This window comes from Cupriavidus mimosae (genome assembly GCF_023952485.1).
Classification (GTDB): domain Bacteria; phylum Pseudomonadota; class Gammaproteobacteria; order Burkholderiales; family Burkholderiaceae; genus Cupriavidus; species Cupriavidus taiwanensis_C.
This window is the reverse complement of the sequence record NZ_JALHRY010000004.1, coordinates 55,066-169,037: the sequence shown is the minus strand read 5'-3', so window position 1 is coordinate 169,037 and position 113,972 is coordinate 55,066. Positions and strand designations below refer to the sequence as shown.

At 67.6% G+C, this 113,972-nt stretch carries 101 protein-coding genes (2 of these 101 only partly in view); 43 read left to right on the top strand and 58 right to left on the bottom strand.

Annotated features, from left to right (window positions below; genetic code table 11):
- Together MKD50_RS09410 and MKD50_RS09405 are read right to left on the bottom strand one after the other, a co-directional pair.
- On the bottom strand, positions 1-1,092 hold the 5' portion of the coding sequence (locus MKD50_RS09410) for a dihydrolipoyl dehydrogenase (RefSeq protein ID WP_252666966.1). The gene continues 300 nt to the left of window position 1, outside the view; only the first 1,092 of its 1,392 coding nucleotides appear in the window; its start codon is at positions 1,090-1,092; its stop codon lies beyond the left edge, outside the window.
- 158 nt (positions 1,093-1,250) lie between these two features.
- Positions 1,251-1,982 carry a glutathione peroxidase gene (locus MKD50_RS09405; RefSeq protein WP_115713451.1) on the bottom strand — a complete coding sequence of 244 codons (732 nt, stop codon included), beginning with the start codon at positions 1,980-1,982 and terminating at the stop codon, positions 1,251-1,253.
- Between the two features lie 254 nt (positions 1,983-2,236).
- Here MKD50_RS09405 and MKD50_RS09400 point away from each other — a divergent pair, with 254 nt between their 5' ends.
- Positions 2,237-4,009, top strand: a complete 1,773-nt coding sequence (locus tag MKD50_RS09400; RefSeq protein ID WP_252666965.1) for a dipeptidase — start codon at positions 2,237-2,239, stop codon at positions 4,007-4,009.
- A gap of 53 nt (positions 4,010-4,062) precedes the next feature.
- Here the strand turns inward: MKD50_RS09400 and MKD50_RS09395 are convergent, their stop codons facing one another.
- Positions 4,063-4,542: a nuclear transport factor 2 family protein gene (locus MKD50_RS09395; RefSeq protein ID WP_115700205.1), complete on the bottom strand. Its 480-nt coding sequence runs from the start codon at positions 4,540-4,542 to the stop codon at positions 4,063-4,065.
- 196 nt (positions 4,543-4,738) lie between these two features.
- On the opposite strand from MKD50_RS09395, the gene MKD50_RS09390 reads away from it, so the two are divergent.
- The gene (locus MKD50_RS09390) at positions 4,739-5,545 is read left to right on the top strand and encodes a 2OG-Fe(II) oxygenase (RefSeq protein ID WP_252666964.1); all 807 of its coding nucleotides are present in this window, start codon (positions 4,739-4,741) and stop codon (positions 5,543-5,545) included.
- A 7-nt stretch (positions 5,546-5,552) separates the two neighbouring features.
- Positions 5,553-6,632 (top strand): bifunctional DNA-binding transcriptional regulator/O6-methylguanine-DNA methyltransferase Ada, encoded by a 1,080-nt coding sequence (gene ada, locus MKD50_RS09385; RefSeq protein ID WP_252666963.1) that lies wholly within the window; start codon positions 5,553-5,555, stop codon positions 6,630-6,632.
- Between the two features lie 13 nt (positions 6,633-6,645).
- On the opposite strand, the gene MKD50_RS09380 is transcribed toward ada, so the two are convergent.
- Positions 6,646-8,382, bottom strand: coding sequence for an FAD-dependent oxidoreductase (locus MKD50_RS09380; RefSeq protein WP_115700202.1), 1,737 nt, complete (start codon positions 8,380-8,382; stop codon positions 6,646-6,648).
- Between the two features lie 207 nt (positions 8,383-8,589).
- Here MKD50_RS09380 and MKD50_RS09375 point away from each other — a divergent pair, with 207 nt between their 5' ends.
- The 3 genes from MKD50_RS09375 (at position 8,590) to MKD50_RS09365 (ending at position 11,145) form a co-directional block, all read left to right on the top strand.
- The gene (locus MKD50_RS09375) at positions 8,590-9,321 is read left to right on the top strand and encodes a YceH family protein (RefSeq protein WP_252666962.1); all 732 of its coding nucleotides are present in this window, start codon (positions 8,590-8,592) and stop codon (positions 9,319-9,321) included.
- A 205-nt stretch (positions 9,322-9,526) separates the two neighbouring features.
- A complete protein-coding gene (locus MKD50_RS09370) occupies positions 9,527-10,429 on the top strand; it encodes a patatin-like phospholipase family protein (protein ID WP_115700200.1) in 903 nt (300 codons plus the stop codon).
- Between the two features lie 116 nt (positions 10,430-10,545).
- A complete protein-coding gene (locus MKD50_RS09365) occupies positions 10,546-11,145 on the top strand; it encodes a TetR/AcrR family transcriptional regulator (RefSeq protein ID WP_115700199.1) in 600 nt (199 codons plus the stop codon).
- Between the two features lie 33 nt (positions 11,146-11,178).
- Here the strand turns inward: MKD50_RS09365 and MKD50_RS09360 are convergent, their stop codons facing one another.
- The 3 genes from MKD50_RS09360 to MKD50_RS09350 all read right to left on the bottom strand — a co-directional run bounded on the left by MKD50_RS09360 (position 11,179) and on the right by MKD50_RS09350 (position 13,237).
- A complete protein-coding gene (locus MKD50_RS09360) occupies positions 11,179-11,685 on the bottom strand; it encodes a hypothetical protein (RefSeq protein ID WP_115700198.1) in 507 nt (168 codons plus the stop codon).
- A 195-nt stretch (positions 11,686-11,880) separates the two neighbouring features.
- Positions 11,881-12,612 carry an Hpt domain-containing protein gene (locus MKD50_RS09355; protein WP_252666961.1) on the bottom strand — a complete coding sequence of 244 codons (732 nt, stop codon included), beginning with the start codon at positions 12,610-12,612 and terminating at the stop codon, positions 11,881-11,883.
- A 1-nt stretch (position 12,613) separates the two neighbouring features.
- The gene (locus tag MKD50_RS09350; RefSeq protein ID WP_115700197.1) at positions 12,614-13,237 is read right to left on the bottom strand and encodes a response regulator transcription factor; all 624 of its coding nucleotides are present in this window, start codon (positions 13,235-13,237) and stop codon (positions 12,614-12,616) included.
- A gap of 541 nt (positions 13,238-13,778) precedes the next feature.
- Here MKD50_RS09350 and MKD50_RS09345 point away from each other — a divergent pair.
- Positions 13,779-15,692 (top strand): PAS domain-containing hybrid sensor histidine kinase/response regulator, encoded by a 1,914-nt coding sequence (locus MKD50_RS09345; protein ID WP_252666960.1) that lies wholly within the window; start codon positions 13,779-13,781, stop codon positions 15,690-15,692.
- 10 nt (positions 15,693-15,702) lie between these two features.
- Here the strand turns inward: MKD50_RS09345 and MKD50_RS09340 are convergent, their stop codons facing one another.
- The gene (locus tag MKD50_RS09340; RefSeq protein ID WP_025581629.1) at positions 15,703-16,176 is read right to left on the bottom strand and encodes an Lrp/AsnC family transcriptional regulator; all 474 of its coding nucleotides are present in this window, start codon (positions 16,174-16,176) and stop codon (positions 15,703-15,705) included.
- Between the two features lie 237 nt (positions 16,177-16,413).
- On the opposite strand from MKD50_RS09340, the gene hppD reads away from it, so the two are divergent.
- The 8 genes from hppD (at position 16,414) to MKD50_RS09300 (ending at position 26,549) form a co-directional block, all read left to right on the top strand.
- Positions 16,414-17,493, top strand: a complete 1,080-nt coding sequence (gene hppD / locus MKD50_RS09335) for a 4-hydroxyphenylpyruvate dioxygenase (RefSeq protein ID WP_252666959.1) — start codon at positions 16,414-16,416, stop codon at positions 17,491-17,493.
- Positions 17,494-17,682: 189 nt separating this feature from the next.
- Positions 17,683-19,077 (top strand): amino acid permease, encoded by a 1,395-nt coding sequence (locus MKD50_RS09330; protein WP_115700196.1) that lies wholly within the window; start codon positions 17,683-17,685, stop codon positions 19,075-19,077.
- A gap of 113 nt (positions 19,078-19,190) precedes the next feature.
- Complete coding sequence (locus MKD50_RS09325) at positions 19,191-20,387, top strand: amino acid aminotransferase (RefSeq protein WP_115700195.1); 1,197 nt, start codon at positions 19,191-19,193, stop codon at positions 20,385-20,387.
- 240 nt (positions 20,388-20,627) lie between these two features.
- On the top strand, positions 20,628-21,200 hold the full coding sequence (locus MKD50_RS09320; protein ID WP_252666958.1) for a 2Fe-2S iron-sulfur cluster-binding protein: 573 nt from the start codon (positions 20,628-20,630) through the stop codon (positions 21,198-21,200).
- Positions 21,201-21,207: 7 nt separating this feature from the next.
- Entirely contained in the window at positions 21,208-22,206 is a 999-nt protein-coding gene (locus MKD50_RS09315; protein ID WP_240071999.1) for an FAD binding domain-containing protein, read from the top strand.
- Positions 22,203-24,410: a xanthine dehydrogenase family protein molybdopterin-binding subunit gene (locus MKD50_RS09310; RefSeq protein WP_252666957.1), complete on the top strand. Its 2,208-nt coding sequence runs from the start codon at positions 22,203-22,205 to the stop codon at positions 24,408-24,410. Before MKD50_RS09315 ends, MKD50_RS09310 begins: the two co-directional genes overlap by 4 nt.
- Positions 24,411-24,503: 93 nt before the next feature.
- A complete protein-coding gene (locus tag MKD50_RS09305; RefSeq protein ID WP_252666956.1) occupies positions 24,504-25,376 on the top strand; it encodes a MipA/OmpV family protein in 873 nt (290 codons plus the stop codon).
- A gap of 171 nt (positions 25,377-25,547) precedes the next feature.
- The gene (locus MKD50_RS09300) at positions 25,548-26,549 is read left to right on the top strand and encodes a Bug family tripartite tricarboxylate transporter substrate binding protein (protein WP_115700190.1); all 1,002 of its coding nucleotides are present in this window, start codon (positions 25,548-25,550) and stop codon (positions 26,547-26,549) included.
- A gap of 47 nt (positions 26,550-26,596) precedes the next feature.
- On the opposite strand, the gene MKD50_RS09295 is transcribed toward MKD50_RS09300, so the two are convergent.
- Positions 26,597-28,834: a TonB-dependent receptor gene (locus MKD50_RS09295; protein ID WP_252666955.1), complete on the bottom strand. Its 2,238-nt coding sequence runs from the start codon at positions 28,832-28,834 to the stop codon at positions 26,597-26,599.
- A 250-nt stretch (positions 28,835-29,084) separates the two neighbouring features.
- Here MKD50_RS09295 and MKD50_RS09290 point away from each other — a divergent pair, with 250 nt between their 5' ends.
- The 4 genes from MKD50_RS09290 to rocF all read left to right on the top strand — a co-directional run bounded on the left by MKD50_RS09290 (position 29,085) and on the right by rocF (position 31,838).
- A complete protein-coding gene (locus MKD50_RS09290; RefSeq protein WP_115700188.1) occupies positions 29,085-29,687 on the top strand; it encodes a cysteine hydrolase family protein in 603 nt (200 codons plus the stop codon).
- A 57-nt stretch (positions 29,688-29,744) separates the two neighbouring features.
- The gene (locus MKD50_RS09285) at positions 29,745-30,119 is read left to right on the top strand and encodes a VOC family protein (RefSeq protein WP_252666954.1); all 375 of its coding nucleotides are present in this window, start codon (positions 29,745-29,747) and stop codon (positions 30,117-30,119) included.
- Between the two features lie 173 nt (positions 30,120-30,292).
- Positions 30,293-30,748 carry a universal stress protein gene (locus tag MKD50_RS09280; RefSeq protein WP_115700186.1) on the top strand — a complete coding sequence of 152 codons (456 nt, stop codon included), beginning with the start codon at positions 30,293-30,295 and terminating at the stop codon, positions 30,746-30,748.
- Between the two features lie 169 nt (positions 30,749-30,917).
- Positions 30,918-31,838, top strand: coding sequence for an arginase (gene rocF, locus MKD50_RS09275; RefSeq protein WP_252666953.1), 921 nt, complete (start codon positions 30,918-30,920; stop codon positions 31,836-31,838).
- 134 nt (positions 31,839-31,972) lie between these two features.
- On the opposite strand, the gene MKD50_RS09270 is transcribed toward rocF, so the two are convergent.
- Positions 31,973-32,896 carry a LysR family transcriptional regulator gene (locus MKD50_RS09270; RefSeq protein WP_252666952.1) on the bottom strand — a complete coding sequence of 308 codons (924 nt, stop codon included), beginning with the start codon at positions 32,894-32,896 and terminating at the stop codon, positions 31,973-31,975.
- Between the two features lie 141 nt (positions 32,897-33,037).
- On the opposite strand from MKD50_RS09270, the gene MKD50_RS09265 reads away from it, so the two are divergent.
- From MKD50_RS09265 to MKD50_RS09250, 4 genes are all read left to right on the top strand, one after another.
- A complete protein-coding gene (locus MKD50_RS09265; protein WP_115700184.1) occupies positions 33,038-34,126 on the top strand; it encodes a tartrate dehydrogenase in 1,089 nt (362 codons plus the stop codon).
- A 113-nt stretch (positions 34,127-34,239) separates the two neighbouring features.
- Positions 34,240-35,511 carry a glycerate kinase type-2 family protein gene (locus MKD50_RS09260; RefSeq protein WP_252666951.1) on the top strand — a complete coding sequence of 424 codons (1,272 nt, stop codon included), beginning with the start codon at positions 34,240-34,242 and terminating at the stop codon, positions 35,509-35,511.
- Positions 35,512-35,523: 12 nt separating this feature from the next.
- Complete coding sequence (gene pyk / locus MKD50_RS09255; protein ID WP_252666950.1) at positions 35,524-36,942, top strand: pyruvate kinase; 1,419 nt, start codon at positions 35,524-35,526, stop codon at positions 36,940-36,942.
- A 62-nt stretch (positions 36,943-37,004) separates the two neighbouring features.
- Complete coding sequence (locus MKD50_RS09250) at positions 37,005-37,997, top strand: tripartite tricarboxylate transporter substrate binding protein (RefSeq protein ID WP_252666949.1); 993 nt, start codon at positions 37,005-37,007, stop codon at positions 37,995-37,997.
- 60 nt (positions 37,998-38,057) lie between these two features.
- On the opposite strand, the gene MKD50_RS09245 is transcribed toward MKD50_RS09250, so the two are convergent.
- The 4 genes from MKD50_RS09245 to MKD50_RS09230 form a co-directional block, all read right to left on the bottom strand.
- Positions 38,058-38,468 carry a VOC family protein gene (locus tag MKD50_RS09245; RefSeq protein ID WP_115700181.1) on the bottom strand — a complete coding sequence of 137 codons (411 nt, stop codon included), beginning with the start codon at positions 38,466-38,468 and terminating at the stop codon, positions 38,058-38,060.
- A 90-nt stretch (positions 38,469-38,558) separates the two neighbouring features.
- Positions 38,559-38,999 (bottom strand): helix-turn-helix transcriptional regulator, encoded by a 441-nt coding sequence (locus MKD50_RS09240; protein ID WP_240071989.1) that lies wholly within the window; start codon positions 38,997-38,999, stop codon positions 38,559-38,561.
- A gap of 69 nt (positions 39,000-39,068) precedes the next feature.
- The gene (locus MKD50_RS09235) at positions 39,069-39,665 is read right to left on the bottom strand and encodes a hypothetical protein (RefSeq protein ID WP_252666948.1); all 597 of its coding nucleotides are present in this window, start codon (positions 39,663-39,665) and stop codon (positions 39,069-39,071) included.
- A complete protein-coding gene (locus tag MKD50_RS09230; RefSeq protein ID WP_240071987.1) occupies positions 39,662-41,632 on the bottom strand; it encodes an alkyl/aryl-sulfatase in 1,971 nt (656 codons plus the stop codon). The genes MKD50_RS09235 and MKD50_RS09230 overlap by 4 nt, the downstream gene beginning before the upstream one ends.
- A gap of 445 nt (positions 41,633-42,077) precedes the next feature.
- On the opposite strand from MKD50_RS09230, the gene MKD50_RS09225 reads away from it, so the two are divergent.
- Positions 42,078-42,557 carry a hypothetical protein gene (locus tag MKD50_RS09225; RefSeq protein ID WP_240072115.1) on the top strand — a complete coding sequence of 160 codons (480 nt, stop codon included), beginning with the start codon at positions 42,078-42,080 and terminating at the stop codon, positions 42,555-42,557.
- Positions 42,558-42,591: 34 nt separating this feature from the next.
- Here MKD50_RS09225 and MKD50_RS09220 read toward each other — a convergent pair whose 3' ends face one another.
- Positions 42,592-43,245, bottom strand: coding sequence for a YajG family lipoprotein (locus MKD50_RS09220; protein ID WP_252666947.1), 654 nt, complete (start codon positions 43,243-43,245; stop codon positions 42,592-42,594).
- 11 nt (positions 43,246-43,256) lie between these two features.
- Positions 43,257-44,210: a 5'/3'-nucleotidase SurE gene (locus tag MKD50_RS09215; protein ID WP_252666946.1), complete on the bottom strand. Its 954-nt coding sequence runs from the start codon at positions 44,208-44,210 to the stop codon at positions 43,257-43,259.
- Between the two features lie 415 nt (positions 44,211-44,625).
- Between MKD50_RS09215 and MKD50_RS09210 the strand changes: the two genes are divergently transcribed.
- Complete coding sequence (locus MKD50_RS09210; RefSeq protein WP_252666945.1) at positions 44,626-45,762, top strand: zinc-binding dehydrogenase; 1,137 nt, start codon at positions 44,626-44,628, stop codon at positions 45,760-45,762.
- A gap of 213 nt (positions 45,763-45,975) precedes the next feature.
- Here MKD50_RS09210 and MKD50_RS09205 read toward each other — a convergent pair whose 3' ends face one another.
- The 6 genes from MKD50_RS09205 to MKD50_RS09180 are packed head-to-tail and all read right to left on the bottom strand — an operon-like array spanning position 45,976 to position 53,135.
- Entirely contained in the window at positions 45,976-47,601 is a 1,626-nt protein-coding gene (locus MKD50_RS09205) for an acyl-CoA synthetase (protein WP_115700176.1), read from the bottom strand.
- 28 nt (positions 47,602-47,629) lie between these two features.
- Positions 47,630-48,772, bottom strand: coding sequence for an acyl-CoA dehydrogenase family protein (locus MKD50_RS09200; RefSeq protein WP_115700175.1), 1,143 nt, complete (start codon positions 48,770-48,772; stop codon positions 47,630-47,632).
- 11 nt (positions 48,773-48,783) lie between these two features.
- Positions 48,784-49,914: a 4-hydroxybutyrate dehydrogenase gene (gene gbd / locus MKD50_RS09195; protein ID WP_115700174.1), complete on the bottom strand. Its 1,131-nt coding sequence runs from the start codon at positions 49,912-49,914 to the stop codon at positions 48,784-48,786.
- A 26-nt stretch (positions 49,915-49,940) separates the two neighbouring features.
- Positions 49,941-51,509, bottom strand: coding sequence for an acyl CoA:acetate/3-ketoacid CoA transferase (locus MKD50_RS09190; RefSeq protein ID WP_252666943.1), 1,569 nt, complete (start codon positions 51,507-51,509; stop codon positions 49,941-49,943).
- A 37-nt stretch (positions 51,510-51,546) separates the two neighbouring features.
- A complete protein-coding gene (locus tag MKD50_RS09185; RefSeq protein ID WP_078201727.1) occupies positions 51,547-51,987 on the bottom strand; it encodes a MaoC family dehydratase in 441 nt (146 codons plus the stop codon).
- Between the two features lie 26 nt (positions 51,988-52,013).
- Entirely contained in the window at positions 52,014-53,135 is a 1,122-nt protein-coding gene (locus MKD50_RS09180; RefSeq protein WP_115700172.1) for a glycoside hydrolase family 88 protein, read from the bottom strand.
- A gap of 161 nt (positions 53,136-53,296) precedes the next feature.
- Between MKD50_RS09180 and MKD50_RS09175 the strand changes: the two genes are divergently transcribed.
- Entirely contained in the window at positions 53,297-54,175 is an 879-nt protein-coding gene (locus MKD50_RS09175; protein WP_115700171.1) for a LysR family transcriptional regulator, read from the top strand.
- Positions 54,176-54,465: 290 nt separating this feature from the next.
- Here MKD50_RS09175 and MKD50_RS09170 read toward each other — a convergent pair whose 3' ends face one another.
- The 8 genes from MKD50_RS09170 to imuA form a co-directional block, all read right to left on the bottom strand.
- Positions 54,466-55,686: an ABC transporter substrate-binding protein gene (locus tag MKD50_RS09170; protein WP_252666942.1), complete on the bottom strand. Its 1,221-nt coding sequence runs from the start codon at positions 55,684-55,686 to the stop codon at positions 54,466-54,468.
- A 56-nt stretch (positions 55,687-55,742) separates the two neighbouring features.
- Positions 55,743-56,771, bottom strand: a complete 1,029-nt coding sequence (locus MKD50_RS09165) for a branched-chain amino acid ABC transporter permease (protein WP_240072114.1) — start codon at positions 56,769-56,771, stop codon at positions 55,743-55,745.
- Between the two features lie 14 nt (positions 56,772-56,785).
- Positions 56,786-57,673: a branched-chain amino acid ABC transporter permease gene (locus MKD50_RS09160; RefSeq protein WP_240071978.1), complete on the bottom strand. Its 888-nt coding sequence runs from the start codon at positions 57,671-57,673 to the stop codon at positions 56,786-56,788.
- 21 nt (positions 57,674-57,694) lie between these two features.
- Entirely contained in the window at positions 57,695-58,399 is a 705-nt protein-coding gene (locus MKD50_RS09155; RefSeq protein WP_029043246.1) for an ABC transporter ATP-binding protein, read from the bottom strand.
- 2 nt (positions 58,400-58,401) lie between these two features.
- Positions 58,402-59,181 carry an ABC transporter ATP-binding protein gene (locus MKD50_RS09150; RefSeq protein ID WP_018009097.1) on the bottom strand — a complete coding sequence of 260 codons (780 nt, stop codon included), beginning with the start codon at positions 59,179-59,181 and terminating at the stop codon, positions 58,402-58,404.
- A 262-nt stretch (positions 59,182-59,443) separates the two neighbouring features.
- Entirely contained in the window at positions 59,444-62,908 is a 3,465-nt protein-coding gene (locus tag MKD50_RS09145) for an error-prone DNA polymerase (protein ID WP_252666941.1), read from the bottom strand.
- Complete coding sequence (locus MKD50_RS09140) at positions 62,905-64,470, bottom strand: Y-family DNA polymerase (protein ID WP_115700166.1); 1,566 nt, start codon at positions 64,468-64,470, stop codon at positions 62,905-62,907. Before MKD50_RS09140 ends, MKD50_RS09145 begins: the two co-directional genes overlap by 4 nt.
- Positions 64,403-65,284 (bottom strand): translesion DNA synthesis-associated protein ImuA, encoded by an 882-nt coding sequence (imuA, locus tag MKD50_RS09135; protein ID WP_252666940.1) that lies wholly within the window; start codon positions 65,282-65,284, stop codon positions 64,403-64,405. Before imuA ends, MKD50_RS09140 begins: the two co-directional genes overlap by 68 nt.
- A gap of 302 nt (positions 65,285-65,586) precedes the next feature.
- On the opposite strand from imuA, the gene MKD50_RS09130 reads away from it, so the two are divergent.
- From MKD50_RS09130 to MKD50_RS09120, 3 genes are all read left to right on the top strand, one after another.
- Entirely contained in the window at positions 65,587-65,874 is a 288-nt protein-coding gene (locus MKD50_RS09130) for a helix-turn-helix domain-containing protein (RefSeq protein WP_172582360.1), read from the top strand.
- Positions 65,871-67,190, top strand: coding sequence for a type II toxin-antitoxin system HipA family toxin (locus tag MKD50_RS09125; RefSeq protein WP_115700163.1), 1,320 nt, complete (start codon positions 65,871-65,873; stop codon positions 67,188-67,190). The genes MKD50_RS09130 and MKD50_RS09125 overlap by 4 nt, the downstream gene beginning before the upstream one ends.
- 75 nt (positions 67,191-67,265) lie before the next feature.
- On the top strand, positions 67,266-68,174 hold the full coding sequence (locus MKD50_RS09120) for a DMT family transporter (protein WP_252666939.1): 909 nt from the start codon (positions 67,266-67,268) through the stop codon (positions 68,172-68,174).
- 27 nt (positions 68,175-68,201) lie between these two features.
- Here the strand turns inward: MKD50_RS09120 and MKD50_RS09115 are convergent, their stop codons facing one another.
- The 4 genes from MKD50_RS09115 to MKD50_RS09100 form a co-directional block, all read right to left on the bottom strand.
- On the bottom strand, positions 68,202-70,481 hold the full coding sequence (locus tag MKD50_RS09115; protein WP_252666938.1) for a xanthine dehydrogenase family protein molybdopterin-binding subunit: 2,280 nt from the start codon (positions 70,479-70,481) through the stop codon (positions 68,202-68,204).
- Positions 70,478-71,578, bottom strand: coding sequence for an FAD binding domain-containing protein (locus tag MKD50_RS09110; RefSeq protein ID WP_240071973.1), 1,101 nt, complete (start codon positions 71,576-71,578; stop codon positions 70,478-70,480). Before MKD50_RS09110 ends, MKD50_RS09115 begins: the two co-directional genes overlap by 4 nt.
- A complete protein-coding gene (locus MKD50_RS09105) occupies positions 71,575-72,117 on the bottom strand; it encodes a (2Fe-2S)-binding protein (protein WP_252666937.1) in 543 nt (180 codons plus the stop codon). The genes MKD50_RS09110 and MKD50_RS09105 overlap by 4 nt, the downstream gene beginning before the upstream one ends.
- A gap of 177 nt (positions 72,118-72,294) precedes the next feature.
- Positions 72,295-73,308 carry an AraC family transcriptional regulator gene (locus MKD50_RS09100; RefSeq protein WP_252666936.1) on the bottom strand — a complete coding sequence of 338 codons (1,014 nt, stop codon included), beginning with the start codon at positions 73,306-73,308 and terminating at the stop codon, positions 72,295-72,297.
- A 158-nt stretch (positions 73,309-73,466) separates the two neighbouring features.
- Between MKD50_RS09100 and MKD50_RS09095 the strand changes: the two genes are divergently transcribed.
- The 4 genes from MKD50_RS09095 to MKD50_RS09080 are packed head-to-tail and all read left to right on the top strand — an operon-like array spanning position 73,467 to position 76,350.
- Positions 73,467-73,811 (top strand): hypothetical protein, encoded by a 345-nt coding sequence (locus tag MKD50_RS09095; RefSeq protein WP_115700157.1) that lies wholly within the window; start codon positions 73,467-73,469, stop codon positions 73,809-73,811.
- On the top strand, positions 73,801-74,472 hold the full coding sequence (locus tag MKD50_RS09090) for a Dabb family protein (protein ID WP_252666935.1): 672 nt from the start codon (positions 73,801-73,803) through the stop codon (positions 74,470-74,472). The genes MKD50_RS09095 and MKD50_RS09090 overlap by 11 nt, the downstream gene beginning before the upstream one ends.
- Positions 74,469-75,347, top strand: a complete 879-nt coding sequence (locus MKD50_RS09085) for an SDR family NAD(P)-dependent oxidoreductase (RefSeq protein ID WP_252666934.1) — start codon at positions 74,469-74,471, stop codon at positions 75,345-75,347. The genes MKD50_RS09090 and MKD50_RS09085 overlap by 4 nt, the downstream gene beginning before the upstream one ends.
- A gap of 16 nt (positions 75,348-75,363) precedes the next feature.
- Positions 75,364-76,350: an NADP-dependent oxidoreductase gene (locus MKD50_RS09080; RefSeq protein ID WP_371925325.1), complete on the top strand. Its 987-nt coding sequence runs from the start codon at positions 75,364-75,366 to the stop codon at positions 76,348-76,350.
- Positions 76,351-76,367: 17 nt separating this feature from the next.
- Here the strand turns inward: MKD50_RS09080 and MKD50_RS09075 are convergent, their stop codons facing one another.
- From MKD50_RS09075 to MKD50_RS09055, 5 genes are all read right to left on the bottom strand, one after another.
- Positions 76,368-77,690 carry an MFS transporter gene (locus MKD50_RS09075; RefSeq protein ID WP_252666932.1) on the bottom strand — a complete coding sequence of 441 codons (1,323 nt, stop codon included), beginning with the start codon at positions 77,688-77,690 and terminating at the stop codon, positions 76,368-76,370.
- Between the two features lie 42 nt (positions 77,691-77,732).
- Positions 77,733-78,512 carry an aldolase gene (locus tag MKD50_RS09070; RefSeq protein WP_252666931.1) on the bottom strand — a complete coding sequence of 260 codons (780 nt, stop codon included), beginning with the start codon at positions 78,510-78,512 and terminating at the stop codon, positions 77,733-77,735.
- Between the two features lie 118 nt (positions 78,513-78,630).
- Positions 78,631-79,524, bottom strand: a complete 894-nt coding sequence (locus tag MKD50_RS09065; protein ID WP_252666930.1) for a LysR family transcriptional regulator — start codon at positions 79,522-79,524, stop codon at positions 78,631-78,633.
- 204 nt (positions 79,525-79,728) lie between these two features.
- A complete protein-coding gene (locus tag MKD50_RS09060; RefSeq protein ID WP_240071967.1) occupies positions 79,729-80,208 on the bottom strand; it encodes a hypothetical protein in 480 nt (159 codons plus the stop codon).
- A 180-nt stretch (positions 80,209-80,388) separates the two neighbouring features.
- On the bottom strand, positions 80,389-80,895 hold the full coding sequence (locus MKD50_RS09055; protein WP_252666929.1) for a hypothetical protein: 507 nt from the start codon (positions 80,893-80,895) through the stop codon (positions 80,389-80,391).
- Positions 80,896-81,494: 599 nt separating this feature from the next.
- Between MKD50_RS09055 and MKD50_RS09050 the strand changes: the two genes are divergently transcribed.
- From MKD50_RS09050 to MKD50_RS09040, 3 genes are all read left to right on the top strand, one after another.
- Positions 81,495-81,668, top strand: coding sequence for a hypothetical protein (locus MKD50_RS09050; RefSeq protein WP_252666928.1), 174 nt, complete (start codon positions 81,495-81,497; stop codon positions 81,666-81,668).
- Between the two features lie 102 nt (positions 81,669-81,770).
- Entirely contained in the window at positions 81,771-82,676 is a 906-nt protein-coding gene (locus tag MKD50_RS09045) for a hypothetical protein (RefSeq protein WP_252666927.1), read from the top strand.
- 244 nt (positions 82,677-82,920) lie between these two features.
- The gene (locus MKD50_RS09040) at positions 82,921-84,108 is read left to right on the top strand and encodes a helix-turn-helix transcriptional regulator (RefSeq protein WP_252666926.1); all 1,188 of its coding nucleotides are present in this window, start codon (positions 82,921-82,923) and stop codon (positions 84,106-84,108) included.
- 151 nt (positions 84,109-84,259) lie between these two features.
- Here MKD50_RS09040 and MKD50_RS09035 read toward each other — a convergent pair whose 3' ends face one another.
- Positions 84,260-87,829, bottom strand: a complete 3,570-nt coding sequence (locus MKD50_RS09035) for an indolepyruvate ferredoxin oxidoreductase family protein (RefSeq protein ID WP_252666925.1) — start codon at positions 87,827-87,829, stop codon at positions 84,260-84,262.
- Positions 87,830-87,959: 130 nt separating this feature from the next.
- Here MKD50_RS09035 and MKD50_RS09030 point away from each other — a divergent pair, with 130 nt between their 5' ends.
- Positions 87,960-88,895, top strand: coding sequence for a LysR substrate-binding domain-containing protein (locus MKD50_RS09030; RefSeq protein ID WP_115700146.1), 936 nt, complete (start codon positions 87,960-87,962; stop codon positions 88,893-88,895).
- A gap of 45 nt (positions 88,896-88,940) precedes the next feature.
- Here the strand turns inward: MKD50_RS09030 and MKD50_RS09025 are convergent, their stop codons facing one another.
- Both MKD50_RS09025 and MKD50_RS09020 read right to left on the bottom strand, forming a co-directional pair.
- Positions 88,941-89,927 carry a Bug family tripartite tricarboxylate transporter substrate binding protein gene (locus MKD50_RS09025; RefSeq protein WP_252666924.1) on the bottom strand — a complete coding sequence of 329 codons (987 nt, stop codon included), beginning with the start codon at positions 89,925-89,927 and terminating at the stop codon, positions 88,941-88,943.
- Positions 89,928-90,032: 105 nt separating this feature from the next.
- A complete protein-coding gene (locus MKD50_RS09020) occupies positions 90,033-90,944 on the bottom strand; it encodes a LysR family transcriptional regulator (protein WP_252666923.1) in 912 nt (303 codons plus the stop codon).
- A 185-nt stretch (positions 90,945-91,129) separates the two neighbouring features.
- Here MKD50_RS09020 and MKD50_RS09015 point away from each other — a divergent pair, with 185 nt between their 5' ends.
- Positions 91,130-93,106, top strand: a complete 1,977-nt coding sequence (locus MKD50_RS09015; RefSeq protein ID WP_252666922.1) for an aconitase family protein — start codon at positions 91,130-91,132, stop codon at positions 93,104-93,106.
- Positions 93,107-93,148: 42 nt separating this feature from the next.
- On the opposite strand, the gene MKD50_RS09010 is transcribed toward MKD50_RS09015, so the two are convergent.
- On the bottom strand, positions 93,149-94,261 hold the full coding sequence (locus MKD50_RS09010; RefSeq protein ID WP_252666921.1) for a LysR family transcriptional regulator: 1,113 nt from the start codon (positions 94,259-94,261) through the stop codon (positions 93,149-93,151).
- A gap of 284 nt (positions 94,262-94,545) precedes the next feature.
- Here MKD50_RS09010 and MKD50_RS09005 point away from each other — a divergent pair, with 284 nt between their 5' ends.
- The 3 genes from MKD50_RS09005 to MKD50_RS08995 all read left to right on the top strand — a co-directional run bounded on the left by MKD50_RS09005 (position 94,546) and on the right by MKD50_RS08995 (position 96,995).
- On the top strand, positions 94,546-95,574 hold the full coding sequence (locus tag MKD50_RS09005; RefSeq protein WP_252666920.1) for a GlxA family transcriptional regulator: 1,029 nt from the start codon (positions 94,546-94,548) through the stop codon (positions 95,572-95,574).
- A 147-nt stretch (positions 95,575-95,721) separates the two neighbouring features.
- Positions 95,722-96,480 (top strand): SDR family oxidoreductase, encoded by a 759-nt coding sequence (locus MKD50_RS09000; RefSeq protein ID WP_252667104.1) that lies wholly within the window; start codon positions 95,722-95,724, stop codon positions 96,478-96,480.
- A 14-nt stretch (positions 96,481-96,494) separates the two neighbouring features.
- Entirely contained in the window at positions 96,495-96,995 is a 501-nt protein-coding gene (locus MKD50_RS08995; protein ID WP_115700141.1) for an Ohr family peroxiredoxin, read from the top strand.
- A 44-nt stretch (positions 96,996-97,039) separates the two neighbouring features.
- On the opposite strand, the gene MKD50_RS08990 is transcribed toward MKD50_RS08995, so the two are convergent.
- From MKD50_RS08990 to MKD50_RS08970, 5 genes are all read right to left on the bottom strand, one after another.
- On the bottom strand, positions 97,040-98,413 hold the full coding sequence (locus tag MKD50_RS08990) for an MFS transporter (RefSeq protein WP_252666919.1): 1,374 nt from the start codon (positions 98,411-98,413) through the stop codon (positions 97,040-97,042).
- Between the two features lie 226 nt (positions 98,414-98,639).
- Positions 98,640-99,266, bottom strand: a complete 627-nt coding sequence (locus MKD50_RS08985) for a pyridoxamine 5'-phosphate oxidase family protein (protein ID WP_012355685.1) — start codon at positions 99,264-99,266, stop codon at positions 98,640-98,642.
- Positions 99,263-100,642: an adenylosuccinate synthetase gene (locus MKD50_RS08980; RefSeq protein ID WP_252666918.1), complete on the bottom strand. Its 1,380-nt coding sequence runs from the start codon at positions 100,640-100,642 to the stop codon at positions 99,263-99,265. The genes MKD50_RS08985 and MKD50_RS08980 overlap by 4 nt, the downstream gene beginning before the upstream one ends.
- Before the next feature lie 3 nt (positions 100,643-100,645).
- Positions 100,646-101,110, bottom strand: coding sequence for a RidA family protein (locus MKD50_RS08975; protein WP_050976504.1), 465 nt, complete (start codon positions 101,108-101,110; stop codon positions 100,646-100,648).
- Positions 101,111-101,257: 147 nt separating this feature from the next.
- The gene (locus MKD50_RS08970; RefSeq protein WP_115683228.1) at positions 101,258-102,043 is read right to left on the bottom strand and encodes an AraC family transcriptional regulator; all 786 of its coding nucleotides are present in this window, start codon (positions 102,041-102,043) and stop codon (positions 101,258-101,260) included.
- Between the two features lie 137 nt (positions 102,044-102,180).
- Between MKD50_RS08970 and MKD50_RS08965 the strand changes: the two genes are divergently transcribed.
- Entirely contained in the window at positions 102,181-103,038 is an 858-nt protein-coding gene (locus MKD50_RS08965; RefSeq protein ID WP_252666917.1) for an alpha/beta hydrolase, read from the top strand.
- A gap of 51 nt (positions 103,039-103,089) precedes the next feature.
- Here MKD50_RS08965 and MKD50_RS08960 read toward each other — a convergent pair whose 3' ends face one another.
- From MKD50_RS08960 to hpsN, 10 genes are all read right to left on the bottom strand, one after another.
- The gene (locus MKD50_RS08960) at positions 103,090-103,830 is read right to left on the bottom strand and encodes a GntR family transcriptional regulator (RefSeq protein ID WP_115700137.1); all 741 of its coding nucleotides are present in this window, start codon (positions 103,828-103,830) and stop codon (positions 103,090-103,092) included.
- A gap of 138 nt (positions 103,831-103,968) precedes the next feature.
- Entirely contained in the window at positions 103,969-104,991 is a 1,023-nt protein-coding gene (locus tag MKD50_RS08955; RefSeq protein ID WP_252666916.1) for a Bug family tripartite tricarboxylate transporter substrate binding protein, read from the bottom strand.
- 56 nt (positions 104,992-105,047) lie between these two features.
- Positions 105,048-106,070, bottom strand: a complete 1,023-nt coding sequence (locus MKD50_RS08950) for an Ldh family oxidoreductase (protein WP_115700135.1) — start codon at positions 106,068-106,070, stop codon at positions 105,048-105,050.
- Positions 106,067-107,002 carry a hydroxyacid dehydrogenase gene (locus MKD50_RS08945; protein WP_252666915.1) on the bottom strand — a complete coding sequence of 312 codons (936 nt, stop codon included), beginning with the start codon at positions 107,000-107,002 and terminating at the stop codon, positions 106,067-106,069. The genes MKD50_RS08950 and MKD50_RS08945 overlap by 4 nt, the downstream gene beginning before the upstream one ends.
- Entirely contained in the window at positions 107,002-108,177 is a 1,176-nt protein-coding gene (locus MKD50_RS08940) for a UxaA family hydrolase (RefSeq protein WP_115683234.1), read from the bottom strand. The genes MKD50_RS08945 and MKD50_RS08940 overlap by 1 nt, the downstream gene beginning before the upstream one ends.
- An 81-nt stretch (positions 108,178-108,258) precedes the next feature.
- Positions 108,259-108,540: a UxaA family hydrolase gene (locus tag MKD50_RS08935; RefSeq protein ID WP_012355675.1), complete on the bottom strand. Its 282-nt coding sequence runs from the start codon at positions 108,538-108,540 to the stop codon at positions 108,259-108,261.
- A 128-nt stretch (positions 108,541-108,668) separates the two neighbouring features.
- On the bottom strand, positions 108,669-109,682 hold the full coding sequence (locus tag MKD50_RS08930) for a galactitol-1-phosphate 5-dehydrogenase (RefSeq protein WP_252667103.1): 1,014 nt from the start codon (positions 109,680-109,682) through the stop codon (positions 108,669-108,671).
- A 72-nt stretch (positions 109,683-109,754) separates the two neighbouring features.
- Complete coding sequence (locus MKD50_RS08925) at positions 109,755-111,119, bottom strand: MFS transporter (protein ID WP_252666914.1); 1,365 nt, start codon at positions 111,117-111,119, stop codon at positions 109,755-109,757.
- A 98-nt stretch (positions 111,120-111,217) separates the two neighbouring features.
- Positions 111,218-112,003 (bottom strand): (S)-sulfopropanediol 2-dehydrogenase HpsO, encoded by a 786-nt coding sequence (gene hpsO, locus MKD50_RS08920; protein ID WP_252666913.1) that lies wholly within the window; start codon positions 112,001-112,003, stop codon positions 111,218-111,220.
- Between the two features lie 2 nt (positions 112,004-112,005).
- Positions 112,006-113,316, bottom strand: a complete 1,311-nt coding sequence (hpsN, locus tag MKD50_RS08915; protein ID WP_252666912.1) for a sulfopropanediol 3-dehydrogenase — start codon at positions 113,314-113,316, stop codon at positions 112,006-112,008.
- Between the two features lie 271 nt (positions 113,317-113,587).
- On the opposite strand from hpsN, the gene MKD50_RS08910 reads away from it, so the two are divergent.
- Positions 113,588-113,972 carry the start of a LacI family DNA-binding transcriptional regulator gene (locus MKD50_RS08910; protein WP_252666911.1) on the top strand. 605 nt of this gene lie beyond the right edge of the window, so the window shows 385 of its 990 coding nt (coding positions 1-385); it begins with the start codon at positions 113,588-113,590; its stop codon lies beyond the right edge, outside the window.

The window sequence follows — 113,972 nt, the reverse complement described above, 5'->3', positions numbered from 1 at the left end:
ATAGCGCTGACCGACCATCGCGATCTGCGGGTCGGTGAACACCACCGCGATCGGCGCGCGGCGCGCCAGCGGCTTCACCTGCGGATAGCTGGCGGCGTTCTCGCCGGCGGCCTTGCCCTCGTCCGCGGCCTCATGCAGCAGCGGCAGGATGTTGTTGGCATCGCCGGCGATAAAGACCGGTGCGTTGCCGCACTGGAGCGTGTGCGCGTCGAACAGCGGCACGCCGCGCGCATCCAGCGCCAGCCCTGTGTTCTCCAGGGCCAGGCCGCGCACATTGGGCGCGCGTCCGGTGGCTGCCAGCGCGTAGTCGAAGCGCTCGGTCACGCTGCGGCCTTCGCGGTCGAGGTAGGTCACCAGCACCTGGTCGCCGTCGCGGCCCATGTCGGTCACCTGCGCGTCAGGATCGAGATAGAACTCCTGGTTGAAGTTGCGCGCCGCGTCGGCGCGGATCACCGGGTCGGTCAGCGGCCCCAGCGAGCCGCTGACGCCGAACACGCGCACCCGCACCCCCAGCCGCGACAGCGCCTGGCCCAGTTCCAGCCCGATCACGCCGGGGCCGAACACCACCACGCTGGCAGGCAGGTCCTGCCACGAGAACACATCGTCATTGACGATCAGGCGGTCGCCGAACACCTGGAACGGCGCCGGCAGCACCGGCGTGGAACCGGTGGCGATGACCACGCGGCTGGCGCGCACGGTGGTGTGCCCATCCACCTCCAGCGTGGTGGTGTCGATAAAGCGGGCATAGCCCCGAATGCGGTCGGCCGGCGCGATGTTCTCCACGCCGCGCACCACGAAGCCGACAAAGCGATCGCGCTCGCTGCGCACGCGCGCCATCACCTCGCGGCCATCGATGCGGATCTGGCCGTCGACATGCACGCCGAACGGCGCGGTGTGGCGCAGTTCATGCGCGGCCTCGGCGGCGGAGATCAGCAGCTTGGAGGGCATGCAGCCCACGCGGGCACAGGTGGTGCCGTAGGGGCCGCCTTCGATGATCACGGCGCGCTTGCCGGCCGCAATCGCGGCGCGGTAGGCGGCAAGGCCGGCGGTGCCTGCGCCGATCACGGCGACGTCGGTCTGGATGGTGGTCATGGCGGTGGTTCCTTTGTGTTCTGAAGCGTCAGGCTGGGTCAATCAGCGGGCTGGATGGCGCCGCCAGGCGCGGATTCGCGGGCAAGGCGGCGCCATCGGGTCCGGCGACTGCCGGCCCCGTGGCTCGTTGGCAAGAATGGGAATCAGCTGATTGCAGCTCAGGCGGCCAGGTACTGCTGCAGCGCTTCGGCGCCGCCGATCAGCTTGCCGTTGATAAAGACCTGCGGCGCGGTCATCTCGCCCGACACGGCGCCCAGCACCTTGCCGCGCACCTTGTTGTCGAGCGGCACGTCGATGTAGTCGAAACCGTTGTCGTCGAGCAGCTGCTTGGCCTTGGCGCAGAACGAGCACCCGACCTTGGAGAACACCACCACCTGGTCAGGCTTGCGCGCGCCGGGGGCGATGTGGGCCAGCATGGTGTCGGCATCGGACACCTTGAACGGGTCGCCCGGCTCCTCCGGCTCGATGAACATCTTCTGCACCACGCCGTCCTTGACCAGCATCGCATAGCGCCAGCTGCGCTTGCCGAAGCCCAGGTCGGCCTTGTCCACCAGCATGCCCATGCCTTCGGTGAATTCACCGTTGCCGTCGGGAATCATGGTGATGTTTGCGGACTCCTGGTCCTTGGCCCATTCGTTCATCACGAAGGTGTCGTTCACCGACACGCACAGGATGTCGTCGACACCATGCCTGGCGAAGACGGGGGCCAGTTCGTTGTAGCGCGGCAGGTGGGTCGAGGAACAGGTCGGGGTGAAGGCGCCCGGCAGCGAGAACACCACCACGGTCTTGCCGTCGAACAGCTCGCCGGTGGTGACGGTCTTCCACTCGTTGTCTTCACGCACACGGAAAGCGACATTGGGAACGCGTTGGCCTTCGCGGGATTGCAGCATCAGTTCACTCCTGGTTCTGGATCGGGTTGGTTTCGGCTGCGGGTTGCAGCGAAGGCCCTATTCTGGAGACCGGGATGTGATTTGTACAATTCATCGTATCAACAGCGATGATTGCCAAAGACTATGATTGACTCATAGGTGCCGCCTATCGGTCGGAAGCCGTCCGGCGCGCGCGGACGAAAAAGCATATTTTTTCGGGAAAACCCCGGGGAGTGCCCTATCATGCGGCATCTCCTCCGATTCCCTTCTTCGCAATGACCCGACCTTGCCGCCTGCCGTACCGCCATCGGTGGGCATCCCTGCTCGCGCTGTCGCTTGCGCTGGCCCTTCCCGCGCACGCCCAGACGCTGAAGAAGCCGGCGCTGGAAGCACTGGCCGGCAACAGCCAGGCTGCGGCCAAGGCGGCCCAGGCCGACCTGCCGGCCTTCATGGCGGCGGCGGCCAAGGCCGAGCCGACGGTCGCGCTCGCGGTGGCGGCGTGGCAGTCGAAGGCGCCGCTGTCGGGCGACAACCTGGTCAATGTCGCCCGGCTGCTAGGGGTCTACAACCGGCTGCGCAACGAGGCCGCGGCCATCGACGTGCTCGGCAAGATGGTGGCGCTGCGCACCGTGCGCGAGGAAAAGATCGCCCAGCACGAGAATCCCGCCATCATCGAGTTCGGCAGGATGATCGAAGGCATGGCGCGCGAGTTCGGGCTGGCCTATCGCAATGTCGATAACCGCGTGTTCGAGGTGACCCTGCCCGGCGGCGGCAAGGACACCTTCGGCATCCTGACCCACGCCGACGTGGTGCCGGCGGTGGCCGAGGAATGGGTGCTGGACGACGGCACCAGGCTTGACCCGTTCCGCATGACGCGCATCGGCGACCTGCTGTACGGGCGCGGCACCATCGACGACAAGGGCTCGATCGCGGCGGTGCTGTACGCGATGAAGAGCGTCAAGGAAAGCGGCGTGCCGCTCGAGCGCAGCATCCGGCTGATGATCGAGACCACCGAGGAAACCGGTGGCGACGGCATGAAGTACTACCGCCAGCACACTACGCTGCCCGAGTACAACGTCGTGCTCGACAGCAAGTATCCGGCCGTAGTGGCCGAGAAAGGCGCGGGCACGCTGACCGTCTCGTTCGGCATCAAGGCGGCCGACGACAAGCGCGCGCCCAGCCAGGCCGACAGCAAGGGCCCGGCGATCGTCGCGATGCGCGGCGCGGCCTCGGCCAACGCCATTCCCGAAACCGCCACCGCGCGCATCGCCGGCGGCGATCCCGCCGCGGTGGCCGCAGCGCTCGAACAGGCGCGCGCCGAGTTCGTGCGCCGCTACACGCCGCGCGGCAAGTTCTCGATCGAGGTCAAGCGCGCCGGCAACGATGTCGAGGTCAAGGTCACCGGCGCCTCGGCGCACGGCTCGCGGCCCGAAGAAGGCGTGAACCCGCTGCCGCGGCTGGCGCTGTTCCTGCAGGCCAGCGGCGTGCGCTTTGCCGAAAACCACTACCTGAACGCGGTCCGCTACCTGAACGACCTGTACGGCCTGGACTACCTGGGCAACCGCATGGACGTGGCCTACCGCGATCCGTTCATGGGCCCGCTCACCATGTCGCCCACGCTGGTGCGCGAGCGCGGCGAGTACGTCGATGTGGTCACCAACGTGCGCATGCCGCGCGGGCGCACGCCGGACGAGCTGGGCGGCAAGATCACCAAGCGCATTTTCGGCTGGGCCGCCACCCATGGGCCGGTCGAGATCAAGTACGACCAGGGCAACTGGATGGCGCGCGATCCGAAGGGCGCGTGGTTGTCCACGCTGCTTAACATCTTTGGCGACACCACCGGGCTCGAAGCCAAGCCGGTCTCCACCGCCGGCAGCACCACCGCCAAGCTGATGCCCAACGCCATCAACTTCGGGCCGGCCATGCCGGGCAAGAAGTACACCGCGCACAACGCGCGCGAGTACAAGGAAGTGGCCGACCTCAATCTCGATATGCAGATGTTCACCGAGATGCTGGTGCGGATCGGCAACCTGGACAAGATGCAGTAAGCCGGCCTTTCGTTTTTGCCCCTGTCCCGCGCGCGGGAGAGGGGCAAAATTCATTACAGCCCCAGCTCGCTCAAGCCCGGATGCCCATCCGGGCGCCGGCCCAGCGGCCAGTGGAACTTGCGGTCCTCTGACCGGATCGGCGCATCGTTGATGCAGGCAAAGCGCCTGCGCATCAGCCCCGCCTCATCGAATTCCCAGTTCTCGTTGCCATATGACCGGTACCAGTTGCCGGAATCGTCATGCCATTCATAGGCAAAGCGCACGGCGATGCGGTTCTCCTCGTGCACCCATAGCTCCTTGATCAGGCGGTAATCCAGCTCCTTCTGCCATTTGCGCTGCAGGAAGGCGACGATATCGGTGCGGCCGTTGACGAACTCGGCGCGGTTGCGCCAGGCGCTGTCGACGGTATAGGCCAGCGCCACGCGTTCCGGGTCGCGGCTGTTCCAGCCATCCTCGGCCGCGCGGACCTTCGCGATAGCGGATTCGCCGGTAAACGGCGGCAGCGGCGGACGGGTTTCAATGGGTGTGGACATCAGAGCTCCTTGCGGGATCAGACATTGGGGTTGGGGAAAACAACAGCGTGGATACAGACCTGTCTCATTATTGGTAGACAGATCTGTCTTGTCAAGGCAGGATGGTTGACGAAATTCAAAAGCAAGACCCGGAGTGTGCTGCGCACGGGCCAGGCCTAAAGTTGTCACCATGCAAGCACAGGACAGGAGATTCGCAGTGGGCACCAGCCAGATTCAGCAGCCAGCAATGGCAGTCGCCGGGCCGCGCCGGCCGGTTCCACAGCCACGTGGCGCGGCTGTCGGGCGGCGGCATGAGGCGGATGTGCCAACCCGGGTCGATGGCATCGACTGGGCCGCGGTCGAGCGCGAGCTCGATGACTTCGGCTGCGCCGCCATCCCCGGCCTCTTGTCCGCCGACGAATGCGATGCGCTGGCCGCCGGCTATGGCAACGACGCGCTTTACCGCTCGCGCATCGAAATGCGCCGGCACGGCTTTGGCCAGGGTGAATACAAGTACTTCCGCTATCCCCTGCCCGGCCTGGTCGCCGCACTGCGCGCGGCGCTCTACCCGCACCTGGTGCCGGTGGCCAACCGCTGGAATGCCGCGATGGGCATCGACGTCCGTTATCCCGCGGCGCACCCGGACTTCATCGCGCGCTGCCACCACGCCGGGCAGTCGCGGCCGACGCCCTTGCTGCTGCGCTACGGCCCGGGCGACTACAACTGCCTGCACCAGGACCTGTACGGCGAGCACGTGTTCCCGCTGCAGGTCGCGGTGCTGCTCTCCGAGCCCGGCCGCGACTTTACCGGCGGCGAGTTCGTGCTGACCGAGCAGCGCCCGCGCATGCAGTCTCGGGCCGAGGTGGTGACGTTGCGCCAGGGCGATGCCGTGGTGTTCGCGGTCAGCCAGCGGCCGGTGCAGGGCAGCCGCGGCAGCTATCGCGTCAATCTGCGGCATGGCGTCAGCCGGTTGCATGCCGGACAGCGCTACACGCTCGGCATCATCTTCCACGACGCTACGTGAGGCATCCATGAACCGATCCATCCGTTCCGCACAAGCGGCCGAAGCCACCCAGGTCGAACAGGATCCGCGCTGGGCGCGCGTGCTTGCGCGCGACCCTGGCGCCGACCGCGACTTCGTCTATGCGGTCAGGACCACGGGCGTGTATTGCCTGCCGAGCAGCCCGTCGCGCCTGCCGCATCCGGCCAATGTCGAGTTCTTCGACAACGCCGCCGCGGCCGAAGCCGCCGGCTACCGGCCCAGCCGTCGTGCGACGCCGCCTGCGCTGGCGGCACGGCACGCGGCCATGGTGGCCGAGGCCTGCCGCCGCATCGAGGCCGCCGACGCCGTGCCCACGCTGCCGCAGCTGGCCAGCGCCGCGGGCATCAGCCCCTACCACTTCCACCGCCTGTTCAAGAGCGCCACCGGCCTGACCCCGCGCGCGTACGCCACCGCGCATCGGGCCAGGAAACTGCGCCAGCAACTGGAAACCAGCGACTCCGTGACCGAGGCCATCTACGATGCCGGGTTCGGCTCCAACAGCCGCTTCTACGAGGCCTCAGACGCCGTGCTCGGCATGACCCCATCGCGCTACCGCGCCGGCGGCGCCGACATCGATATCCGCTTTGCCATCGGGCAATGCTCGCTGGGCGCGATCCTGGTGGCGCAGAGCCAGCGCGGCGTGTGCGCGATCCTGCTGGGCGACGATCCGCAAGCGCTGCTGCAAGACCTGCAGGACCGCTTCCCGCGTGCCAACCTGATCGGCGGCGACGCGCAGTTCGAGCAGTTGGTGGCGCAGGTGGTGGGCCTGATCGAAGCGCCTTCGATCGGCCTGGCACTGCCGCTGGACGTGCGCGGCACCGCCTTCCAGCAGCGCGTATGGCAAGCGTTGCGTGAAATCCCGGCCGGCAGCACCGCCAGCTACGCCGAGATCGCGGCTCGCATCGGCGCGCCGCGCGCGGTGCGCGCGGTGGCGCAGGCCTGCGCGGCCAACCACCTGGCGGTGGCGATTCCCTGCCATCGCGTGGTGCGCAGCGACGGCGACCTGTCGGGCTATCGCTGGGGCGTGGCGCGCAAGCGTGAACTGCTGGAGCGCGAGGCGCAGGGCTGAAGCCGCGCGCCGCTCAGCGCAAAGCGGGCGCCTGGATCTTTGCCAGGTAATCGTGGATCTGCGCCACCACCGCCGCGCCTTCGCCAACCGCGGCGGCAACGCGCTTGGTCGATCCCGCGCGCACGTCGCCGATGGCGAACACCCCCGGCACGCTGGTCTGCAGCGGATACGGCACCGCCGACGCGCAGCCCAGCGCGCCGCCACCGGTGCGCACGAAGCCCTTGTCATCGACCTCGACATGGCAGGTGCGCAGCCACGCCGCATTCGGGTCGGCGCCGATGAACAGGAACAGGTGCCGCACCGCCATGGTGACCGGAGCGGGATGCTCGGCGCGGCAATCGTATTGCACCGCGCTGAGCCAGCCGTCGCCGTCCAGCGCGCTGATCTGGGCATGGGTATGCAGCGTGATGTTCGGCAGCCCGGCGATGCGGTCGATGAGGTAGCGCGACATGGTGGCGGCCAGGCCCGGGCCGCGCACCAGCATATGCACGTGCGCCGCATGCGAGGCCAGGAACACCGCCGCCTGCCCGGCCGAATTGCCGCCGCCCACCAGCATCGCCGGCTCGTTCTTGCACAGCTTGGCTTCCACCGGCGAGGCCCAGTAGTACACCCCGCGGCCTTCGAAATGCTCGAGCGCGGCGATGTCGGGGCGGCGGTACTGCGCGCCGGTGGCGATCACCACGGTGTGGGTCGGCACCATGCGGCCGTCGGCCAGCTCCAGCCGGATCGGGTCGTCTCCGCAGTGCAATGCCTTCACCTCCAGCGGAATCGCGATGTGCGCGCCGAACTTGAGCGCCTGCACGAACGCGCGCCCGGCCAGCGCCTGTCCGGAGATGCCGGTCGGGAAGCCCAGGTAGTTCTCGATGCGCGCGCTCGCGCCCGCCTGCCCGCCCGGCGAGCGGCAATCGATCACCGCCACCGACAGGCCTTCGGACGCGGCATAGACCGCCGTCGCCAGCCCCGCCGGCCCGGCACCGACCACCACCACGTCATAGACGTGGTCGGGGTCGAACTCCGGCAGCAGGCCGAGGCACGACGCCAGCTGCCCCTCGTCCGGGGCGCGCAGCACGCGGCCGTCGGCGCAGATCACCAGCGGAAAGTCACTCGCGGGCGCGTTGGCGTAGTCGAGCAGCAGCGAACAGTCGCGGTCGGCGTCGATATCGATGACGGTATGCGGATAGCCGTTGCGCCGCAGGAAGGCCTGCAGCGCCAGCAGTTGCGGCTCGGTGCCGTGCCCCACCAGCACCGGGCCGCTGCCGAACTCGATCAGACCGACGCGGCGCAGGATCAGCGCGCGCATGATGCGCTCGCCCAGTTCGGCCTCGGCCACCAGCAGCGCACGCAGCCGGTCCGGCATGATCACGTAGCCGTGGGTCTCGGTGACCGCGACGCCGTCGACCAGCGCGGGCCGGCCGGCAAGGGTACCCACCTCGGCCAGGAAGTGGCCGGCACCCTGCTCGGTGATCTGGTGTTCGCGCCCCAGGCCATCGCGCCGCATCACGCGTACGCGGCCGCTGGTGACCAGGTACATGCCGCGCCCGGCCTCGCCGATGGCAAACAGCTTCTCGCCCGCGCGCCAGCTCTGCGGCGTGCCGAAGCGGCGCACGCGCGCCATCTCGTCGGCGGTCAGTTGCGGGAACATCTGGTGCCAGCGTGATTCCAGCGTGGAGTACGGTGCCTCCAGCCCGCCACCGGCCTCTGCTCCCGGCTCCGCCTCGGCCGCCACTGCCTGCGCCTGCGAGTTCGCCATGCTGCCTCCGTGATGACATCGGTATCCGCCGGATCGCCCGTATCCCGGCTGCCGCGGCGCGGCTTATCGATAGTAGACGGCGCGAGGCGGAAAGCGAGGGCCCCGGCGCCGGCAGTTGCGCATTGCGCCGGCTTGGGATTGAATGTTCGCCTCGGCGCTCCGGCAAGCCTGTGCCCGCGCCGCCACTGTCAGAATACTGAAGACTTGATGCCATCCACCCCTGAATCCGATCCGACCCCGTCCAGCGACCGTCCCGCGCGCCCGGCATTGCGCCCGCTTACGCCCGTCGAGGGCCGCGTGCTTGGCGTGCTGGTCGAAAAGCAGCACACCGTACCCGATACCTACCCTCTGTCGCTCAACGCGCTGGCTTCCGGCTGCAACCAGAAGACCGCGCGCGCCCCGGTGATGAACGTCAGCGAGGCCGAGATCCTGGAGGCGATCGACGGCCTCAAGGGCCTGAGCCTGGTGTTCGAAGGCAGCAGCAGCCGCGTGCCGCGCTTCGAGCACAACATGCAGCGCGCGCTCGGCGTGCCGAGCCAGTCGGTCGCGCTGCTGGCGATGTTGCTGCTGCGCGGCCCGCAGACCGCCGCGGAACTGCGCCTGAATTCCGCGCGCCTGCACAGCTTTGCCGACATCTCCTCGGTCGAGGCCTTCCTCGACGAGCTGGCCAGCCAAACGCCCCCGCGCGTGGTTCGGTTGCCGCGCGCCCCCGGTGCGCGCGAAAACCGCTGGATGCATCTGCTGAGCGGCGAGGCCAGCGCCGCCGCGGCCGACGAAGACAGCGGGCGTGCCGCCGACGGCGACGCCGCACCGTCGGCGGAACTGGAACAGTTGCGCGCCGAGCAGCAGGCCCTGACTGAAAAAGTGGCAAGGCTGCAAGGCCTGGTCGAACACATGGCCGCGCAGCTCGGGATCTCCGCCGACGAGTTTCTCGGCTGATTCCCGGCACCACCACCCCGCTCGACGCTCTGCCCCGTCCCTTGGCAACCAGGTCAACGGGCGGGGCAAACTCAAGGCAGTTAATTGCACTAATAAACAAAAAAACACGCCTGCCGCGGTGGCCAGGCCGAACTGTCGGATGGCCCGTACGTCGCCTATCCTTTTGCACAGGACGCCGACAAGCCAGGGGGAGACCGCCGCAGCCATGGACAAGACAGCCTTTGTATTCGCCGGCGGCGGAAGCCTGGGAGCGATCCAGGTCGGGATGCTGCGTGAACTTGCGGCCTGGGGCGTATCGCCGGACATCGTGATCGGCGCGTCGGCCGGGGCCATCAACGGCGCCTACTTTGCCTGTAACCCCGGCGTGGAAGGCGCGCAGCGGCTCGACTCGCTGTGGCGTGCGATCCGGCGCACGGACATCCTGCCGTGGAGCTGGCGCAGTGTCTGGAGCATGTTCGGCGGTGCCCGCGGCCACCTGGTGGAGCCAACGGGTTTGCGCAGCCTGCTGGGGCGGCATTTCGGGCCGCGCAACCTCGAGGCCGCCGAACTGCCGCTGCACGTAGTGGCGACCGACATGCACAGCGGCGACGAAGTGGTGCTGTCCAGCGGCAGCATCGTCGACGCGGTGCTGGCCAGCGCCGCCATTCCCGGGGTGTTCCCGCCGGTGCAGTTGGCGGGCCGTACCCTGATCGACGGCGGCGTGGCCAACAATACGCCGGTTTCGACCGCGATCGGCCTCGGTGCCACCCGTGTGATCGTGCTGCCGGCGGGCTTTACCTGCGCCGAGCGCCGCCCGCCGCGCGGTGCGCTGGAGCATGCGTTCAACGCGCTCTCGCTGCTGGTGGCGCGCCAGTTGGTGCACGATCTGCAGCACTTCGCCAGCCAGGCGCAGATCAGCGTGGTGCCGCCGCTGTGCCCGCTCGATATCTCGCCCTACGATTACTCCCGCTGCGGCGAACTGATCGATCGCGCCGCCGCCACCACGGCCGAGTGGCTGCGCGGCAAGGGCCTCGACACTCCGCGCATCCCCGGCGCCCTCGCCCCCCATTCGCATGACGAGACGGCACCGAGCTGCAGTGCCGACATTCCGGCGGCAGCCCCGCACTGACGGGCGGGTTCACCGCCGCGACTCCACTGCGCCGGCCTGCATTGCCGGATGGATCGAAGCGCCGCAGTACCGCGGGGATGGCAAGCCGCCGCCGCGCCGTTGCTACAATCCGGCCCATGCCCAGCCAAGCCGAACGCAGCGCCAGTACCCGCCAGTCCCTGATCGAAGCCGCCGCGACCCTGCTCATCGAGCAAGGCTACGCGGCCTTTTCCGAGGCGCGCGTGTGCGAGCTGGCGGGCACCAGCCGCGGCTCGCTGCGCCACCACTTTCCGGAAGGGCGCTACGACCTGCTGCCGGCCATGCTGAAGTCGCTGCTGGAGCGCGAAGCCGACCGCCTGGCAGCGCTCGGGCCACTGGGCCCGCCACTACGCATGCACCTGATGCTGCATGTGCTGGCAAACCGGCCGCAACGGCATGCATCGCTGGCGATCCTGGAGGTGTGGATGGCAACGCGGGGCGACATCCGTCTTGCCCGCGCGGTGCACGAACCGCTGGCGGCAGTGCCGCAGCGGCTGTTCGGCCAGCCGCCGGACGCACCGCCCGAGCCGGAATGGCTGGCGCTGCGTTGCTTCCTGCACGGCGCCACCCTGCACAGCTTTGCGCCGGACTACGACGCGCAGCAGCTGTCCGACGCCGTGCGCTGGCTGATCGCGCAGCTGCCGCGGCCCGACGGCCTGGACGCGGTGCTGGCCCGCATGCTGGCGCTGCCGCGCTAGCCCGCCCCCTGAGCTGCGCGATGACCTGCACGCTCAGGGCAGCCGCGCCAGCAGCCGGTCGTGCAGCGCGGGCGGCAATGCCAGCCGGCCCTTGCGGCCCGGCGCGGCCGGATCGAACACCACGGCGTGCCCGTCCCAGCTGAGCCGCACCGGCCCGGTACTGGTGAAGGTGCGATGGGCCAGCACCTGGCCGCGTTCGGCGCCGTAGATCCGCAGCAAGATCCGCTCGCCGCCCAGGTAGCAGTATTCGGCGGCGTAGCGCGCCGCGGCATCGACCGTCGGCACCCGGCGGCAGTTGTGCGCGCCGGCCCGCTCGGTAACGCCGTGGCCATAGGCGATGGCGGTCCAGATCGCGCCGACCGCCAGCACGCGGCCGGCGCTGACCAGCAGCATGCGCCGGGCACGCGCCAGGCGCCCATGCGGCGAGGCCATGACATAAGCCACCGCGCGGAACGCGGCCAGCCCCAGCAACAGCAGCACCACCGCGGCCAGGTGGAAATAGACCGCCGAATCCGGCATTGACGCCATGATATGGGCCATCCCTGCCCTCCTCCCCGTACATGCCTGAAGCCGCTGCCGGCAGAGGCCTGGCAGCATCCGGCATTCAATCAGTGTCGAGCAAAATAAATCGACGCGCTTTATTCTTGATAATCAATAATGCATGCCTTGTTTCCATTCAATGCACCAGAATAATCAAGCGCCGGCATCGCGCCAATTCGGTGTATTCCCGCTGTGCTATGTTTGGGGGGCGTTATCGGAACGCTTGGCGGGAGACAGGCTGGCCAGCAGCCCGAGCAGCCGTGCCGCGGTTGGCGCCACGATCGCGGCCAGCGCTGCGGCCGTGGCTGCATCGCCATCGCGCGCGGCATGTTCGAGCCGCTGCGCCGTCAGCCGCAGCGCATGGCAGCCGACATAGTGAGCGGAGGCCTTGAGGCGGTGCGCGACGCCCCGTACCGTCTCCAGCTCGGGCCCGGCCTGGCGCAGTAGCGCCAGGTCATCGCGGGTCGAACTCACCAGCGCCTGCAGCAGTTCCATGGCGAATGCCGGATTGCCGAAGGTCTGCGCGGCAATGGCCTCGCCGATGCCGGCGGCCTCGCGCGCGGACAGCGCCACGTAGTGCTGGCCGGCCAGCATGGCCAGCAAGGTCGCTTCGGTGACTGGCGCGGGCAGAGTGGCCACGCCGGCGTCTGCGCCAGCCGTCGGTACCGCGCCCGGCGGCAACACCACCGCGCAAAGGGCGCCGCGGGCACGCCATGCGTGCATCAGCGAGGAAGGCACGCCGGCGGCGGCACTCGCCATCACCAGTTCGACCTCGGCGGCCATATCTGCCTTCCGCGCACCCACCTCGATCTGCACTACAAAGCCGAGTCGGCGCAGGATCCGCGCGGCATCCGCCAACCAGCCCGGGTCGCCGGCGGGTGCCAGCAACAAGGCCTTGGGGCGGGACTGCGCTTCGGCCGCGTCCACGCTATCCCACCGCAATATGGTGGCGCCGCGCAAAATCGATGACGTCGACGATCGATTTCGCGCCCAGTTTTTCCATTACCCGGGTCTTGTGCGTGCTCACGGTCTTGTTGGATATAAACAGGACCTGCCCGATTTCCTTGTTCGACATGCCCTTGGCCAGCATCTGCATGACCACCAGTTCCTTGTCCGACAGCGAGGCCAGGCGCTCGGCTTCATCAGCCAGCCCGGATTTGCCGTGGTCGATCTCCGGCATCACCGTATAGCCCGCCAGCACCGACTCCGTGCACCGCACGATTTCGGCCAGTTCCTGCGTCTTGCTGACAAAGCCGTGGGCGCCGGCATGGCGCGCGCGCGGGGCGAAGGCGTTCTGGTCCTGGCCCGAGATCACCAGGATACGCACCGTGGGATGGCTGGCCTTGAGGCGCGGAATCACGTCGAGGCCGTTGATTTTGGGAATATCCAGATCCAGGATGACCACGTCGGGCATGTATTGCCGCACGATCTCGATGGCTGCCTGGCCATTGTCTGCCTCGAGCACGTGGGTGACGCCCAGCACCTGGGAAAAGTGCGTCTTGAGTACGGCGCGCACGGGCGGGTGGTCATCGACGATCAGGATTGTGGTCAAACTGTACTCCGTTGCAAAGATCACGTTTTCCGCGCGACCGGGCACATCATTGTGCTAAGCCTTAGCGCCTTACGAAACCAGAAATTTCCGACGCACGGGTGGTTTCTTCCGAAAGGCCGCGCTTGCCATAGCGGCGGTGCCGTTCATGTGATGCACCGCAAACGTGCCGGCATTCCAGCATCGCAGCCATGCTTCCGATCGCGCCGCAAGCGGGCCCAGATTGTGTTCCATATGTGGCGCGACGGACGGCAAGGTGCCCGCGATTTCGAAATTTCCGTATCAATTTCAGATTCGTCCTAATGAGATGACGGGTCCGCGCCCCTAGAGTGAAGACAGTTCACTGACCTCGCCAAACCGCTTGCCGCTCCGTCCACCCTCCTCTGCTTCGCCACCCGCCATCACGCGCCCGCTTCGTGCTGCTGTCGACCCCACCCAACCTGCCCGGGCCAAGGCACGGGGCGGCCCGACCGCGCTTGCGCGGATACCCGCGTGCGCGCTGGCCCGGGCCATCTTCCTGTCTCCTGGCACGGTGACCGCTGCGATGGCAGCAACCATGCCAGCGCCCGGCCAGGCGCCGGCAGCGGCCGCCCATGCGCATCTGCTGGGCTGGTGCACCGCCATCCTGTGTGCGCTCACGCCCTGCCTGCTGGCCTGGATCATTGCGCTGTACCGCGAGATGCGCCGGCGCCGTGCCGCCGAAACCGCCCTGCAAGACTGCGTTGCCATCCAGACCGCGCTGCTTGACGGCATTCCGCAGCCTGTCTACCTGCGCGATGCCGCGTTGCGGCTCATCGCCTGCAACCGCGGCTATGAGGAACTGCTGGGCGCCACGCGCGCCAGCCTGCTGGGACAGCCCCTGGACGCCGTGCTGTCGGCACACCCCCTTGCCACCGACATGGCCGAACTGGCGCACGACTACCGCCAGGTCATCGAGGACGGCGCGCCGCTGCGCGCGGACCGATGCCTGCGCCTGGGCGACCGCACCTTGCATGTGCTGAACTGGCTGACCCCGCTGCGCGGCGCCGACGGCACCGTCAAGGGCCTGGCCGGCGGCTGCGTCGACCTGACCGAGCGCCACCAGATGCTGGCCGAGCTGGCCCAGGCCAAGACCGAGGCCGAAGCCGCCAACCGCGCCAAGTCCGCGTTCCTGGCCTCGGTCAGCCACGAGATCCGCACGCCGATGAATGCCATCACCGGCATGCTCGAGCTGACGCTGGCGCAAAGCCAGTTGCCCGACGGGCAGCGGCTGCAGCTGGTCACCGCGCACAAGTCGGCACTGGGGCTGCTGGCGCTGATCGATGACATCCTCGACCTGTCCAAGCTGGAGGCGGGCAAGTTCAGCATCCATCCGGCGCCCGCGTCTTTGTCAGCGCTGGTCGACGATACCCTGCTGATCTTCGGACCCGTGGCCGCGCAAAAAGGCCTGACCCTGACCAGCGGCGTCAGCGCCGCGCTGGCGCCGCTGCATCAGGTCGACGCGCTGCGCTTCCGGCAGATCCTGGCCAACCTGGTGTCCAATGCGGTGCGCTTTACCGACAGCGGCACGGTTCACGTCAGCCTGGACGCGCAGGCGCCCTGCGACGGCGTTCAGCACGTCGGGCTGACCGTTTCCGACACCGGCATCGGCATTCCCCTCGAGGCGCAGGCCCGGCTGTTCCAGCCGTTCGAGCAGGTGCACGGCTGCGCGCGCACCCACGCCGGCGGCACCGGGCTGGGGCTGGCGATCTGCCGGCGCCTGGCCACGGCCATGGGCGGGCGCATCACGCTGACCAGCGAGCCGGGCCGGGGCACGCGCGTGGCGGTGTCGCTGCCGCTGGCCATCGCCAGCGCGCCACAGCCGGCCGAACCAGCCGAGCCGGTGCGGCCGTTGCCCATGGCGGGTTGCCCGCGGCGCAACGCCAGCATCCTGGTGATCGACGACCACGCCCCCAACCGCCTGCTGCTGCAGCGCCAGCTGGAACACCTGGGCCACCGCGTGAGCACGGCTTGCGATGGCCGCGAAGCCCTGGCCGTGATGGACCGCGGCAGCTTCGACGTGATCGTTTGCGACTGCGCCATGCCAGTGATGGACGGCCTCGCCTTCACGCGCGCGGTGCGGGCCCGCGACAACGCCGACCGCTGCGTGCCCATCGTCGGTTGCACCGCCAGTGCCGTCGCCGGCGATCACGCCGCAGCGCTGGCGGCGGGCATGGACGCCGTGGTGGTCAAGCCGGTGGGCCTGCAGGCCCTGGATACCGCCGTGTCGCAGGCGTGCGGCGGCCGGCCTCTGCCGTCCAGCGCACCGGAGCCGGGACCAACCGCCCCCGCCCACGGGCAAGATCCGGCACCGTTCACCGGCGCGGTGAGCGGCGACGGCTCCCGCTGCGAGGCCCCGCCCGGCGCGCGGGCATCGTGGTGCGCGGTCTGCCGCGCGATGAACGTGCAGTGCGACCGCACCGATCTGCCCGAGGGCTGACCGGTCCGCTTCAGGGCTCCATCGGCACCGCGCTGGTGCACTTGATCTCGTCCAGGCACACGCTCGATTTCACGCCGCTGACGCCGGGAATGCGCATCAGCGTATCCAGCAGGAAATCCGACAGCGATTTCAGGTCGCGCGCGACCACCTTCAGCACGTAGTCGATATCGCCCGTCACCGAGAAGCACTCCTGGATCTGCGCCAGTTCCGCCACCAGGCGCTTGAAGTTGGAAAGGTCGCGGATATGCCCGCGCTCCATCGTGACGTGGATAAAGGCCACCACGCCGAAACCCAGCGCCGCGGCGTCCAGCCGCGCCTCATAGCGCTTGACCAGCCCCGCTTCTTCCAGCCGGCGGTGGCGCCGCAAGGTCTGCGCTGGCGACAGCGCGATGGCCTCGGCCAGTTCCAGGTTGGATGCCCGCCCGTTCTCCTGCAGCACCCCGAGCAAGCGGCGATCGGTGCGGTCCAGCTCGATTGATTGCACTTTGGTTTCCTCATCTTACGCATTCAGGAAATCAGATTTCATAATCTAGGGTTTCCCTGCCTGTTTTACGAAATCCAATTTTGCCGCCCCGAATATACACTGCATCCCAAGCAAGCGCACCGCAAACCCCTGCAGACAGGGGTCCGGTGCCGAGCCGGCTGGCCCCGGCGCGACTGCGCAAGCAAGTGCTGAAGCCACAATATTATTTCCCGCCCCTACGTTCTTACCGAGAAAGCCATGGCCGACCTGTTTGACAATCCGATGCAGCTGATGGGCTTCGAATTCGTGGAATTCGCCTCGCCTACCCCCGACCTGCTTGAGCCGCTGTTCGAGCAGATGGGCTTCACGCTGGTGGCAAAGCACCGCTCCAAGGACGTGGTGCTGTACCGCCAGGGCGAAGTGAACTTCATCGTCAACCGCGAGCCGCACAGCCACGCCGCCTACTTTGCCGCCGAGCACGGCCCGAGCGCCTGCGGCATGGCTTTCCGCGTCAAGGATTCGCACAAGGCCTACGCCCGCGCGCTGGCGCTGGGCGCGCAGCCGGTCGAGATCCCGACCGGCCCGATGGAGCTGCGCCTGCCGGCGATCAAGGGCATCGGCGGCGCGCCGCTGTACCTGATCGACCGCTTCGAGGAAGGCAAGTCGATCTATGACATCGACTTCGAGTTCATCGAGGGCGTCGACCGCCACCCGGTCGGCCACGGCCTCAAGCTGATCGACCACCTGACCCACAACGTCTACCGCGGCCGCATGGCTTATTGGGCCAATTTCTACGAAAAGCTGTTCAATTTCCGCGAAATCCGCTACTTCGATATCCAGGGCGAATACACCGGCCTGGCCTCCAAGGCCATGACCGCGCCGGATGGTAAAATCCGCATTCCGCTGAACGAGGAATCGTCCAAGGGCGCCGGCCAGATCGAAGAGTTCCTGATGGCCTTCAACGGCGAGGGCATCCAGCACATCGCCTTCCTGACCGACAACCTGATCGAGGTCATCGACCGCCTGCAACTGGCCGGCGTGCCGCTGATGACCGCGCCGAACGACTACTACTACGAGGCGCTCGACACCCGCCTGCCCGGCCACGGCCAGCCCGTCGAGCAACTGAAGTCGCGCGGCATCCTGCTGGACGGCACCACCGAAGGCGGCAAGCCCCGTCTGCTGCTGCAGATCTTCTCCAAGACCGCGCTCGGCCCGGTGTTCTTCGAGTTCATCCAGCGCCAGGGCGACGAAGGCTTCGGCGAAGGCAACTTCAAGGCACTGTTCGAGTCGCTGGAACGCGACCAGATCGAACGCGGCACGCTCAAGGTCGAGGCCTGACCGGCATCGACCTGCCCCTGACCGGTCTCGGCCGCCTTCGTCGGTGCGCCGGTCCGGCAACGCGCACGCCCCGCGCGGCAGACACCCTGCCGCGCGCGCGGCGACGACCCCCAGGCCCAAGCGTCCGACTCAGACAACAGCCAGAGACGCGGGCCCGCATTCCATGAGAATGGGTAGAGGACACACTGCATGCATTCCAGCAATAACGACGGCTCGCTCAAGCGCGGGCTGAAGAACCGGCACATCCAGCTGATCGCTCTGGGTGGCGCCATCGGCACCGGACTTTTCCTGGGCATCGCCCAGACCATCAAGATGGCGGGGCCTTCGGTCCTGCTGGGCTATGCGATCGCCGGCATCGTGGCGTTCTTCATCATGCGCCAGCTCGGCGAGATGGTGGTGGACGAGCCCGTCGCCGGCTCGTTCAGCTACTTTGCCGACAAGTACTGCGGCCATTTCGCCGGCTTCCTGTCGGGATGGAACTACTGGGTGCTGTACATCCTGGTGAGCATGGCTGAGCTCTCCGCGGTCGGCATCTACGTGCAGTACTGGTGGCCGGAGATCCCCACCTGGGTCTCGGCACTGGCGTTCTTCGTCATCATCAACGCGATCAACCTGGCGAGCGTGAAGTCCTTCGGCGAGATGGAATTCTGGTTCTCGATCATCAAGGTCGCGGCGATCATCGGCATGATCGGCTTCGGCGGCTACCTGCTGATGTCCGGCAATGCCGGCCCGCAGGCCAGCGTGGCCAACCTGTGGCAGCACGGCGGCTTCTTCCCCAACGGCATGGGCGGTCTGGTGATGGCGATGGCGGTGATCATGTTCTCGTTCGGCGGCCTGGAGCTGGTGGGCATCACCGCGGCCGAGGCGGACTCGCCCGAGAAGACCATCCCCAAGGCCACCAACCAGGTCATCTACCGCATCCTGATCTTCTACGTGGGCGCGCTGGCCGTGCTGCTGTCGCTGTACCCGTGGGAGAACGTGGTCACCGGCGGCAGCCCGTTCGTGCTGATCTTCCACGCGCTGAACAGCAACTGGGTGGCCAACGTGCTGAACGTGGTGGTGCTGACCGCGGCGCTGTCGGTCTACAACAGCGGCGTGTACTGCAACAGCCGCATGCTGTACGGCCTGGCCAAGCAGGGCAACGCGCCCAAGGCGCTGCTCAAGGTCAACCAGCGCGGCATCCCGCTGACGGCGCTGGCGTTCTCGGCCGTGGCCACCGCGGCCTGCGTGGTGATCAACTACTTCATGCCAGGCAAGGCCTTCGAGCTGCTGATGGGGCTGGTGGTGTCGGCGCTGATCATCAACTGGGCCATGATCAGCCTGATCCACCTGAAGTTCCGCGCCGACAAGCGCAAGGCCGGCCAGGCCACGGGGTTCCAGAGCTGGGGCTATCCGCTGACCAACTACCTGTGCCTGGTGTTCCTGGCCGGCATCCTGGTGGTGATGTACCTGACTGAAGGCCTGCGCCTCTCGGTGTACCTGATCCCGGTGTGGCTGCTGGTGCTCGGCGTGAGCTACCTGGTGCGCCAGAAGAAGGCCGGCGCCGCGCTGCAAGCCGGCGTGGCCGCGCAGCAGCTGCGCTGACCAGCCCCCAGCCAGGCTGGCGCCTACAGCCTGCGGGCGCCGCCGGTTAAAATCCAGGCTGCGCGGCGCCTTGCGCCGCGGCAGCCGCCCCCGACCCAACTCCATCGCATCCCATGTTCGCACACATCGAGGCCTTTCCCGGCGATCCGATCCTCTCGCTCAACGAGGACTTCCAGCGTGACCCGCGCACCGACAAGGTCAACCTCAGCATCGGCATCTACTTCGACGACGACGGCCGCCTGCCGGTGATGCAGGCCGTGGCGCAGGCCGAGGCCGCGCTGCTGGCCGACATGGGTCCGCGCCCCTACCTGCCGATGTCGGGCCTGGCGGCCTACCGCAATGCCGTGCAGGCGCTGGTGTTCGGCGAGGATTCGCCGGCGCGCGCCGCCGGCCGTATCGCCACGCTGCAGACGCTGGGCGGCTCGGGCGCGCTGCGCGTGGGTGCCGATTTCCTCAAGCGCTACTATCCGCAGGCGCAGGTGTGGATCAGCGACCCCAGCTGGGAAAACCACCGCGTGGTGTTCGAGCGCGCCGGCTTCACCGTCAACACCTACCCGTACTATGATGATGCCACCGGCGGCCTCAAGTTCGACGCCATGATCGATGCACTGCGCGCGATCCCGGCCGGCAGCATCGTGCTGCTGCATGCCTGCTGCCACAACCCCACCGGCGTCGACCTGAACCAGGACCAGTGGCGCCAGCTGATCGCCCTGCTCAAGGCCAACAACCTGCTGCCGTTCGTCGACATGGCCTACCAGGGCTTCGGCGCCGGACTGGAAGACGACGCCTTCGCCATCCGCGAACTGGTGGCGCAGGACGTGCCCTGCCTGGTGGCCAACTCGTTCTCGAAGAACTTCTCGCTGTACGGCGAGCGCTGCGGCGGCCTGAGCGTGTTCTGCAACACCGCGACGGAGGCGTCCAACGTGCTGGGCCAGCTGACCGGCGCGGTGCGCGCCAACTACAGCAACCCGCCCACGCACGGCGCGCGCGTGGTCTCGAAAGTGCTGACCACGCCCGAACTGCGCCAGCTGTGGGAACAGGAACTGGCCGAGATGTGCGGCCGCATCGCGCGCATGCGCGAGGCCATCCACCACAATCTGCGCGACCATGTCAGCGGCGAGGCGCTGTCGCGCTACCTGACCCAGCGCGGCATGTTCACCTACACCGGCCTGACGGCCGACCAGGCCGAGCGCCTGCGCGAGGAGCACGGCGTGTACCTGCTGCGCTCGGGCCGCATGTGCGTGGCCGGGCTGAACGAGCGCAATGTCGGCATCGTGGCCAAGGCCATCGGCAGCGTGCTCAAGGGCTGAACCCGGTTCCACACGGCCTCATGGCGGCGCCTTCGGGCGCCGTTTTTGTTTTGTGGCGCGCGGATTCACCCAGCGTAATTTCTACACGCACCGCGTGGCGTTTTTGACGCTTGCCCCCGCCGCGTAGCCGTAGCGCCCACGGCGCCATGGCCGGGGCGCTGCCCGGCACTGAACTTGCAGCCATCCGGTATTCCCGGCGCCTTCTGACGACATGCCGGGACGCCGACAGAAGGCTCGCCCATGTCCGAAGACAACGTACCGGCCCATTGCAGCACCACCGCCCCGCCAGGCGCGGCCACCCGCGCAGTCACGCTCCATGTCAACGGCAAGCCCTGCAACCTGCAGCTGGAACCGCGCTGCACGCTGCTCGACGCGCTGCGTGAAATCCTCCATCTGACCGGGGCCAAGAAGGGCTGCGACCGCGGCCAGTGCGGCGCGTGCACGGTGCTGGTCGACGGCCACCGCATCAACGCCTGCCTGACGCTTGCGGTGATGCAGGAAGGCCGCCACATCACCACCATCGAAGGCCTGGCCAGCGGCGATACGCTGCACCCGATGCAGCAGGCCTTCGTCACCCACGACGCGCTGCAGTGCGGCTTTTGCACCCCCGGCCAGATCTGCTCGGCGGTGGGCATGCTGGCCGAGGCGCAGGCCGGCCATGCCAGCGCGCTGCGGCCGCTGGGCGCGCCGCCGCTGCCGCTCGGCGACGACGAAATCCGCGAGCGCATGAGCGGCAACCTGTGCCGCTGCGGCGCTTACCCCAATATCGTCGCCGCGGTCCGCGCCGTTTGCGGCAAGGGCGACGGCAGCTAGGGCCGGTATGAATCCTTTCGCTTATGAACGGCCGGGCTCGGTCGACGAGGCCATGCGCCTGGGGAGCCAGCCGGGCGCGCGCTATGTGGCCGGCGGCACCAACCTGCTGGACCTGGTCAAGGCCGGCGTGGAAGCGCCGCGGCTGCTGGTCGATGTCAGCCGGCTGCCGCTGGACCAGGTCACGGCGCTGCCCGATGGCGGCCTGCGCCTGGGCGCGATGGCCAGCAACACCGATGCGGCCAACCATGCGCTGGTGCGCGAACGCTATCCGCTGCTGGCGCAGGCGCTGCTGTCGGGCGCGTCCGGGCAGCTGCGCAATATGGCCACGGTGGGCGGCAACCTGCTGCAGCGCACCCGCTGCCATTACTTCTATGACCTGGGCTTCCCGGCCTGCAACAAGCGCAAGCCCGGCTCGGGCTGCGGCGCGCGCGACGGCATCAACCGCATCCATGCCATCCTCGGCGCCAGCGAGCATTGCATCGCGGTGCATCCTTCCGACATGTGCGTGGCGCTGGCCGCGCTCGAGGCCGTGATCGTGGTGTGCGCCACCACCGGCGAGCGCCGCATCCCGATCGGCGACTTCCATCGCCTGCCCGGCGACACCCCGCAATGCGACACCATGCTCGCCCCCGGCGAGCTGATCGTCGCCATCGAACTGCCGCCCTCGCCCTACGCCGCCCACGCGCACTACCTGAAGGTGCGCGACCGCTCCAGCTTTGCCTTCGCCCTGGTCTCGGTCGCCGCGGCGCTGGACCTCGACGGCAAGCTCGTGCGCAGCGCCCGGCTCGCGCTGGGCGGCGTTGCGCACAAGCCCTGGCGCGTGCCCGCGGCGGAACGCGCGCTGGCAGGCCGGCCGCTGAGCGCGCACAGCGCGGCCGACGCGGCGCGGCTGCTGCTCGACGGCGCGCACCCGTATGCGCACAACGCGTTCAAGATCGGCCTGGCGCAGCGCGCCGTCGCCCTCGCGCTGAAGGTTGCCAGCGGCCCGTCAGGAGCTTCGGCATGAGCATAACCGGCACCCCGCTCGACCGCGTCGACGGCATCCCGAAGGTCACCGGCCGCGCCCGCTACAGCGCCGACCACACCCTGCCGGGACTGGTCCATGCGGTGATGGTGACCAGCGCCATCGCCCGCGGCGAGATCGTCGCCATCGACACCGCCGCGTGCGAACGCATGCCGGGCGTGCGGCTGGTGCTGACGCCGTTCAACGCCCCGCACCTGCCCAGGGGCGGCAAGGCGGCCGCGGACATCACCACCGCCGGCCACGTCATGAGCCTGCTGCAGGACACCACGGTCCACTACAACAACCAGCCCATCGCGGTGGTGGTGGCCGATACGCTCGAGCAGGCCCGCGACGCCGCGCGCTGCCTGCCGGTGCAATACCGGCCGGCCGATGCCGAGCTGGACTTCGCGCAGGCGCGCGCGCGGGCCCGCAAGCCTGACGAGGACGAATCCGCCGACAGCCGCCGCGGCGATCCCGATGCGGGCCGGCGCGGGGCCGCAGCCGTGATCGACGCGGTCTACACCACGCCGATGGAAACCCACAACCCGATGGAGCCGCATGCCACCCTCGCGGCGTGGGATGGCGAGCAGCTCACCCTGTACGACGCGACGCAATACGTCACCGGCGTGCGCAAGGCCGTCGCCGCCGCGTTCGGCATCGCCGCCGACAAGGTGCGCGTGATCTGCCCGTATGTGGGCGGCGGCTTTGGCTGCAAGGGCTCGGTGTGGTCGCACGTGGTGCTGGCCGCGGTAGCGGCGCGGCAGGTCAGCCGTCCGGTCAGGCTGGTGGTGGAACGGACCCAGATGTTCGGCCCGGTGGGCGGGCGGCCTTTTACCGAGCAGCATGTGGTTGCCGCCGCGGCGGCCGACGGCGCGCTGCAGGCCTTACGCCATGACGTGACCACATGCACTTCCACGATCGAGGAATGGGTCGAATCCGCCGCGCTGATCACGCGCCGGCTCTACGCCTGCCCCAACGTGCAGACCAGCCACCGGCTGGTCGAACTGGACATCGGCACGCCCACCTTCATGCGCGCGCCGGGTGAAGCGCCCGGCAGCTTTGCGCTCGAATGCGCGCTCGACGAACTGGCGGAGCGGCTGGGGCTCGACCCGCTCGCGCTGCGCCTGCGCAACCACGCCGACACCGATCCGGACAAGCAGCTGCCGTTCTCGAGCAAGTCGCTGCGCGAGTGCTATCGCGACGCCGCCGAGCGCTTCGGCTGGGCCCGCCGCGCTCCGGCCCCACGCTCGATGCGCGTCGACGGCAAGCTGGTGGGGATGGGCATGGCCACCGCCACCTATCCAACCTACCGCTCGCCGGCCAGCGCGATGGTACGCCTGCTGCCGGACGGTACGGCGCTGGTGCGTTCGGGCTCGCAGGACCTCGGCACCGGCACTTATACGGTGATGACGCAGGTCGCCGCCGATGCGCTGGGCCTGCCATTCGAACACGTACATTTTGAACTGGGCGACACGGCCTTCCCGCAAGCTCCGGTGTCGGGCGGCTCGCAGTCCGTGGCCAGCGTCGCGCCCGCCGTGCAGCAGGCGGCCGAAGCGGCACGCCTGCGCCTGATCCGCCAGGCCGTGGCCGATACCGCCTCGCCGCTGGCTGGCGCGCCGGTGGAGGACGTCGAGGTCGTCGAAGGCTGGCTGCAACGCCGCTCGGATCCGGCGCAGCGCGAACCGATGTCCGCGCCGATCCGGCGTGCGGGCGGGCGAGCGATCGAGGCCCGCGCCAGCACCAAACCGGGCAAGGAGCGCCAGGCGTATTCCATGCATGCTTTCGGCGCGGTCTTTGCCGAAGTCCGCGTCGACCCGGACCTGGGCGAGATCCGCGTCCACCGCGTGGTTGCCAGCTACGGCGCCGGCCGGCTGCTGAACCGCAAGACCGCGCACAGCCAGCTGATGGGCGGCATCGTCTGGGGCATCGGCATGGCGCTGTACGAGAAGACCGAGCTGGACCTGGCCACCGGGCGCGTCGCCAACGCCAACCTGGCCGAGTACCACGTGCCGGTCAATGCCGACATCGGCACCATCGAAGTCACGGTGGTGGACGAGGACGATCCGCATATCAACGCGCTCGGCACCAAGGGCATCGGCGAGATCGGCATCGTCGGCGTGGCCGCGGCCATTGCCAATGCCGTGTACCACGCCACCGGCCGGCGCGTGCGCGACTTGCCGATCACGCTGGACAAGCTGATGGACTGAACGCCCCGAGGTCATCAGGCAGGCCGAGCCAGTGGTTGCGCGGGCGGCGATCCGGTGGAAAGATGTCGCCCACGGGCCCCGCGCCCGCAACCCATGGAGGCTGCCGTGACCGAGCGAAATCCGCCGCGTACTTCCTCGTGCATCGCCCTGCTGCTGGCCACCGGCGCGCTGCTGGCCGCCGGCCGGGCCGGCGCCCAGACGCCGGCCCCGCTGGCCGAATGGCAGTTCTCCGCCGGCATTCCGCTGCAGAAGCTGTTCCAGGACGACATCCCCGACTGGCAGGTCCGGCTGGGCGCCGCAGCGATGCTGCGGCCGCGCTACGACGGCTCGTCCGAGTACATCGTGATCGGCGGTCCCAGCATCGACATCCGCTACCGCGACCTTGCCTTTGCGTCGATCGGCGAAGGGCTGGGCCTGAACCTGCTGCGCGGCAAGAACTGGCGCGCCGGCATCGCGCTCACCTACAACCTGGGCCGGCGCGGCCAGGAAGACTCGCCGCACCTGGACGGCATGGGCAATATCAACCCGGCGCCGGAAGGCAAGCTGTTCGCCGAATACGCGGTCTCGAAGGAATTTCCGCTGGTGCTGCGCATCGACGCGCGCCGCAGCCTGGGCGGCAGCGATGGCTGGATCGGCGACCTCGGTGCCTATATGCCGCTGCCCGGCAGCTCGGAGAAGTTCTTCTGGTTCGCCGGCCCCACCGTCACGCTGGCCGACTCGCGCTACATGAATGCCTGGTACGGCGTCAGCGCCGCGCAGGCGCGCGCCGGCCGGCCGCAGTACCACGCGCGCGGCGGGATCAAGTCATACGGCTTCGGCGTGACCTCGGTGTGGTACTTCGCCAAACACTGGTTTGCCAGCTCTGACGTGGCAGTGTCGCAACTGGCCGGCGATGCCGCCGACAGCCCGATCACGCGCAAGCGGACCAATGCGGTGTTCGACCTGTCGGTCAACTACGAATTCTGACGATCGTCGCGGCCAGCTGGTTCGGCTATCGCACATTGGATGGCCCGCGCCCGTGTTTCGGCTGCCGTTGGCGCGGCACCGCGCAGACTGCGTCCCGCATAATTGGCCGGCCGGAGTTCCGGCCGCAGCCCCGCCAGGGGATTGCCAGGCATGCCAAAGAAGGAGACGTAGTTGAAGTCCAGCATCAAGCATCGCGTCGCGCGCCGCGCGCGTTCCATCGCCATCGCCGTTGCCGGCATGGCCGCCCTCCACACCGCCCCTGCTGTCCTTGCCGCCGACGCATGGCCGGCCAAGCCGATCAAGGTGATCGTGCCCTACACCCCGGGCGGCTCCACCGACACGGTCTCGCGAGTCGTGTTCGAGCAGGTCTCGCAACGGCTGGGCCAGCCCATCATCATCGAGAACAAGCCCGGTGCCAACAGCACCCTGGGCGTCGGCGTGGCCGCGCGCTCGGCGCCGGACGGCTACACCTTTGTCTCGGTGCTGGCGGCCTACAGCGCCAACATGTCGCTGTATTCCAAGCTCAGCTACAAGCCCGCCGACCTGGTGCCGGTGGCGGAAATGGCCGAGCTGCCGCTGTTCCTGTTCGCCAGCAAGAAGCTGCCGGTCAAGACCGTGGCCGAGCTGGTCGACTACGGCAAGAAGCATCCCGACACGCTGACCTTCGGCTCCAGCGGCGTCGGCAGCTCCGCCCATCTGACCGGCGAGCGCCTGGCGATGGAATCGAAGCTCAAGCTCACCCACGTGCCCTACAACGGCAGCGCGCCGATCCTGCCGGCACTGGTGTCCGGCGAGGTCTCAGTGGCGTTCGACCCGCTGCTGGTGCCGATGCCGCACGTCAAGTCAGGCAAGATCAACGTGCTGGCCGTCGCCTCGGCCAAACGCTGGCCGGGCGAGCCCAATATCCCGACCATGGAAGAAGCCGGCTTCCCCGGCTTCGTCATGAGTTCATGGACCGGCCTGCTGGCGCCGGCCGGCACGCCGCAGCCGATCGTCGCGCGCATGGCCCGGGAAATCGCCGCGGCCACGCGCAGCCCGGAAGTCACCAAGAAGCTGACCGACCTCGGCTTTGTGCCGGTGGGCGGTACGTCCGAGGATTTCCGCAAGCTGATCGAGCGCGATACCAGGCGCTATGCGGAGATCGTCAAGGCGGGCAAGATCACGCTCGACTAAAGACCGCGGGCTGGCGGCGCCGAGCGCCGCCAGCCACGCTGCACGGTTTACCAGCGGTGCTGGTACATCGCCGTCAGCGTGATGCCCGCGGCCGGCAGCCGGCTGGTGTTGTTGCTGTTGCGCAGCAGCTGGCTGTACAGCGGGTAGTAGTTGCGGTTGAACAGGTTCTCGATGCCGACCGTGATCGTATCCTTGCGCGTCAGCTCATAGCGGCTGATCAGGTCGACCGTGGTATAGCTGCTGACCTCGCGCCGGCCGAAGCTGTTCTGGCCGTTGAGCCGGTAGTCGCGACTGGCGTAGTAGCTCAGCTGCACGCGGTTGCTCCACTGGCTAACGGGACGGAACTGCAGGTAGGCCGTGACCTTGAGCGGCGGAATGCGGTAACCGGTCATGTCCTGGAAGTCCGCGCTGCCTTGCGGCCGCTCGCGTCCGTTGATCCAGGTGATGGTGCCGCCCGCGCCCCAGCGCTCGTCGTCCGAACGGTAATCTGCGGCCGCTTCCACGCCCGCGATGCGCTCTTCGGTACGGGTCAGGATCAGGCCGTTGTTGAAGCTCTGCACGTCGCCAAGCTTGGAGGTGGTGTAGAACAGCGCCACGCTCGCCAGCGTATTGCCCAGCGCGCCGCGCCAGCCCACTTCATAGTTGTTGGTCTTGACCGGGTCCAGGCTGGACGAATTGATATCGAAGCCGGCACGCGCATTGCGGATCTGCAGGCCGATGTCCGGCAGCTGGAAGCCCTGGCTGAACGAGGCATAGAACTCCTGGCCCTTGACCGGCGCATAGGCCGCCCCCAGGTTGAACAGCCAGGCGCCATAGTTGACCGTGCCGCCCTTTACCGTGGCCGGGTTGCTCACGCGCGCTTGCGACAAAGGCACGAAATCATCGAAGCTGGCGCTGGCGCGCTCATAGCGCAGACCGCCCTCGGTCGACCACTGCTCGCTGAACTTGTGCTGCAGCTGGCCGAAGATGCCGCCACTGCGCGTGGTCAGCGGCGGCATATAGGTGGCCGTGCCGATGCGGTTGAAGACCAGCCCGCCGCTGCTGTCGTAAGCGCGCGGATCGAACAGGTCCAGCGGCATGTCGCTGCGCTCCTGGTTGTAGTCGGCGCCCCACAGCAGCTTGGTGGCCTTGGCCTGGCCCAGCGGCGTGCTGATGGTCAGGCGCCCGCCGAACACGTCGCTGTTCTGGCTGATCTGGTCGACATTGCCGCCACGCGTGGCCACCGCGCGCGCATCGAACGGCGGGAAACGCGTAAAGTAGTCGCGGTAGTAGAACTGGCTCGATACCGTGCTGCCGAACAGGTCCTGGTGCTGGTAGTCCAGGTTGACCACGGTATTGCGCAGCTCGTTCTGCTTGTCCAGCTGCAGGCCGCGAATCGCGCGCGCGGCGGTAGAGCCGGCCGGCGCCCGGGCCACGGACGGATCGGACGCATAGTCGGTGTCCTGCTTGGCCTGGTACCGGCTGACGCTCAGCTGCAGGCGCTGCTGGCCGTCGATGCGCCAGCCCAGCTTGCCGCTCAGGTTGTAGACATTGGAATCGAACAGATCGCCCTGGCTGGGCTCCGGCGCAATGCGGTGGCCTTCGGCATCGTAGGGGCTGCCGATGCGTTGCGCGCCCAGGTGGAAGGCATAGTCGATCGGTCCCTGGCTGCCGGAGAAATGCTGCTGCACGTTGGCGCTCAGCCCTTCCTTGCTCAGCCGCGTCAGCGGCGTGCCCAGCGTGACCGTGGTGTCCGCGCTCGGCGGCCCGCCGGCCTGGCGCGTGGTGATCGAAATGATGCCGCCGCTGGCACCCGCCCCGTACAGCGCGCTGCTGCCGCGCAGCACCTCGATGCGCTCGATATTGCTGGGGTCGATGGTCGCCAGGTTGCGCGCCGAATCGCGGTTGGTATTCAGCGGGATGCCGTCGACCAGCACCAGCGCGCTGCGCCCGCGCAGGGTCTGGCCAAAATCCGTCACCGTGCGGCTGGAGTCGGCCATGCCCGGAATGATCTTGCTCAGCATGGTGGCAAGGTTGGTCGACCCCGTGCGCAGCTGGTCCAGCTCCTCGCGCTCGATCACCGTGACCTGCCGCATCGGGTTGACCAGGTCGCTCTTGATACGGTCGACCCGCACCTCCACCGCATTCAGGCTGCCCGCTTCCACCGACGCGGCCGGTGTCTGGGCCTGAGCTGAGGCCTGGGCAGCCGAGACAAGCGGCATCGTGCCCGCGATGGCACAGATCAGCAGAGACAGCGGGCGGGGACGAAGGGCGAAGCGGATAGAGGTGGCCGGAAAGGATTGCATGGTGGCTGCAGGCGCGCGCGCAGGGTTTTAATGATTTACAACAAAACCGGAAATGATAATGATTCCCGATTGCGTTAGCAAGCGCGGACGCGGCCCTGCTTATGTCTGGCATGGCATATATGGCAGCGCAGGACGCGATCGGAACCCGCCCCGCTTGCCGTGATAGAGTCGGTCTTCATTCGCTGTAGCCAGCCTTGTGTCGCCATCCATCGAGCGTGGACCAGGCGATCCGGCCCGCCGCCAACCTCGCATGGAGAACCACGCCGGTACGCACAGCATGACCGACCCGATCCCGCCTATCGTCCCCGCGCAAACCGCCCTGGTAGTCATGCACTACCAGACCGACATCCTGGCCCTGTTCCCCTGCGTCGCTCCCACCTTGCTTGCCAATACGCGCAAGCTGTGCGACGCCGCGCGCTCCCGGGGCGTCAGCGTCTATTTCGCCAAGATTCACTTCAGCCCGGGCTATCCGGAAGTCAGCCCGTTGAACCGCAATGGGCAGGGAATCAAGCAACTGGGCCTGTTCGTCGACGACCAGGTCTCGCCCGAACTCGGGCGGCGGGACAGTGAGCCGCTGATCGTCGCGCATCGCGCCAGCGTGTTCTTTGGTACCGACCTGCAGGTACGGCTGTCCGCGCAGGGCATCGATACCCTGCTGATGGCGGGCATTGCCTCGACCGGCGTGGTGCTGTCGTCGGTGGCGTATGCAAGCGATGCGGATTTCCGCCTGTTCACGGTCAAGGATTGCTGCTACGACCCGGACCAGGTCGTGCACGACCATCTGTTCGCCACGGCATTCGATTCGCGCACCACGGTGCTGTCGCTCGCCGATGCCCTGGCGCTGCTTGGCTGAGTCACCTGATTCCGGCAGCCGAGGCGCAGCGGGCACACCAACGACTGAGGAGAACCCATGTTTGACCACGTCAAATTCGGAGTCAGCGACTATGCGGCAAGCAAGGCGTTTTTCCTCAAAGCGCTGGAGCCGCTCGGTGTAGCGGTGGCGTCGGAGGGAGCACCGGCCTACGGTGTCGAGCTCAGCGGAAAGGGCAAGGCTTCGTTATGCCTGTTCCAGACCGACGAAAAACCCGCGCATCTGCACCTGGCATTTGTCGCCGGGACCCGGCAGCAGGTCGACGCCTTCCATCGCGCAGCGCTGGCGGCCGGGGCCAGGGACAATGGCGGACCCGGACTGCGACAGCACTACCACGCGAACTACTATGCGGCGTTCGTCATTGGTCCTGACGGCCACAACATCGAGGTGGTTTGTCACGCGCCCGGCGCGTAACCCATCGGATCAAGGCCTGTCGTCATCACTGCGCTGCTGGTGGCAATCACGGAGGCGCCAGCCCCTGCCGCTTAGGATTGATGCGCGTCAAGCACGCATCCACGCGGGCATCTACGCTGAAGAAGTCGACCCGCAACCTTGCTTGCGCACATCCCTTCGTCAGGAGACTCATCATGTACCAGCGCATCCTGCTCGCCATCGATGGCAGCCGCTCCTCGGACCTGGCCCTGAGCCAGGCCATCATCATCGCCAGGGCGACCGGCGCCGAAGTCAAGGCCTTGTTCGTGGCGGACGACACCGATGTCTTCTTCGAAGCCAGCTACTTCAACCCGAAAGAACTGGTCGACAGCCTCATCGCGCATGGCCGCAAGGCGCTCGATGCGGCCTCCGTCCGGCTCAGCGAGGCGGGCGTGCCGAACCTGATGCAACTGAATGAGAAGCCGGTGGCGCCGGGCCAGATCTCGTCGACCATCGTTGCCGAGGCCGATGCCTGGAATGCCGACCTGATCGTGCTTGGCACGCATGGGCGCCGCGGGGTACGGCGCCTGTTGATGGGCAGCGTCTCGGAAGGCGTGCTGGCCAAGACAAGCAAGCCCGTGCTGCTGGTTCGCAGCGAGGTCGAAGGGTAGCCCCAGGGACTGCAGTCGGTGGTGACACCGCAAACGTCAAGGTCTGCGTTGCCGGTGTGCAAGGGACCGCCTTCGCTCGCGACGCATTGCGGCAAGCCAGAGCGTGCCAGCCCGGCAGGTACGAAACCTGCAAGCGCATGCTGACACCAGCACTCACCGCATCCTTGCCATGAAACCTGTCACGCTGATTGGCGCCCCCACCGATGTCGGGGCCGGCACGCGCGGCTGCTCGATGGGCCCGGAGGCGCTGCGCGTCGCCGGCCTGGCGCAGGCGCTGTCACGCAACAATCTGCAGGTCGAGGACGCCGGCAACCTGAGCGGCCCCGCCAATCCATGGCAGCCGCCCCGGGACGGGTTGCGCCATCTCGACGAAGTGCTGGCGTGGAACCGTGCGGTCTATGACGCATGTCTCGGCACCCTGCAAGCCGGACGGCTGCCGCTGCTGATGGGTGGCGACCATTGCCTGGCGATCGGCTCGATCAGCGCCGCGGCGCGCCATTGCCGTGACACCGGCAAGACCCTGATGGTGCTGTGGCTCGACGCGCACGCCGACGCCAATATCGGCACCACCACGCCCACCGGAAACATGCATGGCATGCCGGTGGCCTGTTTGTGTGGAGACGGGCCGGCGCCACTGACCACGCTGGCCGGGGCGGCGCCAGCGGTGCAGCGCAGCGCGATCCGGCAGATTGGTATCCGCAGCGTCGATGCCGAGGAAAAGCGCCGCCTGCACGAGTTGCACCTGACGGTGTACGACATGCGCTACATCGACGAGAACGGCATGCGCCACACCATGCAACAGGCGCTGGCGGGCATGGACGCGCAGACGCACCTGCACGTCAGCTTTGACGTGGATTTCCTCGACTGCGCGATCGCGCCCGGCGTGGGCACGACCGTGCCGGGCGGCCCGACCTATCGCGAAACCCAGCTGTGCATGGAAATGATTGCCGATACCGGCCAGTTGGCATCGCTCGACGTGATGGAACTGAACCCGGCCTGCGACGTGCGCAACCAGACCGCGCAACTGGCCGTGGACCTGGTGGAAAGCCTGTTCGGAAAATCGACGCTGTGGCGTCCGCCGCCCGCTTGAAAAGTTGCACGACGTGCCTGTCGATACTTCAAAGCCGTGCCGCATCCGCCCCGGCCAAGGCGAAACGTCTTCGGGCAAGGACTCGCCGCTACTGCCGGCGCCGCCGCCACAACGGCACAGCAGGGCAAACCGTCCTACCTACCAAACGCCGCGAACTTCTCCGCCAGAAACTCCACGAACAGCCGGATTCGCGACGACAGCTGATGTCGCTGCTGATAAACGGCATAGATGTTGGCTTCCGGCGTCGCATACTGCGGCAGCACCTGTACCAGTCTGCCGCTGGGCAGGTAGCGGTCGACATCCCATTCGGCGCGCAGCACGATGCCGTGGCCTTCCAGCGCCCAGTTCACGGCGATCTCCCCATCGTTGGTGGTCAGGTTGCCGCGCACGTGGATGGACTCGGTGCGCGCCCTGGTTCCCTTGACCGGCGTCAGTCGCCAGACGCCATAGGCATCGCTGCCCTGGCGGATGCCGATGCAGTTATGACGCGGCAGGTCTGCCGGCACCTGGGGCGTGCCGTGCTTGCGCAGGTAACCCGGCGACGCCACCAGCAAACGACGATTCGGCGCCAGTTTGCGCGCCACGATGCGGGCGTCCGGCGGCTCGCCGAAGCGCACGCAAACGTCGAACGCGTCTTCCGTCAGCGGTGGCGGGTCGGCTGACAGCTGCAGTTGCACATCGACCTCGGGATACATGCGGCTGTAATCGGAGATGACCGGCGCCACGTGCATGCGCCCGAAACCGAGCGTGGCATTGACGCGCAGCAACCCGCTGGGCCGGCCCTTGGCGCTGGTCAGCAATTGCTCCAGGTCGTCCAGCTCGCCAAGGATGCGGCGCGCATGTTCGAGCAGCACCTCGCCCTCCGGGGTCAGGCTCATGCGCCGCGTGGTGCGGATCACCAGCGGCATGCCGATGCGCGCCTCCATCTGGCCCAGCCGCTTGCTGACCGCCGCGGTGGTGATACCGAGGTCGCGTGCCGCCGCGCTCAGGCTGCCGGCCGTCGCCAGCACGGTGAAAAAACCCAGCTCCGCGGGCTGGATCGCACTATTGGCCGCCATGCAACACCTTCAACTTTGGGTTAAGAATGGTTTAACTTTAGCCCCGATCCAAAACCTCGTCCATCCACCAGAATTCGTCCAACGCGCTTGGCAGCGGTGCAACGCGCCAACAGCATTTCCAGACCAGACAGGAGACGAACGATGAAGACGTACAAGATTGCAACCATCCCCGGCGACGGTATCGGCAAGGAGGTCGTGCCCGCCGGCCGCGAGGTCATGGAAGCGCTGGCTGCCCATGGCGCCGGCTTTCGCTTCGAGTTCGAGAACTTCGACTGGGGCGGCGACTACTACCGCCAGCATGGCGTGATGATGCCGGCGGACGGTCTCGATGCGCTGCGTGACAAGGATGCGATCCTGTTCGGCTCCGCCGGCGACAACCAGATCCCCGACCACATCACGCTCTGGGGCCTGCGCCTGAAGATCTGCCAGGGCTTCGACCAGTACGCCAACGTGCGGCCGACCCGCATCCTGCCGGGCATCGACGGCCCGCTCAAGCGCTGCGCGCCGGAAGATTTGAACTGGGTGATCGTGCGCGAGAACTCGGAAGGCGAATACTCCGGCGTCGGCGGCCGCGTGCACCAGGGCCATCCGATCGAGGCCGCCACCGATGTGTCGATGATGACGCGGGTCGGGGTGGAGCGCATCCTGCGCTTCGCGTTCAGGCTGGCCCAGTCGCGGCCGCGCAAGCTGCTGACGGTGATCACCAAGTCCAACGCGCAGCGCCACGCCATGGTCATGTGGGATGAAGTGGCGGTGCAGGTGGCGAAGGACTTTCCCGATGTCACCTGGGACAAGGAACTGGTCGATGCCGCCACCGCGCGCATGGTCAACCGCCCCGCGACGCTCGACACCATTGTCGCCACCAACCTGCACGCCGACATCCTGAGCGACCTGGCCGCCGCGCTGGCCGGCAGCCTCGGCATTGCGCCTACCGGCAACATCGATCCGGAGCGCCGCTATCCGTCGATGTTCGAGCCGATCCACGGCTCCGCCTTCGACATCATGGGCCAGGGCCTGGCCAATCCCGTCGGCACGTTCTGGTCGGTGGTGATGCTGCTCGAACACCTGGGCGAGCACGCCGCCGCGCAGCGCGTGATGGCGGCGATCGAAGCCGTCACCGCCAATCCGCTGCTGCATACCGGCGACCTGGGCGGCAAGGCGAAGACGATCGACGTGACCAGGGCCGTCTGCAAGTTCCTGGCGCAAAGCAGCCAGCCCAAGGCCGCCTAAGGTCGGCCACGCGGCTGCCTTGCAGCCCCCGCCTTCCTTGCGGCACCTTCGCGTCCCGGTTCCGACCGGGCCGCCGATGCGCACGCCGGACCGATGCACTGAGGTCGATGACGATGAAGATCCAGACAAACGAAGCGTCGGCACTGCTGCGCCGCATGTTCGACGCCGCCATTGCCGCGGCGCAGCCATCGCTGACCATCGAGCGCCACTTGCCCCTGCGTCCGCAGGGCCGCACCATCGTGATCGGTGCCGGCAAGGCATCGGCAGCCATGGCGCGGGCTTTTGAGTCCGCCTGGCCGTGGCCGCTGGAGGGTCTGGTCGTCACGCGCTACGGCCATGCGGTACCGTGCGAGCGCATCGAGGTCGTGGAAGCCGCGCATCCGGTGCCAGACGCCGCCGGGCATGACGCCGCGCGGCGCATGCTGGAACGGGTGTCCGGCCTGACCGGGGACGATCTGGTGGTCAGCCTTGTTTCCGGCGGCGGGCCTTCGCTGCTGCCGCTGCCGCTGGCCGGCATTGCGCTCGCGGATAAGCAGGCCATCAACCGCGCGCTGCTCAAGTCCGGGGCCACGATCGCAGAGACGAACTGTGTCCGGCGCCACCTCTCGGCGATCAAGGGCGGACGCCTGGCAGCGGCCTGCCATCCCGCCCGGGTGTGCAACCTGCTGCTGTCCGACGTGCCGGGCGATGACCCCGTCGACATCGCATCGGGCCCGACCGTGCCGGACCCCACCACCCGCCAGGATGCGCTCGACATCGTGCGCCGCTACGGCCTGGCGGTACCTGCGCACGTCATGCGCGTGCTGGAGTCCGAAGCGGCGGAAACCATCAAGCCCGCCGATGCACGGCTGCCGCGCATCGACACCACCTTGATCGCCACGCCGCGCATGGCATTGGAAGCGGCTGCCCGCGTCGCGCGCGAAGCAGGATTGCACGTGCACCTCCTCGGCGATGCCATCGAAGGCGAGGCGCGCGACGTAGGGCTGGTACTCGGCTCGCTTGCCCTCGAATCTGCCAGCCACCAGCTCTTCCCTACCCCATGCGTGCTGCTTTCCGGCGGCGAGACCACCGTCACGGTGCGGGGCCCGGGACGCGGCGGCCGCAATGTGGAATTCCTGCTCGCACTCGCGCTGGCACTGCGCGGCGATGCCCGCATCCATGCGCTGGCGGGCGACACCGATGGCGTCGACGGCCAGGAAGAGATTGCGGGCGCCATGGTCACGCCCGATACCTTGCAGCGCGCCTGGGCGCTGGGCCTGCGTCCGCAGGATGCCCTGGCGAACAACAACGGGCACGGCTTTTTCGAAGCGCTGGGCGATGCCGTCATCACCGGCCCCACCCTTACCAATGTCAACGATTTCCGCGCGATCCTGATCGCACCCTGATGGAGCATCACCATGAGACGCCTTCGCAATGCGAAGATCGTGGCCACGCTGGGGCCCGCCAGCACCTCATCCGAGATCATCGAAGCCCTGTTCGACGCCGGTGTCGATGTGTTCCGCCTGAACTTCAGCCACGGCAGTCACGACGACCACCGGCAGCGACTTGACACGATCCGGGCCATCGAGCGGGAACGCGGCCGCCCCATTGGCGTGCTGCTGGATTTGCAAGGCCCCAAGCTGCGCATCGGCACGTTCGCCGAGGGGCCGGTCCAGCTGGCCGCGGAGGCATCGTTCCGACTTGACCTCGACCAGGACCTTACCGGTTGCGCCGACCGCGTGAGCCTGCCCCACCCCGAAATCTTCGCGGCGCTGCGCCAAGGCACCGAGCTGCTGCTCGACGACGGCAAGATCCGCCTGCGCGTGGACCGTTGCGGCAGCGACTTCGCCGAAACCACGGTTGTCGATGGCGGCTTGCTGTCCGACCGCAAGGGCGTCAACGTGCCCGGCGTGGTATTGCCGCTCTCGGCCATGACCGATAAAGACCGGCGCGATCTCGAGTTTGGCCTGGCGCTCGGCGTGGACTGGATTGCGTTGTCGTTCGTGCAGCGCCCCGAAGACATCCGCGAGGTCACGGCGATCGTGCAGGGCCGCGCCGGCATCGTCGCCAAGCTGGAAAAGCCCGCCGCGATCCAGAGCCTGGATGCCATCGTTGCCGAAGCCGACGCGGTGATGGTGGCGCGTGGCGATCTCGGCGTGGAAATGCCCGCCGAGCAAGTGCCGTCGCTGCAGAAGCACATCGTGCGCGCCTGCCGCAAGGCGGGCAAGCCGGTGATCGTGGCCACGCAGATGCTGGAGTCGATGATTGCCGCGCCGGTGCCCACGCGCGCGGAAGCCTCCGACGTGGCCACCGCCGTCTACGACGGCGCCGATGCGGTGATGCTCTCCGCCGAGTCGGCCTCGGGCCGGTATCCCGTGGAGGCCGTGAAGATGATGAACGGCATCATCGCGCGCACCGAGTCCGATCCGCTCTATCACGAAGCGATCCAGGCTTCGCACACGCCGCCGCGCGCGGAGGCCGCGGACGCCATCGGCTACGCGGTGCGCCACGTGGCGGAACTGCTCAAGGTGCCGGCCGCGGTGGCCTACACCAGCTCAGGCTATTCCGCGCTGCGCATGGCGCGCGAGCGCCCCGGGGTGCCGATCCTGGGCATGACACCGCGCATGGCCACGGCACGCCGGCTTGCGCTTGCGTGGGGCGTTCACGCGGTGCTGTGCCATGAAGTCGTCGACGTGCTGGAAATGACCGAGCTGGCGAGCCGGACGGTGGTCAGGGAACGCTTTGGCGAGCGCGGCCAGCCGATCGTGATTTCCGCAGGCCTGCCGTTCACGGTGGCCGGCACCACCAACCTGCTGCGCATCGCGCAGGTTCAGTGAGGGACGGCTATCGACACAGCCCCCCTCACGCATTGACGCCACCAAACACCAAGGAGACAACCATGCATCGATTCACCATCCAGACTATCCGCCGCATCTGTGGCCTGTCGCTCTGCGCAATCGGACTTTGCGGCGCTACCGCGGGGATGGCACAGGACTGGCCGGCCAAGCCGGTCAGCCTGGTGGTGCCATTCCCATCGGGGGGCACCACCGACGTGCTGGCGCGCGCGCTCGGGGACCAGTTGGGGAAGGCCCTGGGCCAGCCGGTCATCGTCGAGAACCGCCCCGGCGCAGGCGCCACCGTGGGCGCCGACTACGTCTCCAAGGCAAAGCCCGACGGCTATACGCTGCTGATCGGCGCGGTGCACCATACCATCGCCACTTCCGTCTACAAGAAGCTGCCCTACAGCTTCCAGAAGGACCTGGCGCCGGTCTCCACGCTGGCGATGGTGCCCAATGTGCTGGTCATCAACAGCGCCAGGACGCCGGCGAAGAACGTAGCCGAGTTGATCGCGCTGGCAAGGAAGGCTTCGCCGGAACTGTCGTACGGTTCCAATGGCAACGGCACCGCTCAGCACCTGATCGGCACCCAGTTCCAGACCAGCACCGGTGTGAAGTTGCTGCATGTTCCCTACAAGGGAAGCGGCCCCCTGACCACCGACCTGCTTGGCGGCCAGGTATCCATGTCGTTCGACACCCTGACCACGGTGCTGCCCCACATCAAGGGCGGCAAGCTCAGGGCGCTGGCGGTGACCACGGCAAAACGCTCCACCGCGTTGCCCGAGGTCCCGACCATGGAGGAGGCAGGACTCAAGGGCTTCGATATCGGCACGTGGTTTGGCGTACTTGCTCCTGCCGCCACACCCAAGCCTGTGCTCATGCGCCTGAATGCCGAGATCGTCAAGATTGTGAATTCGCCCGACTTCCAGCAACGCATGCTGGCCGCGGGCGCGGAGCCGATGTCGAGCACGCCTGAAGCGTTTGCCCGGCGCATCCACGACGAGACCGGCAAGTTCGCCGTCCTGGTCAGGGATGGCAAGGTCACCATCGAATAAACCGATCGCGAGACATGACGTGCGATGCGAACCAAGGCCGCCGCACGGCCGGCGCCCTTCTCAATTGAGTTGCTGGATCCGGATCATGTTGCCGGCCGGATCGCGCACTGCGAAATCGCGCACGCCGTAAGGCTGGTCTGTCGGCTCCTGCACGATCTCGGCGTCGCGGTCCTGCAGGCGCTGGAAGACGGCGTCGAGGTCTTTCGCGCCAAGCAGCAGCATGGCGAACGTCCCCTTGGCCATCATCTCGGCAATGGTGCGCTTCTCCTCGTCGGTGACGCCCGGGGTAGCGTTTGGCGGGTACAGGACGATGGCAGTGTCGGGCTTGTCCTTCGGCCCGACGGTGATCCAGCGGTGGCCGCCGAAGGCGACGTCCTTGCGGATCTCGAAATCCAGGGCGTCCCGGTAGAACGCCAGCGACACCTCCGCATCGGAATGCGGCAGAAAGGTCGAGTGAATGGTGAGGTCCATGATCAGTCTCCGTAAGGGGTAAGGGGTGAGGGGTGCGAAAGCGGTGGCCGCGGCCGTCGCGGCGTTGGCCCGGAAGGCATGGAGGGCAGTCTAGTCGGACGACGGTTCCGGCGCTTCTCGATTCCTGATCGGTCGCGTCACCTGCCTGGCGATGCAGGACGGGATACCCTCGGCCTCGCGCGCGCAATCGCGCCGGTAAATGCTGGGCGAGACGCCGACCAGCTCGGTAAACCGTGAACTGAAGGACCCCAGCGACGAGCACCCCACCTCGAAGCAGACCTCGGTCACAGTCAGGTCGCCCCGTCGCAGCAGCGCCATCGCGCGCTCGATGCGCCGGGTCATCAGGTAGGCATAGACCGACTCGCCATAGGCCAGCCGGAACTGCCGGCTGAGATGGCCCGCCGACATATGGACGTCGCGTGCGAGCGCCTCGACGTCCAGGGCTTGGGCATAGTCACGGTCAATGCGGTCACGGACCCGGCGCAGGCGGGCCAGGTCGCGCAGGACGGTAGCGGGGGTCGCGGCAGGCATCGGCGTATCCTGCCATGCCCGGCGGGCAGGCTCAAGCCGCTCAAGAGAATGTGGGCCCATCTGCGCAAGCTAGAGCCGGCCAGACGGCGGCCCGTGGCTCGCCAGCGCGGCGCCGCCCGGCCCCGGAAACCGGCCCGCCAGTATCGCTTGCACCCGCTCGCGGTTCGCGGCGTCACCGGTCACGACGAGCAGTCCGGTGTCCAGTGCCTGCTGCCAGCCGATCCGGCCCTCCAGCAGGCCGCGCAGCACTTGCTCTCCGGTCACCACGACAACATCGGCGGCGGCGGGGCCGGCCTCGTGGCCGGCATGGTGGTCGGCCTGGCGTTGGCCCGCCGGGGCATAGCGTGTCCAGAGCCGCGACTCGACCAGCAGCAGCGACGTGGGCGGCAAGGTCGACCTGACTGGCGCCAGCCGCTGTTCCAGCATGTGCGCGGTGTCGTCGGCACGCAAGCGCGCTTGCGCGCCAGTCAGGCTGCGGGCCGGTGCCAGCGTGCCTGTGCCCAGCGCGTCGTGCATGGCGAAGGCTACGCCGATCGAGGCCGGGTGGGCCGCGCCGACTTCGTCGCCAAGCACAAAGGCGGAGCCGCAGGCGGCGGCCGGCTGCGACGCCAGGGCCAGCCAGCCGGCGGCCAGGACGGTGACCAGTGCGGTAGCGTTCGCCTTCATGGCGTCACGATGTTGAACCAGAATGGGAAGGCGTCCAGCAGGCCAAGGAATTCGCCCAGCGCCTCGCGTCGGCCCTCCACCTTCATGTCTCCTTTCGCGATGGCGTTCTCGATGGTCGTTTCCTTGAGCTGGATGGCATCGAGCGTTGCCTTTGACATCGTGATGTTCGCGTCCGCCTGGGGCAACGGCTTGCCGTAGTTGAGCACGGCATTCTCCACCGCCAGGCCGTATTGCTTGTTCAGGTCGGTGAAGTCGAGATTGAGCGCCAATTTCCTGCCCGCCGCCTTCGGACCGTTCAGGCGCACGGACAGGTAGTCGAACAGCATTTCCGGCGGCATGGCCTTGATGGTGTCCGGGCTGGCCACGTCGGTGCCGCCTGCCTTTGGCACGCCATTGCGCAACTCGTAGGCCCCCATCAGATAGACGGAGCGCCACGGACCGCTTTCCGCCTGATAGCCCAGCTGTTCGAGCGAATCCGCGAGCAGGTCCTTGCCGGCCTTGCTGTCCGGGTTGGCGAAGACCACATGCTTCAGCGCTTCGGCGGTCCAGCGGTAATCGCCCTTGTCGAAATCGGCCTTGGCGCGGCGCAGGATCGCGGCCTCGCCGCCCATGTACTCCACGTATTTCCTTGCGGCCATTTCCGGCGGCAGGTTGTTCAGGTCAGACGGATTGCCGTCATACCAACCCATGTACCGTTGATAGACCGCCCGCGAGTTGTGGCGCAGCGTGCCGTAATACCCGCGATTCGGCCAGAACTTGTCGAGCTCGGGCGGCAGCTTGATCAGTTCCGAGATTTCCGCCGCCGTATAGCCCTTGTTCATCAGGTTCACCGACTGGTCGTGCGTGTACTTGTAGAGGTCGCGCTGCTTCTTCCAGTAATCGATGATCTTGGCATTGCCCCACATCGGCCAATGGTGGGCCTGGAACTTGAACTCCACGTCCTTGCCGTAGGTGTCGATGGTCTCGTTCAGGTAGCTCGACCACTTCAGCGCATCGCGCACCTGGGCACCCCGCAGCGTCAGGATGTTGTGCATGGTGTTGGTGGTGTTTTCCGCCATCCACATGCCCTTGAACTGAGGAAAGAAGGTGTTCATCTCCGCCGGAGCCTCGGTCCCCGGCGTCATCTGAAACACCATCCTGATGCCATCCACGGTAACTTCGGTCCCGGTCTTGCTGATGATGTCGGACGGCACGATCAACCCCGCGGTGCCGGTCGAGACGGTCTGCCCCAGTCCGCCGTTCACGCCGCCGCGGTCATTGCGTGGCAACAGCGCACCATACATGTAGACGGCCCGACGGCCCATCGCATTGCCGGCAATGACGTTTTCGCTGACGGCATGCTCGGTAAAGCCTTGCGGCGCGAAGATCTTGACCTTGCCCGATTTCACGTCGGCCTCATTGACCACGCCGCGCACGCCGCCGTAGTGATCGATGTGCGAATGGCTGTACACCACGGCCACGACGGGGCGGGCACCCAGGTGCTTCGTCACGAATTCATACGCTGACTTGGCGGTTTCCTCCGAGATCAGCGGGTCGAGCACGATCCACCCGCTATTCCCCTGGACGAAGGTCACATTGGAGAGATCGAAGCCGCGGACCTGGTAGATGCGGTCCGAGACCTTGAACAGGCCATGCTGCATGGTCAGCTGGGCATTGCGCCACAAGCTGGGGTTGACGGTATCCGGCGCGGGCTTGTCGATCCCGATGTATTGCTTGTAGGCCTCGAGATCCCAGACCACCTCGCCCTTGGCGTTGCGTATCGTCAGCGTGTCTGGCCTGGCGACCAGGCCGCGCTGCGCATCATCGAAATCGGCCTTGTCATGGAAGGGCAACTCCTTCAGCACCGCGGCGTTCGCCGCCTTCGTCGCCGCCGTGGCAGGCTTGCCACCCACCGGCTGGGCCTGGGCCCACCCGGAGGATGACCATGTCAGGAACAGCACGGTAGTCAGGACGGAAGCCGCCTTCATTGTTCTCTCCAGGGAATGTCACGTAGCGCGGATCGATCGGGCGCCCGGGCGCCCCGCCGAGGAGAATCGATAGCCCTTCATCAAGCATCACGACGGAAGTGAATGTTTTTTCGCGCGTATGAAATATCGTTGCGACCCCTGAACGGGTGAGACCGACTGTTCCTGACATGCCGGACCGCAGGCCGGGTGCCGGGCAGCCGCCAATCCATCCCTGGCGGAAGCCGTGCGTACGCGGTGGCGCGTTATCGGCGTGTGATCGTGCCTGTCGCAAAAATCCAGTGTGTGCGTCAACGTCTCAGGGCGTCTCGACACCCGTTTACGTGGCTCGATGGCCGTGCGGCAAGCTAAAGTCGGCGCTCTAGGCAGCCGATATCCGCCTGGAGCCGGCAGCTTCCGAGCACGAATTGCCCATCGCCGGCGAACCAGGAGAAGTACCACCGTGACCATGATCGAACCGATTGCAGCCAAGGCAGCGGCTGCCGTGTCGATGGATACGCCTGCGGCACCGCCCGCCGCCGCCAGCGAAAGCGCCAGCGACGCGCCGGGGATTCGTACCCGGCCGGCGGCCAGTGCCGAGCTCCATATCTCGGCCCCTGGCCACGCGCTGGCCGGCGGCAACCAGGCCGCTTCCGTGCGCGACCACAGCGATGTCGACGACAGCGGCCTGCCCGATCAGGCCAAGGATGCGATCAAGCGCCTGCGCGAACTGCGCGCGCAGCTGGCGCGCAAGCTGCAGGAGCTGGAGGCGGCGAAGAACGCCACCACCGGCACGCCGGACCAGAAGCGCATCCGCATCGCGGTGCTGCAGCAGGAAATCGCCAGCCTGGGCGCCGCCATCACCACCACGACGGCGACGCTGAACCAGGCCATTCGCGAGCTCTCGGCAGAACAGCAGATGCTGGCCGGCAGCCTGGCGATGCGTTAGCACGCCAGGCTGCATCGCCCAGTCGCGGCATCGCTTAGTCGCGATAGGCCCACAGGTCCACCACGCGGCCGCCGTCGTCCGCGATCAGGCGGAACGCGGACGGCTGGTAGTCCGTATCGATGGCGAGCACCCCCGTGGCGCTGGCGGGCAGCGTGCCGCAGGCCGACGTCGACAGTTTCAGGCCCAGCGTATTCGGCATGGCCTGCGCGGCGAGCGTTCCCGACAGCTGGCATGCCGAAGCGCCGGGCGCGATCTTGCCTTCGGCGGTGACGGTGAAGATGGCGCTGGCACCGCCAGGCAGCACCGTGGTGTAGGTGCCGGCCACGCTGGCAAGCTCTACGCTCGCGGCGGGCAGCGCGGCCTGGCTCAGCAGCCTGACGCTGGCGGACGCGTCCGCGCCCGGTGCGGCGACCCAGCTGCCGCCCTGGTCGCGGCGGTAGATGGCGGTGGCCTTGTCTTCGGCATCGGCCAGGGCCAGGTAGCGGCTGCCGTCCGTGCCGGCGTAGTACTTGCCGACGGTCGGGTTGTCGGCATCGCCCACGCTGACGACGTAGGCGCCGGGATCCAGGTCGGTGACGGACAAGGTCGCGCTGGCGGGCGGTGCGCCGTTGTCGGGCGAGTCGTTGCCGCCGCAGGCGGCCAGCCCCAACACGGCTGCCAGGGGAAACAGGGAAATGAGGCGTTTCATCGGGACCTGCCTCACTGGCCGAACAGTTCACCCAGGCGCAGGCGCAGCCATTGCTGGCCGGCGGGACGCTGGTCGAAGCCGATTTGCATGGCGGTGACGGCCGTCCTGGTCTTGTAGACCACCGACTCGTCCTCGGACTGCGCGGCCGTCGGCGTGCCGCCGCCGGCGCCGATGCCGAGCCCGTACGGCGCCGTGCCGCTGAACTTCAGCGCATAGGCGTCGAAGGTGCCATGCCGCGAGAATGCAAACGGCGTGGCCGCCGTCGGCGCATTCGGGAAGTTGACGTTCAGCGCCAGCCCCGCCGGCAGCAGCGGGCCGCCGTTGGCCTTGGCCTGCAGCGTGCCGAGCAGCTTGATGGTCAGCTGCGCCACCACGCCGGACACCGGGCTTGCCAGGCCGGCATTGTCGACCGAGTCCGTGCCCGCGCTCAGTGCGATCGACGGAATGCCGCGCGCCGCGCCGAACTGCGCATTGCTGACGGTGCCCGAGCTGTTGACGATGCGGCCGACGTTCTGGCCTTCATTGGGACCGGACAGCACCAGGTCCGGGGCCTTGCCCCAGCGCGCCGGCGCCAGCACGTCCAGGCCGTACATGGTCGCCATCACCGGCGTGCCATGGGCGTAGTGGTAGTCGCCATTGGTGTAGCCCGCCTTGGTGAAGGGGCCGACCGCCGGCTCGCCGGTCTTGGCCGCGCCGTTGTGACAGCCGCCTTCGGCCTCGACCTGGGTCTTGTCGTTGTCCGGCACGATGACCGTGGTGCTGTACATCACGATGCCGGCGCCGCGGCCGCTCTGGCCGGTGCAAGGGACGCTGACGATGACGTTGTGACCAGCGCCCTTGAGCGCTTCGTACAGCGCCTTCAGGTTGCTGGTCAGGCCGTCGTCGTTGGTCAGCAGGATGTTCAGGGCGAAGGCAGGACTCGCCGTGGCGGCCAGCAAGGCCGCGGCGATCAGGCGGGATTTCATGTCGGTGGTAGGTCTGGGCGGTTCAGGAATGCGGGCGTGGCGTGCCCGCGCGGCAGGCAAGATAATGCGGGCAGCCTGGTGAGGCTGTCGGGGCGCACGCGCCGGCAGCGCCGATGTAGGTGGCGCGGGCCGGGCGCAGCGCCCTGGGTCATCCGTGGTGGACGGACGCTACCTTAACCGCGCTTGATGACAGTTGCGTGAACAACAAAGGGCACCGTGCCATGAATTGACGAATGCGCCGCGCGCCGCCAGCGCCCGCACCGCCGGCACGTCAATGGAAATCCCGGCCCGGCCATCTCTGAATTTCCGGCCAGTACGGGATTCGCAGGAACTTGCTACATTGCTGACTGCTGGCGAAAACAGCCCCAGGCAGCTGCCCCGCTCACCGCAAACCGACAGACCAAGGAGACATCGAATGCACACCGCACTTCAACTTCGTTCGCAAATCAAGAGCAGCGGTGAACTCGAGCTATCGCTAGACAGCATCGACACGCCGCATCCTGGCCCGGATGAAGTGCTCATCCGCATTGAAGCCGCTCCTCTCAACCCGTCCGACCTCGGCCTGCTGTTCGGTGCGGCCGACATGAGCACGGCCAAGGCCAGCGGCACGGCCGAGCGCCCCATCGTCACCGCGCGCGTTCCGGAAGGCGCGATGCGCAGCATGGCGGGCCGCCTGAATGTGTCCATGCCGGTGGGCAATGAGGGCGCGGGCGTGGTCGTCGATGCAGGCTCGTCCCCTGCGGCGCAAGCCTTGATGGGAAAGACCGTCGCTGCCATCGGCGGCGCGATGTACTCGCAGTACCGCTGCATGTCCGCGGACCAGTGCCTGGTCTTGCCCGAAGGCGCCACGCCTGCTGACGGCGCGTCGTCATTCGTCAACCCGCTCACCGCACTGGGCATGGTCGAGACCATGCGGCTCGAAGGACATAGCGCCCTGGTGCACACCGCCGCGGCCTCCAACCTGGGCCAGATGCTCAATCAGATCTGTCTCAAGGATGACATCAAGCTGGTGAACATCGTGCGCAAGCAGGAGCAGGCGGACCTGCTCAAGGCACAAGGCGCGGTCCACGTCTGCAACGCCGCGTCGCCCACGTTCATGCAGGAGCTCACCGAGGCACTCGTCGCCACTGGCGCAACGATCGCGTTCGACGCCACGGGCGGCGGCAAGCTCGCCGGCCAGATCCTCACCTGCATGGAAGCGGCCTTGAACAAGACGGCCCGCGAATACAGCCGCTATGGCTCGACCACCCACAAGCAGGTCTACCTCTACGGCGGCCTGGACACAAGCCCGACCGAGTTCAACCGCAACTTCGGCATGGCGTGGGGCATGGGCGGCTGGCTGCTGTTCCCGTTCCTGCAGAAGATCGGGCGCGAGCGGGCCAACGCGCTGAAGCAACGCGTGGTGGCGGAGCTGAAGACCACCTTTGCCAGCCACTACTCGAAAGAGATCTCGCTGGCCGAGGTGCTCGACCTGGAGGTGATCGCCGTCTACAACAAGCGCGCGACGGGGGAGAAGTACCTGATCAACCCCAACAAGGGCCTGGCCGGGTAAATCACCGCGGGGCGCCTTGCGCGCCCACCCGTGTCAAGAATCAGCCGCTGCGCCACAGCCGGCGGCGCGGCGGTGTGGCAGCTCATCCAGGTGCTGCCCTGGCAGTCATCGCGAGATCGTCATGCACTTGTACAATTGGTCGATCACGGCTGGCTGCTGCCAGTGATGCCGTGGCCGTCTCTGACCGACCCTTCTGCGCCGTTCGAATCTTCCTCAACACGATGCTCGTTGCCTGAGGAGGAACTTCTGGATTTTGCCGGTCGACGTCCTGGGAAGGTGGCCGATGACTACTTTCTTCGGCGCCTTGAAGTGCGCCAAATGGGCGCGGCAATGTTCGATCAGTTCGCGCTCGCCGACCCTGGCGCCATCGACGACTTCGACAAAGGCGCATGGCGTCTCCCCCCAACGCTCGTCCGGCTGGGCGACGACGGCTGCCACGCGCACCGCAGGGTGCCGGTAGAGCACCTCTTCAACCTCCAGTGAGTTGATATTCTCTCCGCCCGAAATGATGACGTCCTTGGAACGGTCCCGGATCTGTACATATCCATCCGGGCAGACGACTGCGAGGTCACCCGAGTGGAACCAGCCGCCGGCAAAAGCTTCCGCCGTGGCCTCGGGGTTCTTCAGGTAGCCCTTCATCGTCATGTTGCCGCGGAACATGACTTCGCCGATGGTCTTCCCGTCCCACGGCACCGGCACAAGGGTTTCGGGATGCAGCACGGCCATGCCTTCCTGTGCGGTGTAGCGGACGCCTTGCCGTCCTTTTCGTTCCGCCAGCGCACCGATGCCGAGTTCCTCCCATTCGGGCTGCTCCACGCAAACCGCCGCGGGGCCGTAGACCTCGGTCAGCCCGTAGATCTGTGTGATCCTGATCCCCATGCGCATCAGGCCTTCGATCACCGGGATCGGCGGGGGGGCGCCGCCGATGAGTCCGTGGACCGGATGGTCGATGCCCGCCTTCCACGCTTCGGGTGCGTGGGCAAGCATCGCATGCACGATCGGCGCCCCGCAGTAATGCGTGACCTGGTGCTCGCGAATCGCATCGAGCACGGCGGCAGCCTCCACCCGCCGCAGGCAGACGCTGGTACCGGCGTTGGCAGCCAGCGTCCAGGCGAAGCACCAGCCATTGCAGTGGAACAGCGGCAGTGTCCACAGGAAGACGGCGTGCCGGGGCATGCCCCAGTCGAGCATGTTCGACAGCGCAGCCAGATAGGCGCCGCGATGGTGGTAGACCACGCCCTTTGGGTTGCCCGTGGTGCCGGAGGTATAGTTGAGGGCGATGGCCTGCCATTCGTCGGCGGGCTCGCCGCCCTCCCAGTACGGATCGCCCCCGGCCAGGAAGCCCTCGTATTCTATCTCCGCCAGCCTGCGGCCCCCTTCGACCGCGGGATCGATGATGTCAATCACCAGCGGCTTGTCGTCGAGCAGCGCCAGTGCGGCTTCGACTACCTCAGCGTACTCCGTGTCGGTGAACAGCACCTTTGCATCCGCGTGACTGAGCATGAAGGCAATGGCGGCCGCGTCCAGGCGCACGTTCAACGTGTTCAGCATGGCGCCGCTCATGGGCACGCCGAAATGCATCTCCAGCATCTCCGGCGTGTTGGCGGCCATCACGGCCACAGTGTCGCCAGTCCTGACGCCGGCGGCCACCAGCGCCGACGCGAGGCGGCGGCTGCGGTCCAGCATGGCCCGCCAGCTCGTGCGGCGCTCGCCGTAGACGATGGCTGTACGCTCAGGGTAGACCTCGGCCGTTCTACGCAGGAAGGAGATCGGCGTCAGGGGCACGAAGTTGACCGGGCAGCGCTCCAGCCCATCCGCGCTGTGTTCGACATGTTCCATGGATTGCCTCACTGGCTGCAGCCGTGCGTCAGCGCATTACGTCGCGGGAGATGATCATCCGCTGGATCTCGGAGGTCCCCTCAACGATCTCGAGCACCTTGGCATCCCCGAACGCGCGGGATACCGCGTACTCCGTCATGATCCCGTTGCCGCCGTGAATCTGCACGGCCTGGTGGGCCGCCTCCATGGCCTTCTCGGTTGCGAAGAGCTTTGCCATCGAGGCCTGCCGATCGTAGGGCCGGCCCTCGTCCTTGGCCACCGCAGCGTCGTAGAGCATCAGGCGGGCAGCGTGTGCGTGGGTCGCCATGTCGGCCAGCTTGAACTGCAGCGACTGGAACTGGTTGAGCGTCTTGCCAAACGCTGCGCGCTCGCTCATGTAGCGGACGGAGCGTTCCAGCGAGCCCTGCAGGATGCCCAGGCCCAGCGTTCCGATCAGGATGCGGCCGGTGCTCACCTGTGACAGGGTCTGCCTGAGGCCGGCCCCGACCTCGCCGAGCAGGTGGTTGGCAGGAATGGCGCAGTCCTCGAAGAACAGCTCGAATGTGGTCGATCCGCGCCAGCCGATCTTGTGCAGCTTCTTGCCATGACTGAAGCCGGGCGTGCCGTTCGGCACGATAAAGTTCGAAATCTCCTTGCGCCCGTCGGGCCGGATTCCCGTCACCGCCGCGATGACGATCGGGCCGGTGATCTCGGAACCCGAGTTGCTGATGAACGTCTTGGCGCCATTGATAACCCAGCAGCCATCCTTCAGCACTGCGCGGGTCTGGATATTGGCGGCGTCGGAGCCGGCGTTCGGCTCTGTCAGGCCAATGCAGCCGACCTGCGTGCCCGCCAGGATCGGCCGCAGGAAGCGCGCCTTCTGGTCATCGGTGCCGTAGTTGTTGAGCAGGCTGGCCGCCGTCGAATTGGCCATGATGGCCACCGCCACGGCACAATCGACGCGGGCGATCTCTTCCAGCGCAATGGCGAAGCCAAGCCAGTCGCCGCCGCTGCCTCCCCAGGCTTCGGGGTATGGCAGCCCGATATACCCCAGTTCGCCGGCCCGGCGCCAGACCTCGTAGGGAAAACTCTCCTCTTCCCACAACCGGTGGGCGACCGGTGCGATCTCTTCCTCGGCGAAGCGGCGCACCGCCTCGCGGATCATCTCGTGGTGTTCTGCGATGTATGACATCGTCTTGCTCCTCAAAACGATTCCTGCAGCATCGCCAGGTAGTCGTCGACCGTGGCAGTGCGGGGATTGGTGGCGTGGCAGTGGTCCTTCGTGGCGGCGACCGCGATGTCCTCCAACGCCTCACGCGGCACGCCCATGGCGCCGAGACCGGCCGGCAAGCCGAGACGGGCGTTGAGTTCGCTGATGGCCTGAGCCGGGTCCCCGCCGGCGGGCAGGCCCATGGCCTGGACAAGTGCGGCCTCTTTGGCTTGGGTCGCCGGCTTGTTGAAGCGCAGCACAGCCGGCAGCAGCACGGCATTAAGCGTGCCGTGGTGCAACGAGACGCCGGGCACCGCGCCCAGCGGGTGCGACAGGGCATGCACCGCGCCCAGTCCCTTCTGGAAGGCCAGCGCGCCTTCCATGGCGGCCATCATCATGTTCCAGCGCGCGTCGCGGTCGCAGCCGTCGGCGGTGGCCTTGCCGATATTGGCTATGCCGCGGCGCAGGCCGTCCAGGGCGATCGCTTCGGCGGGCGGGTTGATGGCCGGCGCCAGGAAGGTCTCGATGCAGTGGGCGATGGCGTCCATGCCGGTTGCGGCGGTCAGGGCCGGCGGCAGTCCCAGCGTCAGTTCGGGGTCGCAGATGGCGAGCTTCGGCAGCAGGAACGGACTAAGCAGGCCGAGCTTGCGGCCGGACTCCATGACAATGACCGCGCCCCGGCCCACTTCGCTGCCGGTACCCGCAGTTGTCGGGATGGCCACCAGCGGGGCGACCCGGCTGGTGATCCGGCTCGCGCCGCCCTCCACCGCCGCGTAGGTCTGCAGCGGTGCCGGGTGGGTCGCCAGCAGCGCAGTGGCCTTGCCCAGGTCGATGGGCGACCCGCCGCCCACGGCCACGATGCCGTCGCAGCCGTTGCCGAGGTAAAGGCCGGTCGCGGCGGACACGGCGGCTTCCGTCGGGTTGGGTGGGGTATCCTCGAAGACGGTGGGAGTGCAATCCGGGCCCAGGGCGTCGAGCACCTTGTCGGCGATACCGGCGGCGCGGATGCCGCGGTCGGTAACGATCAGCGGTCGCTGGATGCCCAGGCGCTGCAGCTCGGCCCCCAGCATCCGGATGGCGCCGAAGTCGATGTGGACGGTAGTCAGGTAGTTGATGACAGCCATGTTTTCCTCGTAGATAGGTCGATGCGTCAGGCGCGGAATAGCGTCGGGTCCATGCGCGGAAGCGGCTCCGCCACGCGCACCGGAGGGAAGGCCATCAGGTCTAGTACCTGGGACCTGACGTCTATTCCGGGCGCAACCTCCTCCAGCACCAGTCCGTCTGCCGCCACTGAGAAAACTGCGCGCTCGGTGATGACTTTGGCCTCCTGGCCGCGCTCGGCCACGTTGCGCCCCAGTGGATAGGTGATCTCGTCCACGCGCTCGACGAACTTGCGCACGCTCCCCTCACGCCCGACCGACAGGAAGCCGTCGGTGGTGTCGGCGACGAGGCCACCGGTGGTGAAGGTGCCGGTGAACAGCAGCTTGCGCGCGTTGTAAGCGATGTCAATGAAGCCGCCCGGCCCCGGATTGGCCGCGCCGAAGCGGCTGACGTTGATGTTCCCGTCCCGGTCGAACTGGGCAAAGGCCAGCGCCGCCATCGGGCAGTTGCCGCCGTCGATGAAGTCGAACTGCGACGGGCCGTCGATCAAGGCCTCCGGATACTTGTTGGCGGAGAATTGCCAGCCGCTCATCACGACGCCGCCGAAGGGGCCGTGCTCGGTGGTAAAGCTGTAGCGATGCAGGGCGCCGTCGGCAAACAGGCCGTCTTCCATCATCACCGTGGGCACGTCGGACGAAGCACCGAAGCCGAAGATGCTGACCTCGCCGGGTCTGATTTCCCGGGCCGCCCGCCGGGCGATCACCTTGTCAGCGCCGGGCGGCAGGCGGTCCGAGGCACGGCCGTCGAAAAGCTGGCCGCCGAGATAGGCATCGTCGTGCCGGATGTCGGTGGTCATCATGGCGTCGGGTTCCACCACGACGCGGTCCACCAGCACGCCCGGAATCCGCACCGCGTGCGCCGGCCGGGCGTGGCGCGGCACCAGCTTGCGCACCTGTGCGATCACGGTGCCGCCTGACGCCTTCACCGCCAGCGCCATGGCCAGCGCGCACGACGTGATCGGCTCGTCCTCGAAGCTCAGGTTGCCGTGCTCGTCGGCGCTGGTGGCACGCAGGAACGCCACGTCGAGCGGCCAGCTCGGATAGAACAGGTATTCCTTGCCGTCCAGCTCCTGCATCCGCACCAGGTCGTCGGTGGCGCGCGCCGTGTACTTGCCGCCCTGCTGGCGCGGGTCGATGTAGGAGCCGAGGCCGATGCGGGTCAGGTAGCCTGGGCTGCGCCGGGCGACTTCGCGCAGCCAGTGCATGGTGGCGCCGATCGGCCAGCAGTAGGCTTCCACCCGATTCTCGCGGATCAGGCGCATGAACTCGGGGCGCTTGCCGGTGGCCGGGTTCACCGCATTGGTAAAGTTGCCCGACACGATCCGCTTCATCAGCCCTTCGACGGCCACGTGATCCATGCCGCGGATGCCCATGCCGTCGCCGACACTGACCGGAAAGAAGAACGTCAGGTCACGGGGCGATCCCGTCTCGTGGAAGCGTTGCGCCAGCGCCTGGAACAGCGCGTCGGGCGTCAGCCAGCCGATCACGCCGACGCTGCCCACGCTCTGACCGGGCCGGATATCCGAAACGGCCTGCGCCGCAGTACAGATCTTGCTCATGCGATCTCTCACCTTTCTCGCCGCTCGAGCCCCGGGCTCACGCCTGGAAATGGATGATGTGGGTGCCGACGCAGACCGTCTCGCCCCGCTGGTTGAGTAGCGTCGCCTCGGCCCACAGGCGCTTCTTCTCGTCGTCGGCGCGGGCAATGCGATAGTTCACGGTTAGGGTGTCTCCGATGCGAACGGGCTTGGTGAAGCGTACGTTGTCGTAGCCGTAGGAGACCGCCGGGCGCTTGATCATGTCGAGATACTTGGTCACGGCGCCGGCGATGAAACCGACCATCATGGCGCCCTGCGCGATGCGGCCGCCGAAGCCCATGCGCTTGCAGTATTCGTCATCCATGTGGTTGGGGTGGTTGTCACCGCTGATGCCGGCGAAGGCATAGATGTCGTACTCGCCGAGGGTGCGGGTGTAGCTGGTGTGCGTGCCGATGAGGGTGGACACGTTGCCTTCGTGCGGGATCTTGATGTCGGACACTTGGGTTCTCCGGGAGTGGGTTGGGTTCAGACCTGGGTGGCGTCAATCCTGCCCGCGAGGATGAGCAGAGATTCGAAGAGAAAGTAGTCGCCCCAGACCAGCTCGTTATCCATGGCGACGCCATTGCGCTTGTTGAAGCAGCCGCCGGTGAGGATGCCTGGCTGCCGTCCATCGCCTGGACCGATTGGGGTCAGGAAGCGGGTCACGACTTGCTCGATGCTGTCGACGGCGGCCTGGCGGTAGACCGCCGCACGCTCCGGGATGAGCGCAGCCAGTTTGAGCAGGCTGGCGGCGGCGATGGCGGTGGCCGAGGTGTCGCGGTTAGTGTGCGGGATGGCGGGATCGTCGAAATCCCAGAAGGCCACGCGGTCGGCGGGCAGGTGCGCGACCCACCAATCTGCCACGCGGATCGCGTCCGATTTGAACGCCTGCTCGCCGCACGACAGCGCCTGCGCGAGGCCAAGCATGCCCCACGCCTGGGCGCGGGCCCACGTGCTGCTGTCATGGATGCCCTTGTGCGTGTAGCGCTTCACGAGCGAGCCATCGGCAGCGTTGAATGTGGCGGACTGGCAAACCGAGCCATCCTCCCGCACGCACAGGGCAATGTGCTGGCGCAGGTGCTGGCGGCCGATCTCGCCCGTATCGAGAGCGGCGTCGTGCCGCAGCAGCAGCGCCACGGTGCCCGGAATCGCATCGATGTTGGCCTCGCTCGTCCCCACGCTGGAGGCCTCCTCGGCCTCGGTGCCGAGCGGGATCAGGCGGGCCGCTTCGCTGTACATTTCCGCCAGGCCGCGCGTGCCGTCGCGCGCGAGCCCTGCGGCCTGCGGATCGGCCAGCAGCGAGCCGCCGAGTTGCGCGCCGTACCAGAAGAGGAATCCCTTGAACACCGACTTCGACGCCACCCGCGGCGCCAGGCGTGCGGACCACATGCGGGCGCTGTCGCGGTACTTCTGATCGCCAGTGCGCAAGGCAGCCAGCCACAGCATCCCGACCCAGAAGCCGCCGGTCCAGTCGCCGGCCGGCGAGCGTGTCCAGGTGCCGTCGGCCGGATTGCCATAGTGCGGAAAGCCCGCCTCGTCCTGCGCGATCGTCGCATCGATGCGTTGCAGGATGCGATCGAGCGCATCATCGATCAGTCTGGAATCCATAGTTTTGTCTCCATGCATACATTGGCTTGTCCGGTCTTCGCTGCCAGCCTTGCGGACCTCGGGGTGGAGCGCGGAGCGGGGTATGCATGGAATCGTAGGGATTGCGCAAACTAGTGTCCAATATATAATTAATAGCTCTTTTATACTTACAGGATATAGCGATGGACCTTCGCCACCTCCGGTACTTCATCGCCGTCGCCGAGGAACTCAACTTCACGCGGGCGGCCGAGCGCCTGCACATCGCCCAGCCGCCGCTGAGCCTGCAGATCCGCCAACTCGAGGAGGAGATGGATGTGACACTGCTGAACCGTTCGCGTCGGCACGTGGAGCTGACCGAGGCGGGTCGAATTTTCCTGGAGCAGGCGCGGCAGATTCTGCGCGCTACCGAGAGTGCGGTCATCCAGACGCAGCGCGCTCATCGCGGTGAGACTGGCCGGCTGACGGTCGGCTTCTTCGAGCACGCGTCCTATACGCTGCTGCCGCCCATCCTGCGCGCCTACCGGGAGCGTTTTCCGTCCGTGGAAATCCTGTTGCGCTGGTTTCCGGTCGTCGAACAGGCAGAGGCGCTGCGGCGGGGTGACGCGGATATCTCCTTCATGCGGCCCGTGCCCGACCTCGAGGACGTGACGTGGGAAACCATCCTCGAAGAGCCGTTCGTGCTGGCTGTGCCTGCAAGGCACCCATTCGCGAACGCGGAGTCAATCTCGCTGAAGGATTGCGCGCAGGAGCCCTTCATCATGTACATGCCCGAGGCGGCGCCGGACTTCCACGCCATGAACATGCGCATGTGCGCGTCGGCGGGTTTCGTGCCGAAGGTCGTGTCTGAAGTGGGGCAGGTCTACACGCTGGTCGGGTTGGTCAGCTCCGGTGCGGGCATTGGCTTCGTGCCGGCATCGGTCCGGCAGATGAAGTTCGCCCACGTTGCCTACAAGCCGATCAAAGGCCGGCAACCAACAGTCGAGATCATGCTCGGCTATAGCCAGCGCACCCCAACGCCGCTGATGACGGCTTTCATCGAGACCGCGAAAAGCATCCTGTGAAGGTTCCCCGGGGCCTCGCCCGCTGTAACGTTGGCGAGGGCCGGAGAATGGCGCGGACGTTCAGTCGCGCCGGGCTGCCGGCAATAGGCGGCAGCGGTACGTGGCGGTCGAACGCCAGCGAGTTGCCGTCGGCCAGGGCGGCCCGCAACAGGCGTGAGAGGAAGATCTGATAACAGGGCGATCTCGGCCATGGCGCCCGGCGAGGGTGTCGCCCGGCCCTTCGATGCCGGGGTCGATGGCCCCCGGCAAGCTGGCGCTCGCATCGGGCGTCGTCTCGCGACAGGTGATCTTCATGACGTCTTCTTCCCGACCAGCGGGCAGCCACCTTCTTCCATCGGCCGGAACGCCTCGTTGGCGGGAATGGTGGCGATGAGCTTGTAGAAGTCGCCCGCATACTTCGATTCCGACGGCTTCTTCGCCTCGAACAGATAGAGCGGGTGGATCTTCCGGCCGTCTTCGCGAATGCTGCCCTTGCCGAACAGCTTGTCGTCGGTGGGCATCGCCTTCATCTTCGCTACCACGGCGCCGCCGTCGCCATCCGCCTTCATCGCCGTTACTGCCTTCAGGTAGTGGATCACGGCCGAGTACGTACCCGCCTGCGCCATGGTCGGGAACTTGCCGTTGTTGGCAGCGGCGAATTCCTTGCCGAACTTGCGGTTCTCGTCGGACATATCCCAATACCAGGTCTCGCTCAGCAACAGGCCCTGTGCAGCCTTGAGGCCGAGCGCCTGGACGTCGCTGCTGAAGACGAGCAGGCCTGCCAGCTTCTGACCGCCGGCGGTCACGCCGAACTCAGCGGCCTGCTTGACCGCGCCGATAGTGTCGCCCCCGGCGTTGGCCAGGCCCACCACCTGCGCCTTAGAGGCCTGAGCCTGCAGCAGGTAGGAGGAGAAATCGTTGCCCGGGAAAGGATGCCGAACCTTGCCGAGGACCTTGCCACCATTCTTGACGACAACTGCTTCGGTATCGCGTTCGAGCGAGTGGCCGAAGGCGTAGTCAGCAGTCAAGAAGAACCAGCTCTTGCCACCCGACTTGACAACCGCCTTACCAGTCCCATTCGCCAGTGCCCACGTGTCGTAGGCCCAGTGGATCGCATTGGGCGTGCAGGCCTTGCCGGTGAGGTCGGAGGTGCCGCCGCCGGTGACAATCATCACCTTGTTTTTCTCCTTGGCCACCTGGTTGACCGCCAGGACGACCGACGAGGTCGGCACGTCGACGATAGCGTCCACCTTGTCCACGTCGAACCAGCGGCGGGCGATGCTCGCCCCGACGTCCGGCTTATTCTGGTGGTCGGCTGCCACGATTTCCACCTTCAGACCATGCTTCTCGGGCGCAAAGTCCTGGACCGCCTTCTTCGCGGCCCAGATCGAACCGGGACCAGCCAGCCCGGCATAAACGCCGGTCTGATCGTTGAGCACGCCGATCCGGACCACGCCGTCCGTGATCTCGGCCTGCGCCGTCGAGGCCGCCAGCAGCGCGGCGAGCGAAAGCAGCTTGATGCGATTGTTCATCCTGTGTCTCCTTTACTGTGGGGATATATATGGGGTGTTCCGTTCAGCGGTCGATTTCATGCCTTTCCTTCCACGCCCCGGGCATGCACGACTGATCCGGCGGTCGCTTCGTCATGACTTGGTGCCGGCACGGCAGCGTGGCGCGGTGCGGGCCGGCCACGGCGGTTGCCCACGATGTTCTGGCACAACGCGTTCAACTCGCCGACGATTCCGCGGCGGAACGCAAGCACGCACACGACGAAGATGCTCCCCATGATCACGGTGATCATGGAACCGACCTTGTCCGCCAAGGCGTTCTGGATGGCAACCACGATGCCCGCGCCCACCACCGGGCCGAAGGCAGTGCCAAGGCCGCCCAACAGCGTCATCAGTACGACTTCGCCGGAGGTGTGCCAGTGCGCGTCGGTCAGGGTGGCAAACTGAAACACCAGGGTCTTGGTGGCCCCGGCAAGTCCGGCCAGGGCCGCCGAGAGGACAAAGGCCAGCAGCTTGTAGCGCGCGACGTCGTAGCCCAACGAAGTGGTGCGCGCCTCGTTCTCGCGGATCGCCTTCAGAATCTGGCCGAAAGGCGAATGGATGATGCGGTGGATCAGCCAGAAGGTGAACAGGAAGATCGCCAGCACGAAGTAGTACATGCGCAGGTCCGACGCCAGGTCGAGCAGGCCGAACAGCCTGCCGCGCGGAATGGCCTGCATGCCATCCTCGCCGCCTGTGAACGGCGCCTGCAGGAACAAGAAGTACAACATCTGTGCCAAAGCAAGCGTGATCATCGCGAAGTAGATGCCCTGTCGGCGAATAGCGAGCGCCCCGACGACGAAGCCCGCGGCAGCCGAGACGGCCGTGCCGAGCAGCAGGCCGAGTTCCGGGGTGAGCCCCCAGGTCTTCATGCCATAGCCCGATATATAGGCCGCCGTGCCCAGGAACGCCGCATGGCCGAACGAGAGCAGGCCGGTATAGCCGAGCAGCAGGTTGAAGGCGCAGGCGAACAAGGCGAAGCACAGCACCTTCATCAGCATCACCGGATAGAGCACGGCCGGGGCCGCCAGCGCGCCCAGCAGCAGGACACCGTAGCCAAGATTTCTCATTTTCATGCTCGACCTCACTTTTCCTTGCCAAACAGGCCTGCCGGCCGAACCATCAGCACGATGACCATGATCACGAAAACCACCGTGGCCGACGCCTCTGGATAAAACACCTTGGTCAGTCCTTCGACCACGCCCAGCCCCAGTCCGGCGACGATCGCGCCAAGGATGGATCCCATGCCGCCGATCACCACCACCGCGAACACGACGATGATCAGGTTCGACCCCATCAGCGGACTTAGTTGCCCCGTCGGTGCTGCCAGCACGCCAGCCAGCCCGGCCAGGCCCACGCCGAAGGCATAGGTCATCATCACCATCACCGGCACGTTGATGCCGAAGGCTTGGGTAATGCCTGGGTTCTCGGTGGCGGCGCGCAGGTAGGCGCCAAGGCGGGTCTTCTCGATCGTGAACCAGGTCAGCAGGCACACTGTGAGCGAGGCGCCGATGACCCACGCGCGGTATTTCGGCAGGATCATGAAGCCGAGGTTAAAGGCACCGGCCACCTCGTCTGGAATCGAATAAGGCTGCCCCGAGACGCCGAACTGGAAGCGGAACAGGCCTTCGATAATGAGCGCCAGCCCGAAGGTGAGCAGCAGCCCGTACAGGTGGTCGAGCTTGTACAGCCACCGCAGCAGGCCGCGCTCGATGGCGATACCCGCCAGCCCGACCAGCACCGGCGCCGCCAGCAGCGACCACCAGTAGCTGACGCCGAGATACTCCAGGCCCGCCCAGGCGACGAATGCGCCCGCCATGAACATCGCGCCGTGGGCAAAGTTTATGATGTTGAGCATGCCGAAGATCACGGCGAGTCCGAGGCTGAGAATCGCGTAGAACGAGCCGTTTACCAGCCCGAGTACGAGTTGCCCCAACAGCCCCTGTAGCGGGACTCCCAGAATCGTTGTCATGTTGTCTCCTCCGCAGCGGTCTCAGACACCCAGGAGTTCCTGGAGCAGGTGCTGCTTCTCGTGAATCTCATGCTGGTGGATCTCCGCGGCGATCTGGCCGTGCTCCACCACGTACATGCGGTCGGCCAGCGGCGCGGCGAACCGGAAGTTCTGCTCCACCAGCACGATCGTGTAGCCCTTTGCCTTGAGGTCGCGGATGACCTGGGCGAGCTTCTGCACGATCACCGGCGCCAGTCCCTCGGAGATTTCGTCCAGCAGCAGCAGCCGCGCCCCGGTGCGCAGGATGCGCGCCATCGCCAGCATCTGTTGCTCGCCGCCCGAGAGCCGCGTGCCCTGGCTATGCCGCCGCTCGTGGAGGTTGGGGAACATTGCGTAGATCTCATCGAGGCTCATCCCGCCGCCACCCACCTGCGGCGGGAGCAGGAGGTTCTCCTCGCATGAGAGGCTGGAATAAATCGCCCGCTCCTCCGGGCAGAAGCCGACGCCGAGACGCGCGATGCGATGGGCCGGCATGCCGATTGCCTCGCGGCCGTCGATCATGACCGAGCCGGCGCGACGCCCCGTCAGGCCCATGATGGCGCGCAGGGTAGTGGTACGGCCTGCCCCGTTGCGGCCGAGCAGGGTTACGCACTCTCCCTCGTTCACCAGCAAGTCGATGCCGTGCAGGATGTGCGATTCGCCGTAGAAGGCATGGAGGTCGGTGACCCGCAGGTATTCCGTCGCCATGATCAATGCCCTCCCGGCGCAGCGAGCGCGGCATCAGCGCTGCCCATGTAGGCCTCGATGACCTGCGGGTTGGCGGAGACTTCTGCGTATGTGCCCTCGGCCAGCACGCTGCCGCGCGCCAGCACCGTGATGGCGTCGCAGATGCCGGACACCACTTTCATGTTGTGCTCCACCATCAGGATGCTGCGATTGGCCGAGACCTTCTTGATGAGCTGCATGACGCGGTCAACGTCTTCGTGGCCCATGCCCTGCGTAGGCTCGTCGAGCAGCATCAGCTCGGGATCGAGGGCCAGCGTGGTGGCGATTTCCAGCGCGCGCTTGCGGCCGTACGGCATCTCGGCGGTCGTCATGTCGGCGAAGTCCTCCAGTCCGACGTCGGCGAGCAAAGCCATGGCCCTGTCATCGAGCGATGCGAGGACTTTCGGCGAGCGCCAGAACTGGAAGGAAATCCCGAGCCTGCGCTGCAGCGGGATACGTACGTTCTCGAGCACGGTCAGGTGCGGAAACACCGCCGAGATCTGGAAGGAGCGCACCACGCCCCTGCGCGCGACCTGCGCCGGCTTCTCGCCGGTGATCTCGGCACCGTTGAACCGTATGGTGCCGCGCGTGGGATCCAGGAACTTGGTAAGGAGGTTGAAGCAGGTGGTCTTGCCTGCACCGTTCGGACCAATCAGCGCGTGGATGTGCCCACGCCTGACCTTGAGACTGACGTCGTTTACGGCGACAAATCCCTTGAACTCCTTCCTCAGTCCGACGGTTTCAAGAATGAGATTGCTTGCCATGGTCAATTCCACGCCCGTTGTTGGGTCTGCTTGAGAATATGGCCGCAGCTAGATCACGTCCAATATATTATTGGTTAGTAATTGACACTTTTTATGTATATATGTCGGAGCGAGCATTCAATCGGACGCTCTCGCGGATTGGCGTGGACGTCAGGGCACGAAGGCTTGGCGGGACCTGCAGGGCGACACCCCCCCAAAACACCGGCCTCCACACCCTGCTTTGGCCGCTCATGCAACAGCGGGACGAGAGGCGCCGTGCGTCTCAATGAAAATCCCGGCTCCCCACCATCAACCGTCCCAGCATCGGGCTCAGGTCCACCAGTTCCTGGGCCACCAGGTGGCGCACGTCGCCCTGGCGCTGCCAGGTGCCGACCACGCCTAGCAGCGTGGCGCCCAGCACCTCCTTGCGCTGGCGCTCGACCAGGTCGGGCCACAGGATCAGGTTGATGCTGCCGGTCTCGTCCTCGATGGTGGCGAAGATGGTGCCGCTGGCGGTGGACGGGCGCTGGCGCACGGTGACGATGCCGCAGGCACGCACGCGGCGGCCGTTGGCGCAGCGTTCGAGCTGGCTGGCGGTGGCAAAGCGCATCGCCGCCAGCTTGTGCCGCAGCAGCGCCAGCGGGTGCGACTTGAGCGACAAACCCAGGCTGGCATAGTCTGCGGTCACGTCTTCGCCGAGGCGCGGCGCGGGCAGCGTCAGCGCGGCTTCGGCGGGCGGCGCTTCATACAGCAGGTCGCGGTGCGCGGCTTGCGCGGCCGCGGCGCGCGCCTGCCAGCGGGCCTGGCGGCGGTTGCCGGCGAGCGGCGCGAGCGCGTCGGCGGCGGCCAGCACGTCGATGTCGTGGCGGTCCAGGCCGGCGCGCAGCGCCAGGTCTTCGACACTGTCGAAGGCACGCTGCGCGCGCGCGGCCTCGATGCGCAGCGCGGCGGCCTCGCGCATGCCCTTGACCCGGCCCAGGCCCAGGCGCACGCGTGGATGCAGGGGCCGATCCTGCCGCATGCTGGCCGCATCGGACTCCGGCACCGGCTCCAGCGTGCTGTCCCAGCGGCTGATGGTGACATCCACCGGCAGCACCTGCACATCATGGCGGCGCGCGTCCTGCACCAGCTGCGAGGGCGAATAGAACCCCATCGGCTGGCTGTTCAGCAGCGCGCACAGGAAGGCCGCGGGATGGTGGCGCTTGAGCCACGAACTCACGTACACCAGCTTGGCGAAGCTGGCCGCATGGCTTTCGGGGAAACCGTATTCGCCAAACCCCTCGATCTGCTTGCAGATCGCCAGCGCGAAGGATTCCGGATAGCCCTTGCCGGTCAGCGCGCGCACCAGCGCGTCCTGGTGCTTGCGCAGGTCGCCGCGCCGCCGCCACGCCGCCATCGAGCGGCGCAGCTGATCCGCCTGCCCCGGCGAGAAACCCGCCGCGTCGATGGCCAGCTGCATCACCTGCTCCTGGAAGATCGGCACGCCCAGCGTGCGGCCCAGCACTTTCTCGATTACCGCGTTGAAGTAGACCGGCGGCTTGCGCGTGCGGCGGAAAGCCTCGCGCCGCTTCAGGTATGGATGGACCATGCCGCCCTGGATCGGGCCCGGCCGCACGATCGCCACCTCCACCACCAGGTCGTAGTACTCGCGCGGCTGCAGCCGCGGCAGCATCGATTGCTGCGCGCGCGACTCGATCTGGAACACGCCGATGGTGTCGGCCTTGCAGATCATGTCGTAGGTCGGCTTGTCCTCCTTCGGAATGTCCTCCATGCGCGCCGGCAGCCCCGCGCGCGCCGGATCGCGGCTGGGGTTGGGGATCATCTCCAGCGCGCGCCGGATCGCCGACAGCATGCCCAGCGCCAGCACGTCGACCTTGAGCAGGCCCAGCGACTCCAGGTCGTCCTTGTCCCACTGGATCACGCTGCGGTCGGCCATGGCCGCGTTCTCGATCGGCACCAGTCGCGACAGCTTGTGGCGCGCGATCACGAAGCCGCCCACGTGCTGCGACAGGTGTCGCGGAAAGCCGCGCAGCTGCCCGGTCAGGCTGGCCCACTGCTGCACCGCCGGGGACTCGGGATCGAGCCCGTAGCGGGCGATCTTGTCGACAAAGCCCGGGCCGCCGTCCCACCATGCCTGCCCCTTCACCACCTGCTCGACCACGCTGGCATCGATGCCGAGCGCGCGGCCGACGTCGCGCAGGGCGCTGCGCGAACGGTAGGTGATCAGCGACGCCGCCAGCGCGGCGCGATGGCGGCCGTATTTGTCGTAGATGTACTGGATCACCTCTTCGCGCCGCTGGTGCTCGAAATCCACGTCGATATCGGGCGGCTCGTCGCGCTCGCGCGACAGGAAGCGGCCGAACAGCAGGTTGGCCTGCTCGGGGCTGACTTCGGTCACATACAGGCAAAAGCACACCAGCGAATTGGCGGCGGAGCCGCGCCCCTGGCACAGGATGCCGCGCGAGCGCGCAAAGCGCACGATGTCGTGCACCGTGAGGAAGAACGGTTCGTAGTGCTTTTCCTCGATCAGCTCCAGCTCTTCCTTCAGCTGCGCTTCCCACTCCGGCTTCAGGCCGTTGGGAAAGCGCTCGCGCTTGCCACGCTCGACTTCCTTGCGCAGGTAGGAGATCGGCGTCTCGGCGGGCGGCACCAGTTCCTCGGGATACTCGTAGCGCAGCGTGCCCAGCGAGAAATCGCAGGTCTCGGCAATCTTCAGCGTCTGCGCCAGCGCCTCGCGCGGGTACAGGCGCGACAGCACCTGGCGCATGCGCAGGTGCTGCTCGGCATTGGGCGCCAGCGCCATGCCGCATTCGGCCAGCGGCTGGCCCAGCCGGATCGCGGTCAGCACGTCGGACAGCGGCTTGCGCGAGCGCACATGCATGGTGACCGCGCCGGCCGCGGCCAGCGGCACGCCGGTCTGCGCCGATACCGCTTCCAGGCGCGCGCGGTGCAAGGCATCGGCATGGCCCTGCAACTGTTCCAGCGCGATCCAGGCACGTTCGCCGAACACTGCGCGGCACCACTCGGCCTGCTCCAGCAGCCGTTCAGGCTCGGCGCAATAGTCGGGCAGCAGCAGCGCCACGCAGCCGGGCATGCCGCGCAGGTGGGAGATGTCGCCGGCCGGCGCGGCGAGGTCTTCGGGATGCAGCCGGTAGCTGCCCTTCTGCGCGCGCCGGCGCCCCAGCGTGATCAGCTCGCTCAGGTTGCCGAAGCCCTCGCGATGCTGCGCGATCAGCACCAGCCGCAGCGGCGCCTGTTCCGGTCCATCGGCCGAAATCAGGCTGAAGCGGCTGCCGATCAGCAGCGAGAACGCATCGGCGGCACGGGCCAGCGCCTGCAGCCGCTGGTGGCGGCTGGCGCGGAAGCCGGGATCGTCGTCGCCGCTGCCGAAGGCATCGCCGTCGTCGAGCAGCGGTTCATCGATGCCGTCATCGGCGCCATCATCGACACCTTCATCCACGCCCTCAGCGCCCCGTGCCGCGCTGCGCGCCACCGCGTCGTGCAGGCGCTTGCGCAAGGTCTCGATGGCATCATGCGCGCGCGCGGTGCCGGCCACCGAGCATTCATCGGTCAGCGCCAGCCCGCTGTAGCCCAGACCGAAGGCGCGCTCGATCAGCTCGCCGGGGTGCGAGGCGCCGCTCAGGAAGGTGAAGTTGGAGATGCAGTGCAGCTCCACGTAATCCGGCAACGCCGGCAGCAAACCCGGCAACGAGGCGGACAGCGAGGTAGGCAAAGGCGGCGCGCTCATGCGAACAACCCATGCAGGAACCAGCGGTATTCGCCGCCATCGTCCTGCGCGGCATGGCCCGGACGCTCGCGGAAGATCCAGCAGCGCAGGCCGTCGGCGCGCTCGGCGATAAAGTAGTCGCGCGTGGCCAGGGCCCCGTCCCACCAGCCCGCCTCGATGCGCTCGGGCCGGCTCAGCAGCGCCAGCGGGCCGCCGTGGCAGGGCCGGTGGCGCTGCACCGGCAGCGGCAGCGGTTGCGGCAGCAGCCACAGCGGGCGCTCCGGCGGCGGCGCCGGCAGGCCGGCGGGCTTGCCGGCGGGCTCGTCGACCGGGCACCAGCGGTTGGCGCGCTCGGGCCGGTGGTCGGCCAGCGGCCACGGCTGCAGCACGTTGTCGCGGCCGAGCCGCGCCATCAGCGTATCGAGCAGGCGGCCCAGGTCTTCCGGCGTGCCGCCGGGCTCGGGAAACAGCGCCTCGCTTTGCGGCACGCACGCGGCCATGGCCTCCACGCGCAGCGCCAGGCCGGTCACCGGGGCATGGAAGCTGAGCTGGTCGAGTTTTTCTCGCAGCAGCCGCGACAGGTGCGCGGGATCGCGGCTGGGCTGGGCCAGGCCCAGTGGCACCGGGGTGCCTTCGGTCGCCGCGCCGCGCCGGTAGCGCTCATGCTCCAGCACCAGCACGCAGCGCGTGACGCCGGCCTGCTGCACCGCCAGCCAGCCCGCCAGCGCCAGCAGCAGCCGCTGCGCGCCGGCCAGCACGGCTTCGGCGGATTCGATCCGGCCCGGCAGGTCCATGCGCTGCGCAAACGCGGGCGGCGCCACAAACCAGATAAAGCGCGCCGGCGCCTCGCCATAGGCCTGGTCCAGCCGCGCCAGCAGCGCCGGGCCCAGCCGGCGTGTCAGGCCCGCGCGCGGCAGGCGCCGCACCTCGCCCAGCGTGCGGCAGCCGATGCCATCCAGCCAGGCCGGATCGGCCAGCGTGTGCAGCGCCTCCACCGGCAGGCGGTCGAGCAGCCGGTGCAGGCGCGCCATGCCCACCGCCCGGCGGCCGGGCCGCACCACGCCGCGCCGCGTGCGCCGCAGCGGCTGGCGCGCCAGCCACGCGGCGCCGTGCGCGGTCGGGCCGCAGCCCACCTGGGCCACGGTGCCCAGCTGGCGCACGCAGGCCCGCACCGCGCGGCACAGTGCGCGATGGCCGCCGAACAGGCGCAGGCTGGCGCCGGCATCGAGCATCAGCGTGGCCGACTCCGGCTCCTCGTCGACGGTCACGCCCGGCGTGAAACGCAGCAGCGCCAGCGCCACCGCTTCCATCAGCGCGGCTTCGGCGGCCGGGTCGCGCTCGAGCTGCACGATATCGGCCGACAGGGCCTGCACGCCGCCGCGGCGCATACCATAGCGCACGCCCAGCTGCATGGCCGGGCCGTTGGCCAGCACCACCTGCTCGCGCGCCATCACCGCCACCGGCAGCGCATGGTGCAGGGTGGCGGCGGCAGGCGGGCTCGCGGCGGGCGCCAGCTCAGGCCAGTTGGGCTGCAGGGCGTCCAGGGGCAGGCGCGGCAGGTGCACTGCGATCCAGTACGGCATCGGAAGAAAGCTGAGAAGACTGCGCCAGCGGTTCAGGCCAGGCGGCCGCGCGCGTGGCCGCCGCCATGCCGTCCAGGCGCAACAGCAGCGGCGTGTCCCGCACCGGCCCGCGGCGCTTGTGGAAGGTGATCGACAGCATGTTGCCGGGCAGCGGCGCCAGCAGCAGCCGCAGCACCGCGGGCGACGACTCGCGCAGCGCCGCGGCCGGGCGCAATGCCCAGGCCACCGCGTCGCCGGCCTGCGCCAGCACCTGCAGCCGCCGCAGCGCCTCGGGACGCGCCGCCGGCAGCCACACCAGCACGCCGCCAAAGGCCTGGCTGCGCAGCACTTGTTCGGCGGCCCACAGCATGTCGGCCTGCTGCGCGGCCCTGGCCGCTTCGGCGGGAGCACGCACCCAATAGCACTGCCGCGCCGGCAGCCCGGCAGCGGCCAGCCCCATCGCATTGGGCAGGTAAGGCGGCGCCACCAGCGCAATGCGCCGCCCCGCCCCGGCCAGCTTGCGCAGGGCCGGCAGCAACAGGCGCATTTCTCCCGCGCCGCCCTGCGTGGTCAGCAGTTCGGTCAGGCCGCCGGCCGGCCAGCCGCCGCCGGGCAGTTCCGCCGACAACGCGTCATACCCGGTCGGGCACACCGCGGCCCCGCCGGCGCGGCCCAGCTGGCCGGCCCGCCACAGCCCGGGATAGCGCTGCTCGAGCGCCGACAGCGCCTGCTGGCGCTCGGCCGCGGCAGGCCAGGCAGACCCTGAGGCCGCCGGCGCAGGGAAAAGCAGACCCTCCGCCGCCCTTGGCGGGGCTGCGTGCAATGGCGCAGTCATGTGAATTTAACGTCGCTCGCCGGCAGGGCGAGCATTTAGGATATTTACGATGACTGTATATTTATACAGTATCGGTGACAAGGCAAGCGGTAACGGCATGGGGTGGAGGCAGAGGCACTGCGCCGCGTCTCGACGACGCGCGGGCCCTCCCTCCCTCGCGTGCCTTTGGCCACGGAAGCTGCCATGCACTATTCATTCCATAGAATGATTTTTTTCGACAAAAGCTTCTATCGAATGAGCATCACGCCGGCAGCGAAGGCGGGTATCATTCTAAAGAATGAATTTTCTCATGGACTAATGCCATGTCATTAATCGCTCAATGTCGCCAGTTGCGGGAAGCCAGGGGCAAGAGCCTTGGCGAACTCGGCCGGATCCTCGGCATGGCGGCGCAAAACCTGTCGGCCATCCTGCTCGGCAAGAAGGACAGCCGCGCTTCCACGCTGGAAGCGCTGGCCGCCGCGCTGGATGCGCAGTGGGTCCTGGTGCCCAACGAGCGCCTCGCCGAAGTCCGGCAGGTGCTGGAAGGCAAGGGCAGCGGCCCCGACCGCGGCGCCCGCGCCGCGCTCGACATCTTCCTGGACAAGACATGAGCTACGCCCTGCACCCGCGCTTCCTGGAGGTTCGGCTCTATGACCGGCTGTGCGGCTACCTGTGCGAAGCCGGCGGCAATGTCCGCTTCGTGCCCGCCGATGAATTCCGCGGCGACACCGACCGCCCCACGCTGAGCCTGTCGATCACGGTGCCGACCGAAGCCGGCCGCCGCGCCACCGCCGAGGTGCTGGACAACCCCTTCCATCCCGCGCTCTACAACACCGCCCATGAACTGCCGCCTTACTTTGCCGGGCTGCTGCCCGAAGGCGAACTGCGCAAGCGGCTTGAAGCCACCCGCAGCCACCCCGAAGACAAGGACGACTTCGGCATCCTCGCCTCGGCCGGCAACGACCTGCCCGGCGCGGTGGTGGTGCGGCCGGCGGACATCGGCGCCCTGCCCGCCTATGCCCGCGCCTATGGCGTGACCGGCGGCGCCGACAACCTGGAGATCGCAGTGGTCGAGGGCGCCACGCAAGGGGCCGCGTCGGTGTCCGGGGTGCAGAACAAGCTGGCGCTGTCGACGGTGCAGGACGGCAAGCGCTACACGCTGCCGAGCCACGGCAAACTGTCCGACATCATCGCCAAGCTGCCGGCCAGGAACGACGACGCGCAAGTGTTCAACGAATCGGTCTCGATGCAGCTCGCGGCCGCCGCCGGCGTGCATGTCGCGGCCACGCGCGTGCTGCCCATGTCGACCATCGCGGTGGAGGGGCTGGCCGAGGCTCTGGGCGAGGACCTGCACTACCTGGCCGTCGACCGCTTCGACCGTACCCCGGCCGGGCGCGTCCATGCCGAGGACGGCTGCCAGATGCTGGGCCGCATGCCGGCCCGCAAGTACGCCAGCATCGACGGCTACGTGCAGCTTGTGGCCACGCTGTACCGCCTGAGTCCGAGCGGGGTCGAGCATGTGCGGCAGTTCTTCCTGCGCCAGGCGGTCAATACGCTGATCGGCAACAGCGACGCGCACCTGAAGAACTTCTCGGTGATCTACCCCAACGGCGTGCTGCCGGTGCTGTCGCCGGCGTATGACATCGTCTGCGTGGCCGCGCTGCCCGGCTTTGCCTCGTACGGCCAGAACGTCGCCATCGACCGGCTGCAGCGCGAGGAAACCCTGGCCATGTACGAGGCGATCGCAGAGAAAGCCGGCGTGCCGCGCCGCATCGCCACCGCCGCGGTCAGGGAAGCGGTGGCGCTGGCGCATGCCCGCTGGCCGCGCCTGCTGGACGAGCTCGACGCACCGCGCGCCATCCGCGAGGTCATCAGCGGGCGTCTGGCGACGCTGCCGCTGGCGCGCGCGGGGCGCTCGGTCCGGTGAGTACCCGGGACGGACAACGGCACCGAAAGCATCGCCATCGCGGATAATGCGCCATCCACCCATCGACCTCGCCCCATGTCCGCCAGCAGCCCCAGCACCCGACGCATCGACTGGACCACCCTGATTCTGCTGACCTTTCCCCCGCTGAGCTGGGCCGGCAATGCCATCGTGGGCCGGCTTGCCGCCGGCACGGTGCCGCCGGTCACGCTGAACTGGGTGCGCTGGGTGCTGGCCGGCATGCTGCTGGCACCGTTTGCCTGGCGCGGCGTGGTCGAGCACCGCGCGGTGCTGCGCCGTCACGCGGGCGTGATCACCGCCATGGGCATCCTGTCGATCGCCAGCTATAACGCGCTGCAGTACCTGGCGCTGACCAGCTCGACGCCGATCAACGTGACGCTGATCGGCGCGTCCACGCCGCTGTTTCTGATCGTGATCGGCGCGCTGTGCTTCGGCGAGCGGGTCCGGCCCTGGCATGTCGCCGGCGCGCTGCTGTGCATGGTCGGCGTGACCTTCGTGCTGGTGCGCGGCGAACTGGCGCGGCTGGCGCAGCTGGACCTGGTGCCGGGCGATCTTTTCATGCTGGCGGCCACCATCGCCTGGAGCGCCTACACCTGGCTGCTGCGCAAGCAGCGTCCCGCACTGCCCCTGCCGGTGCTGCTGTTCGCGCAGATCGTCACCGGCGTGCTGGCCAGCGCGCCGGTGACGGCGTGGGAACTGTTGACGCTGGAACAGCCGCTGCAATGGAGCGGCAAGGTCGCGGGCATCCTGCTCTATGTCGCGACCATCCCGTCGCTGCTGGCCTACTTTGCCTGGGACCGCGCCATCGCGCGCGCGGGCGCGCAGCTGCCGGTGTTCTTCATCACCCTGACGCCGGTCTTCGCCGCGCTGCTGTCGACGGTGCTGCTGGGCGACTGGCCGCGCTGGTACCACGGCGTCGGCCTGGCCGCGATCGCGGCCGGGATCTGGCTGGCGCAGCGGCGCTGACGCGACCGGCTGCGCTCGGCGCCGCCCTCAGCGCGCCATGACCTTGTCCGGCGTCATCGGCGTGCTGCGCAGCCGCCTGCCGGTGGCGTGATAGATCGCATTGCTGATCGCGGCGGCGACGCCCACCAGCCCGATTTCGCCGACGCCCTTGGCGCCCAGGCTGCTGACCACGCGGTCGTCCTCGTCGACAAAGATCACGTCCAGGTCCTGGATATCGGCATGCGAGGCGATGTGGTACTCGGCAATATTGCGGTTCATGAAGCGGCCGAGCGCATGGTCGCTGTGCGTTTCCTCGTGCAGCGCCTGGCCGATGCCCCACACCATGCCGCCCAGGATCTGGCTGCGCGCGGTGTTCGGGTTGATGATGCGCCCGGCCGCCACCGCGCTGACCACGCGCGTCACGCGCACGGTGCCCAGCGCCTCGTCGACGCGCACCTCGCAGAACACGGCCGAGTGCGCGGCGCGCGTGTACTGCTTCTGCTTGAACAAATTGGGCAATTGCAGGAACGATGCCTCGATCTGCTCGCGCCGGGCCGCTGCCATGATGCCGGTCAGCGGCAACGACGCGTCGGGGCCGCCGCGCAGGCTGACCTGGCCGTGCTCGAACACCAGGTCCTCGTAGCGCGCGCGCTCGAAGCCGGAGCCCTGCATGCGCCGCGCCATGTGCCACAGCATCCGGCGCAGCTTGTCGCACACGCCGTCCACCGCCGAGCCGACCGTGGCCACATGCGAGGAGCCGCCTTCCACGGGCGCCACCGGCAGCTCCGAATCGCCCAGCACGAACGTCACCTGCTCCAGCGGCAGGCCCAGCGACGCGGCGGCGATCTGGCTCATCACCGTCAGCGTGCCGGTGCCGATATCGGTGGCGGCGCTGGCTACCTCGAGCCGGCCGTCGGCGCGGAACACCGCGCGCGCGCGGCTGAACATCTGCAGCGCATCCCAGGTGCCGCTGGCCATGCCCCAGCCGATCAGCTCGTGGCCATCGCGCATCGAACGCGGCTGCGGCGGCCGCCCGGCCCAGCCGAACCGTTGCGCGCCCTGCGCGTAGCATTCCCGCAGTGCCTTGCTCGAGAACGGCAGGCCGCTGGCACCGTCGCGCTCGGCGTAGTTTTTGAGCCGCAGCGCCAGCGGGTCCATCCCCAACCCATAGGACAATTCATCCATCGCCACCTCGATCGCATGCACGCCGTGCGCGGCGCCCGGCGCGCGCATGTCGGCCGGGGTGGGCTGGTCCAGGTCGACCAGTCGATAGTCCTGCCGGCTGTTCTCGGAGGCATAGAGCTGTGTGGACCAGTTGACCACCACCTCGACGTAGTGCTCCATGCGCGAGGTCTCGGCCACGGCCTCATGGATCAGGCTCACCAGCCCCCCATCGGCGTCGGCACCCAGCCGCACGCGCTGCCAGGTCTCCGGCCGGTGGCAGAAGGTGAACATCTGCGGCCGCGTCAGCACCACGCGCACCGAGCGTTCCAGCGCCAGCGCCGCCATCACTGCCAGGATCAGCTGGTACTGCGGCCGCAGCCCCGAGCCGAACGCACCGCCCACGTATTGATTGCGCACCGTGACCTTGCGCCTGGGCAGCCCGAACACCCGCGACACCATCCAGCGCGAATTCTGCGAGCCCTGGGTCTTGTCGTAGATGGTCAGGTGGCCGTCGCCGCCGCGGATCACCGTGGTGGCGTGCATCTCCATCGGGTTGTGGTGCTCGACGCCGCTGTAGAACTCTGCGTCGACCTGAAAAGCCGCGCGCGCGAAGGCGGCGTCGGCGTCGCCGCGCGCCTTGGGCGGGCCGGAATAGCCCGCCTTGAAGCGCATCGGCTTGCCGGCGCGGCCCAGGTGCTCCAGCAGGCTGGTCTCGTGCTGCCGCGCCTGGTAGCGCACGCGCACCAGCGTGGCGGCATGGCGCGCCGCCTCGAAGGTCTCGGCCACCACCAGCGCGACCGGCTGGCCGCTGTACCAGATGCGCGCGTCGTGCAGCGGCTTGAACGGCGAACCGGCGGGCGCGACCATGTCCTTGTAGAACAGGTCGAGCGAACGCACGCGCGGGCGGCGCTCATGGGTCAGCACCTCGAGCACGCCCGGCACCGCCAGCGCTGCGCTGCAATCGATCGACACGATGCGTCCGCGCGCAATGGTGCTGTTCACCACTACCCCGTGCGCAAGGTCGAAGGCCGGATGCTCGGCGGCATAGCGCGCCGTGCCGGTGACCTTGGCCACGCCATCGAGGCGCGGGACCGGCGTGCCGATGCCGACCGGACCCGTGCCGGGCCGTGCGCGCGGCGTGCATTGCGGCATCAGGTCGTTCATGGCTGTTCCTCCTCGCTGAAGGCGTCTTCGCCGGTATTGCTCAGCACGCCGGCGACCGCCATTTCCAGCGCGCGCACGATGGCGCGCTCGGCCAGCGCAATCTTGAAGCTGTTGCCGGGCAGGCTCTCGGGCACGGCCGGGCCGCCCCAGGCGCGCGCATCGCGCAGCAGGAAACGGGCCACCGCGGCAAAGTGCTCGGCGGTGGCGGGCCGGCCCTGCAGGTGCGCCTCGGCCTCGGGATCGCGCCACGGCTTGTGGGCCACGCCGCCCAGTGCCAGCCGCGCCGCGCAAACGGTGCCATCGTCGGCAAGGTCCAGCGCGGCAGCCACCGACACCAGCGCGAACGCAAACGACGCGCGCTCGCGAATCTTCAGGTAACAGGCATGGCGCGCGAACTCGGCGGCGGGCGGCAGCACGATGTGGGTGATCAGTTCGTCGGGGCGCAGCGTGGTGTCGATGTGCGGGCGATCCTCTGGCAGGCGATGGAATTCATGGAACGGAATCTCGCGGCGGCCGCTGGCCGATGCCACGTGCACCACCGCGCCCAGCGCCGCCAGTGCCACGCACATGTCGGAGGGATGGGTGGCGACGCAATGCTCGCTTGCGCCCAGGATGGCATGCTGGCGCGCCAGCCCGGTTGCCGCCGGGCAGCCGCTGCCAGGCTCGCGCTTGTTGCACGGCACGCCCGGATCGTAGAAGTAATAGCAGCGCGTGCGCTGCAGCAGGTTGCCGCCGTTGGTCGCCATATTGCGGATCTGCGCCGAGGCTCCGGCCAGGATCGCCGCGCGCAGCAGCGGATACTGCCCGCGCACCAGAGGGTGCTGCGCGGTATCGGCGTTGCTGGCCAGCGCACCGAGCCTGAGCCCGCCATCCGCCGTGGCCTCGATCATCCGCAGCGGCAGTTGCCTGACATCGACCAGCGCGGCCGGATGCATCAGGCCGCCCTTCACCAGGTCGATCAGGTTAGTGCCGGAAGCCAGGAAGTGCGGCGCGTGGTCGTCGCCAAGGCTTTGCACTTCGGCGTCCCGCTGCGCCGCGGCGATCGACTGCAGCGCAGCTTCCACCGTGGCGGCGCGCTCATAGCGGAACGGGTTCATGACGGCTCCTGGTCGCGGCCCGTGAGCCCGGCGACTTCGGCGATCGCCTCGACGATCTGCGTATACGCGCCGCAGCGGCACAGATTGCCGCTCATGCGCTCGCGGATCTCCTGCCGGCTTGCCGGAGGATGCTCGTTCAGCAGGCCCAGGGCCGAGCACAGCTGTCCCGGCGTGCAATAGCCGCACTGGAACGCGTCGTGGTCGATAAAGGCTTGTTGCAGCGGATGCAGCGCGCCCGTGTCGCGATCGGCGAGCCCCTCCACGGTGGTGATGTCGGCGCCGTCATAGGACACGGCCAGGCACAGGCACGACTTGATGCGCCTGCCGCCAACCAGCACCGTGCAGGCGCCGCATTGGCCGTGGTCGCAACCCTTCTTGGTACCGGTGAGTTGCAGTTGCTCGCGCAGCAGGTCCAGCAGGATTACCCACGGGGCCAGCAGCAGCTCATGGGCGATGCCGTTGATGTACAGCGTGGTGGGAATCTGTTGCAATGCGCCGGCCTGGGATGCCGGGGGAGCAAGCGGGTCTTCCAGTGCCATGGGCGCCTCCGCCGGGTCACGTTCGTGGGGGAATGGAACGAAGGCAGCAAGCGTCATGCCATCAGGCTTCGCCGGCTTCACCACATCGCATCCGACCAGCGGCGCGTGCCGCCGTGCCGGCCGGCTTTGCATATATTGCCGCCGGCGCCGTGCACGAATTACCGCACTGTCGTGGGCTTACCCGGTGGCCTTGCCCTGGCTGGCGCGCCTGAACTGCGTTGGCGCGTACCCGGTCCAGCGCAGGAAGGCGCGGCGAAAGGCTTCCTCGCTGGCAAAGCCAAGCTGCTCGGCGATCCTGCCGACGCTCCAGCGGGTGGTGCGCAAGCATTGCTCGGCGTATTCCTGCAGGCTGTGCTCGCGCAATTGCCGGTAGCTGCTGCCGTCCGCCGCGAGCCGGCGGCGCAGCGTCGGTTCGCTGACATCGAAGCGGACTGCCAGCTCGCCCAGCGTGGGCAGCCGGGCGCCATGCACCAGCGCCGCATGCAGCGTGCCGCGCACTTGCTGGCTCAGCGACACCACCTCGACCGGCGCCCCGACCAGCCGGTAAGGCAAGTCCTTCAGGAAAGCCTGAAGCTCCGCGGCCTGGCGCACCACCGGCCGGTCGAGCAAGGCCTGGTCGAAGTCGAAGCCGTAGGCCGGGTTGCCGGACGTCACCGGCGCATGGAACAGGCCGAGAAACGGCAAGGCGTCCTCGCGCCGCGGATGCGCCAGGCTTACCCGGGTCGGTCGTATCGGCTGGCCTACCAGCCAGCCGAACAGCAGCAGGTAGAAAAACAGCCCGGTCAGGTCTACCAGGCAGGCTGCCGACGATTTCACCCGCCGCAGCGAATCCATCTGAAACACCGCCTGGCCCGCGCGCTCGCGCAGGCCAAGCGCGCCGGCGCGCGGATACAGCATCGCGCAGAAATCGGCCGCGCAGTGGATCGCCTCGCGCAGCGTCTGGCAACTCAACACGCAGCGGCACAGCAAATCCACTTCCTGCTTGCACATGGGCGGGTGGCCGTCGCCTTTGGCGACCAGCGCTTCCAGCCGCTCGATCGCGGCGCGATAGAGCGCGGTGAACTGTGCCGGCCGCGGCGGTTCCGTGCCGGCGGCCGGTACCTCCACGCCCTGCCGTTTCAGCTCATCCAGCAAGCGCTGCACCATGCCGTGCGGAACAGGGACGGGACTCCCCGGGAGGTGGGCATTCATGGGCGCTGATCGTGATTGCTTCGGTAGCGGTGATTGATCGTCCGGGTAGGGGTGCGTGGCCAACGGGCCCTCCATAATCGTCCCGGCAGCCATGGAGGTTGCCATGCGCGCAGCACCATGCCTATACGGGACAACCCATGAGAGGACGCCACACCCACATGATCCACGTGCTCGATGAAATCGTGCTCGCGCCCGGCCAGCTGACCGCGGTGCTTGAGCTGCTGGAATCCCGCTACCTGCCCGGCAGCGCTGCCAGGGGCCTGGCCCTGCTGCATCGCTGGGTGTCGCCACCCGTGGCGCTGCAAGATGCGCCCAATACGTTGTGGCTGCTGTGGCAAGTGCCGGATGCGCCGGCGTATTACGCCATGCGCGCCGGCATTGACGGTTCCGCCCTCGCCTTCTGGTCGACGGTCGGCTCCCTGTGCCAGTCGCGCCGCCGCCATGTGATGGCCGCCGCGACAAACGTGCTGCCACAGCCGAAGGAGCATTGCGATGCGCCTTGAGACTGCGCAACTGCACCTGCACACCGGCATTTGCGACGGGATGCCCGACCCCGGGCCAGCCCTGCTCGACCGCGTTGAAAGGCTGCCGGGCCTGCACCGGGTGGCGCTCGGCCGCAACCTGACCGGAAGCTGGGGCGCCGGCGACTACACGCTCGACCTGCAGTTCAAGCCCGGCTCGCCAGCCGCGCAGGCTAATGCCGCGGGCCTCGCCGCGGTAATGGACGGCATCGCAACGGTCGATCACGTCGCCTACCGCGCGATCGCGGACGGCATGCGTGCGCCGCAACTGCGCGACGGCATCTGGCGCACGCTGATGTTCCGGGTCCGCCCTGAGGCGCAGCCGTGGCAGGTCCACGCGCTGGAGCAGGACCTGCTGCGGATGCCGGCGTACATGCCCCGCATTCGCAACTGGCGGCTGGGACGCGTGGTGTCGCCGGGCACATGGACCCATGTCTGGCAGCAGGAGTTCGCCGGCACGGACGACCTGCTGGGCGAATACCTGATGCACCCGTTCCATTGGGGACGGGTCGACCGCTGGTTCGACCCGGAGTTTCCGGAATGGACGGTCGAGGCGATCTGCCATGCCTTCTGCCCGCTCGCGACCAGCCTGATTGTCAGCCAGATTGCCAGCCACAACCATAAGGAGGAAACCGCACCATGACCGCACACGGAACACTGACAGGAAAGATCGCGCTGGTGACCGGCGCCAGCCGCGGCATCGGCCGTGCCATCGCGCAGCGCTTCGCGGCGGAAGGCGCGCTGGTGGTGGCGAGCGCACGGCGCGCCGGCAGCTCCGGGGAAGATCCTGGCACGCTGGCCGAGACCGTGGCGCTGATCAGGCGGCAAGGCGGCCGCGCCATGGCGCTGGCGGCGGATCTCGACGATGCCGCGCAGCGCGACCAGCTTGTGCTGCGGGCCGCCGAGGCCGCGGGGGGCCTGGACATCCTGGTCAACAATGCCGGCCTGGCCGAATACATCCCCATCGACGCAATGCCGCTGGACATCTTCGACCGTACCGTGGACCACTACCTGCGCATCCCGTTCGTGCTGAGCCGCGCCGCGATACCGCTGATGCGCGCACGCGGTGCGGGGTGGATCCTGAACCTGGGCTCGGTCACGGCGCTGTCGCCGGCACGGCCCTACCAGGACTTTGACCGCGCCGGCGGCGTCACCGCCTACGCGGCCGTCAAGGCCGCCGTCAACCGGTTCACCGAAGGCCTGGCCGCGGAACTGGAGGCCGACGGTATCGCCGTCAATTCGGTGGCGCCAAGCACCGCGATCCTTACGCCGGGCAGCGAGCGCTATATCCCCGACGGCTATCCCACCGAGCCCGTGGAATACCTGGTGGAAACCGCGCTGGCGCTATGCAGCGTGCCGGCACGGTTGCACACCGGCCAGATCGCCCATAGCCTGCACTTTCCCCTTGCGCATGGACTGGAGGTCCGCACGCTCGACGGCAAAGGCGTGCTGCCGCCGCCCGTCATTCCGGCCTGGGCCCATCCGGCGCTGGGCCAGCCCGAACTGCCGGCGAGGTAGCCTCATGGAACAGAACATGCGCGCGGTCCTGATCGACCGCCACGGCGGGTCCGAGGTCATCCGGCTTGGTGAGGTCGCAACGCCGAAGCCGGCAGCCGGCGAAGTCCTGATCCGCGTCGCCTGCGCCGGCGTGAATCCCGCCGACTGGAAATGCCGCGAAGGTTATCTGAGCGCCTTCATGCAGGCCGGCTTTCCCTTCGTGCTTGGCTTCGATGCCAGCGGCGTGGTGGCCGCGGTCGGTGCCGGTGTCACGGGCTTCGTGCGCGGACAGCGGGTGTTCGCGCAAACCGGAGTCGGCGCCGGCCAATGGGGATCGTATGCGGAATACGTGGCCGTCGGCCAGGATTGCGTGGTGCCGATTCCGGACAATCTCGGATTCGCCGAAGCCGCGGCGGTGCCGACACCGGCGCTGGCCGCCTGGACCGGACTGTTCGATGACGGCGGACTGCGCCCGGGCCAGACCGTGCTGGTGCACGGCGGCGCGGGCGCGGTCGGCACGTTCGCCGTGCAGCTGGCCAGGGCCGCCGGCGCCGCCGTCGCCGCCACCTGCAGCGCGGCCCGCCGCGACGCGCTGCTGGCGCTCGGCTGCGACCTGGCCATCGACTACCGCGCAAGCGATATCGGCGACGCCGTGCGGGCCTGGGCGCCGGCCGGCGTCGACCTGGTGCTCGACGCGGTGGGAGGCGGCACCCTGCCGATGGGGCTGGACCTGCTCCGGCCCGGCGGCATCCTGGTGACCATCCTGACGCTGGTCAGCGGCGACCACGCCCCCGATCCCGCCGAGGCCGCGCGGCGCGGCGTGCGCACCGCCGTCGCGTTCAGCAAGATGCCAAGCGGCGCGCGCCTGGGCGAAATCGCCGCACTGCTGCACAGCGGGCGTTTGCGGCCGCCTCGCATCGAATGCCTGCCGCTGGCACAGGCCGGGCACGCGCTCGAGCTGGTACGGTCAGGCCAGGCGGCGAGCAAACTGGTGCTGCGTGTCGGCGGGCCGTGGAACGCGTGAAGGACAGGCACCGGCGTTCATACCCGCTCTCCCTTCGCCAGCGGGACCGCGTGCCCGGCCCGGTTCACATCGCGCATCAGTGCCGTACTGACAAAGGCGATCACGCTGAGCGCACCCAGGTACCAGACGATGTATGCGGGGTCGCCGCCGCCATGATTCAACAGTGACGTGGCCACGATGGGCGCCAGGCCCCCGCCGATCGCACCGGACACCTGCACCGCGATCGAGATGCCGCTATAGCGGACCTCGGGCGGAAACTGGGCGGAGAACAGGCTGCCTTCAGGGCCGTACAGGCATGCGTAGACGAGGCCGATCGCGACGGCCATGGCAATCGTGACATTGCCTGCATCGAGCGTTTGCAGCAGCGCGAAGAACTGCGGCGCAAAGACCAGGATCCCTACGGTACCGGCCATGAATACCCACTTGAAGCTAAAGCGGTCGCCCAGAATGCCGAACAGCGGCATGGTGAACATCGCGACCGCAGCGCCCCACACCGTGGCATCGAGCATCACGGTCTTGGCTATGCCGAGCGTGCCGGTGGCGTAGGCCAGGGCAAAGGTCGCCACGGTGTAGAACCACGTGACTTCCGACAGGCGGCCACCGACCACGGTCAGGACCTGGCGCGGATAGCGGCGCAGCACCACCAGCGCCGGCATCTCGACCTTGTCGCCCGACTTTTTCATTTGCTCGAAGTCGGGGGATTCGCTCACTTTGGCCCGGATGAACCAGCCTACCGCCAGCAGCACCACGCTCGCCAGGAACGGCACGCGCCATCCCCACGTCAGCATGTCGTGCTCCGGCAGCGTCGCGACCATGCCCATCGCCAGCGAGGACAGGATCAGGCCCGGTGCGACCCCTGCCTGCGGCAGGCTGCCAAAGAAGCCCTTCTTGCCTTCGGGCGCGTGCTCGACCGCCATCAGCACCGCGCCGCCCCACTCGCCCCCTACGGCGACGCCTTGCAGGAAACGCAGCAGCACGAGCGCGACCGCGGCCCAGTAACCGATGCTGTCATAGGACGGGATCAGGCCGATGAGGATGGTCGGGATGCCCATCATGAACAGCGTGATCAGCAGCATGGACTTGCGTCCGACGCGGTCGCCGAAATGGCCAAAGACAATGCCACCCAACGGGCGCGCGAAGAAGCCGACCGAGTAGGTGGCAAACGCTGCCAGGGTCCCGGTCAGCGGATCGAACGAGGGAAAGAAAATCTTGTTGAAGATCAGGGCCGCGGCGGTGCCGTAGAGGAAGAAGTCATACCATTCGATGGTCGTGCCCATCATGCTGGCGAGGCCCGCCGTGATGTAGTGGCGGCGCGAGCGCATGCCTTGTTGCGTGGTCATCGTCTTGTCTCCTTGTCTGTTCTGATGCGTGCTGCCAGCGCGTCACGGCTTGACGTACGGCGCGATGCCGTGCGTCTGGCGCGCCCAGTACGCGAACGTGGAGTTGACGATGGACGGCTTCAGCAGGTAGTCGTGAGCCTCCCTGGCCAGCTCGTCAGCGACCGGCGTGAGCGGGCCGAATGCCTGGGCGCGGATCTGCATGCGGGCAGCGCGCTCGAGATAGACGGAGAGGTAGGTCGCCTCTTCGCAGGTCTTGCCTGCGGTCAGATAGCCGTGGTGCGCGAGGATGATGGCGCGCTTGTCACCGAGCGCTTCCGAGATGATCACGCCTTCCTGGTCCGCGATCGGGACCCCCGGCCAGTTGCCGAGGAACGCGCAGTCGTTGTGCAGGGGGGTCATGTCCATCTGCGCGATGACCAGAGGCTGGCGTGCGGCAGCAAGCGCGCTGGCCCACGGCGAATGGGTATGGATGATGGCGTTGACGTCCGGCCGGGCGTCGTAGACCCACAGGTGGAAGCGCGTCGCCGGGTTGGCCATGCCGCCGCCGCTCAGCGTGTTGAGATCGCGATCGACCTCGATAAAATCCGCCGGCGTCGCTTCGTCGAAGCCAAGTCCGAAACGCAGCGTCCAGTAAGCGCCCGGACGTTCGGAACGGACACTGATCTGGCCCGCCAGGCCGGCTTCCTGCTCCGTCATGGCCAGGATCCGGCAGGCATAGGCCATGGTTTCCTGCGTGGTGCGCGACTGGCTCGGCAGATGCTTCGCCATGTCGCTGGACGCGCGCTGGTCGAAGTACGACTTGTCTCTGAGGGGGGCGTTCATACTGGTTTTCTCCGGGTTTTCCCTGCGACAAGAGGTCGTCGAAAGGGTCGGGATCCAGTATGGGATTGGGGTTCCACGCGAGCTACGGAGCCGGCTTCATAGCAGCTATGTCATGGCTTCACGTGTCCAGCGCCTTGGCAACCTGGAGCGCACAGGAGAGCAAGGCCGCGGCCAGCGGCAAGGGCTGGCGCTCGGGATGCGCCACCGCCACCATGCGCCGCTTCAACAGCGGCGCATGGATCTTCACCTTGCACAGGCCATACTCGGCCAGCAGCTTGTCGGGCAGGCGGCTCGGCAGGATGCATGACCCGACCCCGGCGGAAACCAGCTTGAGCATGGCGTCCACCGTTTCCGCCTCTGCGACATAAGCGCCCTTCAGGCCGGCGCTATCGAGCATCCGTCGCAGCGCATAGCCATGCGGGAAGGCAACCAGGCGCAGGTCGCGGCCGCCCAGGTCGATGCCGGGATCGTCCGCAGCCGGGGCCGCGCTGCCCTGCTCCACCAGGCACATGGTATCGTCGAAGAGCGGATAAACCGCCAGCGCGGCCGTGTCCACCGCGGTATCGTAGGCCACGCCCAGATCCGCCTTGCCGCTTTCCACCAGGGCCACGACCTCCGGCGAACTGCGCCCCATCATCGACAGGTTGACCCCGGGATGCGCACTGACGAAACTCGCCACCACATCGCCGATGAAGTAATAGCTGACCGTGTGGACCAGGGCCAGCCTTACCGTCCCTTCGGTACTGCCATGCGCGTCGCGGATCATGTCCACGGCGTGATCGATGGCGCGATAGGGCCCTTCGATCGCTTCCTGCAGCTTTTGCCCGGCCTCCGTCAGGGCAACGCCACGCCCCGTTCGCGTAAACAACGCCTTGCCCAGGTGGGCTTCGAGCGCGGCCAGTTGCTTGCTGACGCCGGACTGCGTCTGGTTCAGGTCATCCGCAGCCTTCGACAATGACTTCAGCGAGGCGATACGCAAAAAGCTGCGCAGCAGGCGGTCTGGCGTTTCCATGTCGGGGGGCAGGTAGTTTTGCTGCCATTCTGCATGGGGCGTGGCCGCGGCCGCAACCGCAACCGCGCCCCGGCGTGGCAGCGTGCGCAAACTGGCCCGCAACGACTCTCCTGGCCTCACGCCGCAGTGCGGATCCTTCCGCCAGCGGGCCGCGGGCCTCACGCCCGTCACAGGCGACCTGCCGGGCGCTTGAGGCAACGGTCACTAACGCTGACTTACCGTGACCGGAACGATTTGTTCCAGCCGGTCCAGCAGCAACTCTTTTTGCTGCTCGGGCAACCTGACCAGGCTGGGATACATGTTGATCAAAGCCATCCGTTGCGCGGGTGACCGGGTACGCAGCAGCATGAGCAATCCTGCCTTCTCACGGTCCGACAGCGATGACAGGTGCGGTAGCGCGCCAAGTTGCGCAAGTTCGGGGGAGTCTGCAGAAGGCACGGCAGTTTCGTCGGTCACTGCTGAAGGTGCCGGGATTTCCCGCGCAGGCGGCGTGCCTTGCGCAGCGAACGGACTCTGTCCTGATGACGCTTGCTGCGGAGCGGTCATGGATACCGGAGCCGGATCTCCTCCTCCGCATCCGGCGAGCAGCAGGCTGAACCCCAGCATCCACGGGACCTGCCGGTAGTGGTGCGGCGCAGGTGAGACGGCCCGCACGCAGTCATTGAGGTGAAGGTCTTGTCGCATGGCGAATCATCCAATGATTCAGGAAAAGGCAGGCGTGGTACCGCACGCAATGACGGTACCCGCCGTAGCCGATTGCGGCGTGCCCGCAGTGCTGGCACGCCTTCCCAATGGCTCAGGACGCTCTCGCCGGTGTCGGATGTTCCGGTATCAGTGAATGTGCCGAAGCCTGTGCCAGGCCGATCAGGGACCGACGATGCTGATATAAGGCTGGGTGAAGCCGGCGAACGTGACCGTATACACGAAGCTCGTAAGGGTCGGCCCCCCCAGCAGCAGCTTGGTCCAGTTTCCGTTGGGGCAGACAGCCGCGTTTTGTAGTTCCGTGGCGGTCGGCGCCGACGTGCTGAGCGGCGGCACCACCAGTTGCCCGTTCCGGGATGGCCGCAGGGTTCCCGAGGAAGTCGCCTCCGTGGTCTGGGTCTTCACCTCGACGATCTGGCCGCCACGGTTCTGGCACTGCACCGTGCCGGAGTAAGTCGCCGACAGAATCGCTGTCGCATTGGTGTTGCCCACGCCTCCGATGGTGGTCCCGGTACAGTTCACATCGAGGGACGAGTCCACCGAACATACGGGCTCGGCAGAGCCGTTGGCATAGTGGGCCCCGTTCGGCCCATTGGCGGCGACGGTTTCGGCCCAGGCCGCGGGAGCGGCCAGCAACGCAGCCAATGAAACCAGGGCTAGATTCTTCATGTTCGTCTCCAGAGAATCTATTGCCCCCGGATGAGAAATAACGGCTTGCTGTTTACGTTGTTCTTCTTTAATCGATCAAGTAGAGGCAGGGTTTTCCGGTTCCGCTCCAGTTCTGTAATTGCGTACTACCAAATAAAGTGGTCGAAAATATTCGTGCGCCCGAGAAAGAGGGGATTTCGTCCCTGGCGACGTCGAAAATTATAGTTAAAGCGTGGCCTCGAACCGGGGATTTTTTCTTCGCGTTGTGTTTAATTTCGCACCCTATCCTTGCGCGCCACGCTGCCCCACCACCTATGCTTGATGTTTATGGCCGCGCTAGTCTCAGGCGCCGGCGAACCATTACCTGGCGGGCCTGGAATTCACGATGCAAGCGCAACGCCGTGATCGCCGCGCGCCACTCCTTGCATGCTTGAATTTGCGCAGCCTGGCTGCCGTACAGCGCCGCCGCATCCGACCTGGTCATCCATTGTGGTGGGCGAACTCTTTCGCCCCCCCCAAAGGCAAATGGCAAGACCCCGCCACACGCCATACCCAAAATGGATGATGGAACTTCGACGTTGCCAATCTAACCTTCCGGTGTAAATCGACGGAGGGAAACAATGATTACTTTTGACGGCACCAGGAAAGGCATCAGAAGCTCTCGCCTGATCGCCATCACCATGGTAATTGCGCTCGGCCTGAGCGGATGCGGTGGTTACGGTGATGCCAACGTGACTGCGGCTCCGAATGATTCTGTTAACCATTCATTTAATCAGAAAGGAGGTACTGGCTGAATTGAAGTGAGCCGCGCCCCCGCGTGGCGTGGCGTAATCCGAAAGAGCCGCCGGTGGGTACCTCGTGCGCGAGACGGTGCGGAGCCTGCAGCGGCGCCAAGCGTGTTGTTGCATTACTCAGGAATCCTGGAGGAAATCAAAATGAACAAGAACAATATTGCCCGCGCCATCCTCGCTGCCATCCTGCCACTGGCGGCGGCGTTTCCATCCGGCCAGGCGATGTCGGCCGGGCAGAACGGCACGACCCTGGCAGCCTCGAAGACGCTCGACATCTGCGCTGTGCCGGGTACCGGCAACTGGCGGTATTCCGGCGTGGTGTCGGTATGGAACCAGGGCGCCATCGACACGGTCGGACTTACCATTGACGACTGGATCCAGAACAAGGTGTCCGGGCCCAACTTCCTGGACGTCTATCATGCCCTGTATGCCACCGGCACTGAAATCCCGGCCGGCACCACCCAGCTTACCGCGGTCACGTTTCCCTATAGCTATGACGGTGCGCCGCTGAGCGGCACGATCCGCAACATCGCAAGGGTGAAGATCCTGAATCACTCCGGCTCGCTCAATATCCCCACCGGCCCGGAACCGAAATTTACCTTCGTTGGTGACGTGCAGCCGTGCCCGATGCCCGGCGGCTGCGTCTACACGCAAGGCTACTGGGGCAACAAGCCCGGCGTGGTCTGGCCACTGCCTTACAGCCGCAGTGCGCCGTTCTTCAACAGCGGCTTGACCTGGCAGCAGATCCTGGATACGCCCGCCGGCGGTAACGGATATATCATCCTGGGTGTCCAGTACATTGCCGCAGTGCTGAACCAGGCCAGCGGCGCTGCCGTTCCGGCCGGCATTCAGTCGGTCCTGAGCGACGCACAAAGCTTCTTCTCGGGCACCAGCACCCCGGACGTGGCATGTCCGGCCGCAAACTCCTGCGGCACGCAAAAGACCTGGGGCGGAACCCTGGATTCGTACAACAACGGCGTCTATCCCGGCGGACCTTCACATTGCGATTGACGCCAGTCCTTGTTTCGGGTCATCGCTAAAGGACTCGCCCCCCGGGGCCCGTTCCGCCCGCTGCCCAGTGCAGCGGGCGGAAGATACTCTTCCCATGGTCTCGGCGCCATGTCCCGGCCAAGATCCGTTGGCCCTGCTCGGCCATTTGGCGGATAGGAGAAACCCACAGCAGCGTCCATATTCCGGAATCCGGATCTGGAAATTCCCGAGTGAAAGCTGATGGTCTTGCGCACCGGGAGGCGCGATGCCCATCGCAGCACAGGCCATGCGGCATGCCAGGTCCGATGCGAATCCGGGAGGCATGATGACCCCAGCCAGCCAGCTCAATCCGGCCGATGCCGACGATGAGGCCCTGATCGACGACATCTATGCCGCCGGACTGGGAGAGCAGCCATGGCAGACCGTGTTGCATGCGCTCCGACGCAAGACGGGGGTGAGGCTGGTGAACCTGCTCACACTTGACGCCATCTCTCCCTGGCTGGCACCGGTGGCGGTGGCGGGCGACGATGACGCCTGGACTGCGGCGGCACTGCAAAGCTACGGCACCGAATTCTTCCGATACGATCCCGCGCTTCCGATTATGCACAAATGGGAGACCGGCCACTGGCTCGACGATGTCGACGTGTGCTCGCCCAGACAACAGGCGCGCGACATCTTCCAACAGGAGTTCATGCGTGCCCGTGGCTTGGAGCATTGGTCCGCATTGAAGCTGTATCAGAATGGCCAGCGCAGCGGCTTCATGAGCTTTATGGCCGAATGCGACGCACCGCCGCTGACCGAAGAGCAACACAACACCATCGCCCGGCTGTGCAGGCACGTGAGCCGGGCCTCGCTGCTGGGCCTGCGCATCCGGCATCTCGAAGAAAAGGCACTGCTGGCAGAGTGCATGCTGGAGTCGCTGGACTCCGCGGTCTGGTTGCTTGACACGGATCGCCGCGTCTTGTCTTGCAACGCGGCCGCGCGCACGCTGATGGCGAGCCAGAGCACCCGGCTGCGCGTGGTGCATGGCCGCCTGATTCCGGAAGGCTGCTCCGAGTCGATGCAATGGCAGGCGGCCTGCATGAACGGCCTGCTCTCGCTGCTGCCGGCAGGGACCCAGGGTGATGCCGCGCATCCCCTGCATTTCAGCCTGATTCGCCTTCCGCCCGGCACGCAACTGGCACGGACCTGGCAACGTCCCCTGACGCTGATGACCTTTCGCGTGATGCGTGGGCCTGGCGAGCGCGTACGCCGGCTGCTTCTGGTGTATGGCCTGTCGGAAGCGGAAGCCAGCGTGTGTGTGCTGATGTGCTGCGATGGCCTGACTCCGCAAGACTGCGCAGACAGAAGACAGGTAAGCATCGCGACGATCCGCACCCAGATCAAGTCGATCTACGCCAAGACCAATATGCAGCGGCACGGCGATCTCGTGCGGCTGGTCTTGTCACTTTGACGCCAAGCGCATGGGCACCGTTCTCCGTGCTCGCAGCCCGGAAAACGCAGCGGCATTGCACCCCCCCTGCGGGTCGATCCTGTGCAGCGCGCCGTGCCTCGGGCACGGCGCGCCGGGTCTCGCGCGGGCTGTGTCCCCGCTCTGCACCCCCTCAGGCCGCATCCCGCCGCGCCGCGCCGCGATACTGCGCCAGCAGCGCCTCGCGCCGCACCGCCGCCGCGGCCATGCTGGCTTCCTTCACGTGACCGTAGCCACGGACATCGTCAGGCAGCGCGGCCAGGGCCAGCGCGGTGTCGAGGTTGTCCGCGCTCAGTGAAGCCGCGAACTCTTCGACCATGGCCAGGTAGTCGCTGACCAGCGCGCGCTCGGCGCGGCGCTCGGCGGTCTTGCCGAACACGTCCAGCACGGTGCCGCGCAGACTCTTCAGGCGCGCCAGCAGGCGGAATGCCGTCATGGTACGGGGACCGAAGCGACGCTTGACCAGATGGCCCTTGGCGTCAGTCTTGGCCAGCAGCGGCGGTGCCAGCCAGAAATTGAGCTGGTAGTCGCGGCCGGGCTCGCCTTCGAACTGCGCGCGCAGCTTGTCGAGGAAGGCGGGATCGGTGTACAGGCGCGCCACCTCGTACTCGTCCTTGTACGCCATCAGCTTGGCCAGGTTGCGGGCCACGGCCTCGGTCAGCGGCAGCTTGCGGTCGATGCCCAGCTGCTGCTCCGCGGCGCGGATGCGGGCAACGGCGTCGCGATAGCGCGCGGCATAGGCGGCGTTCTGGTAGTCGGTCAGCAGCGCCTCGCGCTTGCGGATCAGCGCGTCGAGCGTCTGCGGCATCGCCACCACCTGCGCGCTGGCGGCGGCCGGCGCAGCTGGCAGCAGCGCCTTGACCGCGGCCTCGCCGTGGTGGGCGAGGTAACGGCCCCATTCGAAGGCGAGACGGTTCTTGTCGACCGACACCCCATTGAGTTCGATCGCGCGCACCAGGCTGGCGTGCTGCAGCGGGATCCAGCCCTTCTGCCAGGCAAAGCCCAGCAGCAGCGGGTTGGAGTAGATCGCGTCGGCCAGCAGGGTCACGGCCCAGGCGCTGGCGTCAAAGAAGGCGCAGGCCTCGCCCACGCTGGCGCGCAGGTCCTGCTCGGCGCTGGCGCCGGGGAATTTCCACTTCGGATTCTTGATGAACTCCGCGGTGGGGGTGTTGGCGCTGTTGACCACGGCGGCGGTCAGGCCGTGCCGGACCTTGGACAGCACTTCGGCCGAGGCCGAAACGATGGCGTCGCCGCCGATCACCAGGCGCGCCTCGCCGGTGGCGATGCGGGTCGCATGCAGGTGTTCCGGGGCCGGCGCGATCTGCACGTGGCTGATCACCGCCCCGCCCTTCTGCGCCAGGCCCGCCATGTCGAGCACGGTCACGCCCTTGCGCTCCAGGTGCGAGGCCATGCCCAGCAGCCCGCCGATGGTGACCACGCCGGTGCCGCCGACGCCGGTGACCAGCACGCCGTAAGGCCGCTCCAGCGCCGGCAGCCGCGGCTGCGGCAGCGCCGCGAAGTCGGCGCCGCTGCCCTTGCCAGCCGCAGCCGCGGGCTTGCGCACCTGCGCGCCCTCGGCGGTGACGAAGCTGGGGCAGAAGCCGTTCACGCAGGAGAAGTCCTTGTTGCACGACGACTGGTTGATCCGCCGCTTGGTGCCGAGCTCAGTCTCGAGCGGCTCCACCGACAGGCAGTTGGACTTGGCCGAGCAGTCGCCGCAGCCTTCGCACACCGCATCGTTGATAAAGGCGCGCTTGGCCGGATCCGGATAGGTGCCGCGCTTGCGGCGGCGGCGCTTCTCGGTGGCGCAGGTCTGGTCGTAGATCAGGATGGTGACGCCTTCGGTGTCGCGCAGCTCAAGCTGCACGGCATCGAGCTGGTCGCGATGGAGCACCGCCACGCCGGACGGCAGCATCGCGCCATCGCCATACTTGGCGGGCTCGTCGGTGACCACCACCAGCTTCTTCGCGCCCTCGGCCAGCACCTGGTGCGCGATCTGCGGCACCGTCAGCACGCCGTCGATGGGCTGTCCACCGGTCATCGCCACCGCGTCGTTGAACAGGATCTTGTAGGTGATGTTGGCCCGGGCCGCGATCGACGCGCGGATCGCCAGCAGCCCCGAGTGGAAGTACGTGCCGTCGCCCAGGTTGGCGAACACGTGCTTGTCGTCGGTGAAATGCATCTGCCCGGTCCACGCCACGCCCTCGCCGCCCATCTGGCTGAAGGTCTCGGTATTGCGGTCCATCCACAAGGTCATGTAGTGGCAGCCGATGCCGGCCAGCGCGCGCGAGCCCTCCGGTACGCGCGTCGAGGTGTTGTGCGGGCAGCCCGAGCAGAACCACGGCTTGCGCTCCACCGCGATGCGCGGCTGCGCCGCCTCGCGCTCCTTGGCCTCGATCAGCGCCACGCGCGCGGCGATGCGTGCGCGCACCTCGGCCGGCAGGTCGAAGCGTTCCAGCCGGCGCGCGATGGCCTTGGCGATCAGCGCCGGCGACAGCTCGTAGTGGGCCGGCAGCAGCCAGTCGCCGCGCGGCACCGACCACTCGCCGCCGTCGTTGCCGCGCTGGTCAAACTTGCCGAAAACCTTGGGCCGCACATCCTCGCGCCAGTTGTACAGCTCTTCCTTCAGTGCGTATTCGAGGATCTGGCGCTTTTCTTCGACCACCAGGATCTCTTCCAGGCCGGTGGCGAATTCGCGCGCGCCGTGCGCCTCCAGCGGCCACACGCAGCCAACCTTGTAGACGCGGATGCCGATGCGGGCGCAGGTGTCGTCATCCAGACCCAGGTCCACCAGCGCCTGGCGCACGTCCAGGTACGCCTTGCCGGCGGTCATGATGCCGAAGCGCGCGTTGGGCGAATCGAGCACCACCCGGTTCAGGCGGTTGGCCCGCACGTAGGCCAGCGCCGCATACCACTTGTGGTCGAGCAGCCGCGCTTCCTGCTCCAGCGGGGAATCGGGCCAGCGGATATTGAGGCCGCCCGCCGGCATGGCAAAGTCCTGCGGCAGCGCGACCTGCACGCGGTTGGGGTCGATCTCGACCGAGGCGGTCGACTCGACCACGTCGGTGACGCACTTCATCGCCACCCACAGGCCGGAATAGCGGCTCATGGCCCAGCCGTGCAGGCCGTAATCCAGGTATTCCTGCACGTTGGCGGGATACAGCACCGGGATGCCGGCCGCCTGCAGCACGTGCTCGGACTGGTGCGCCACGGTGGAAGACTTGGCGGCATGGTCGTCGCCGGCCAGCAGCAGCACGCCGCCATGGCGCGACGAGCCGGCCGAATTGGCGTGCTTGAGCACGTCGATGGAGCGGTCGACGCCGGGCCCCTTGCCATACCACATCGAGAACACGCCATCGCGCTTGGCGCCGGGGAACAGGTTGACCTGCTGGCTGCCCCATACCGCGGTGGCGGCGAGGTCTTCGTTGACGCCCGGCTGGAACACCACGTCGCTGGCTGCGAGATGCTGCTTGGCCTTCCACAGCGCCTGGTCGACGCCGCCCAGCGGCGAGCCGCGGTAGCCCGAGACAAAGCCGGCGGTATTGAGCCCGGCGGCGCGGTCGCGCGCCTTCTGCAGCATCGGCAGGCGCACCAGCGCCTGCACGCCGCTCAGGTAGACACGGCCCTGGTCCAGGGTGTACTTGTCGTCCAGGCTGGCGCTGGCCAGGGCTTCGAGCAAGGCGGGATTGAGCGGGGCATTCACGATGTGGGTCTCCGGGCTTCGTTCTGGTTGCTTTATTTGCTGTCCGAAGGAGTGTAGAAACCGCCGCGATCATCGTAAAATCATCAATTCCAACACCTGATATCTGCAAAACGGATACCTCGGAGACACCATGTTCAAGGCGCGCGAAGGTTCGGAAAGACTGGCCAAGGAAGTCACGCTGCGGCAATTCCGCTATTTCGTCGCGGCGGCGGAAACCGGGCAGTTCTCGATGGCGGCGACCGCCGAGCACGTGTCGCAGTCGGCCGTGACCAATGCCGTGCTGGCGCTGGAGCAGCGCCTGGGCGTGCGCCTGTTCGAGCGGCGGCCGCATGGCGTGACGCTGACGGCTGAAGGCCACCTGTTCTTCCAGCACGCCCGCCAGATCCTGGATTCGGTCGAAGACGCACTGCGCGAGCCGCGCTTCCAGGTGCACGGGCTGCAGGGCAGCGTGCGGCTGGCGGCGTCCTACACCGTGCTGGGATACTTTTTGCCGGGATTGCTGGCGCGCTTCCGCACCAACTATCCGGATATCGAACTGGACCTGCTCGACATGGACCGCCCTGACATCGAGCGCGCCGTGCTGGCGGGCGAGATCGAGTTCGGCATCGCGCTGCTGTCCAACCTGGAGAAGCCCCAGCGCTTCCAGCGCCATACGCTGATGCGGTCGCGGCGCCAGCTATGGACCTCGGCCAGCCATCCGCTGCTGGAGGTGGAGCGGCCTTCGCTGCGCGATATCGCGGCGTATCCGTACCTGCTCATCACCGTCGACGAGGCCGAGGACTCAACACTGCGCTACTGGCGCAGCCACCGGCTCGCGCCCAATGTCGCCTTCCGCACCGGTTCGATGGAAGCGCTGCGCGGGCTGGTGGCGCATGGCTTCGGCGTCACCGTGCTGTCCGACATGGTGTATCGGCCGTGGTCGCTGGAGGGCAAGCAGATCGAGGCCCGGCCGATTGCCAATGCGGTGCCCGACATGGAGGTCGGCATGCTGTGGCAGCCCGGCCGCAAGCTGGGCAAGCCGGCCGATGCGCTGCGTGAATTCCTGATCCACGCTTGCGGCAGCTGAAGCGCGCAAGCGTGTAGCGGGCCGGCTTGCCCCGGCGCGGAGCCTTTAATTCAGCGTGGCGCCAGCCTGCTTGACAATGCGCGCATGCTTGTCCAGCTCGCTCCGGAAGAACGGCACCGCCGCGTCGGCGCCGGTGCCCGTCACCACCAGCCCTTGCGCCGACAGTTGCTCCTGCACCTCGCGTTCGCGCAGCGTGGCCTGGATCTTCGCCTGGAGGTCCTGCACACCCGGTTTCGGCATGCCCGCCGGACCGACGATCGCCAGCCACGCGTCGAAGCTGTAGCGCGGCACGCCCGACTCCGCCAGCGTTGGCACCTCGGGCAGCGCCGGCACCCGCTGCGCGGTGGACACGGCGATCGCCCGCAGCTTGCCCGCCTTGATCAGGGGCAGCACCGCCTGCACGGTCAGGAAGCCCATCTGCACCTGGCCGCCGACCAGGTCGGTGGTGTAGTTGCCGGCGCCTTTGTACGGCACATGGCGGATGTCCACCCTGGCCTCCGTGGCGAAGAGCTGGCCGGCCAGGTGCAGCACCGTGCCGTTGCCCGACGAGCCATAGTTCAGTTCGCCCGGCTTCGACTTCAGCAGCGCCAGCAGGTCCCTGGTGTTGTGCGCGCTCACCGCGGGATTGACCACCAGCACCAGCGGCAGCGTGCCGATCACCGTGATCGGCGTGATGTCCTGCAGCGCGTCATACGGCAGGCTCTTGTAGATGAACGGGTTGATGACGTGGTTCGACGAGATCAGGCCCAGCGTCGAGCCGTCCTTCGGCGCGCGCACGATCTGCTGGGTGCCCGGCACGCCGCCGGCGCCGGCGATATTCTCGACCACCACCGACTGGCCCAGCTGCTTGCCCAGCGGCTGGCTCAGCGCGCGGGCCACGGCGTCGGCCTGTGAGCCGGGCTGGGTCGGCACGATCAGCCTGAGCGGCTTGCCATCCTGCGCATGGGCTGGAACGGCCTGGCCGCCAAGCATTGCCAGCGTGGTCAGGGCCGCAAGCGCCTTGCACGCCTGTCGAATCAGCGAGGTCTGCATGTGTTGTCTCCGTGGGTCGAATCGCACCGTGGACGGTGGCTTTGGCACGGAGTGTAGGGTTGCGACGCCGCGGTGGCCGAGTGCTAATGCGCTGCACCGGGTATCTCAGCCCGGCATAGCTTCGCCCCCCGCCTGCGGCTGCAGTGCCGCGATCATCGCGGCGATCGCCCGCAGCCGCGGTTGCTTGTACGGGGCATAGATGCGCAACTGGCGCTGGCGCCACGGTTCATCCAGCGGCACGCGCACAAAGCGCCGCGTTCCCGCATAGGCCGCGCCGGCACTGGCTGGCAGCACGGCGATGCCCAGTCCCGCCTCCACCATGCGGCAGGCGGCCTCGAAACTGGAGACCGCCACGCCCTGGTTGAACGGCAGCCGCAGGTTGGCCGCCTGCTCGCGCAGGTCCTGGTCGAGCGCGCCGCCCGGCTGCACCACCACCAGCGGATGTTCCAGCACCTCGGCATAGCGCATGCGCTTGCGCCGGGCCAGCGCATGCGACGACGGCACCACCACATTGAGCGGATCGCTGGCGAAGGCCCATGATTCCAGCCCGCCCGGCGTCTTGGCCGCGACGCCGATGCCGACGTCGGCGCGGTCATCCAGGCAGGCACGTAGCGTTTCCGCGGTGGAGCGCTCGTACAGCGCGATCTCGACCAGCGGATGCGCCGCCTTGAACGCATGCAGGCGCTCCGGCAGGAAACCGATGATGGCCGATGGGCTGGCCGACACCCGCACCACGCCGGCGACCCGATCCCCCAAATCCTGCACCTCGCGCGCAAAGCTGGCGATGTCCTCGTTCAGCTTGCGCCCCAACTCCAGCGCGCGGGCGCCGGCATCGGTCAGCACCACGCCGGCAGGCGAGCGCACGAACAGCACCACCCCCAGGCTGCGCTCCAGTTCCGCGATGCGCCGGCTCAGCGCCGACTGGGCGATATGCTCGGTTTCAGCCGCGCGCTTGATCGAGCCCTCGCGGGCCGCGGCCAGGAACAGCTGGATGTTGACGGGATCGATGCGGTGCATGGGTCAGTGCGCCCGGGTGGGCAGGCCGGAATGTCGCCCGATACTAACCTTGCGGCGAGCGTCACGCATGACCACCGGGTTTACCCTGATATGTCTGACTCAGATAGCCGCGATGCCGCATCAGCGCTTCGTGCGCGCGCGCCAGGGCCGGTAGAGTTGCGCCGAAATGCCTTCGGAGATCCTGCATGAGCGCCATCGGGGCCACGGCCCGCATCCTGTTCCTCGCCGACTCGGCGTCGGCCATGACGGCACAGCTGCAGGGGCAGCCGATGACGCTGGCCACCGCCGGCGCCCTGCGCGACGACGTTTCCACGGACGAGATCACGCCGGTGCCGATCCTGACGCACTATGACGACGCGCTCGGCCGCTTTCCCTATACCGGCTACAAGGTCGAAGGTGTCTGCCCGGTCCCGCCCGGCGCGATCCGCGACGGCGGCTTCACCGTGACCATTGCCGGCAACCGCTACGGCAAGGGCTCGTCGCGCGAGCATAGTCCGGCGGCGGAGCAGCTGGCCGGCATCCGCCTCGTCATCGCCCGCAGCTTCGAGCGCATCTACCGCCAGAATGCCGACAACATCGGCCTGTTCACCTCGACCGACTTCAGCCTGCTCACCCGGCTGGAGCACGGCGGGCCCATCGACGCGGACACGCTGGTGGCCGGGCGCGACGCCCTCGCCGCCGCCATCCTGCGGCATGGCGGCCTGCTCAGGCTCGGCCAGGCGTACCTGAGCAACGTGGAACCCGCGCCCTCCGGCCACCCCGTCGGCCCGCAGACCCTGTTCGAGAAAATCGTGCAACGGCATCTGCTCGCAACGCCGGTGACGCCGGAGCGCCCGGTCGCGGGCGACGGCATTTTCGTGCGGGCCGACTGGCGCTTTATCCACGAGTACTACACCGGCATGTGCGCCCACATGCTGCACGCGGCGTTCGGCAAGCCGCTGCAGCTCAGGGATGCGGACCGCATCGTGGTGTTCGAGGACCACACCTCCTATGTCGGCGAAAGCCCGGCCCACGTGCGCGGCGGCCTGGTCGACAACGTCGTGCGCATGTGCGCGGCGCAACGCGACTTCGTGCGCGACTACCAGCTCCGGTGCCACCGCACGCTGACCGAGGACGAGTCACGCGGCGCCGCGGTCGCTCGTGCGGCCGGCATCTCGCACGCCATGATGGCCGAGCGCTATGCCCTGCCGGGGCAGGTCGTGGTCGGCACCGATTCCCACACCCCGCACAGCGGCGCGCTGGGCTGCGTGGCGTTCGGCGTCGGCACCACCGACATGGCCAACGCCTTCGTAACCGGCGCGGTGCGCATGACGCTGCCGCAATGCCTGCTGGTGCGCCTGCACGGCGTGCTGGCGCCGGGCGTCACCGCCAAGGACGTGGTGCTGCACCTGCTGGCCCGGGCCGACATCAAGGCCGGCGCCGGCGTCGGCAAGGTGTTCGAGTTCACCGGACCGGTCGTCAGCGCGATGTCGATCGACGAGCGCGCCACGCTGACCAATATGTGCGCCGAACTGGGCGGCTTCACCGGCATCGTCGCGCCCGATGCCGAGACCGTGCGCTTCCTGAAGGAAAGGCGCGGCATCGATTTCGAGATCGCGCCCTGGATGCGCAGCGATGACGGCGCCGCGTTCGCCGCCATGCTGGACATCGATTGCGGCGCGCTCGAACCCATGGTGGCCCGCCCCGGCGATCCGGGCAACGGCATGCCGCTCGCCGCGCTGACGCTGCGGGTGCCCGTCGACATTGCCTACGGCGGCTCCTGCACGGCGGGCAAGCGCGAGGACTTCGACCGGTACCACGAAGTGCTGCACTGGGCCGTGCAACGCGGCCTGCGCCTTGCGCCGCAGGTCACGCTCTACCTGCAGTTCGGCACCACCGACGTGCGCGACTATTGCATCCGCCAGGGCTACATGGAGACGTTCCAGGCGATCGGCGCGCGCATCCTCCAGCCGTCGTGCGGCGCCTGCGCCAACTGCGGCCCGGGGTCGTCGGAGCGGCCGGCGCAGGTGACGGTCAGCTCGATCAACCGCAACTTCCCCGGGCGCTCCGGTCCGGGGCAGGTCTGGCTGGCCAGCCCGCCCACGGTGGCGGCCAGTGCGATCTGCGGGGAACTGGTGTCGTTCGAGGATTTGCAGCAGCGCTACGCCGACGGCGCGGCTTAGGCAAAGCCAGCCGAAACTGGCCCGGCCGCACCGCTGCCGGCATCAGCCGCCCGGCCCCGCCTTAGCACAGTCCGTGCCGAAGTCCGCCAGGCAGTGCAGGTCCAGCGCCCGGATTGCATCCGTCATAAAGTCGACGAACACGCGGATGCGCGACGGCAGGTGCTGGCGGCTCAGGTAGCAGAGATAGTGCCCGCGATCGTCCGGCGCATGCCGGCCCAGCGCGGTGACCAGCGCGCCGCGCGCGATCAGCTCGCACACCTGGTAGCCCGCCATCTGTGCCAGGCCCATGCCGTCGAGCACCGCCGCCAGCACCAGGTCCGGGTCGTTGAAGGTCAGCCTTGCGGTAGGCAGGACCTTGCGCAGGTGCCCGTCGACCTTGAACTCCCATTCCAGCACGCGCGCGCCGCCGACACGGGTATGGATGCATTGATGCCGGGCGAGATCGTCCAGCGTCAGCGGCAAGCCGTGCCGCGCGGCATACGCCGGCGACGCGCACACCGCCATCTGCATCGGGATCAGTTGCCTGGCGATGATGCTGGAATCCTCGATACGCCCGTTGCGGAACGCCACATCGATCTTCTCCGCCGCGAAATCCAGCGGACGGTCATCCAGCAGCAGGTCGAGCGAGATCTCCGGATAGGCTGCCGAGAACCGGGTCAGCAGCGGCGCCACCACTTTGCGCCCGAAGCCCGTCGCCGCGCTAATGCGCAGCACGCCGCTGGGCGGCCCCTGGCGCAGCGCCAGCATGTCGTTCATGGCTTCGACGATTTGCGCCACCCCCTGGTGGCAGTTCTCGAAGAAGCGCTCGCCCTCGCGCGTCAGGCGGGTCGAACGCGTGGTGCGCAGGAACAGCCGCGTGCTGAGCTGCGCTTCCAGCTTCTGCACATTGCGGCTGACTGCGGAGCGACCGATGCCCAGCCGCTCACCCGCCCTGGAGAAGCTGCCTTCGGTGGCGACCGCCATGAAGGCGATGATGCCGGCGTAGCTGGCCGCGAAGCTGGCGGACAGGCCGTCCGCGCGCTCGGGGGCGCGGTCGGGCGCACCCTCGCGCCGGCCGTGCTGCTGGCCCCGTTGCAACGGGCCGGTTGTGCCCATGTCCGGGCCGGCGCGCCTGGCGGGAGACGCCGGACGGAGATCGGGAACGACGATGTCCATGTCAATGCCTTTCGGCGCAATGCCAGGGTTCAGGTCCGCGTTGCGCGGTGCATGACCATGCCGGGATCTTAATGACCCGCCGCGGGCCGGGTAAATGCCAGATGCCCCTCGATTTCTGCCAGCCGGCCGCTGCGACACGCAACATTGCAGACATGGCGATGCGCCAGGCCCTGGCCGCAGCCGCGTCGTGCCGCAGGCGCCGCACGACGCGCGACAGCCGCGGTCGCGCCTTGCCGCGGAGCGCGCGCCTGGCATAACATCGACCGACTTTCGCGATCCTTGCCATGGCCCTTTCCGCATCCGCGCCCGCCGCACACGACTCTGCCCTGCCGCTCGACCACCACCCGCGCGGCCTGCTGTTCGTCGCCTTTCCCGGCATGAGCGTGCTGGACCTCACCGGGCCGCAAACCGCATTCTGGGCGGCGTCGCGCTACGCGCGCGAACGGGGCCTGGCCGGCTACCAGATTTACCTGGCCAGCGAACTTGGCGGCCTGACCGCCTCGGCCGAAGGCACGTCCGTGGATACTTTGCCGCTGGCAGCCATCGACCTGCGGCGTATCGACACCATCGTGCTGCCCGGCGCGCCCGAGATGCTCACCCTGCTGGACAGCGCCACCTCCCTGGTCGCCTGGTTGAAGCAGGCCGCCGCCCGCGTGCCCCGCGTCGCCTCGGTGTGCAGCGGCGCCTTCCTGCTGGCGCAGGCGGGCCTGCTCGACGGCAAGCGCGCCGCCACGCACTGGGCCATGCATGCCGCGTTCCGCGCGCGCTTTGCCGCGGTCACGCTGGACCCGGACGCCATCTTCGTGCGCCAGGACCGGATCTGGACTTCGGCCGGCGTGACCACCGGCATCGACATGGCGCTGGCGCTGGTCGAAGACGACTACGGCCACGACATCTCGCTGAGCGCGGCGCGGGAACTGGCGGTCTTCATCAAGCGCCCCGGGGGCCAGCCCCAGCTCAGCGAAATGCTGCTGACGCAGAGCCGGCAAATGCCGTTGTTCGAGGCTCTCCATCTCTGGATCGTCGAGAACCTGTCGCGGGAAACGCTGTCGGTGGAGCAGCTTGCCGAGCAGGCCGGCATGAGCCCGCGCAACTTTGCGCGGGTGTACAAGCAGCAAACCGGCCGCACGCCGGCCAAGGGGGTGGAGCATTTCCGGCTCGAAGCCGCGCGCCGGCTGCTGCAGGACCCGCACCGGCCGGTCGACCAGATCGCCAGGCAGTGCGGCTTCGGCAGCGAGGAACGGATGCGGCTGACGTTCCAGCGCCACCTGGGCGTCTCTCCCAGCGCATACCGCGCCGGGGCTACCGGCTGACGGCCCGCTTCCCGTGGCAGCCGGGTGATTGGTGCCGGGCTGGAAACAGCGTGCATCCGACCGCGGCGCTACCGCGTCGATCCTGGTTCACCTAGCATGGGACCTGGGTTCACAGCCCGTCCCCTCCAACAGAAACCGAGGTGCATGATGAAGATCGTTGTGATTGGCGGTACCGGACTGATCGGCAGCAAGGTCGTGGCGCGGCTTGCGGCGCAAGGCCATCAAGTGGTGGCGGCATCGCCGCAGACCGGGGTGAATGCGCTCACCGGAGAAGGCCTGGAGCAGGCGCTTGCCGGCGCGCAGGTGGTCGTTGACGTGGCCAATTCGCCGTCATTCGCCGACGATGCCGTGCTGCATTTCTTCGAGACCTCGGGTCGCAATCTGGCGGCAGCGGAAACAGCCGCAGGGGTCAGGCACCATGTGGCACTGTCGGTGGTCGGCACCGACAAGCTGGCCCAGAGCGGCTACTTCCGCGGCAAGATCGCGCAGGAAGCGCTGATCCGCAACGCCGGCATCCCCTACACCATTGTCCGTTCCACGCAGTTCCTCGAATTCCTTGGCGGCATCGCCGAGTCGGGCGCCGACGGCGATGCGATCCGCCTGTCTTCCGCATCGATCCAGCCGATCGCTTCCGACGACGTGGCCGAGGCCGTGGCTGACCAGGCCCTTGCCGATCCCGCCAACGGCATCGTCGATATCGCCGGGCCGCAGCGCTTTGCCCTGAGCGAGCTGGTGCAACGCTATCTCGAAGCCACCGATGATCGGCGCAAGGTGGTCGTCGACGCCAGGGCCCGCTATTTCGGCGCCGAGCTGGACGATGGCACGCTGGTTCCGGAGGGCCCCGCGCGGCTGGGCAAGACCAGCTTCGAGGCATGGCTGCGACAGCGCCAGCAAGCGCGCGCCTGACCCCAGACCGGCCCATGGCGAACCGGAAGCTGCAAGCGCCGCCGTTGAGCCTGCTCGACAAATATCGCGGGCCCGGCTTCGATCCGCTCTACACCACCACCGTCACCGTCACGGGTGGCGAAACCGGACACGGGCGCGCCTCCGGCGTGGCCCGCTCCGATGACGGCAACCTCGTCATCGACCTGCGGCTGCCGGCCGCGCTGGGAGGGCCGGGCAACGGCACCAACCCGGAACAGCTGTTCGCCGCGGGCTATGCTGCGTGCTTCCACGGCGCCCTGCACCTGCTGGCCCGACGTGCCCGCCTCCGTATCGACCACCTCGCCGTGGAAGTCGAAGTCGCCTTCGGCCGCGACCCGGTGGACGGCGCCTATGCGCTGTCCGCGGATGTCCGCGTCAGGATGCCGGGCGTGGCCCGGGCGCTGGCCGAAGAACTGGTGCGCAATACCGAGCGCTTCTGCCCCTATGTGAAGATGGCCCGGCAAGGCATTGCCAGCGTCGTGGCGGTGGTGGAATGACGCAGCTCGTCCGATACCTGCCGCCACGACGCGCCGGCAGCACCTTAGTCGGCAATCGCTTCCAGCGCCCTGCCGCGGGTTTCGATGCCGAACCGGAGCACGATTGCCGCCGCGGCAAGGAAACACAGCGCGCCCAGGCAGAACACACCAGCCTGCCCCGCGACGGGCAGCACCAGGCCCACCAGCGTCGGCCCCAGCAGCGAGCCGATGCGCCCCACGGTCGAAGCCATGCCACAGCCAGAAGCGCGAGCGCGCGTGGGATAGAGCTCCGGGGTATAGGTATAGAGCACCGCCCACATGCCGAACATGAAGAACTGCATCATGCCGCCGGAGAGGAATAGCGCCAGCGGCCCCGACGCCGCGCCAGCGACCCGGCCATAGATAAAGACCATGCACGCCCCGCCGACCAGCGTCGCCACGCAGGCAGGCTTGCGTCCCCAGCGCTCCACCACCCACGCCGCCCACAGGAAGCCCGGAATCCCGCCGATCGAGATATACACCGTGTACAACACGGACTTGGTCACATCCAGCCCCGATTGCTGCAGCAGCGCGCCGATCCACGTATTGAGGCCGTAGAACCCCAGCAGGGCAAAGAACCACAGCCCCCAGACAGTCAGGGTCCGGCTGCGGTACGCGCGCGACCACAGCACGCGCAATCCCGTTGCCTCCGGCTCCGCCGCCGCAGCCGCCGGAGTGACTTCCGGCAATGCATCGAGCTTCATCCGCCGCATCACCGACTGCTCGATGCGTTCGACGATCGCTGCGGCTTCGGCATGGCGCCCCTGCGACTCCAGCCAGCGCGGAGACTCGGGCACGAAGCGCCGAACCACGATCAGGAAGAGCGCCGGCACCGCGCCAAGCAGGAACATCGTGCGCCAGGTATAGGCGTTCAGCACGTAGTACGACATCAGGCCAGCGCAGATGAACGCGATCGGCCAGTTGCCGTCCATCAATGCCAGGTACTTGCCGCGCTGCCGCGCCGGGATGAACTCCGACATCAGCGTCTGTGCCAGTGGCAGCTCCATGCCCATGCCGATGCCGAGCAAGAGCCGGTATGCGCCCAGTTCCATAGGGTTGCTTGCGGTCGAACAGAGATAGCTGCCCACGCCCCAGATGATCATGCTGACCTGGAACACGGGCTTGCGTCCGAACCTGTCGGCAAGCATTCCCGAACTGAGCGCGCCGACGGCCATGCCGACAAAGCTGGCGCTTCCGAGCATGCCCGCTTGCGCAGCGGTCAAGCCAAACTCCGTGCGTATCGAACCCAGCAAATACGTCATCATGGCCAGGTCGAGATTGTCGAAGAAGAAGGCCAGCGCAATGATTGCAAACAGACGGCGGTGATACCCGCATACGGGCAGCCGTTCCAGGCGGTCGCCGGTGCGCACGCGCATCAGCTCGAGAGGGGTGTGCTTCATCTTGTCTCCAGTCGTTCTAGTGCCAGTGCTCTATGGCACTGGCGCAAGCGATAACGCGTGGTTGCGCTATCGCTCGCTACTGTCGCTTGCGGGCAAGTGCGCGACGCGCGCCGGAACGCCAAGGTCTGTCTCGCAGGCGCCAATGCATCGGAGGAGCTTGTGCCGAGCCACCGAGCACAAAAAAAGTGGTGCCGAAGCACCTCTTCATGTCATGCGATCGCGAGCCCTACTTCCCCCCAAACCGACGGGGATCGAACGCTTCCGGCGGCAGACCGGACAGCGTCGCACCGGACTGGAACGGATAGCGCAGGTACGGCGCGCGCGGCTGCCCTGGCGGCGAATACTGTCCGTCAGCGAGGATGCGCTTCTTCGCGCTCAACTCGCGGATCTCGCAGCGATAGGCCACGATCTGGCTGGCCGCGCCGTCCTCGATCGGCGAGTAGTCCTTCTCGGGCCGGAACTTGTCCAGCGCCTGGTACTGATGCGCGCGCACCTCCTCGGTACTGTCACGCAGCCGGACTTCACAGCGCGCGATGACGCTGAAATACTCGAGGCTGGTGTTCTGGCCCTTCGGCGCCTTCAGCAAGGCCACGGGCCGATCGATTTCGATCGTGACCAGCGGGTTCGCCCGGATCGCGGCGGCAAGCTTGCCGAACCTGGAACTGTGGATCAGGAACGCGTCGCCGGTGAAGGTAAAACTCTGCGCCGTGACATAGGGGTACGGTTCGTCATGCACCGCCACGCGGCAGATCAGCTCATCCTTCAGAAAGGCTTCGATGGCCGGCCAGTCGGTCCAGGCCAGGTCGGTCCTGCGCATCTCGCCGCGCAGGTAGGCGGGGGTTGAACTTGTCATGGTGTGGTCTGCTGGTTGGGTTCAAGAAGCCGCATTTGCGCGCGTTCCGGTCCTAGTCCGATGCCGCGCAGGGGCCGGCCGATGGCCTGCGCCAGCCATGCGAGCAGCGCTTCAAGCTGCGGGGGCAGCGGCGAGGCGGCATCCGTCGGTATGGCGCCCTGCGCGAACGCGGGAAATTGCAGCACGCGCTGGCTTGCGCTACCGGCCTCGCCAGCGACGACTACTGGAATGCAACGCTCGGGCGTATGGGAAAAGGCGGCCAGGCTGTCGCATTTGTTGAGATACACCTCGTCGACGCCGGCCTGCTGTATCGCGAGCTGCAGTTGCGCAACGTCAAGCAGGCCCACGCGCCGTGGCCGGCCGGTGCCGGTGCCGTACTCGTTCGCCAGCATCCGGATCGCCACGCCGGTCGAGAATGCATCCGCTTCGGCGAGCAACTTCAGCGGATCGTGGCTTGCCGCTTCGTCGGCGCGGCCGCGGCCCGCATGGGCCGCCGCGGCGCAATAGGCTTCGGAACGCTGCCCGCCCAGTTCGGTCGGCAGCGGGCCGTTGCCGACCCGGGAGACGATGGCCTTGGCCACGCCGATGGTCTTGCGGTGATAGCGGCACGGCAGGTCTCCGCCTACGTAGGCATAGGCGGGGAGCGTGTGGCTGGACGTGACCCACGGCTGGACGCCATGCACCACATCCAGCATCACCGACTGTGCGCCCTCGAACAGTACCCTTGCCCCGGCCTCGACCCGCCGCAACAGCGCGACAGCATCATTCGTCACGAACGGCCGAACCACCCTCCACGCGTGGCGCATGCCGTCCACCATCGCCGCTATGGCCTCGTCATCGTCGTCGGCCTGCGATGCCAGCCGGGTCATCAGTTCGAACACGCGGCCCTCGTCACACCACAAGTCGCGCAACTGGAACGCAACACGCTCGGCGCCCCGCATCCGGGCCGCCAGATCGGCGTAGCACGGACCGATGCCGTTGCCGGTGGTGCCGATCCGTGCGCCATCGCGGCGGTCCGCCAGCACATGCCGCGGCTGAACCAGCGGACACCTGTCGCTGATTGTCAGCCGTCCCTCCAGGCTGATACCTTGGTCCGCCAGCATCGCAATCTCGGATGCCAGCTGCTGCAATCCGACCACGCAGCCCGAGCCGATGTAGAGCGCAACGCCAGGGTGCAGCACGCCAGAGGGCACTTGCCGCAGCCGCAGCGCACCGGCGGGCGTGGCGATGGTATGTCCGGCGTTGGCCCCGCCATTGAAACGCGCAATCACGTCATACCCGGCAGCGAGGTGATCAACGATTCGGGCCTTGCCCTCGTCGCCAAATTGCAGGCCCACCAGGACGTCGGCATAGCCGGCCTTTGTCGCGGCGCCCATCGCCTAGGCGTCCAGTGCAAAGGTTGCCTCGATCTCAACCGGGGCACCGAACGGAAGGCTCGCCACGCCGAGCGCAAGGCGGGCGTGGCGCCCGCGCTCGGCAAAAATCCGGTTGAGAAGCTCCGAGGCGGCGTTGATCACCAGCGGCGCATCGTTGAAACCCGGATCCGCTGCAACGTAGCCGCCTACCCGCACGATGCCCCGGATCCGTTCGAAATCGCCATCGACCGCGGCGGCCACCCAGCCCAGCAGGTTGGCCAGGCAAAGCCGGGCCGCCGCCTGCGCTGCCTCGACGCTGACCGCACCGGGCACCTTGCCGACGAACACGGGCTTGCCGTCCTGCAGCGGCAGCTGTCCCGATATCGTCAGCAAGCCCCGGTGCAGCGTGTACGGGACATAAAGCGCCTTGGGCATTGCGGCGGCAGGCAGGACGATGCCCGCTGCCTGGATACGATCCATCACTGACATACTCACTCCTCGACTTGGACAAATGCCGACGGAGCAAGCACGGTGCTGGCCATCCGGCGGCACCTAGACTGTGCCGCAGGGCCCAGGCCTCGATTCGCGCCTTGACGCCAGTTGATGTCGCGCAGATGCCAACCGGCAGCCTGAGGCCTAGTCGCCGCTGCGGTCGCGGAAATACTCGGTGGGGGTCATGCCAAGCGCTCGTCTGAACATGGCGCTGAATGCGCTTGGACTCTCGTATCCAAGCTGAAGGGCGATGTCCGTGACATGGCAACCCTCGGCAAGCAGGCGAACCGCGGCCATCAGCCGCGCCTGCTGCTTCCAGCGGCTGTATGTCATCCCCGTTTCTTCCGGAAACAGGCGGATGATGGTCCGTTCGCTGGCGCCAACCGAGCGGCTCCAGGTCTGGACCGAGGTCTCGTCCGAGGGATCGTCGAGGATCTTCGCGCAGATCTTGCCCAGGCGTGGGTCCCTGGGCATTGGCAGATGCAGCGGGACCACCGACAGCGGACGCAACTCCTGCAGCAGAAGCTGCACCACCAGGCCGTCGCGGCTGCCTTCGTCATAGGCCAGCGGCATGCGCACGGCGGCCGAGATCAGCTCGCGCAGCAGCGGCGGCACCGCGACCACGCAACAGCCGTGCAACTCGCCCGGTACGGCATCTTCGCGAACGTAGACGGTGCGCATCTCCACGTCGCCGCACGCCTGCATGGCGTGCTTGACGTTGCAAGGCACCCAGACGGCGCGCTGGGGCGGCACCACCCACGAACCGAAGTCCGTTGTGACCAGGATGGCCCCCACATAGGCATAGATCAGCTGCGCGCGCGGATGCGAATGCGGGGCGATATAGAAGCCATCCTTCAGCTTGCGCGCCATGCCGCCGACCGGCTGCGCTATCGCCTGGTAGTCATCGCGGTTTTCGCTTTTTCCGAACATGGCGTCTTTGCGATAGTGGTTGTCATCCCGCGGCGCGCGCTGCTAAACGCGGATACGTATCTTTGGCCGGACGCGACAAGCGTCGCAACGACCCAATGGAATCGAAGCATCGATCCCAACGTCAGGAGCCAAATCTAATGTCAGTGTATCGAAACTTCAACCAGGAAGAACTGGACCAGCAGTACAACGTCAGGGCTGGAATCCCCGGGTTCCAGGACATCTTCAAGCGATGGGCCGACACCAGCGCCACGTTCCGTCGGAACCATCTGGTCAAGCCGGATCTTGCGTATGGCGCACACGCTTTGCAGGCGCTCGACTTCTTCCCCGCAGCCACCCCAAAGCGCCCTCTGCTGGTCTTCATTCATGGCGGCTACTGGCAATCGCTGGACAAGTCGGACTTCAGCTTCGTTGCCGCGCCCTACCTGCAGCGCGATATCAACGTCGCGGTGGTGAACTACCGCCTGGCTCCGGATGTGGGCATGGCCGAGATTGTCCGCGACAATCAGGAAGCGGTGGCATGGCTCTACCGGCATGCCAACGAACTGGGATTCGATCCGGATCGCATCGTCTTGTCCGGCCACTCAGCCGGCGGCCATCTCACCGCCACGCTGGCGGCAACGGACTGGCCGGCCTTCGGCGTACCGGCGGATATCCTCAAGGGAGGTTGCGCGATCAGCGGCTTGTATGACCTGGAGCCAATCCGGCTGTGCTACCTCAACCAGGTGGTTGGGCTGACTGAAGCGGACGTTGCCCGTTACAGTCCGATCCATCATGTCCCGAAAGCCAAACTGCCCATGATCCTGACCGTCGGCGGCGATGAATCCCCGGAGTATCACCGGCTGCAGCGCGAATATCATGCGCTGCTCGGCGAATGCGGCTTCGACGTGCAGGTGGTGGTGCAGCAGCGCGGTCACCATTTCGACGCGGTCGACCTGCTGGGCGAGGACGATGGTGCCCTGGCCAGCGCTGTATTGCGCATGATCGGGCGCGCCTGAGACATCGGCGGCGAGATCGCGGCGTATATCAGTGAATCACGCCGCGCCCCTTCACGGCTGCGACAGCGCGAACTCGTAATCCGAAGTATCCAGCTTCGAGACGCGGTACTCGATCCGCTCGTTCTGGTACGACGACGCCACCCGCAGGATCTTCAGCATCGCCGTGCCGACGGGGACGCCCAGCAGTTCGTGGTCTTCCTCGTCGGCCAGTGCCGCGCGCAGGCGTTCTTCGGTGCGGATGATGTTGATGTCGAAGACGTCCTGGTAGAAGTTGTAGAGCGTGTTCGGCCGCTCGCGCAGCAGCTTTTCGGTGAGCGTCCTGAAGCGTTCCGCCGGGACGGTAATGGCGTCGATCATGACCGCGCGCCCTTCCAGCGACAGCACGTTGGTGAAGCGGAACACGGCTTCACCGAGCGGCAGCCCCAGTGCCGCGGCTTCTTCCTTGTCGGCCCTGGCGCGGCGGAACTTTGCCAGCTGCACCGTCGGGAACTCGCGGTAGCCGTCCTGCCGCACGATGCGGAAGAAGCGGAAGAAATGGTCTTCCTGCCGATGCGTCGCGACGAAGGTTCCCCGCCCCTGGTGGCGGATCATGATGTTCTCGGCCACCAGTTCGTCGATGGCCTTGCGCAGCGTGCCGATGGAGACGCCGAAGCGCTCGATCAGCTTGCGCTCCGACGGAATGGCCTCGCCCGGTTTCCACTCGCCCTCGGCCAGGGCGGCCAGGATGGCGTGCTTGACGTCCTTGTACAGCACGCCGCCGATGGCTGCGCCGGCATCGAATCTGGAGCCCACGTTAGTGTCCTTTGCAACGCCGCCTGCGGGGCGGCCGGCCGATCCATGACTGACTCATATAGATAAGACGAATCATACTAAAGCCGGCCGCCGTACCCGCCGGCCGGCCTTTCCCGGCGCGGCGGGCGCGCCGCGCCGCTATTCGACCCGGATGTGCTTTTCTTCGATCAGCCGGGCCCAGCGCGTCACCTCGCCGCTGAAATAGTCGGCAAACGGAGGCCCGCCGGCCGCGGGGGTAAAGCCCGCGGTGACGATGCGCCCGCGCACCGACTCGGCGGCCAGCATGCGTGCGACCGAGGCCGCCACCTTGTCGACGATGGGCCGGGGTGTGCCGGCCGGCATCATCAGGCCGGTCCAGTTCTCGACGATCAGTTCCGGATAGCCGGCCTCGGCCACGGTGGGCACGTCGGGCAGCAGCGGATGGCGCTCGCGCGTGGTCACGGCGAGCGCGCGCAGCTTGCCGCCTTTCACATAGGCGAGCGACTCGGGGAAGTTGGAGAAGACCACGTCGATCTGGCCGCCGATCAGGTCGGTCATCGACGGCGCGCCGCCCTTGTACGGCACATGGGTGAAGCTGGTCCGGGTCTGGCTTTCGAACAGGGCCAGCGTCAGGTGCGGCGGCGTGCCGTTGCCGCTCGAGCCCGCGTTCAGCTTGGACTGCTGCGCCGCCGCGGCCAGGTCTTTCATCGACTTGATCGGCGAGCTGGCAGGCACCACCACCATCATCGGCGACGAGGCGATCCGCGCCACCGGCACCAGGTCTTTCTGCATGCTGAACGGCGGCTTGGGAAACAAGGTCACGTTGGACGCGTGCGTCAGCGTCACCGCCAGCCAGGTGTAGCCGTCGGGCGGCGCCTTGGCGACCTGCTCGGCGCCGATATTGGCATTGCCGCCCGGCCGGTTGTCGACCACGATGGGCTTCTTCCACTCTTCCGAGAGTTGGTGGCCGACCATGCGCGCCATGATGTCGGTCAGGCCGCCGGCCGCGAACGGCACCACGTACCGGATCGGCTTGCCCGGAAAGTCCGCGGCTGCGGCATCGCTGCCGCCCTGCGCCGCGGCAGGCCGCGGCGCCAGCGCAGCCAGGGCCGATACAACTGACAAGGCAAGCAGCACGCGGTTCAGGTGCCTGCGCGCGCCGCCCATCAAGCGTCGATTCATGATTTGTCTCCGGTAGTTATGGCGGCCCATCTAAGCGTGGGTCCGTTGTGAGGAAATCAATGCGGCGCGCCAACCTCCTCGCCCGCGAGCCATTGCAGTTCACGCCACAGCGCGTCGGGCACGTCGACGCCGTGCGCTGCCGCCTGCGCCTGCGCGGTTACGCGGCGCTCGCCCGGCACGCGTGTGCCTTCGTCGTCCAGCATCGCCGCCAGCAGCGCTTCCACGCGCGCGGCGTAGACTTGCGAGCCGGCGAAGGCGCCGGGATCCAGCACGAAGAACAACTGACCGATGCGCGGACGGTTGCCCGCATCGCTGAAGAAGGAATCGGCCTCGGCGCCGAACTGCGCCCCGGCCAGCGACGTCACCAGCAGCTCCACCAGCAACGCCAGCATCGCGCCCTTGACTCCACCCGCCGGCAGCATCGAGCCGCGCAGCGCGGCCTGGGCGTCGGTGGTCGGCTGGCCGGCCTCATCCAGCGCCCATCCGACCGGTATCGGCTTGCCCTGTTTCGCCGCCACCATGATCTTGCCGCGCGCGACTTCCGACAGCGACAGGTCGATCACCACCGGCGCGTGGCCCTGCCGCGGGAATACCGCCGCAATCGGGTTGGTGCCGAACAACGGCCGCTTGCCGCCCCACGCCGGCATGGCCGCTGGCGAATTGCCCATGGCGATGCCGACCATGCCGGCGCGCGCCACGGCCTCCAGCGGCAGCGCTGCGGCGCCGAAGTGATGGCTGTTGGTGACCGCGGCCACGCCGACGCCGGATGCGCGCGCGCGTGCCACGGCTTCGGCGATGGCCAGGTCGCACGCCGCGAAGGCAAAGCCGCAGCGCGCGTCGACCAGCACCGCGCTGGCGCGCGTGCCCTGTACCGCCGGCTCGGCATTGCCGTCGACCCGGTCATGGCGCAGGTGCGCCACGTACATCGGCACGCGCGAGACGCCGTGCGACGGCAGCCCCGCCGCATCAGCCCGCGCCAGCGCCGCCGCGGTCGCCCGCGCCTGCAGGGCACTGGCCCCGGCCCGGCGCAGGCCCGCGGCGGCCACGCGCTCCAGTTCCTGCAACGCAATCCGGCTCATGGTATCTGCTCCAGCGATTGCCGCACCTCGCGGGCGATCATCATCGATACGCGCGCATTGGCTTCGCGCGTCACGCCACCGACGTGCGGTGTCAGGATCAGGTTGGGGACGCCCCGCAGCGCGCTGCCCGCGGGCAGCGGCTCGCTGGCGAACACGTCCAGCGCGGCGCCGGCCAAATGCCCGGCCCGCAGCGCATCGGCAAGCGCCGCCTCGTCGACCACGCCGCCGCGCGCGGTATTGATCAGCACCGCGCCGGACTTCATCGCCGCCAGGCGGCCGACATCGATCAGGTTGCGCGTGGCGGGCACCAGCGGCACATGCAGGCTGACCGCGTCCGCCTGCGCCAGCAGCGCGTCGAGCGGCACGCAGGCTACCCCGGTGGCGGTCCACACCGGATCGTCTGCGGGCAGCATCGGATCGCTGGCAATGACTTGCATGCCGAAGGCGCGCGCCAGCGCCGCGGTCTGCCGGCCGATGTCACCGAAACCGATCAGGCCCAGCGTCTTGCCCAGCGCCTCCCGGCCCTCCGACAAGCTGGCCCGCGGCCACTGGCCGTCCGCCACCTCGGCGCTGGACAGGTAGGCACCGCGCAGCAGCACGGCCGCCGTGGTCACCACGTACTCCGCCACCGAGCGTGCATTGGCCCCCGCCGCGGGAATCACGCGGATGCCGCGCTCGCGGCAGGCGGCGACGTCGATGTTGTCCAGCCCCACGCCAAGCCGCCCCACTACCCGCAAGGCCGGCGCGCTCGCCAGCAACGCCGCGTCCACCTGGGTGCGGTTGCGCACCACCAGCGCGTGCGCCCCGTCCAGGACCTCGAGCAGCTCGCCGCGCCTGTCCACCCAGCCCGGCTCGTAGCGCAGGTCGAAGCCGGCGCTCAGCGCCTGCACCGCGGCCGGGTCCATGAACTCGCTGATGCAGATGCGCTTCATTATGCCGACTCGTGGATGCGGGTCAGCACGAACTCGCGGTGGCCGAGCGCCTCGGCCGCGGTCCAGCGGCCGTTGATGGTGGCCAGCATGCATTCCAGCAGCTTGTCGCCGGTCTGGTCCAGGGTCTGCTCGCGCTGCAGCAGGCCCGAGCAGTCGACGTCCATGTGCTCGCTCATCAGGCGCACGGTGCGCGGGTTGGCGCACAGCTTGATCACCGGCACGATCGGGTTGCCGATCACGTTGCCCTGCCCGGTCGGGAAGAAATGGACCACATATCCGGCGGCCGCGCACAGCGTGACCATCTCGGCCGCGGCCGACGACGAATCCATGAACCACAGCCCCGCATGCGTCGGCGCCTCGGCCTTGTCGAGCACGCCGTCGACGGTGCACTTCTTGCCGATTTTCTGGATATTGCCCAGCGCCTTCTCTTCGATGGTGGTCAGGCCGCCGGCGATATTGCCCTTGGTCGGCTGCGACTCCGACAGGTCGGAGGTCTTCCAGCGGTCGATCATGCCCTGGTAGCGCTCGAACATCGCCATGAACTGGTGGCGCACGTCGTCGTTGGCGCAGCGCGCCGCGACGATATGCTCGCCGCCGGTCAGCTCCGAGGTCTCGCCGAATACCAGCGTGGTGCCCAGCGGATGCAGCTTGTCGAAGGCGTTGCCGACGGTCGGGTTGGCGCCGCAGCCCGAGGTGGTATCCGATTCGCCGCACTTGGTCGAGACCCACAGTTCGTTGATCGGGCACTCCACGCGGTGCAGCGCGGTGGCGTATTGCACGAACTCGCGCGCGGCCCTGGAGGCGCGCATGATGGTGTCGTGGTCGCCGTGGCCCTCGATGCCGAAGCCGACCACCGGCTTGCCGGTCTGAGCGATGCCGTCGACCACTTTCTTGGTCCAGCCCTCCTCGATGCCGATCACCACCACCGCGGCGACGTTCGGGTTGCTGCCCGCGCCGATCAGGGTGCGGAAATGCAGGTCCAGGTCGGGCCCGAACTGCAGGCGGCCGTACGGATGGGGAATCGCCATGGTGCCCTTGATCGCGGCGGCAACGGCCTCGGCGGCGGCGTTGGACAGGTCGTCCAGCGGCAGGATGATGACGTGGTTGCGCACGCCGACGCGGCCGTTGTCGCGGCGGTAGCCCCAGAAGGTGGTGTTTTGGTCGATCACGGACATGACGTGGATCCTTGGATGCGCGATGGAAGCGGAATTGAAGCGGAATGAAGGCAAATGGAACGCAGGCGCGGCGCGCCCGGCTTACCAGCGCTTGGTCTTGATGTTGTGGACGTGGGCGTGCTGGCCGGCCTTGATCGGCGCCACCACCTTGCCGATGTCGATGCCGTACTTGTAGACGGTCTCGTTCACATCCATGTCGCGCAGCGCCACCTTGTGGCCGATGGGAATCGGCTGCAGGGCGGTCACCGTCACGATCTTGTCTTCGTCCATGATCCAGGCATTGAGCTGGGTGCCGGGCTGGATCCCTTCCACCACGGCCACCGCGACGGTGTCCTTGGCGTCATGAAGCACTACGTGAATCATCGTTGTCTCCTCTCTGTGGGTCGTGCGTGAAATCATGGTAGGCGTTGAATTCATCCATGTCAACCAACTCATATATATGAATTTCGATCGACGTCCTGGTCAGCGTGCCGGTCGCGCGCGCGGCGCAGTCAGACGGTTTCGGGAATCAGCACCACCTTGGCGGCCGCCACGCGGCCTGCGGCCAGATCGGCAAAGGCCGCCGGACCATCGCTCAGCGCGCGCGTCTCGACCCACTCCAGCGTGCCGAAACTGCCACGCTCCAGCGCCGCCACGGTGGCACGCAGGTCGGCCATGGTGTAGGTATAGGTGCCCAGCAGGGTCAGCTCGGCCAAAGTCAGCTTGCGCATGTCGATCTCGCTGGCCCAGTCCTGCAGGCCGATATGCATGACCACGCCGCCGGGCCACGCGGCGGCGATGGCGAGCTTGCGCGTCGCACCCGCGCCCACCGCGTCGATGACCACGTCGAAGGCTGATTCCGGCAGCGGGCCGGCCAGCGGGTCGACCGCCTCGCAGCCGAGATGCCGCGTCACCGAAGCCCGGCGCAGCGCATTGGTCTCGGCCACCTGGGCTTCGCCGCAGCCATAGGACCGCACCAGCGCGGCGGCCAGCATGCCGATCGCGCCGCCGCCGATGACCAGCACGCGGGACTCGGGCAGCGGCCTGGCCAGCGCACGCATGGTCAGGTTCACCGCATGCAGCGCGGTCGCCGCGGGCTCGGTCAGAGCCGCGCTGACGCTGGGCAGCGCGTCCGGAAGCGGGATCGCGCAGCGGATCGGAATCGCCAGGTATTCGGACAACGCGCCGGGCCGGCTCATGCCGACCATGCCCCGGTGCGCGCACAGGTTGTCGCGCCCTTGCAGGCAATAGTCGCAATGCCCGCAGGTCACCAGCGGGTTGGCGGTCACGCGCTGCCCGACGGCCAGCCGGGCCGGGTCGGACGAGGCCACCACCGTGCCCGCGAACTCGTGGCCAAGCACCAGTCCCGGCTTGCGGCGCGGATCGTGGCCGTGGTAGGCATGCAGGTCAGAGCCGCAGATGCCGCTGGCATCGATGCGCAGCAGGGCTTCGCCGGGGGCCAGGGCCGGCATGTCGCGCTCCAGGACCGCGACGGCGTTGGGTTCGGTATAGACGATCGCTTTCATGGCCTTGCCAGTAGTGGACATGGGAGGGGAACCACAAGGACGGGCGGCGCAATTGCCGCCCGAACGAAGGAATCAGGCGCCGGCTTCGGACGGTGCCAGCGCACGCGCGCCGGCCGGGCCCTGGCGCCGGCCGATCCACAGCGTGCAGGCCGCGCTGAGCACGCCGATCGCCAGCACGTAGCCGCACAGGTACCAGGGCTCGCCGCCGCCCTGCGCATTCAGCCAGGTGGCGATGATCGGCGTCAGGCCGCCGGCGAACACGCCCGCGAACTGGTAGACGAAGGAAATCCCGGTATAGCGCACGCGCGCATCGAAGACCTCGGAGAACATCGACGACATGGTGCCGAACACGGCGGCATGGAAGATGCCGAAGGGGATGATGATTGCCGCCCATACCAGCAGCACATTGCCGCCCGAATGCTGCATCAGCCAGAACGCGGGAAACGCCGACAGGCCCGCCAGCAGCGCGCCAGTGCCATACACCAGCGGCCGGCCGAGGCGATCGGACACGGCGCCCCACAGCGGGATGAACAGCGTCATCACGGCGGCGCCCAGCAGCACGCCCAGCAACGCCTCGTTGCGCGACAGCTTCAGGGTCTGGGTCAGGTAGGCAAGCGAGAACACCCCGAACACGTTGAAGAAGACGCCGTCGATAAAGCGCGCGCCCATGCACGCCAGCACCACGCGGGGGTACTGGCGCAGCATGGCCAGGAACGGCAAGGCGCTGGCATCCGGCTGCTGGCTCGGCGGGTGGCGTTGTGCCGCGGCAAATTCCGGCGACTCCTCGACATGGGTGCGCATGTAGGAGCCGATGAAGACCATCACCGCACTCAGCAGGAAGGCGATGCGCCAGCCCCATGCCAGGAAGTCCCGGTCCGACAGCAGCGCCGACAGCAACGCAATCACGCCGCTGGCCAGCACCAGGCCCAGCGACATGCCGGTCTGCGGCAGGCTGGCGAAGAAGCCGCGGCGGCCCGCCGGCGCGCTCTCGAACGTCATCAGCACGGCGCCGCCCCATTCGCCGCCGAGGCCGATGCCTTGCGCGATGCGGCACAACAGCAGCAGCACCGGGGCCCAGATGCCGATCTGGTCGTAGGTCGGGATCAGGCCGATGGCCGTGGTGGCGATGCCCATGATCATCAGCGTCAGCACCAGCATGCGCTTGCGTCCCAGCGTATCGCCGAAATGGCCGAAGATCACGCCGCCCAGCGGGCGCGCGACAAACCCGGCGGCGAAGGTGGCGTAGGCCAGCAGCGTGCCGACCACCGGGTCGGTCGACGGGAAGTACAGCTTGTTGAACACGAGTCCGGCGACCACGCCGTACAGGAAAAAGTCGTACCACTCCACCATCGCGCCGATCGTGCTCGAGGTCACGATCTTCCTCAGCTTGCGTCCGGGGTCTTGTGCCGGCGGCTGCGCCGCTACCTGTCTCGTCATGCTTGTCTCCTGTCGGGTCTGGTCCCGAGGCGGCGCGTATGGCGCTCTGGATATCGGTCAAGGCGCGCGGGGCGAATCGATGCGCCCCGCGGCGGGAATCATCTTGCCGTGTAGCCACCGTCGACCATGAAGGTCTGCCCGGTGATATACGCGGCCATGTCGCTGGCCAGGAACGCGGCCAGCCCATGCAGGTCCGGCAACGCGCCGTTGCGGCCGATGCAGGTGCGCCCGGCATGGTAATCGGCCAGCGCGGCATCGGCGAACACGGGCCCGGTCAGCGCGGTCGGGAAAAAGCCGGGTCCGATCGCATTGCAGGTGATGCCGTGCCGCGACCACGCCTCGGCGATGGCACGCGTCAGCTGCACGATGCCACCCTTGGCCGCGCCATAGGGCGCGCTGTTGGCGAAGGCGCGGTAAGACTGCAGCGACGCGAGGTTGAGCACCCGCCCCCATCCTTGCGCCTGCATCGCGGGCGCCAGCGCCTGCGTCAGGAAGAACGGCGCGCCCAGATGCGTGTCCAGCTGCAACCGCCACGACGCCGGCGTGACGCTGTCAAAGGGCTGGCGCAGGTTCATGCCCGCGGCATTCACCAGGATATCGATGGTGCCGCAGCGGCGCTGCAAGGCCGCTGCGGCGGCGGGAATCGCATCGAGGTCGGACACGTCCAGCGCCTGCGTGTCGACCGCGATGCCGATCGCGTCGAGCCGCGAAGCCGCCGCATCGAGTTGCGGCTGGCGGCGCGCCGCCAGCACCACCCTGGCGCCGGCCCGGCCCAGTGCCTCGGCAAGGCTTTCGCCGATACCGGAACTGCCGCCGGTCACCAGCGCCTGCCGGCCGCGCAGGTCCGGTCCGGCAGCGCCGGCCGTGTTGTGGATGGGCGCCATCGTCACACCTCCACCGGCGCGCCCATCTCGAAGCGGGCGTTCGGAAAGTACTTTGCCATGCGGTCGTCCGCGGTACGCGCGTGCGCCTCCATGCCCTCCAGGCGCGAAATGCGCGCGGTCACCTGCCCGATCTGCCGCGTCGCCTCGCGCGTCATCTTCTGCCAGGTCAGTGTCTTCATGAACTTGTGCACCGAGAGCCCGCCGGAATAGCGCGCCGCGCCCTTGGTCGGCAGCACATGGTTGGGGCCGCTGGTCTTGTCGCCAAAGGCCACCGTGGTCTCTTCGCCAAGGAACAGCGAGCCGTAGCAGGTCAGGTGGGCCAGCCACCAGTCGAGGTCGCGCGCATGCACCTCCAGATGCTCGGAGGCATAGCGATCCGATACCGCGGCCACTTCTTCGCGGCTGTCGCAGACGATGACCTCGCCATAGTCGCGCCATGCCGCCGTGGCCGCGTCGCGCGCGGTCGGCGGCAACGCAGCAATCAGCGCCGGCACCAGCGCCATTACCTGTTCCGCCAGCGCGCGCGAGGTGGTGAAGAGCCAGGCAGGCGACTCGTGGCCATGCTCGGCCTGACCCACCAGGTCGCTGGCAACGAGGGCCGGGTCGGCGCTGTCGTCGGCGATCACGGCAACTTCGGACGGCCCCGCGAATACGTCGATGCCTACCTGCCCGTACAGCGACCGCTTGGCCTCGGCGACAAACTTGTTGCCGGGACCGACCACCACGTCGGCGGGCTTGCCGCTGAACAGGCCATAGGCCATCGCAGCGATCGCCTGCACGCCGCCGAGCGTCATGATTACGTCCGCGCCGGCCGCCTGAAAGGCATAGAGCACGTGCGGGTGGATGCCCTGGCCGCGGAACGGGCTCGAGCACGCCACCACGGTGCCGACGCCGGCGGCCTTCGCCGTCGCCACCCCCATGTAGGCCGAGGCAATATGCGCATAGCGCCCGGCCGGGGCGTAGCAGCCCACTACGTTGACCGGGATCACGCGCTGCCCCGCCGTCACGCCCGGGTGCAGTTCGACCGCGAACTCGCGCAGCGATTCGCGCTGCGCCAGCGCGAACTCCCGCACCTGGCGGATCGCGAAATCGATGTCGGCGCGCACCGACGCGGGCACGTCGCGGGTCTGCTGCCGGACCTGGTCCGGGGTCAGCACGATCTCGCCGTCCCAGCCGTCGAGCTTGCTGGCGTACTGGCGCACGGCCGCCTCCCCATGCGCCCGGATCTCGGCCAGCATGTCGGTTACCACTTTCTGCGCGGTGGCGGTCTCTGTCTGCGGCGTTTTCTCGGCTTGCTTCAGGTAGGTGATCATCGGGCGTCCTCGGCTTTAATTTCGGATGTAAGCGCTATCATTTCTGGGCGAGGCAAAACTGTGAATCTCGAATTTCCAGGCATTTTTCAAATGAAAGCGCTTTCATGCAAGATTAGACGGAGAACGACGGAGTGCAAGGCAGGGTTTTCCCTCAGCAAACTTGCAAGTCAGGGCCACCGTCCCCGGCATAGTCGTGTGTACCGCACAGATCGGTGACAATGGCGCAACGGCAACCAGGACAGCAAACGTGCGGCGGACCAGACTTGAAGACGTGGCGAAGCTAGCGGGAGTATCGATGGCGACGGTGTCGCGCGCCCTGTCATCGCCCTCGCTGGTGCGGGAAGACACCCTGCAGCGGGTGCGCCAGGCGATCGACGCGCTCGGCTATGTCCCCGATGCGTCGGCGCGCACGCTGGCATCAGGGCGTTCGCGCACCGTCGCCGCGGTAGTGCCGACGCTGGACAACGCCATCTTTTCCCATGCGATCCAGGGCATGCAGCAGGTACTGGCGGCCGGCGGCTACCAGTTGCTGCTGGGCTCGCACAACTACGATCCGGACACCGAGACCGACGTGGTACGCGCCCTGTCCGAGCGCGCGGTCGATGCCATGGTCCTGGTCGGCGCCGACCATGCGCCGGACACGCTGGCGCTGCTGC

Coding starts and splice junctions, on each gene's coding strand:
- MKD50_RS09405 (WP_115713451.1), bottom strand. CDS start 1,982: ATGCTGCAATCCCGCGAAGGCCAACGCGTTCCCAATGTCGCTTTCCGT.
- MKD50_RS09400 (WP_252666965.1), top strand. CDS start 2,237: ATGACCCGACCTTGCCGCCTGCCGTACCGCCATCGGTGGGCATCCCTG.
- MKD50_RS09395 (WP_115700205.1), bottom strand. CDS start 4,542: ATGTCCACACCCATTGAAACCCGTCCGCCGCTGCCGCCGTTTACCGGC.
- ada (WP_252666963.1), top strand. CDS start 5,553: ATGAACCGATCCATCCGTTCCGCACAAGCGGCCGAAGCCACCCAGGTC.
- MKD50_RS09380 (WP_115700202.1), bottom strand. CDS start 8,382: ATGGCGAACTCGCAGGCGCAGGCAGTGGCGGCCGAGGCGGAGCCGGGA.
- MKD50_RS09375 (WP_252666962.1), top strand. CDS start 8,590: ATGCCATCCACCCCTGAATCCGATCCGACCCCGTCCAGCGACCGTCCC.
- MKD50_RS09370 (WP_115700200.1), top strand. CDS start 9,527: ATGGACAAGACAGCCTTTGTATTCGCCGGCGGCGGAAGCCTGGGAGCG.
- MKD50_RS09365 (WP_115700199.1), top strand. CDS start 10,546: ATGCCCAGCCAAGCCGAACGCAGCGCCAGTACCCGCCAGTCCCTGATC.
- MKD50_RS09360 (WP_115700198.1), bottom strand. CDS start 11,685: ATGGCCCATATCATGGCGTCAATGCCGGATTCGGCGGTCTATTTCCAC.
- MKD50_RS09345 (WP_252666960.1), top strand. CDS start 13,779: ATGGCAGCAACCATGCCAGCGCCCGGCCAGGCGCCGGCAGCGGCCGCC.
- hppD (WP_252666959.1), top strand. CDS start 16,414: ATGGCCGACCTGTTTGACAATCCGATGCAGCTGATGGGCTTCGAATTC.
- MKD50_RS09330 (WP_115700196.1), top strand. CDS start 17,683: ATGCATTCCAGCAATAACGACGGCTCGCTCAAGCGCGGGCTGAAGAAC.
- MKD50_RS09325 (WP_115700195.1), top strand. CDS start 19,191: ATGTTCGCACACATCGAGGCCTTTCCCGGCGATCCGATCCTCTCGCTC.
- MKD50_RS09320 (WP_252666958.1), top strand. CDS start 20,628: ATGTCCGAAGACAACGTACCGGCCCATTGCAGCACCACCGCCCCGCCA.
- MKD50_RS09315 (WP_240071999.1), top strand. CDS start 21,208: ATGAATCCTTTCGCTTATGAACGGCCGGGCTCGGTCGACGAGGCCATG.
- MKD50_RS09310 (WP_252666957.1), top strand. CDS start 22,203: ATGAGCATAACCGGCACCCCGCTCGACCGCGTCGACGGCATCCCGAAG.
- MKD50_RS09305 (WP_252666956.1), top strand. CDS start 24,504: ATGGAGGCTGCCGTGACCGAGCGAAATCCGCCGCGTACTTCCTCGTGC.
- MKD50_RS09295 (WP_252666955.1), bottom strand. CDS start 28,834: ATGCAATCCTTTCCGGCCACCTCTATCCGCTTCGCCCTTCGTCCCCGC.
- MKD50_RS09290 (WP_115700188.1), top strand. CDS start 29,085: ATGGAGAACCACGCCGGTACGCACAGCATGACCGACCCGATCCCGCCT.
- MKD50_RS09285 (WP_252666954.1), top strand. CDS start 29,745: ATGTTTGACCACGTCAAATTCGGAGTCAGCGACTATGCGGCAAGCAAG.
- MKD50_RS09280 (WP_115700186.1), top strand. CDS start 30,293: ATGTACCAGCGCATCCTGCTCGCCATCGATGGCAGCCGCTCCTCGGAC.
- rocF (WP_252666953.1), top strand. CDS start 30,918: ATGAAACCTGTCACGCTGATTGGCGCCCCCACCGATGTCGGGGCCGGC.
- MKD50_RS09270 (WP_252666952.1), bottom strand. CDS start 32,896: ATGGCGGCCAATAGTGCGATCCAGCCCGCGGAGCTGGGTTTTTTCACC.
- MKD50_RS09265 (WP_115700184.1), top strand. CDS start 33,038: ATGAAGACGTACAAGATTGCAACCATCCCCGGCGACGGTATCGGCAAG.
- MKD50_RS09260 (WP_252666951.1), top strand. CDS start 34,240: ATGAAGATCCAGACAAACGAAGCGTCGGCACTGCTGCGCCGCATGTTC.
- pyk (WP_252666950.1), top strand. CDS start 35,524: ATGAGACGCCTTCGCAATGCGAAGATCGTGGCCACGCTGGGGCCCGCC.
- MKD50_RS09250 (WP_252666949.1), top strand. CDS start 37,005: ATGCATCGATTCACCATCCAGACTATCCGCCGCATCTGTGGCCTGTCG.
- MKD50_RS09245 (WP_115700181.1), bottom strand. CDS start 38,468: ATGGACCTCACCATTCACTCGACCTTTCTGCCGCATTCCGATGCGGAG.
- MKD50_RS09240 (WP_240071989.1), bottom strand. CDS start 38,999: ATGCCTGCCGCGACCCCCGCTACCGTCCTGCGCGACCTGGCCCGCCTG.
- MKD50_RS09235 (WP_252666948.1), bottom strand. CDS start 39,665: ATGAAGGCGAACGCTACCGCACTGGTCACCGTCCTGGCCGCCGGCTGG.
- MKD50_RS09230 (WP_240071987.1), bottom strand. CDS start 41,632: ATGAAGGCGGCTTCCGTCCTGACTACCGTGCTGTTCCTGACATGGTCA.
- MKD50_RS09225 (WP_240072115.1), top strand. CDS start 42,078: ATGATCGAACCGATTGCAGCCAAGGCAGCGGCTGCCGTGTCGATGGAT.
- MKD50_RS09220 (WP_252666947.1), bottom strand. CDS start 43,245: ATGAAACGCCTCATTTCCCTGTTTCCCCTGGCAGCCGTGTTGGGGCTG.
- MKD50_RS09215 (WP_252666946.1), bottom strand. CDS start 44,210: ATGAAATCCCGCCTGATCGCCGCGGCCTTGCTGGCCGCCACGGCGAGT.
- MKD50_RS09210 (WP_252666945.1), top strand. CDS start 44,626: ATGCACACCGCACTTCAACTTCGTTCGCAAATCAAGAGCAGCGGTGAA.
- MKD50_RS09205 (WP_115700176.1), bottom strand. CDS start 47,601: ATGGAACATGTCGAACACAGCGCGGATGGGCTGGAGCGCTGCCCGGTC.
- MKD50_RS09200 (WP_115700175.1), bottom strand. CDS start 48,772: ATGTCATACATCGCAGAACACCACGAGATGATCCGCGAGGCGGTGCGC.
- gbd (WP_115700174.1), bottom strand. CDS start 49,914: ATGGCTGTCATCAACTACCTGACTACCGTCCACATCGACTTCGGCGCC.
- MKD50_RS09190 (WP_252666943.1), bottom strand. CDS start 51,509: ATGAGCAAGATCTGTACTGCGGCGCAGGCCGTTTCGGATATCCGGCCC.
- MKD50_RS09180 (WP_115700172.1), bottom strand. CDS start 53,135: ATGGATTCCAGACTGATCGATGATGCGCTCGATCGCATCCTGCAACGC.
- MKD50_RS09175 (WP_115700171.1), top strand. CDS start 53,297: ATGGACCTTCGCCACCTCCGGTACTTCATCGCCGTCGCCGAGGAACTC.
- MKD50_RS09170 (WP_252666942.1), bottom strand. CDS start 55,686: ATGAACAATCGCATCAAGCTGCTTTCGCTCGCCGCGCTGCTGGCGGCC.
- MKD50_RS09165 (WP_240072114.1), bottom strand. CDS start 56,771: ATGAGAAATCTTGGCTACGGTGTCCTGCTGCTGGGCGCGCTGGCGGCC.
- MKD50_RS09160 (WP_240071978.1), bottom strand. CDS start 57,673: ATGACAACGATTCTGGGAGTCCCGCTACAGGGGCTGTTGGGGCAACTC.
- MKD50_RS09155 (WP_029043246.1), bottom strand. CDS start 58,399: ATGGCGACGGAATACCTGCGGGTCACCGACCTCCATGCCTTCTACGGC.
- MKD50_RS09150 (WP_018009097.1), bottom strand. CDS start 59,181: ATGGCAAGCAATCTCATTCTTGAAACCGTCGGACTGAGGAAGGAGTTC.
- MKD50_RS09145 (WP_252666941.1), bottom strand. CDS start 62,908: ATGAGCGCGCCGCCTTTGCCTACCTCGCTGTCCGCCTCGTTGCCGGGT.
- MKD50_RS09140 (WP_115700166.1), bottom strand. CDS start 64,470: ATGCCGTACTGGATCGCAGTGCACCTGCCGCGCCTGCCCCTGGACGCC.
- imuA (WP_252666940.1), bottom strand. CDS start 65,284: ATGACTGCGCCATTGCACGCAGCCCCGCCAAGGGCGGCGGAGGGTCTG.
- MKD50_RS09130 (WP_172582360.1), top strand. CDS start 65,587: ATGTCATTAATCGCTCAATGTCGCCAGTTGCGGGAAGCCAGGGGCAAG.
- MKD50_RS09125 (WP_115700163.1), top strand. CDS start 65,871: ATGAGCTACGCCCTGCACCCGCGCTTCCTGGAGGTTCGGCTCTATGAC.
- MKD50_RS09120 (WP_252666939.1), top strand. CDS start 67,266: ATGTCCGCCAGCAGCCCCAGCACCCGACGCATCGACTGGACCACCCTG.
- MKD50_RS09115 (WP_252666938.1), bottom strand. CDS start 70,481: ATGAACGACCTGATGCCGCAATGCACGCCGCGCGCACGGCCCGGCACG.
- MKD50_RS09110 (WP_240071973.1), bottom strand. CDS start 71,578: ATGAACCCGTTCCGCTATGAGCGCGCCGCCACGGTGGAAGCTGCGCTG.
- MKD50_RS09105 (WP_252666937.1), bottom strand. CDS start 72,117: ATGGCACTGGAAGACCCGCTTGCTCCCCCGGCATCCCAGGCCGGCGCA.
- MKD50_RS09100 (WP_252666936.1), bottom strand. CDS start 73,308: ATGAATGCCCACCTCCCGGGGAGTCCCGTCCCTGTTCCGCACGGCATG.
- MKD50_RS09095 (WP_115700157.1), top strand. CDS start 73,467: ATGATCCACGTGCTCGATGAAATCGTGCTCGCGCCCGGCCAGCTGACC.
- MKD50_RS09090 (WP_252666935.1), top strand. CDS start 73,801: ATGCGCCTTGAGACTGCGCAACTGCACCTGCACACCGGCATTTGCGAC.
- MKD50_RS09085 (WP_252666934.1), top strand. CDS start 74,469: ATGACCGCACACGGAACACTGACAGGAAAGATCGCGCTGGTGACCGGC.
- MKD50_RS09080 (WP_371925325.1), top strand. CDS start 75,364: ATGCGCGCGGTCCTGATCGACCGCCACGGCGGGTCCGAGGTCATCCGG.
- MKD50_RS09075 (WP_252666932.1), bottom strand. CDS start 77,690: ATGACCACGCAACAAGGCATGCGCTCGCGCCGCCACTACATCACGGCG.
- MKD50_RS09070 (WP_252666931.1), bottom strand. CDS start 78,512: ATGAACGCCCCCCTCAGAGACAAGTCGTACTTCGACCAGCGCGCGTCC.
- MKD50_RS09065 (WP_252666930.1), bottom strand. CDS start 79,524: ATGGAAACGCCAGACCGCCTGCTGCGCAGCTTTTTGCGTATCGCCTCG.
- MKD50_RS09060 (WP_240071967.1), bottom strand. CDS start 80,208: ATGCGACAAGACCTTCACCTCAATGACTGCGTGCGGGCCGTCTCACCT.
- MKD50_RS09055 (WP_252666929.1), bottom strand. CDS start 80,895: ATGAAGAATCTAGCCCTGGTTTCATTGGCTGCGTTGCTGGCCGCTCCC.
- MKD50_RS09050 (WP_252666928.1), top strand. CDS start 81,495: ATGATTACTTTTGACGGCACCAGGAAAGGCATCAGAAGCTCTCGCCTG.
- MKD50_RS09040 (WP_252666926.1), top strand. CDS start 82,921: ATGCCCATCGCAGCACAGGCCATGCGGCATGCCAGGTCCGATGCGAAT.
- MKD50_RS09030 (WP_115700146.1), top strand. CDS start 87,960: ATGTTCAAGGCGCGCGAAGGTTCGGAAAGACTGGCCAAGGAAGTCACG.
- MKD50_RS09025 (WP_252666924.1), bottom strand. CDS start 89,927: ATGCAGACCTCGCTGATTCGACAGGCGTGCAAGGCGCTTGCGGCCCTG.
- MKD50_RS09020 (WP_252666923.1), bottom strand. CDS start 90,944: ATGCACCGCATCGATCCCGTCAACATCCAGCTGTTCCTGGCCGCGGCC.
- MKD50_RS09015 (WP_252666922.1), top strand. CDS start 91,130: ATGAGCGCCATCGGGGCCACGGCCCGCATCCTGTTCCTCGCCGACTCG.
- MKD50_RS09010 (WP_252666921.1), bottom strand. CDS start 94,261: ATGGACATCGTCGTTCCCGATCTCCGTCCGGCGTCTCCCGCCAGGCGC.
- MKD50_RS09005 (WP_252666920.1), top strand. CDS start 94,546: ATGGCCCTTTCCGCATCCGCGCCCGCCGCACACGACTCTGCCCTGCCG.
- MKD50_RS09000 (WP_252667104.1), top strand. CDS start 95,722: ATGAAGATCGTTGTGATTGGCGGTACCGGACTGATCGGCAGCAAGGTC.
- MKD50_RS08995 (WP_115700141.1), top strand. CDS start 96,495: ATGGCGAACCGGAAGCTGCAAGCGCCGCCGTTGAGCCTGCTCGACAAA.
- MKD50_RS08990 (WP_252666919.1), bottom strand. CDS start 98,413: ATGAAGCACACCCCTCTCGAGCTGATGCGCGTGCGCACCGGCGACCGC.
- MKD50_RS08985 (WP_012355685.1), bottom strand. CDS start 99,266: ATGACAAGTTCAACCCCCGCCTACCTGCGCGGCGAGATGCGCAGGACC.
- MKD50_RS08980 (WP_252666918.1), bottom strand. CDS start 100,642: ATGGGCGCCGCGACAAAGGCCGGCTATGCCGACGTCCTGGTGGGCCTG.
- MKD50_RS08975 (WP_050976504.1), bottom strand. CDS start 101,110: ATGTCAGTGATGGATCGTATCCAGGCAGCGGGCATCGTCCTGCCTGCC.
- MKD50_RS08970 (WP_115683228.1), bottom strand. CDS start 102,043: ATGTTCGGAAAAAGCGAAAACCGCGATGACTACCAGGCGATAGCGCAG.
- MKD50_RS08965 (WP_252666917.1), top strand. CDS start 102,181: ATGTCAGTGTATCGAAACTTCAACCAGGAAGAACTGGACCAGCAGTAC.
- MKD50_RS08955 (WP_252666916.1), bottom strand. CDS start 104,991: ATGAATCGACGCTTGATGGGCGGCGCGCGCAGGCACCTGAACCGCGTG.
- MKD50_RS08950 (WP_115700135.1), bottom strand. CDS start 106,070: ATGAGCCGGATTGCGTTGCAGGAACTGGAGCGCGTGGCCGCCGCGGGC.
- MKD50_RS08945 (WP_252666915.1), bottom strand. CDS start 107,002: ATGAAGCGCATCTGCATCAGCGAGTTCATGGACCCGGCCGCGGTGCAG.
- MKD50_RS08940 (WP_115683234.1), bottom strand. CDS start 108,177: ATGTCCGTGATCGACCAAAACACCACCTTCTGGGGCTACCGCCGCGAC.
- MKD50_RS08935 (WP_012355675.1), bottom strand. CDS start 108,540: ATGATTCACGTAGTGCTTCATGACGCCAAGGACACCGTCGCGGTGGCC.
- MKD50_RS08930 (WP_252667103.1), bottom strand. CDS start 109,682: ATGAAAGCGATCGTCTATACCGAACCCAACGCCGTCGCGGTCCTGGAG.
- MKD50_RS08925 (WP_252666914.1), bottom strand. CDS start 111,119: ATGACGAGACAGGTAGCGGCGCAGCCGCCGGCACAAGACCCCGGACGC.
- hpsO (WP_252666913.1), bottom strand. CDS start 112,003: ATGGCGCCCATCCACAACACGGCCGGCGCTGCCGGACCGGACCTGCGC.
- hpsN (WP_252666912.1), bottom strand. CDS start 113,316: ATGATCACCTACCTGAAGCAAGCCGAGAAAACGCCGCAGACAGAGACC.